This is a genomic window from Gardnerella sp. DNF01199S (assembly GCF_049244155.1).
GTDB classification, from domain to species: Bacteria; Actinomycetota; Actinomycetes; order Actinomycetales; family Bifidobacteriaceae; genus Bifidobacterium; species Bifidobacterium piotii.
The window spans coordinates 173,014-288,356 of the sequence record NZ_CP058380.1 but is presented as its reverse complement, the minus strand read 5'-3'; the positions used below and the strand labels follow the sequence as shown (position 1 = coordinate 288,356).

Sequence of the window (115,343 nt, the reverse complement as noted above, 5' to 3'; positions counted from 1 at the left end):
AGCGTTACGGTTTGCGGATTCAATGCGATTTAAGAATTTGTTAAATACTGAATATTCGTCAAAATTTTGTGCTGAAAAAGTAATCTCGTATGTTGGTCTACGACCGTTTAGCTGTTCGTTAGTTGCAATAAGATAGTCCTTACCAACCGTGCCGATAAGCACTGACGCAATAACGGCAATGATGCCGATAAACATTGAAAAACCTGTGAGGAAGGATCTCATAGGAGACAGGCGCAAATCTTTAAGCAGCATGATCATAAAGAACACCGCCTTCCATAGTAAAAATGTGAGAGCAAGAACGAGCCACTTTCATATCATGAGTGACTAATAGTAATGTTGTTCCAGATTCTTGAACACGATCATGCAACACTTGAAGCACTTTTTCTCCCGTACTACTATCGAGCGCACCAGTTGGCTCATCGCAAATAAGTAATTCGGGATTAGTGACGAGAGCACGCGCTATCGCGACTCTCTGCTGTTCACCGCCTGATAGCCTTCCAGGGTATTCGTTTAGTTTATCTTGCAATCCAACAGCACATAATGCTTCTTCTATAGTTTTTCTTCTTGTCTGCTTGCTTTGTTGTAGCCCTGCATACAGAAGCGGCAACTCAACATTTTCTCTAATGCTTAAATGCTTAATAAGCGAATAGTTTTGAAAAACAAAACCAATATTTCGAGCGCGCATATGCGATACTGTATTATCACTACACTTTTGGATTGATTTGCCAGAATAATAGTATTTTCCAGTAAAATTTTTATTCAAAAATCCAATAATAGAAATAAGACTTGTTTTGCCAGATCCAGACCTGCCAACTACAGCATATGTTTCACCTTGGTTAAGTAGCATAGAAACAGAGTTGACAGTGGTAAGCCATTCGCCATTGCCTAGTTTTACACGCGCTGACACGTCTTGTAATTCAACCAGTGAAACAGGATTGTTCTCCATAATCATTGCACTCCTGGAATGAGATCAGGAGAAACACCTGCTACAACATCACCATCATGCAAGCCAGACGTAATTTCAATATTAGCGCCGTCACTGATTCCAAGACCAACTTCTTTACGCTCCCAATTATCGCCTTTCTTGTATGAGACTAAGCCTTTTTGAACCCTTCCAGCAACCGCACTAACAGGCAGAGTTAGAACCGATTGTTTATGCGTGCCATTAAAAACAAGCGTCGCATTTTGACCTGATTCTACTTCTGCGCTTTTATCTATTAAACACGTTAAAACTTTTGACGATACACTAGGTGTACTTTGCGCACTCGACTCATCTGTTTGAGTTGAATCAGCATTATCATTCTTGCTACTACCCGAGGCTGCAATATCGGTAGAAGTTCCACCGCTTTGTACTATTTGCAAACAATTGGTTGGTCCAACACCATCTTCAACTTGGAAGCGACCTTTAACATCTGCAATATCTGCAGAACGAAGTAAAGCTTTTGCGTTAAGGCTTATTGAAAAACCTTCATATTTAAGAGTGAATAGCGGGAAAGATTTAGGCACGTCCGCAGATGATTCAGCTACTGACGCAACTTTAGCGTCTACGGGAGCAATAATTTTGTTACCAGCATTGTAGCCTAGAACACTTCCAGCTTTTACAGTACTGCCTGCTTTTACCGATGGAGAAAAATTCCCTCTACTTACAGCAGTGATAACAAAGGTAGACGATTGTTCTATTGCTGCTTTACCCGACACAACTTGTGTTAAAGGCTGTTTTTTGACTGAAATAAGTGGAACTGAATCGTGTTGTGCCTGCTGCTGACTATTATCAACTGCTCTACCAGAGCATGCAGTAAGCAAACACGCTGGCAGCGCAGCAAGCAAGAGTACTTTCGTAAACTTACGCATAACACAAATCTCCTTACTCTCCAAACTCGTAAACGCATAGGATGCGTCGAAACAAGCCTCTCAAACTGATCCAAAATAAATAAAGTGCTTGATAATGCTACGATTAACGCCTTTATGATTACCACTTTATTGAGGATTTCAGCTTTTGCTTAATAGCCTATAACCTCCGTAAAGAGTTTGCATCACACTAAATGATGATTTTATTTATGATTTTTGGAGCTTGCGTAATACCAGAGAATGATTTGTTTTGCATAGAGTTTATACACTACTGAGCAACTTGCTTGTGCATAGCCGCAACCGCATTGCATTAAATCACTAAGATTTGAGCGAACTTATTCGCTGCGGAGTAACCCCCGTAAGCTCTCAGCGCCTACCTTTATAAGATTACCTTTGTAAAGGTTTTCCTAGACAAGATATTCATCATACAAATTCAAGTACTATTATTACTTAAATAATGCTTTTCTAAAGGAGCAATATGATAGCAAAGCATATTACTGTTGGCATTGTTGATGATGATTGTTTTTGTCTACACGGCCTAAAAACATATATTGAACAGGTTGTTCCGTCCTGCAGTATTTGCTGGTTATCCGCGTACGCCGATCAAGCAATTCAGTTTTGTCAAAATCAATGCCCAGACGTGCTGCTAATTGACATGTATATGTCTGGGGTTTCGGGAATTAAAATATTATACGAATTGCGAAGAAGATACTCACTCCCAATAATAATTGCTATAACTTCATTCCCTATAAACGATTATGCTTTAAAAGCATCAACAGCAGGCGCACAAGGCATTGTTGGAAAGAACCACCCAGAAACTATTTGCGCCATGCTTAGCAGTATTGCCCATGGCACATTCAAGCCACAAATAATAGGCGATCTTCATTTTGACGACACGACGACAGCATTTCAACGTTTGCAAAATAAGCCAAAAAATGGACGCCTTGCTTTAACGGATCATGAGACTGAAATTGTAAAGTTGTGCAGTAAAGGAATGACTAATGCGCAAATCGCTAAACATTTATTTGTTGAAACTTGTACTGTGGAAACTATACTTCGTCGCGTGTTCAAAAAATTGAATGTGACAAATCGTTCACAACTTATTACTACATGGCTGCATGATGAATATTTAGGAAATGATACACAATGATTATTTTCTTAATGCGTCGTTTGCGAGAAAAGCTTATTGACAATAAAACATTTTTACTATTGGGATGTTTATCGAGCGCAATGGATGCATATATTTACTCAAATAGCGACAATAGCACAATACAACTTGTTATAGTTTACATGATTCTTGCTGCTATAAATCTGTTCCTTTGCTTGCTCCCGCATTTTATGAGCATGTGCTATATTTTTGTACATCTCAGCATTCTTGTTATTCCTAGTCTGAATCTTCCACCAGTAACCTTCGGGCTCATCATATCATTTGTTTTTATTTCGTATTTATACCCGATTCAATTTACGCTACCTTTATTCTTAGTAATAGATGCATTACACTACGTTGTATACCGATACCTATCAACTTTATCTTTCAAGTATCTTATTGCTTACCTTTTAATAAATATATTTTGCGTTTGCACTGGCATTATTTTGCGCATTTCTCACCAAAAAATGGTTCTTTATGAAAAAGATAAGCAAACAATTAATAATCTTCATCTGGCTGTGCGAATGCACGATAGATTAACTAATAAGATTGCAGATATTGCACTACAAAGTAAAATAGCATTACTTGACAAGTCTATTTCTAAAAAACAGCGAAGTGCTATTGAGGCAATAAATGATTTGGCAGATCAGGCTTTCGAAGAAGGACATAATATTATCGACATTCTACGTGGAAATACTGCTAAGCAAGATGCTCGAAGCGAGTTCATTCAGCACATTGAAGATACACTACAAATGAACGACTCAATCAATGAATCATGTGGATTAAAAGGAAGATCAATATGCAATATATCTAGTAACGATATTCCTGAAGACATTAGCAATGAAATCATCTGTGAAGTTATTGAATTAATCGAAGAACTATATTTGAACATGCGAAAATATGCTTCTTTAGTTTATTACATCAGGATTTCGATACGTAAAAAACAAATTGTTATAAAACAGTTCAATGTTCGATTTTTGGGCGGGAAAAGTAAAGATGCAATTCGCTCAGTATCTCAAAAAGGACTTCTGCTTCATCGCGATACCCTAAAGCATTTAGGCGGTTCACTTTATTTTCGAGCCTTTGGCAAGTATTGGGAATGTAATGCAGTTATCCCTTTAAAAAATGAACATAACTGTATAAATAGTATACTTTACTGATTCAGTTTAAAAGATTAATGAATCTTAAGCAGTTTTAGATAGTAATTATTTGTAAAGGTTTTCATATACAAGATATTGTTTACCTTTTAGCGCGCCATTAATTTATAAATTGTAAAGGTTTTATATACGCAATTATTTTCTTGTATTAGAAGGAGAAGAATATGAGTAATTTAGAAGATACAAAAGCACAAATTCCGTCCGTATTTTGGACAATAGCCAATGGCGTATTTCTTGCTAGCGGAATTGCGCTGATTGTAATGCGTAATGATTATCTATGGGGAGTGCCTCAAATTATCGCTGGATTATTTGGTCTTGCAACAATGTTTCTCATTAAAAAACCGTGGTGCGCGCAACTATATTTTATAGTATCTTCACTAGCCGTAATAGCAAATGGACTTATGGAAATATTCGGCATAATCCACGGATCTGGATACGGTTATGTTCCGCTGATTATTGGCATAATCGTGCTTTTATTTATAGGCCTTGACAAGGATGAAAGTTCAAAAGCTCTTGGCATAGCCAAAAATAAGTAAAAGCATTAGACTGCGATTTTAACTTAAAAACATATCGCAATTTTCAAAGGTCAAGTTGTAGCCATGTATCCTACGACTTGGCCTTTGATTATTTATCTGTTAATGATTTGTTTTGCATAGAGTTTATACACTACTGAGCAACTTGCTTGTGCATAGCCCCAGCCGCATTGCATTAAATCACCGCTTAAGGCTATCTTCGTTAAGCAAAAAATCAAATAGGTCCATGGTGATTACTCCACGATTATCTCTTGTAACATGCAACCCATTTTTCGTAACTACTATCTTTTTGAAAGAATTATCAATATAGTAAAGCGAGCGCTTTTCTTGCAATGATTTTTCTTCCGTCGTCATAGCGAGCGCAGATTGTATATAATATTTTTCACTTCCCAAAGTAGCAATAAAATCTATTTCCAAAGATTTTTGCGAATAAATATCATGGTTATTTTTATCTTTTCGACCAGTATTTTCAGCAATATTCATTTCGCCAATATCCACGTTATATCCGCGATATCTTAACTCGTTGTATATAACATTTTCCATAATATGCGACTCTTCGATTTGCCTAAAATTAAGTAAAGCGTTGCGTACACCAATGTCTTCAAAGTAGATTTTGAACAAGGAATCAATGTATTTTTTGCCCTTAATATTGTACTTTTGAGCTTTGCTTACAAGAAAAGCATCACTGTAGTAGTCTATGAAACGACTAACAGTTTCTGAAGTAATTTCTCCATATCCGTGGCTAATAAACGTGTTAGAAAGTTTTCTTGGGTTAACAGGAGCGCCTATTGACGAAGCTATTACTTGCAAGGTTTCAGAAAGAGCCTGCTCTTTTCGCACGCCGTTTCGTTGAACTACATCTTTCAAATAAGTTTCTTTAACAAGATTTTCAAGATATTTTATTTGTTCCTCAACATTTTGCATTCTAGCTACAAGCGGTATTCCGCCAGTAACAATGTAATCTGCCCAAGATTCCGAAACCGTTTTGCTAGAACTTTCCATGTATTCGGCAAAAGTAAGAGGTTGCACGTGAACTTCTGTGCTTCTCCCCTTAAATTCAGTAACAATGTCTGATGAAAGAAAACGGGAGTTAGATCCAGTAACATATATGTCTAAATTTGCATGCCTTAAGTAACTGTTAAGTGTGCCAACAAAATTGTCAAGCAATTGCACTTCATCGAGGAAAATGTAAAACTTATCACTATCATTTATTTGCGACGCAATGTAGCGACGGAACACTTTAGCATTGATAATGTAACCAAGTTTTTTATCTGCGATTTTTACTGGCTCGCCATTTGCGAATGACTCAAGACGATCAATATCTTCGTCTGCATCAAATGCAAACCGAATAATATTATTCTGCAAAACACCTTGAGAAATAAGAGAATTATAGAACAGCTCGTTAAGAATGAACGATTTTCCCGCGCGACGCACACCAGTAATGATTTTAACCAGGCCATTCCAACTAAGCTGGTTAAGTTTCTTTATGTACCTTTGACGATTGAAAATCATTCGCATTCCCTTTCCATCCACTTCTATCTTCAATTTAGCAAAGTACTTTGGGTTTTGCAAGATAGAATTAGTGAAAATATGGCATATTTGGCAATTCTATTTGATATTTTCCAAAGTACTTTGAGTTTTGCAAGATAGGCAGATAGGGAGATAGAAATAAGAAAATATGCAGATAGGAAAATATGACTAGCGAATTTAGGCAACTTTTTACTACTCACGATTTAAGTTTTAAGCAAATTTAGGTCTTAAGCAAGTCGACTGTGCATTTGCGCTACTCAGAAAATCAACAATAACAGACATAGATCAGTAATAGACATGCGTATTACAAAAATGCGCTGATGCTTTGACGCGTCTTCAAATCTTCTAGATTTTGTTAATAAAGACAAAGTCAACGCATCAGCGCTATCAAGTTATCAAGCTATCAAGCTATCAAACCATCTACCTCAATGCTCTATGAGCTTGATTAAAGAATTCATACTCGTAAATGCATGAAGTCATATATGCTTGAGCAGCAAGAATTCTAGCCTTTGGTCCAGCTTCTTCAAAAGCTCTCTCAACAAATTTGACTGCCATTCTTACACCTGACTCAAAATCATGAGAAGAATACATTGAAATCCAATCATGATATGGGTTTCCAGGAGTATTATTTTTGACTAAAATCTGCCCCACTTCTTCATAAAGCCAATAGCATGGCAATATGGACGCAGCTCCAATCACGTAGTCTTCTGCCATTGTAGAAGCAAGTAAGTGATTTACGTAAGCTAATGTTACTGGCGAGCAAGACGCATCAATGCTTATATTTCTGCTTCCAAGCCAATCTCTGTGCAACTGCGATTCCGCTTCTATGCACATAGCTGCGCCCGTAGCCCAATGCACTCTAGCCTCATTATCTGGCGTTTTAGCTCCAACAGCAGCTAGCGCGCGCGAATAACGCTTCAAGTATTCGGAATCTTGACTTATGTAGAAAGCAAACAAGTCAGAGTCAAGCGTTCCATTGCCTAAAGCCTTAATAAATGGCATTTTCATAATGTTGTTATCAACATCTGCGCTAGCATCCCATAACGCTTGAGTCCAAGGACCACACGGCTCCACATTTGGCTTTCTAGCCTTGCTATGAGCTTTTACGACTACGCTTTGCGGAGTTAATCCATCTAAGCCATTCGCTTGCATATGCTCCCAAGGAGTTGACGAAGAATCTAATTCCAAACGATAATTACGAGCCGCATGGTTCACAGGCCCATGACCTTTTCCAACATGCAAATCTTTACCGCAAGCAATAGCTTCGTTAAGCCATCTTGACGACCACGCTAAAGCATTCGCTACAGTACTGTAATCGCTTAGCTTCTTTCCTTCTCGCAACGCTAATCCTATGCGCGTAGCTAGAGAAGAAGATAGCGAGCAGCCAGTGCCATGCGTTGTTGTTGTATCAACTCTAGGGCAAGGAACGTTCACTCTGTGACCATCTGGGAACACAACAGTATTTCCAGCATCTTCGCTTGTTAAGTGGCCGCCTTTAACAATAACAATAGTATTGTTTTTTGCACTCCACTCGCTTGCTTGAGCATAAGCTTCTTCAAAATTGGATGCAGGCTGTTTATCGCATAATACTGCGAGTTCAGGTATGTTTGGCGTAATAACATCCGCAAGAGGCGCAAACTCGCGCATTGCATCTTCTGCAGACTTTTCAAGCAGCCTATCTCCCGAAGTTGCTACCATAACTGGATCTAACACAACAACAGGAACAGGATGATTTTTAAGCCAATTTTGAACTAGGCTAATATATGATTTGTCTCCAAGCATGCCGATTTTTACAGCATCAATAGTTACGTCATCAAATACTGCTTCTAGTTGCGCTTGCAAAAAGTCGGTTGGAGGAGTATAAACTTCGCGCACACCGCAAGTGTTTTGAGCAACCAAATTAGTTGTTACACACATTCCAAATCCATGTGATGCCGTGATTGACTTTAGATCAGCTTGGATTCCAGCTCCGCCTGTTGGATCAGTTCCAGCAATACTTAGTACGCGTGGAATAATCGGGTCTTCTAAAGATGGCAAAGAAGATGGCCTTAGGCTTGAATCATATAATTTAGAAATTGATTGCAAAGGTGCTTGAGCTTGCGAAAATTGATTATTCATTATTTTTATTCCTTCGTAATAGCATCGCGTAATTTGCGCGCTTCTTCGCAAGGATTTTGCGCAAGCATTAGAGCAGATACTACGCATAAACCATCTATTGAAGTGCTTTTAATAGGAAATACAGTATTTTCGTTAACGCCGCCGATTCCTAGCGTGCTAATACCGAGTTCTTTAGCTCGTTTAGCAATCTTTTCTACTCCTTCAACACCTAAAGCAGGAGCAGCGTCTGGCTTGGTGGCAGTAGGCCAAATTGGGCCTATTCCAATAACATCAGGCAATGCCACATTTTCTTTAGCGCATTCGTTATAAACGTAATCTAACTGTTCTAACTTTTCTATAGAAAGCCCAACCATCCATTCTGCAGGAATAGACTTACGCGCTTCAATATAAGGCGTATCTGTTTGCCCAACATGCAAGTTGAGTCCTAAGCTTTTAGCGCAATCTATACGATCGTCAACAAAAATCGGCACGTTTCCGCAACCATTAGCAAGCATTTTGTCTCGCAAGCTTTGAGCTTTATTATTAAAAGTTTCGCTATTTGCGTACTTATCGCGCAATTGAACTACGCTTGCTCCGCCTTTAACGCAATCAACTGCAATATCTTCTTCTGCTCGATTGCTCATCTTTGGGTCTGTTATAAAGTATAAAGACCAATCAACAGGGTCGAGTTCAAATTCAATATTCGCTAGTTTCAGCATCTCGTCTGCGCTCAAATCCATAAGCGCATCCATCCATAATGTTCTAAATGTACCTGGCGATGTTGAGCGTTGTGCTGCCCAAGTTCCTGCTGCAGCAGCGTGCACGTGAGCGGCAACTGTTGCTGCAAAAGGTCGATTTCGATTTGCTCCAACGTATGCTGCCACCAATGCGCCAAGAGAGCAGCCCGTTCCGACTACTTTCGTCATTATCTCGTGACCGCCCGAGACTCGTGCCGAGCATCCGTGACCATAAATAGCGTCTTTTTCGCCAGAAATAGCCACTACCGAGCCATAGAGTTTAACTAGCTTCTTAGCAGCTGCAACTGCTGAATCAACGGAGTCTCCAGCGTCTACTCCCTTACCGCCGCTTTCTTCTCCAGCTAAACCTAAGATTTCGGAAGCGTTTGCACGAATTACAGCAGGATGACTTTTAACGATTTCGCGCGCGTATTGCGTGCGTGGAGCTAAACCGCCAACTGCAACTGGGTCAAGAACCCATGGAGTGTGCGCTTTTACAGCTCCGCGAATCGCAGCATCCATAGATTCTTTGTCTACTGGCCTATACGTTCCAATGTTTACTAATACACCAGATGCGATTTGAGCAAATACTTCAGCTTCTTCTGCGTCTACGACCATTGCTGGCGATGCACCAGCAGCTAGCAGAACGTTTGCCGTTATTTCTTGAACAACATTATTCGTTACGCAATGTGTTAGCGGATTTTTTGCGCGCAAAGCTTCGATGCATTCACGTACATCTTGAACGAATTGCTTGCAACGAGCATTAGTTGAGAATTCACTATTTTTAGAGCACGACACAGTAGTCATGATTTTCCCTTCGCTAGTACTAACTAGATCAGGTTCAACGGGTATAATCTCAGCGCTTTCGCGCACCCCGAACCCATATTTGACTATATATGTTCGTTATGACGTTATTCGCGCTAACAGCGTTCTTATGGCAAGCTTTCCGACTTTGCGCGCCAACCTGCCGTAGCGCTTAAAGCGTAGCGCGCGAAGGCAATTTGGCGCGCTGAGCAGCTCAAGGCAGAAGCAGTGCTTCTGCGCTGCGAAGACGTGAGCGCAGCTAACCTGCGCGAGCGACACGACTTGGGGTTATAGGCCAAAAAGTGTGTAAAAAATCATGTCTCACGCATTGCAATACAAGCGTTTTGCGGTAATCGAATCTGTTTTACGCACATTCGCCACTCGGACAAAAAGTGTGTAAAAAATCAGCTCATAAGCCTTATGGCAGTAGGGCTCGTGGTATATCGAATGTGGGTTATTCTTCATTTGTATGAATAACCCACTATGCAATAATTGTCATAACTAATTGTCATAACAAAATGAGCAAGAATGGTCACACCAATGCTGGCACTACTAGATACCGTTGTCCTAACTGCGGGGCTTCTAAAAGTAGAGCGTATGATAAACAATCAAACGATTTAACAGTTGGCTTAAATTGGCTTTTATCTAATAAGACTCAGAATAAGTATTCATACGATTTCTCAGCCCGTACCTTAAGACGTAAGAATAAGCTTTTATGGGACTTATGGCCACAGGTACCATTCGTGGATGAAGTTTATGATTACATTCATGTTGATGGTATTCATTTAGGACGTAAATCTGTAGTATTAATCGCTTACTCTGGTAAACATGTTTTAGGCTGGTACGTGGCTCGTAGTGAGAATAGTCGCGCGTGGGGTTACCTCATGCAGCGTATTGCGGAACCGCTAGTAGTAGTTTGTGATGGTTCTGGTGGTATTCGTAAAGCAGTAAAAACATATTGGCCTAACACGAAAATACAACGTTGCTTATTCCATATAGGTCTTAACATTAAAGCCTTAACTGGAGTTAATCCTCGTCTTACTCCTGGTAAGCAATTACTATCATTAGCTAACATTGTTTCTGACGTAAAAACAGAAGATCAAGCCCGTCATTGGCTTATTTCTTACAATAATTGGGTGAATACTTGGAGTGATTTTCTTAAAGAGAAAAGCAAGTATTGTGATGGTAGTATTGCTGATACTCATCAAAGACTAGTTCGTGCTAAATCAATGATTGATAGGCGTATTCGCGAGGGCTATATGTTTACTTTTCTTAATCCTCCAGAAGATTGCAATCATCCTATTCCACCAACTAATAATGCTATTGAATCAATGAATAGTAGAATTCGCGCTATGCTACGTAATCATCGTGGATTAAGCTTGTTAAAACGTATACATGCTATATGCTGGTGGTGTTATTTAAACACGAGTAAGCCAAGAGATAAGTCTTGGATAGTCATTCATTCTTTTACTAGTAAACGTATAGAACAACTCTATAGGCAAGCCTGGGAGCGTTCTAATCAAGGATTATATGAAGTATTTGGAATACCAGCAAGATATGGTACTGGTGTTGATTGGAATGGGTTTCATAAGAGTAGTGAATACTACCAGTAGTTATTAAAAAGCTAAGCTGACTGCTTCTATTTTGAATATTCATCAGCTTAGCTTTACACACTTTTTGGCCTATAACCCGCTTTACACACTTTTTGGCCTATAACCCACGACTTGGTTTTAAGTAATAAAAAAGCGGGGAGTATAAACTCCCCGCTAGAAAGAATAATGCGGCAGCGTGTTAGTCTCCCACACCCTATCGAGTGCAGTACCCTCACCGTGTCAGGCCTTAGCTTCCGGGTTCGGAATGGGACCGGGCGTCTCACCTGAGCCATGACCACCGCAAAACTAGATTATACACTCGCAATACGCGAGCGGCAAGCTGGCGGTTTGGGAACCGGACATGAACGCGAGCAAACAGAAGAAACAATCATCAAAATCAACAACTTAACCATAATCATGATCGCTTAACACTCCCTAATGTTAAGAGAATTAAACGATAAGCAATACAAGTAGTATCACAATCGCCCATTAGTACTGGTCAGCTCCACCCCTTACAGGGCTTCCACATCCAGCCTATCAACCACGTGTTCTACATGGGGGCTCACACACAAAGTGCAAGGAATGCTAATCTTGGAGCAGGCTTCCCGCTTAGATGCTTTCAGCGGTTATCCCTTCCAAACGTAGCTAACCGGCAGCGCCACTGGCGTGACGACCGGCATACCAGAGGTTCGTCCACCCAGGTCCTCTCGTACTATGGGCAGGTCTCCTCAACATTCCAACGAGCGCAGAGGATAGAGACCAAACTGTCTCACGACGTTCTGAACCCAGCTCGCGTGCCGCTTTAATCGGCGAACAGCCGAACCCTTGGGACCTGCTCCAGCCCCAGGATGCGACGAGCCGACATCGAGGTGCCAAACCATCCCGTCGATATGGACTCTTGGGAATGATCAGCCTGTTATCCCCGGGGTACCTTTTATCCGTTGAGCGATGCCACGTCCGTACGCCGGCACCGGATCACTATCTCCGACTTTCGTCCCTGCTCGACCCGTCAGTCTCACAGTCAAGCCCGCTTGTGCGATTACACTCAAAACCCGATTGCCAACCGGGCTGAGCGGACCATTGAGCGCCTCCGTTACTCTTTAGGAGGCAACCGCCCCAGTTAAACTACCCGCCAGGCACTGTCCCTAACACGGATAACGTGTCGAGGTTAGACGCCAGATATGGAAAGAGCGGTATTTCACTTGTTGACTCCACGCAAGCTAGCGCCCACGCTTCAAAGCCTCCCGCCTATGCTACACGATCCACACCTAACGACAATACCAAGGTATAGTAAAGGTCCCGGGGTCTTTTCGTCCTTCTGCGCTTAACGAGCATCTTTACTCGTACTGCAATTTCGCCGGGCTCCTGGCCGAGACAGTGGGGAAGTCGTTACGCCATTCGTGCAGGTCGGAACTTACCCGACAAGGAATTTCGCTACCTTAGGATGGTTATAGTTACCACCGCCGTTTACCGGGGCTTAAATTCACCGCTTCGCCAAAGCTAACGGATCCTCTTAACCTTCCGGCACCGGGCAGGCGTCAGAGCGTATACAGCGGCTTACGCCTTCGCACGCTCCTGTGTTTTTGGTAAACAGTCGCTACCCCCTAGCTTGTGCCACCCCCAACAGCTCCGCATGTAAAAAACATCACCATCAAGGGTCTCCCTTATGCCGAAGGCACGGGAGTAATTTGCCGAGTTCCTTGGCCAGGATTCGCCCGATCGCTTCGGTATACTCTACCAGACCACCAGTGTCGGTTTAGGGTACGAGCGGAATCACACCTCACGTTGAAGCTTTTCTCGGCAAGCAGGATCACCGGAATCAGCCATACGGCCTACCCATCACGCCTCAGCTTAAACATCCCCCGGATTTACCTAGGAGACAGCCCACACGCTTAGCCACGGAAAACCACCTCCGCAGCCGGCTACCTACCCGCGTCACTCCCACGCTAACCTACTACCGATACGCTCCCAACACTAAACCAGAAGAAAACCCCGAAAGGCAATCAACCAGAATAACGAAGGTTAGTACTCTCAGATTCAGTTCGAACGGTGTAACACCGGTACGGGAATATCAACCCGTTCATCCATTCGACTACGCCTGTCGGCCTCGCCTTAGGACTCGACTCACCCGGGGACGACGAACGTGGCCCCGGAACCCTTAGTCATTCAGCGGACAGGATTCACACCTGTCTCTCGCTACTCATGTCTGCATTCTCACTCCCGTATAGTCCACGACAAGTTCACACTGCCGCTTCACCCCATACAGGACGCTCTCCTACCCCGCGTGAAATAAATCACGCAGTCGCGTCTTCGGTGGCGTGCTTAAGCCCCGCTACATTGTCGGCGCGGAACCACTAGACCAGTGAGCTGTTACGCACTCTTTCAAGGATGGCTGCTTCTGAGCCAACCTCCTGGCTGTCTATGCGACTCCACATCCTTTCCCACTTAGCACGCGCTTCGGGACCTTAGACGACGATCAGGGCTGTTTCCCTTTTGACGACGGAGCTTATCCCCCGCCGACTCACTGCCATGATAAACCTAACAGGTATTCGGAGTTTGGCTGCTATTAGTACCCGGTATGGGCCCGCAAGCATCCAGTAGCTCTACCCCCTGTAAGCAATAACATGACGCTGCACCTAAATGCATTTCGGAGAGAACCAGCTATCACGGAATTTGATTGGCCTTTCACCCCTAACCCCAAGTCATCCCCCCAGTTTTCAACCTAGGTGGGTTCGGTCCTCCACACGGTCTTACCCGCGCTTCAACCTGCTCAGGGCTAGATCATCCCGCTTCGGGTCCAGGACATGCGACTAAAACGCCTTTTAAAACTCGCTTTCGCTACGGCTCCCCCACCCGGGTTAGCCTCGCCACATACCACTGACTCGCAGACTCATTTTTCGATAGGCACGCCGTCACCCCACAAGAAGGCTCCGACGGATTGTAAGCGCACGGTTTCAGGAACTATTTCACTCCCCTCCCGGGGTGCTTTTCACCTTTCCCTCACGGTACTAGTACACTATCGGTCAGACAGGAATACTTAGGCTTACCCAACGGTCTGGGCAGATTCACGCGGGATTCCACGAGGCCCGCGCTACTTGGGAATAAACATAAAGAGACATCGCACGACCTGCTACGGGGCCATCACCCTCTACGGCTGGGAATTCAATCCCATTCACATAACACGATGTTTTATCACTCTCCTCAACCCCGTCAGAGGCTGAACAGTCAATCCCACGACCCCGAATACGCAACACCTGACGGTTATCACACGTACTCGGTTTAGCCTGATCCGCTTTCGCTCGCCACTACTCACGGAGTATCCTTTCCTGCAGGTACTGAGATGTTTCACTTCCCTGCGTACCCCCCACAAAACTGTGGTGACCACCCATAACAGTGGCCGGGTCTCCCCATTCGGAAATCCTCGGATCAAAGCCCACTCGGCAGCTCCCCGAGGCATATCGCAGCCCGTCACGTCCTTCATCGGTCCTGTCTACCAAGGCATCCACCATACGCCCTTACCAGTGATACACCAGTAAAAAGCCTATCGCTTAACTCTCTAGACAATAAATCATCACACTAAACGATCACAAAACGATCAAGCGACTCCACCAAAATGGAGCCGGTTGAAATTGATAAAAGTAAAAACAAGCAAAACCAAAAATAGTCTCACTATTCTTACTCGCGTCCACTATCCAGTTCTCAAACCACCAAACACCAAGAACACAAGCCAAAAACAATAAAGCCTCAACCTGTAATCCAAGGGCTAGGACCGCAACCCCAACAAAAAGGGGGGTGGCAATCCGGGAACCCAAAAGCATGCCCAACATACTCACACAAAAAACGTTAACTATTGTTTTCCACACCAGTAACCACACTCAACTGAGCGTGCACAAAAACTCCGTAGAAAGGAGGTGATCCAGCCGCACCTTCCGGTACGGCTACCTTGTTACGACTTAGTCCCAATCACGAGCCTCACCTTAGACGGCTCCATCCCAAAAGGGTTAGGCCACCGGCTTCGGGTGCTGCCCACTTTCATGACTTGACGGGCGGTGTGTACAAGGCCCGGGAACGCATTCACCGCGACGTTGCTGATTCGCGATTACTAGCGACTCCGCCTTCACGTAGTCGAGTTGCAGACTACGATCCGAACTGAGACCGGTTTTAAGGGATCCGCTCCATGTCACCATGTCGCATCCCGTTGTACCGGCCATTGTAGCATGCGTGAAGCCCTGGACGTAAGGGGCATGATGATCTGACGTCATCCCCACCTTCCTCCGAGTTAACCCCGGCGGTCCCCCGTGAGTTCCCGGCATAACCCGCTGGCAACACAGGGCGAGGGTTGCGCTCGTTGCGGGACTTAACCCAACATCTCACGACACGAGCTGACGACGACCATGCACCACCTGTGAACCTGCCCCGAAGGGAAACCACATCTCTGCAGTCGACAGGCACATGTCAAGCCCAGGTAAGGTTCTTCGCGTTGCATCGAATTAATCCGCATGCTCCGCCGCTTGTGCGGGCCCCCGTCAATTTCTTTGAGTTTTAGCCTTGCGGCCGTACTCCCCAGGCGGGACGCTTAACGCGTTAGCTCCGACACAGAACCCGTGGAATGGGCCCCACATCCAGCGTCCACCGTTTACGGCGTGGACTACCAGGGTATCTAATCCTGTTCGCTCCCCACGCTTTCGCTTCTCAGCGTCAGTAACAGCCCAGAGACCTGCCTTCGCCATTGGTGTTCTTCCCGATATCTACACATTCCACCGTTACACCGAGAATTCCAGTCTCCCCTACTGCACTCTAGCCCGCCCGTACCCGGCGCAAACCCACCGTTAAGCGATGGGCTTTCACACCAGACGCGACGAACCGCCTACAAGCTCTTTACGCCCAATAATTCCGGATAACGCTTGCGCCCTACGTATTACCGCGGCTGCTGGCACGTAGTTAGCCGGCGCTTATTCGAAAGGTACACTCACCCAAAAGGCTTGCTCCCAATCAAAAGCGGTTTACAACCCGAAGGCCTTCATCCCGCACGCGGCGTCGCTGCGTCAGGGTTTCCCCCATTGCGCAATATTCCCCACTGCTGCCTCCCGTAGGAGTCTGGGCCGTATCTCAGTCCCAATGTGGCCGTCCGCCCTCTCAGGCCGGCTACCCGTCGAAGCCTAGGTGGGCCATTACCCCGCCTACAAGCTGATAGGACGCGACCCCATCCCATGCCACTAAACACTTTCCCAACAAGACATGCGTCAAGTTGGAGCATCCAGCATTACCACCCGTTTCCAAGAGCTATTCTGGAGCATGGGGCAGGTTGGTCACGCATTACTCACCCGTTCGCCACTCTCACCAACCAGCAAGCTGGTCGGATCCCGTTCGACTTGCATGTGTTAAGCACGCCGCCAGCGTTCATCCTGAGCCAGAATCGAACCCTCCACGAAAAACTTCAATGAAGAGCCAACATAAGGCTCCAATATAAAAGAAAAAGACGAGACATTCTTTAAGGAAAGAACATCCCAACAAAAAACCTCACCATCATTTAACCATCTCTCAGGCACCCCACAATCTGTGAGGCTGACAATGAACTGGCAATAATTAACTAAATAAGTAGTACAGACACGCTCTTGAGTTCTCAAACCACCACCACACCAGCCGGCTCATCAACCTCAACCGAGGAGAACCAGCCGCGCTGAGCAGCAAGAGATAAACTTACACCAAAGCAAGCCCAAAAGCAAATCACACCCAAACCAACAAGCCAAAACCATTGAAACAAAGCCAAAACATCGGCGTGTTGAAAACACGGCTAAAACACGCAAAAAAACGCCACGCAACCACACACCAACAAAAACACAACAAAAATAATCCAAAAAAACAAGAAAAACACCCCCAAAAACCAAAACACGGGAGTGTCGCGCAATCAACATAAGCAAAATACAAAATACACAACGCAAGCAAAACAAACAATATATATGCACACAACATGTGTACGTGCTATACCTAGGCGTGCTATATATAGGTATATGAGAAATAGCGAGAAAAACAGCAAGAGCAGCGCACACAACAGCGTACACCATCACATTGTTGCACTAACAGGCGCAGGAATATCTACAAGCGCGGGCATTCCAGACTTTCGAGGCCCAGATGGAGTTTGGACTAAACACCCAGAACAAATGAGCGTTTACGACATTGACGCGTTTTTAAGCAGCGAAGAAGAACGCATTTACTCTTGGCGATGGCAAAAAGAGTCGCCAGTTTGGAACGCTCAGCCTGGAACAGCGCATAAGTCGCTAGTAAAACTTGAGAAAGCTGGAATGCTGGACTTAATCGCCACTCAAAACTTTGATGCGCTTCACGAAAAAGCTGGAAACAGCCCAGGTATTGTAGTGAACTTGCACGGAAGCATTGGAACATCACACTGCATGAGCTGCCACGCGAGCTATAAAACTGCGGATATTATGCGCGACTTAGACGCACACCCAGACCCACATTGCAGGCGCGCGCTGCCATACCGCGGAAACATGCCTTGCAACGGCCTTATAAAAACAGACGTTGTATATTTTGGGGAAGCTCTGCCCGAAGGAGCAATGGAACGCAGCGCGCAGGCGATTATGCACGCAAGCGAGCTGTGGGTTATTGGATCTACGCTAGAAGTGTTTCCAGCTGCAAGCCTTGTACCGCTAGCCGCTCGCGCAGGAGTGCCGATTACAATAATGAACCTGGGCGCTACGCAATACGATTATTTGGCAGAGCGCATAATACGCGAAGATATTGCTAAAGCTCTGCCAAAGTTAGTAGACGAAACTATTGCAAAGTAACTATTGCAAAGTAACTCCAAAATAATTATTGCAAGCTAACGGCAATTCCCTCCCACGGCGCAAGCGTGCCATTTTTAAGCGATTTAAGGGCATGATCCGCGCTGTACGTAGAAATCATCACATCATCATACGATGCGCCGTTAGAGGCGATATTACGCAACAATTCGGCACTTTGAGCAGGTATTGCTACAGATGAATCCGTCATATTTACCATTACGAGCAACTTCTTTACAGAAGCACAAGGCAAATCGCAAGCAACCGCGCTTGAAGAACTCACACCATGCTCAAGACCTGCCTCATCTGCCACATCTGCCTTAGCATTATCACAAGTCTGCTCAACCTGCCTAATAAACGCGTAAACGCACTCGTCATCCGCATCAACCAAATTCCAAGAACCAGCTGAAACAACAGGCTGCGAATGGCGCAACTCAATCAAACGCTTGTAGAACGAGTAAACGGAATCCGAATCTTCCATTTGCTCCGCCGCATTAATATCTACATAATTAGGATTCACGCTAATCCACGGCTGCGCATTATTTTGCGACGGAACATTAAAAGGCATGAATCCCGCATATTTAGACGCATTCCACTGCATTGGAGTTCGAGAATTATCGCGACCGCGCTTTGCGAGCGCATCCATCATAGACTCCGCAGACTGAATATGCGCTTCTTCTACGCGCTGCTTAAACATATTCAACGCTTCCAAATCGCGATACTGCTCAAGACGCGTAAAGTGCGCGTTTGTCATGCCAATTTCTTCACCCTGATACACGTACGGAGTACCGCGATGCATATGAAGAAGCATTGCAATCGCCTTAGCAGAAAGCACGCGCATCTCATCACTAGCCTCACTACCCCAGCGAGAAAGCGCACGCGGCTGATCGTGATTATTAAAGAACAGGCTCGCCCAACCAGCCTCGCTAACTGCTTGCTGCTGATCCGTCATTGCGCGCTTTAATGCCGTCAACTTAAGAGGAATAGGATTCCACTTAGTTCCATTTGCGCAATCAACATTAACTTGATCAAACAAGAAAAGCATGTCTAGCTCGCCATTAGCAGGATTTGTAATATAAGTGTTTCGATGCGCGGAAATTCCAGGAGCTTCGCCAACAGTTAAGAAACCTTCGCGACCCTTGAAAACCGCTTCGCGCATCTCGCGCAAAAACTCGTCTAAGCGAGGGCCATCGGAGCAGAAGAAATACGGTGAAGAGTAGCCGTCATCGCCTGCTGGCGCATCTTCAATCTGCGAACCGTATTCCCCTGGCAAACGCCCTTCGCTATCTATGCGCTTAGAAATTTGCGTAATTACATCCATGCGGAAGCCGTCAATTCCGCGATCCATCCACCAATTCATCATCTTGTACACTGCAGCGCGAACGGCAGGATTTTCCCAATTCAAATCTGGCTGCTTTGGCGAATACTGATGGAAGTAATATTCGCCGCGCTTTGGATCATACGTCCACGCCGAGCCGCCAAAATACGAACCCCACTTATTTGGCTCCGCACCTGGTTCTCCAGGCACACATCCTTTGCGTGCTGGCCTCCACCAATACCAATCCGCGTAGTCGCTAGAAGCATCTCTTGAAGCCTGGAACCACGCATGCTCGTCGGAAGTGTGATTTACTACTAAATCCATAACAACTTTAAGGCCGCGCTTGTGCGCTTCTGCCAAAAGCTCGTCCATATCTTCCAAAGTTCCAAAAAGCGGATCAATATCTTGATAATCGGAAATATCGTAGCCGTTATCGTCTTGTGGAGACTTGTAAACAGGGCTAAGCCAAAGCACGTCGACACCTAAATCAGCCAAATAGTCAAGACGCGAAGTAATGCCCTTCAAATCGCCTATTCCGTCGCCGTTAGTGTCTTGGAAGCTTCGCGGATAAATCTGATACACAACTGCATTTGCCCACCAAGGGTTTGGCGTAGCGCCGTTTGTGCGCACGGATTGCGGCAAGTTTGCTCTGTTAAAAGTAGTCATATAAACCCCATTAATATTTTTATTATTTATTTTTATTATTCACAACGTTTACAATTCTATACTTTAACTATCTTACAAGCACATTTTTTAAACACTAACAATATAAAAAGCGGCCCGCAGTAAAAACTACGAGCCGTGCCTCCTTCTCATTCATTGTACGAATTGCAGAATACTCTCCAAATCACTGCTGATTATGCAATTTGAATGCAAGCTCCGCCAAATGAACTCCGTGAGTCAAGAACTCGTGAGTGCGGCAAACGTAGTCATTTTCGCGACCAAGCTTTGCAATATATCCGTTTATATAATCAACTTCTGTCTTTCGACCACGACTCATATCTTGATACATTGAAGGATAGTGCAAAGGATTTGCCACGCGACTCACGTAGTCAATAGCCTCCAACTCCTGCTGACGCGTATTAACCATACGAATTCCTGCACGATCGCATACATCGTACGCTTCGTTAATAAGTTGACGAGCCATATCCATAGCCCCTGGGTACGAAATAAACTGACCCATTTGAATCTGATACATTGTGCACAAAGTGTTAACTACGGAATTAAAAACTACCTTTGCCATGCACGTACCCTTGAAATCTTCCGTAATAGTAGGGTTCAAGCCAGCAGCTTTAAAATCATCTCGCATAGCAAGCTCAACATCGCTCACTTGCTCGTTCAACGCACACATATTCATTGTGCCAACGCCAACTTTACCAATAAAATCAACGTCTCCAGGACCATTCAGCACGGTTGCAATCATTGCAGTACCGCCGTAAATGCGATCGTCCGAGAAATATTGCTGAAGCTTTTCAAAATGGCCCCAACCGTTCATTGCAGCGAACACAACCTGATGATCCTTAAACAAATGCTTGCAACGCTCCAACATCTCCGCAAGCTGCATTTGCTTCATAAACACAATCCACACATCTGGATCGCCGTCATAATCTTCTGGAGTATACATATTGATTGGCACAAGATGGCGATTCTCGTGATCTCGGCTAACCATTACGCCGCCTTGCTGGCGAACCTTATTCACATTTTCATCCCAGGCATCAATGAAATCAACATGAATACCAGCCGTCTCCTGCAACAAAACGCCATAGCGATATCCCATAGCGCCCGAACCGATCATTGCATATTTCATGTCACTCATAATGACACCTCCCTGTAGGTAAAGTGGCGCTCGCACATAAATTCATAGATTTCATTTATATGGATTACGCGTAAGCGACCACGAATATAACAAAAAGCAGAAGACTGAATGAGTGAAAAACAATCAGTCAACTGCTCTTCGGTTTTTATAGCATATTACACAGTTTTTTGAAAATGTCAAAATTTTTCTAATTACATCTTTACAGCGTTTCTAATTAAAAAATTATTCAGTTTTATCTATGATTTTCGAAAAAATTACGCAATAATTGCACACACTGCGATTCGCAAACGGAGCCAAAAACTTGCGGATGCGAGCCAATATGAGGATCTCGCAAAATATCCCAAACAGATCCGCATGCGCCAAGTTTTGAATCCCATGCGCCAAAAACAACGCGACTAATATGCGTTTGTAAAATCGCGCCAGCGCACATTGGACAAGGTTCCAAAGTAACAACAAGCGTGCAATCGCTAAGATTCCAAGACTTGCGCACATCTGCCGCCTGCCTAATCGCAAGAATTTCTGCGTGAGAAAGAGGGTCCGCGTCTTGCTCGCGAAGATTAGAGCCGCGGCCAATAATCGCACCAGAACCATCTACAACAACAGCGCCAACTGGAACTTCTCCACAATCGGCAGCAACTTGTGCAAGTCGCAATGCCTCTTGCATGAGTGAAACATATTCGCGCGCGCTGAAAGTCACATTAACCCCGAAGAAATATTGTGCAACGCAAACCAAGAGCGAATATCGCCAAGTTCTTCCATGTGAACTGCGTGGTCAAGCCCGCGGTAACGCTTCTCTTCGAGCCACGTATGCTCCTCAAGCCAGGCTGCAGCCGCAGAAAACTCGTAAGGAGCAATAACAGCATCATCCAAACCGTAGCCAAAGAAAACAGGCGTGTTAAGATCCGCAAGAACGTCGTCGTTAAGAGAAATATCTTTAGCAATATTAGGAGCTACAAAGCCAGAAAGCGCAACGGATGCGCGGTAGCGATCTGGATTAAGCCTAAGAACATGAATCGCAAGAGCCGCACCTTGCGAAAAACCGAATGGAACAACAGCGCGGTCTTCGGGAACGTTCGCCGCAACCCACTCATCAATCGCAGCAGCCGCAGCATACATATCTCGGTCTAAGTCATCTCCGTTAGGCACAGCATCATGGAACCAACTGTAAGCGCCTTGAGCCAAGCGAAGTGGAGCACGCAAAGAAATCGCATCGTTATAAGGAGCCACAACGCGCATTAAGTCAAGCAAATCGTCCTCGTTTGAACCCCATCCGTGCAACAGCAAAAGAAGAGGCCTTGTGGCGTATGCAGATGCTTCGCTTCGAGAATACTTAGCAACGCTTACATGCAAATCTTCGCCGAATCTGCCTGGAACAACACTAGATTCGCGGCCAGCATGAAGGCCATTTGAAGCTCCAGAAGCATTGTCTTCGCTGCCAAAATCGCCATTATTGGCGTTGCTGTTGCCGTTATTTCCGCCGCCAAAATCATTATTGTTAAATTCGCCGTTGTCGAACTCACTAGAGATCACACCGTTATGATTAGTCATAACTACAGCATACGGCACAGCTTTGGCATTTATAAACGCGCGAAGACTATATAAAAATTTAACCCCAGCCGCTTGGACTGGGGTCTAAATTTAAGGAAAAAATATGAATAAGCTTTCGTGATTACCTTTTAAGTTTTTCACTAATATTATGAAAACACACAATCCTTAGCGCTGCTAGTGAACTAGCTGATAACTTGCTGAAAGTTTTCTACTTTTCCCCTGATTTTTCTTAAAAATCAATACTAATCGAGGCTAATCAAGACTAATCAAATCTTAATTAAGACTAATCTTCCAAATTTGCGCGATAGAAGTTCTCGTAAGACCTAGACGGAGTTGGACCGCGCTGACCTTGATAGTGAGATCCGTTAACAGAAGAACCGTAAGGATTCTCGCATGGAGAGCTTAGCTGGAAGAAGCACATTTGGCCAATCTTCATGCCTGGCCACAATTTAACTGGCAGAGTGCTAACGTTTGAAAGCTCCAAAGTAATGTGGCCTTCAAAACCTGGGTCAATAAAGCCAGCCGTGGAATGAGTTAAAATTCCAAGACGGCCAAGCGAGCTTTTGCCCTCTAAGCGCGCAGCAATCGTTGAATCCAACTTCACATACTCCCAAGTGGAGCCAAGCGCAAACTCGCCAGGATGCAAAATCCAAGGCTCATCAGGCGCAACCGCAAACTGCTCAGTCAACTCCCCCTGATTTTCCGCAGGATCCACGTACGTGTAAGCGTGATTATTGAACAAGCGGAAGAATCGATCGAGCCGCACATCAATCGACGCAGGCTGCACCATTTGTGGGGTCCATGGAGTCAAATCAATATGACCCTCGTCATGAGCTTTGAGAATGTCGCGATCAGACAACAGCATAACGTCAAATCTCCTTGCGATAAAACTTCGTAAAACAAACACTTAAACACACTTATATGCCAAGTGTAGCGCGTGCCGCGGTCTATGCATCACATAATCATTTTCTAAAAACGAATAAATATTCGTGAGCAATCAACAAAAAATTATATTTAATACTATTTGTTTTCCAATAACCTGTTGCTCTGCAATTATGCTGCTCTTTTATGATTATTTCCTTCAACGTAAATCCAGCATTTTGGAATATCTTCATTACGTCAAAAGACATTGGAATCATACATCCCTTTTGACGAGTATCTCCCATAAGAACAGCACAAAACTTGTTTGTTTTTAGAACTCTATAACTTTCTTCGGCAACTTTTTTCATTTGGCTCAAAAACGCATCAACTTTAAGCAACGATAAATCTTCTGGTATATTATCACTATATTTGATGATATTTGCGTACGGCGGATGCGTGCATATAAAATCTATACTTTCATCATCAAGAAAATCTAAATTACGAGCGTCACCTTTACGTATATAAACTCTTCCATCTGCCCCTTCGTGGTTAAACGACACTTTTTCTCTACAACGATTAAGCGCAATATCGTTAACATCAACACCAATTACATCACGATTTAGCAACTTGGCTTCCACTAGAGTAGTACCGCCACCAACAAACTGATCTAATACTAAATCTTTTTCTGCAGAATAACGTAAAAGAAGATTCCTAACAACATATGGAGACCAATTGCCCCGCCACTTTGAATCATGAGTGGCCCAATTACCGCGATCAGGAAATGACCAATGTGTAGTCATCTCTAATTCAAAATTTTCAGGTTCCCACCGTTTTATTGATGTAACAGTCATCTGAAAATCTCCCCCATAATCCCATTTTCCATATCCGCAATGTTATAAATATTTTTCATAACATCAAAAGTTTCTTCAAGATTATGAGAAGCGTTTTTCCAACCCTCTCCATCTGTAAACCATACAAATGTAAAACCTTTAATACTGTTACTCTCAAGAGCAAGAGTCTTATAGCTACGAGAAGTTTCATTCAGCTTGCTGCCGCTAGAAGAGTAAAAATTTGTCTCAATTGCATATACAGTTTCTTCTGTCTTTACAACAAAGTCAAATCGTTTCTCCATTTTTCCTTGATTAGATATTGGGGAAAGATCAATACTCCACTTATCGGAAATCTCGTGAATATACATTTCTTTAAAATAATTTTCACCTTTTATAAACCCTGCAGATTGAATGAAGCTTTCTACAAGATCTTCCATAAGATGACCGCCTCGATTCTTTCTACCATTAGAATCAAGACCAGTTTCAATACCAGTTACATAGTCAACTAGATTTGTAACAATATGATGTTGCAAAAGTTCGAATAATCCAGTTTTATGCATAAAGTATTTATATTTTTCGCGCTCAAGTTTTGATAATGAACTGAATTTATTAGGATCGAAATAAAAAGTATTGTTCCCAGAATTATCTTGGCAATATATCTCATAGGATCTAACAGCCAGAAGGATTGGTATGCATTTAACAACTTCTGGATACTTGTTTATAAGATTATCAAAATCTTGATCAATATTATGCGAACCAACTAATGAATTTAATATGTTTAATTCAACTTTTATACTATCTACATTCGCATAAATCTTTTGGAAATCACAATAGTACCCATAAGTTGCAATACTTTTTCTAAAAGTCAAAATCCATTTATTAAAATCACGTTCCATCTCTTACTCCCATAAATGTAAAAATTATTAAATTAAATATCTACTTAAAATTAGATATCAGTAATTCTTTGATTTTTCCTCTTCCTTCAGCTTTACTATTAATCATTCTTGTAGCGTCAACTCGTTTAATAGAACATGAAGAGTAAATTTCGTCAAAGAAGTTATCTGCACAATTAGTATTCTTTGGATCTGAATTACTAACAACTATTTTCGCTCCCTTTTTATCTAAAAGGGATACGAAGTTAGCAAGTTCCACTTGATTTTTATCATCGAAAGATTGACTTGTATAAGCTGTAAAACTTGCTGTTTTTGTGATTGGCCTATATGGAGGATCAAAGTAGACAAAAGTATGATTATCAATAAAATCGGCTGATTTTCTGTAATCTCCACACACAATTGTGACATTTTGCAATTTTTTAGAAATCGCTCGTAAATTATTCTCGTCACAAATTAGCGGATTTTTATACACTCCCATCGGCACATTAAAATAGCCCTTTTTATTAACTCTGAACAATCCATTAAAGCAAGTCTTATTAAGAAAAATCATTAAAGCTGCTTTTATAACATTTTTTGACGAATCCACATTTGACGAATCCACACAGTCAATAGAATTAAATAATTCTCTCTTGCTTAAGTAATATTCCTTACGCGCAGGCATATCTAATGGCAAAAATTCATTTGATAACTTTTTAAGAGAAACAATCAGATCGTCAATATTATCTCGAATTACTTTATAAGTATTAATAAGATCAGCGTTAATATCGCTTATGTATACTTCTTGTAAATCGTACAAACTTAAAATATCGAATAATACTGCTCCGCCACCAATAAACGGCTCAGCATACTTGGTAATACTAGAATCAGAAAATCTGTAATACTTCTTAATCTCATTAAGAAGTTGACTTTTCCCACCTGCCCACTTCAAAAACGGTTTTAGCTGCGCCACTTTAATCAAATTCTCCAAGCCTAATATATTCAATTGCCCTTGAGTAACTATTGTACTATCAGCTTTACAAATCAGATTTTGTTTATCTTCTACTCTCATAATTCCCCTAACGTATATTTTTACTATTTTCAAAATATATATTTCGCAATCAAATAATTGCAAAATATGTTTTATACGAAAATTACTTACCATTTAAGTAATTTCATTATTGAATACAACTTTATAAATAAATGTTGCAATATCAAGAAAATATAAAAATTGTGGATAACTTTAATTTTTATATTTTGTTTTGCAAAAAATATTGATTTATAAAGTAAATAGCAAAAACAAAATGGCCACTTAAAGCGCAATAAAAATCACGCAAAAAGTGGCCACTAATCAAATAACACTAATCAAATAAAAGCAGCTTTAGATGGCAGAAATTGCAACAGAAGAAGCAGCTTTGCGTTTAGCAATAAATCGCAAAACGCACTTTCTTAACTCCGAAGCAATAAGCACAACCATTGAAAGCCCAAGGCACTCCACCCACTCCATAAAGTCGAGCGGAACTGTGCCAAACGGGCCATTAAGGAATGGTATATAAATTACAGCAAGCTGCAACACTACGGAAACTGCGATTGCACCCCAAAGCCAACGATTTGCAAACAAGCCAACAAATACGCTTTGCAAATGCGAGCGAGAGGCCAAAGCATTAAGCATTTGAGCAAACACAAGAATAGTGAAGCCCATTGTGCGCGCGTGAGTCATTTGAGCAGCATGAGTTAAAACAGTTGTGGAGCGGTCTGTAAACAATCCGCCAGCCAAATGCATATCCATGCCAATCAGCGTTATAGCTGCCATAATCACGCCAATAAACACAATGTCTCCCCACATTGGCTTATCAATAACGCTATCCGTAAGTCTTCGCGGACGCCTATTCATAACGTCATCCGTTTGCGGATCAACACCCATTGCGAGCGCAGGAGCCGCGTCCGTAAGCAAATTAATCCACAAAAGCTGCGTTGCGAGCAAAGGCAAAGTCACGCCTACAGAGTTTGGCTGCGTAATTCCCAAAGCGCCAGCAAACACTACACCACCAAACACGGTGAACACTTCGCCAACGTTGGAGCTAAGCAAATATCTCAAGAATTTACGAATATTGTCGAAAATTCCGCGACCTTCGCGCACAGCTGCGACGATTGTAGAGAAGTTGTCATCTGCCAAAATCATCTTGGCGGATTCTTTAGTGACTTCCGTACCCGTAATGCCCATTGCAACGCCAATATCTGCCGACTTTACAGCAGGAGCATCGTTTACGCCATCACCAGTCATAGCAACAATATTGCCTTGCCTTTGTAGCGAGGAAACAATCGCAAGCTTGTGTTCTGGAGCAACTCGCGCATACACGCTCACTTTGCTAATAGCATCGTCGAAAGCAATATTGTCGTCATCTCTAGAAAGCAACTCGTCAAGCTCATCGCCAGTAAGAGCATGCTCATCTTTTCCAATAATGCCAAGGTCGCTAGCGATTCGAGCAGCCGTAAGCGGATGGTCGCCAGTAATCATAACAGTTCGGATTCCAGCACGATGCGCTTGAGCAACGCTATCTCGAACTTCGATTCTAGGAGGATCAATAATCGCAACCATGCCGTTCCAAATCAAATCAGATTCCAAAACGTCGCTTTGCTCAGCAACATCTGCGATTTGGCCAGCAGCATTAGAAACCATGCCGCTAACTTTAGCTAAACTATCTACGCCAAGCGGCCTATACGCCATTGCAAGCGTGCGATAAGCTTCGCCAGAGAGCTTTTCCACATTTGCAAGAATTTCTTCGCGGTCTCCTTCTGTAAGCGGACGAACAGCGCCAGCTACTGCGATTCGCGTGCAATAAGAAAGCAAAACATCTGGAGCGCCTTTTGCGCAAACAATAAGATTCCCAGAATCCGAATCGTCTTTAACAACAACAGACATGCGTTTGCGCTCAGAAGTAAATGGCACTTCCGCAACGCGACTAAGATGCGCGTAACGCTTGTCTGCCTTGGTTTTGCGAGCCGCAACAATAAGCGAAACCTCGGTAGGGTCGCCAACTGGCTGCCATGCGTCAGACGATTCATTGTAGTGCAAATCGCCATCGTTTGCTAAATACCCAGATCCGAGCGCACCAATCACCTCTGTAGCTAGAGCTGGAGGAACCGCCAAATCCGCATCTAAAGAACCCAGCAAAACCATTCGTCCTTCTGGCTTATATCCGCTACCCGTAAGCTGTACTTGGCCGCTAGGCGTTATAACACGCTCAACAGTCATCTCGTTTCTAGTTAGAGTACCCGTTTTGTCGGAGCAAATAACAGATGCAGAGCCAAGAGTTTCTACAGACGAAAGCTTTTTAACAACAGCATGATGCTTTACCATGCGCTGAACGCCCAAAGCAAGAACAACCGTTAAAATAGCAGCCAAGCCTTCTGGAACAGCAGCAACAGCAAGAGAAACAGAAAGAAGCAAAGAATCTATAACGTCTTCAATAGTGTGGAAGCCTTCAAGAGCCCACATAGACGCAAGCACAACGGCTGCAATAATACACACTGCGATTCCAAGAACCTTAGATACGCGAACCATCTCCTTCTCGAGAGGCGTGGCTTCTTCTTGCGCGCTAGAAAGCATATCCGCGATTTTTCCAACCTGAGTTTTCATGCCAGTAGACGTGACGATTGCGCGGCCAGTGCCTTGCGTTACGGCAGTGCCATTAAACACCATGTTTGTGCGGTCTGCCAAAGACTTTGGCGAAGCTAGAGTTTCTGGACGCTTGCTAACGGCAACCGATTCTCCCGTAAGGCTTGCTTCCGCAACGCGCAAAGAAGCTGCTGCAATAAGCCTTGCATCTGCAGAAACAGCATCGCCTTCGCCAAGAACCAAAATATCTCCAGGCACAACATCCGCTGTATCTATGCGCATAACTCGCCCATCTCTAAGAACAGACGTTTGTGGAGCGCTCATTTTTGCCAGCGCCTCAACCGCTTCTTGCGCGCGCGACTCTTGAATATAGCCCAAAACTGCATTTGCTATAAGAATCACGATTATAACTATTGAGTCAAACGGCAAAACTTCGCCGCCACTTTCGCCACCATGCTGTGCGCGCTCAACAAACCATGCGATTGCGGAAATAATAGTTGCCGCTATAAGCAAGTAAACAAGCGGATCTTTAAACTGTTCGAGGAACCTTTTCCACGCTGGCGTTTTAGGAGCACCAGCTAGAGCGTTCGGGCCAAATTGCGCGAGCCTTCTAGAAGCCTCATCGCTACTTAGACCAGTAGAAACATTTACATTAAGCGCATCTGCAACACTTTGTGCGTCTTGCAATGACGGATCTTTGGATTGATCGCTTTGATCAACCATATTTTCCCCCTTGGGAGCGCCGCGGAGTAGTCAATAATCAAGATTTATGCAAAGTTAACTCAAAATCTTGATTATTGCGCGGTTGTGGATTATTGCAATAACAATAATTAAGTACCGTTCTATTATGCCACATAAAGCGCCAAATACTAATGCCTCGGGGGCGTGTGAGAATAAGAATATGGCTATGAAAAAAGGACCGACCAAGGGGTCGGGTGGAAAACATCGTAACGCATTGCGCGGCAAGGGGCCTACTCCTAAGGCAGAAGATCGCGTTTATCATAAAGCTTATTTCGCTAAAAAAGCTGCGATTAAGCGCACTTTTGCAGATCCGCGTTTGGCTGCAAGACGCAGAGTAGATAAGTTGGGCACAGATAGCGATGAGTTGGTTATTGGGCGAAACGCAGCTCTTGAAGCTTTGCGCGTAGGCGTTCCTAGCACGCAGCTTTATGTTGCAAATCGCATTGAGCACGACGATCGCACGCGCGAAATCGTTAAGCTTGCTGGCATGCAAGGCTTGCGACTTTTGGAGGCAGATCGCCTGGAGATGGATCGCATTGCTCACAGCACTAATCATCAGGGCATTATTTTAAAGGTGCAGCCTTATCAATACTCTTCGTTGCAAGAGCTTGTTGATCGCGCAGAAAAGAAGGCTCGCGCTATGGAAGCAGCGGATTCTGCATCTGCACGCATTAACGCACGCCCATTGTTTATAGCGCTAGACGGAGTTACCGATCCGCAAAATCTTGGTGCTGTTATTCGATCCGCAGCCGCTTTTGGCGCAAATGGCGTAATTTTGCCAGAGCGCAGAAGCGCATCTGTTACGGCTGCAGCTTGGAAGGTTTCTGCAGGAGCCGCAGCGCACTTGCCTGTTGCTCGCGTTGTGAATTTAAACAAGGCGATTCAAGGTTTGCGCGAGCGCGGATGGTACGTGATTGGCCTGGACGGCGGCGGAGACAAGCTTGTTGGCGAAACTGGCTTTGAAACCGATCCGCTTGTTGTAGTTCTTGGAAGCGAAGGCAAAGGCATGAGTCGCCTAACGCGCGAAGCTTGCGATGCTATTGCTGGAATCCCAATTTCTAGCGCTGTTGAATCGCTTAACGCATCCGTTGCTGCTGGAATCAGCTTGTATGCTGTTGCTAATGCGCGTAGGCTTGCCGCTTTAAGTCAAAATTAGCAATTGTTTGCAATTAAGAGTATTGCGGATTTAAGAGTTAACGGTAATGCGGATTTTAAAGCTACGCAATTTACAAAGCTCACATAACGCGCGCACATTGGCACAGCTATTGGCTTTTGTTCTATACATTGCGATTATTGCAATCGTAATGTGTTTCCACGAACCTTGGTTCGACGAAGCTCAAAGCTGGCTGATTGCGCGCGATTCGCCAATCGCAAGCATTTTTAGCATTAGAACACATTACGAAGGTCACCCTCCTTTTTGGAATCTTTTACTTGCGATTGCAGCCAAAAATGGCGTTCCATACGAGTTTGGAATTAAGGGCATTCAGCTGGTTTGCGCAAGCTTACTTGGCGCGTGGCTTATTTTTAAGTCGCCTTTTAAGCACGCAAGTAGCCTTGTAACTTTTCTTATTCCGTTTACTTATTTTGCTTGCTTCCAATACGGAGTTACTTCAAGACCGTACGCTTTGCTTTGCTTAAGCTTGCTAGTAGCGGCACATTACTGGAATAGTGCGGATTCTAAGACTTCTAGCGCTTGCAAACTTGCGATTAGTCTTATGTTTATGTGCCTGCTTAGCGTGTATGGAATCGCGTTTGCTGCAGGATTTACGATTGCTTGGATTTGGCGAGTTTTTAGCAAGAATATTAACAAAAACCTTAACGAAGGTCTTAGCAAAACTCGCAATAAAACTCTTGATTTTAATGCAATTTTTCACGCGATTAAGGCAACAATTATACCGTCAATCGCATCAAATTTGGCACGACTTATATCTTGGGGATTAATCGCCATTTTTGGCGTTGCAAACCTTGCTCTTGCATGGCCAGCAAAAAACGCGTTCGCCACTCGCGCAACGATTGATGGCAATTCAACAATCGCAAAATGCTTTGCTTTTATATTCGTAATGCCTTCCGAAAGCATGTTTACAAGCTTTTATGGCGATATTTCAATGCGAAGAATGCCTTTTGACTTTTTGCCAATTGCAATATGCACGCTGTTTAGCCTTGCGATTTGGGCATTTGCAATTAAAATCACCATGCGAAGAAAACTTCTTGCAGTTCTTGTAATCCCTTATCTCGTTCTTACAATCGTAGCTGTTCGCTATTTTACGCTTCACCACGCAGGTCTAATCTTTGTGTTTTTGCTTAGTGTGCTTTGGATAAGTCACATAAAAGAGCCACTTAGCAGCAACGATATTCCTGCGATTTTTGTTAAAATCGCCACTACTAAATCCAGATTTATAAAAAACAAAGCTTTGAAAATCAACTTACTAATCTCAATAATCCTTGCACCAAGCCTAATTTGGAACGCGTTCGCTTGCGTAAACGACATTCTGTTTGACTATTCGCCTTCTAGAGCCGTAGCGCAATACATATCTAGCAATCACTTGCAAAATAAGCGTTTTGTAGCATCTTGGCTCCATAATTACGAGCAAGTTGACGAAAGTAGAAACGTTATTTCGCACGAAGAAATCGACACTCACCAATATTCGTGGCTTTTAGTGGGCGCAAACCCTTATTTTTCTAAGAATCTTATAGATTGTGCCTACAAAAACAAGACTTTTATAACAAACGAAAGCTCGTCTGCAAGTCAGCAAGAAAAAGAGTTGGCAGCGTGCGCCGCAAAGGGCGAGCCAGAGTTCTTTGTTAGCGAATCCATCCAACCGTGGTACTACTTCTTGGCATTAAACTACAACATTTCGCACTACAAAGCGCACACTGTTTCCAACGTTAAAACATCTTGGAAAGCTCTTGTTTGGGAAAGCACTGCAACTATTTACGAGCGAAAATCGAACATAAAATAGGCAAAAGCGGTTGTTTAGCAATCACTAAGCAATAAACTTAGCAACCGCTAAACAACCACTAAATAATCCCTAAACAACAGCTACAGCAGCTCAATCTTTGGATGCTCGGCTCTAAACTCGTTTGTATGCGAATCGCTAGCATACCCAAGCGCAAATCCAGTTAAAAGCTCCATGTTTTCTGGAATTTCAAACTCCGCGTCTAATGGGCTCCGCCAAGTTGACAAAACACCAAGAGGGCAAGAGTCAACACCTAAATCTTTAGCAGCAAGAAACAGAGTTTGCAACATAAGGCCAGCGTCCATTGCAGCAAACGGCATAAAATCGCGCCTAGCTAAAACAAAGCCAATAACGGGCGCTCCAAAAGCCTCGAAATTCCTGCGCGTATGGGCGTTCCTGGCTGCAAAATCGTGCCTTTCGATTCCTAAATGCGAATATAACGCTAGACCGAGTTTAGCGCTTCGCTGCTTTAAGTCGCTAGGATACGGCTTTGCAACAGGAACGTCGCCATTAGGCGCTGACTCTTGAGCAAACTGAGCGCGCTCAGATTCGCTCAAGCTCTTATCTTTGGCTTTAAGCATTGCATTGCACTTATCTAAATAAGCTTTTACAATGTTGTCTTTTTTGCTGCCTTGCGCAATAGCAAGCGCATAAGCTCTTGTGTTGCTACAGCTTGGTGCAAGAGAAGCAGTGTGCAATATTGACTCTAAAACGTTTTGCTCAATCGGCTTGTTCAAAAAGTCGCGTGCAGAAAACCGCTCCGATGCAAGTTGGCTAAAATCTTTGTAGGTCATGGTATCAGTTTACCAAAAACCGAATGGGTCAAAAATGCCACCGTCGTCGGAATCGTCGTCTCCGCCTCTAGGAAGCTGATCCAAAGTGTCGTCGTCATCATCCGAAGAATCGCCGCCATTGCCATTCTGGCTCTTCTTATCGGAAGAATCAGGCTTCTTGTTGCCGCGCTTTCTTAGCGAGCGAGGATCTTGACGAGTTGCTCCATTAACCGCAGCTTCTTCTTGGTTAAACTTGACTGTTAGATTTACAGTTCCATTACCGCGAACAACCGTTATTGTTGCTTTATCTCCCAAAGCGGTAGCGCGCACAAATCCAAGCAGCGAGTAGTTGCTTGTAACAGACTTGCCATTAAACGCTACGATTGTATCTCCAGCACGCATTCCACCTTTTGCAGCAGGAGCACCAGGCGTTACAGACGCCACTTGAGCGCCGCCACGCGTAATGTTATTTTGCGTTACATTTACGCTTTTAACCATAATTCCAAGAGCAACGTGCTTTACAGAACCATGCTTAATGATCTCGTTTACTACGCGCTTAACAAGGTTAGATGGAATAGCAAAGCCGATTCCAATAGAACCTGCTGTGCCACCTCTTGCAGAAGTTGCAGCAATAGACGAGTTAATACCAATCACTTTTCCAGAAGCGTCAAAAGTTGGGCCGCCCGAATTACCTGGGTTGATTGCGGCATCAATTTGCACAGCATTTGTAACGATTTCCGAACGACTTTGATCATCCATAACAGAAACTGGGCGATTAAGCGCAGAAACAATGCCTGTTGTAGCAGTATCGTCGTATCCAAGTGGATTTCCGATTGCCATTATTGGCTGGCCAACCGCGAGCGCGTCCGAATCCGCAAAATCAACTGGCTTTACGCTGCTAGGCAAACCGTCTACTTTAAGAACAGCCAAATCAGTAGTTTTATCTGTTCCAACAAGCTTAGCCTTGTAAATCTGACCGTTAGAAAGCGTTACTTGGAGCTGTTGCATGCCAGCAATAACGTGGTTGTTTGTAACAACATGACCTTGCTTGTCGATTATTGCGCCAGAGCCTTTGCTCATGTTTTTGCTATTGCGCGCCTGAATAGACACAACTCCGCCAGAAACGTTTTTAGCAACCGAGCGCCAATCGGGAGACTGACCTCCTTTTACTACGGCTGTTCCTTTTGAAGGACTTTGCGCACCCACATCTGCAAGTGTTCCCGCGCCTGGAATAGGAATCAAGCCTTGAGTGAGAACAAACGCCATTACAACAACGCACACAATTGCAGAAATAATGGATGACACAATTGCCACCATTATTGTTGAGTTTTCTTTAGATTCCGCCTTAAATCCGCGCTTTTTATAAACCACATTTGGATTTTGGCCTAGCATTTGGCTTGGCGATTGGCTTTGCATTTGGCCTGACGCTTGATTTGAAGCTTCAGCAGGCTGACTTTCCACACTATTATCCGCGCTATTATCATCGCTCAAATCGTAAGGATTGCCGAATCTAGTTTGCTTTTGCTCTCCATTGCTATCATATGGATCGCCATATGGCAAAAATGGGTTATCTAAATCGTTGCCATATTCTGATTTCTCATAATCACGGCTATTTGCGCTATTCGCTACACTTGCACCACTCACGCCACTTTGCTCTTGATTTTGCAACGATTCGCCAAAATTATTAGAATCACCGCTATTCTTATTTGCATCACTATTAGCATCGCCAGCATCTACAGGACCATACGCTCCGTATTCGGGAGCTGGTCTATAAATCTGCTCTGGATTCACATGATTTTCCTGCGCACTCGTTGGCTCCGATTGGCTTTGTGAAGCATTGCCATTTTGCTCTTCACTAGAATCGTAGGCCTTAGAATCGTAAATATCGTCAGCCATTAATCCTCCTTAAATCTTTTACAAAGCATACTCTAATCTGATTACACAAATTCATACAAGCTAATATGCAATTAATGTGCAATTTTTACACAATTTTGCGTTTACAATACGAGTTAAACGTGCCGCTCTTAAAATTACCTGAATATTTAGTAGTATAAATGCCGTATAAATACCACATATAACCCATAAATTAGCTAACTATTTTTATAAAAATTATAAAAACACGTAAAATTTAACGAACGGCTGCTTGCGACTTTTCCGCGCGCAATGCCGCAACTTATGCGCGTATCGTCATGCCTTCTAATAGAGTAAAAGGTATGACTAATCTTATTGAACACCCACGCGGAGCAGAGCCTGGTAAGCCAGGAGATCGCAGCGAATTCTCGTTTACAACAAAAACACGTTTAGAAAATGCTGCAGATGGTAAAGGAAAAGACGGAGCCAGATACGGACGAACTGGCGTGATTCGCACGCCTCATGGCGATATTCACACGCCTGCGTTTGTGCCAGTTGCAACTCAAGGCGCAATGAAGGCCGTGCTACCAGAGTCAATAAAAGACCTGGGCGGCCAATGCATGCTTTCTAACGCATTCCATTTATATGAGCGCCCTGGCGAAGACATTTTAGACGAAGCTGGCGGTCTTGCAAAGTTTATGAACTGGGATGGCCCAACTTTTACGGATTCTGGCGGATTCCAAGTGCTTTCGCTTGGAGCAGGATTCAAAAAGACGCTTGCAATGGACGTTACTGGCATGAAGTCCGACGACGTAATCGCAGCTGGCAAAGAGCGCATGGCATTCGTTGACGAAGATGGCGTCACTTTTAAGTCTCCTCTAAACGGCTCGATTCATAGATTCAGCGCAGAAATCTCAATGGGAATTCAGCACAAGCTTGGCGCAGATATTATGTTTGCTTTCGACGAGCTTACAACACTTATGAACACTCGCCGCTACCAAGAAGAGTCTGTTGAGCGCACCTTCCGATGGGCCAAGCGATGCGTTGCAGAACACAAGCGATTAACCGAGACGCGATTGGGAAAGCCATATCAGGCGTTGTATGGAGTTGTTCAAGGCGCAAATTACGAGGATTTGCGTAGGCGCGCGGCAGAACAAATTGCTTCGCTCGACTTTGACGGCGTTGGAATCGGCGGCGCAATCGAAAAGCGCATTATTGGAGATACTTGCGCTTGGATTTGCGATGCCATGCCAGAAAATCGCCCTCGCCACGTGCTTGGAATCGCGGCAGTTGACGACATTTTTGCTTGCGTAGAAAACGGCGGAGACACGTTTGATTGCGTTGCCCCTGCGCGATGCGGCAGAAACGGCGCGATTTTTACTCGCCATGGGCGATACAACGTAAAGCGCGCGGAATTTAAGCACGATCAGGGTCCGCTTGAAGCTGGCTGCGATTGCTACACTTGCACGCATTATTCGCGCATGTATGTTAGCCATTTGCTGCGCGCTAAAGAGATGAACGGATACACGCTTGCCACTATTCACAACGAGCGATTCTTTGTTAAACTTCTAGACGACATTCGCGCGTCGATTGACGGCGGATATTTTGAAGACTTCCGCGACGAATCGCTTGCGCACTACTACGAAAATGGATCGCGAGGATAATTTATCTGGTGTTGCGCGCTCCTTGCTTGGTATTGCGCGAGGTTTGAGTATTTCTCTCCTCGCAAGTGACGCGCTCCTTTACGGGGGTCTTATGAACGTTAATATTCCAAGGCCTCAGTATGGCGCTATTTATTGCTCGTAGAGAAATACATCAAACCTTCTGGATATCTAGAACTTTTGCGTAGCTTTCATCACCGAGATTCTCGATTTTTCTTGCTCTCTCGGCGAGTCACCACCTTCGGCGCTGAGGCTCACCTCGCTCGCGGCGAAAAATCTCGAATCTCTACCACACTTGGTGACGCTATTTGAGCAAATTTGTAACAACACACTAGAAGCGTATTTGCTAAACGGCTGCAAATATGGTAGCTTTGTGGTCTGTATGCGAACGTGGCGGAATGGTAGACGCGCTGTCTTCAGGTGGCAGTGAGTGTATGCTCATGCGGGTTCAAGTCCCGCCGTTCGCACTCTTTAAGAACGTTGATTTTTCAACGTTCTTTCTTGTTTTGTAGCATCATTTTGCAACGCAATGTGCAACAATTGTGCATTTGCTTAAAAATGTGTGATAGACTGAATAGTGAACGTCATAAGACGTCAGACGTGTTAAAACATTGGTGTTTTAATTTTTACGGTCATGGAGGACTAAAATGGAACGTCGTTCAACGAAGACGACGAACCTGGGTGAAGAAATTGCCAATATCGGGGGTTCGGCACACACGCGATTCAATCATGCCGTAATAAAAATTACACCATCTAGCGAAATCAAAGAATATAGCGAAAACGCATCGAGCATCAATCGTAAAGATAAAAACGATGGAATAAATCAGAACGAAGGAATAATAAGGTTCAAATTTGTAGCAAATGCGGATTGCGATTTATTAAATATTAAGCCCGCGGAAAAGTCGCAAGCTTCCGCGCATCAAGAGCACGCAACTCCAATAATAAAAATAATTATTAAAGAAGATGCTCCACTACTTGTTGCGCAAAATCTTTTAGAAGATAGCGCGGATGCAAATGGTGCGAAAGAAATTGCGCTACACATGGAAGATGCGCTAGGCGCATGCGATTGGCGCGAACACGATTTTGCAGTAACGTACGGAAGTTTTGGAAGCCGATTCTATTTAGACGGATACCAATGCTTTGCGAGCGCAACGAATCTTGGACCGCAAAGAGTGAGCGAAAAAGCGGCCGAAGTGTGTGCAGCGCAGGCAGAATCTTCGCAAATCTACGACTTTTACTACTCAAACCACTTGCCAAATCCAGAAGAAATCGCAAATTCAGCCACACAGGCACAGCCAGACATATGGTTTGCAGGACCTACGATTTGCGCAAGAGACATAAAACGCGTATCTTGCAAGTCGAGCGGAACTTTGCACATTCAATTTAGATTGCGAGGCCCGGGCCAACATGGAGTGCTTTTTGCTGCTGGAACTATTGGAACAAAAACTAATCTAGAATCCAGCGAAAAAATAAGCGTGTATGCAGGACCAGAAGGCATAAAAATCACGCTAATCGACGACGAAACGTGCGTAAAAAGCGTAATCGAAGCAGCCGCAAGCGTTGACGACGGCGAATGGCACGACTTGATTGTTCGCGCAAATCGCGGAACAACCGACATTTACGTAGACGGATACAGCCAGTCGCACAACATAGGACAATTCTGGTTTGCAAACATACCAGACTTAAACGCCGTAAGCATTGGCGAAGACTTGCGCGGAGTGCGATTAATGGGCGAAGCTAGAACAGGCGGAATCTACTTTAGCGCACTAACCGAAGGCCAAATCCAAAGAATATCAAGAGTAAAGCCACTTGTAACAACCGCACTATTTGACACGGGATATGCGGGCTCGCGAAGCTACAGAATACCGTCGCTTGTAAAAACGCACATGGGAACGCTAATCGCAGGAGCAGACCAGCGAACAAGTGTTTCAAACGACGCTCCAAACCACATAAACTTTGTGATTCGCAAATCCGCGGACGGCGGCAAAACGTGGGGGCCTTTGAAAACAGTAATCAACATGCCTGGCAAAAACCTTGGAAAACTGGGCGCTAGCGCAATCGACTCCTGCCCTGTTTTAGACCCAGAAGGCAAAAGCGAAAGAATCAACGTATTAATCGACATTAATCCTGGCGGAATTGGGCTAACAAATTGCAAAACCGTTGTAGGCGTGGACACGCGCGGAAGAATCAAGCTTATAGACCGCTTAGGTGGCCACTACGCGGCGGCAATGGATGAAAGCGCGGCCGTAAAATTGCCATGCGATTCTAGCGAAAAAGAATGCGCAACAAATTGGCTAATTTACCCAGATGGAAGCATAAAAAATGGCGATTTGAGTGGCGACTCAAGCAATAACTCGCACAATAGTCAAACTTGCGACCGTTCCACGTGGAACATATGGCAATCGCCCGAAACAGCGAGCAAAGATCAGCCATTATTCGCCGAAAAAACGTGTTATATAGCGCAAATCTATTCGGACGACGACGGCAAAACGTGGAGCGAGCCACGCTTAATCGACCACATGGTTAAGGAGCCATGGATGAGCTTTGCGGGAGTATGCCCAGGGAACGGAATTGTTATTAGACAAAACGAAAAACATTACGGCAGAATACTCGTGCCATTCTATTGCAGCGGCCAAAGCAAATCGCACTATTCTTCGGGAGCGCTTATTTCGGATGACGACGGCAAAACGTGGAGCCGAGGCAAAATGATTAACGAAGGGCGATTAATAAACGGAAAAATCGTAGATCCTGTAACAATGCAAGACGACGATGCAACAAGCTCCGAAACTGTGTTTGTTGAACGCAAAAATGGCGATATTCTAGCATTCTTCCGCAATCAAAATCGCTCGGGATGTGTAGGCAAAGCCATTAGTCATGATTGCGGAGAAACTTGGAGCGAGCTGATTTTTGACACAAGTTTGCCAGAGATATTCAGCCAGCCGAGCGCAACTTGCTTTAGCAATGAAAATGCAGACTGCATAGCGTTTGCAAACGCAAGTCAAATGATGCCATACCGCGGCCGCGGAGTTGTGCGATTTAGCTACGACGGCGGGCAAACGTGGGCAAAAAGCGTGTGCATAAACCCATTCCACCACGTTTATCAATGCATTAGCTCTAGCAATAAACGAACTTTGCAACTACTGTGGGAAAGAGAAACTACTGGAATTTATATAACAGCAATAGATTCCTCGCTTTGGCAGCAAGATAGTTTGCACGCAGGTTTCAAAAACAAAGTACACACAAACGAAAAAATGGAAGACACAAAAGAGAGAAGACTCACGCGAACTGAAAGGAGCCAAAATGGAAGAGACATTTAGCAACCGCGAAGACGATGAGATGACAACACTAGACCGCTTATCGTTATTGCAAGCAAGCTCTAACTCCGCTCCAATCGCAGCAAGAAAGCGCTGCGATGAAACAATGGACGCAATCAGATCGCTTATTTTAAGAGAACGCTTGCAACCAAAAGACATGCTGCCAACTGAGCCAATGCTATGCAATTTGATTGGCGCATCAAGGTCATCGGTGCGCGAGGCGATTCGCAAGCTGGAAGCGCTTAACATTGTGGAAGTTAAGCAAGGAAAAGGCATGTTTGTTGGCTCCTTGTCTTTGGATCCAATGGTGGAAACACTTGCTTTTCGCTCCTTAATCTCCATTAATAAGAATTTTGAAGACTTAAGCAACGTTGTAGAAATGCGAAAATTCCTAGACCTTGGATGCGCGGATAAGGTGGTTGAGTCACTTAAGGGAACGCAGCATCCAGAGCTGGAAGCGCTTTCGGAAATAATGACAAAAGAGGCGCATGCTGGAAAAACGTTCTTGGAACAAGACATTGCTTTCCACACGGGCATTTTGCGCGCGGTAAACAATACGATTGCAGAGCAATTCGTGCGATGCTTGTGGCTTGTGCATATGGCTGTTTTGCCACAATTGGGACTGGAAGTTTCGGACGAGCTTGAAAAAACCGCTAGAGCGCACGAACTTATGCTAAAAACGGCTATTGCGGGAGACGCAGATGGGTATAGGCAAGCTGTAAACGACCATTACGAGCCTATTCAGTCGATTTTGCTTAATAGACTGCAAAAGCACTAAATAAATGGAAGAACCGCTCCCTAACTAAACGAGAGCGGTTCTTTCATCTTCAATGGTGACGCCTGAGTACTACAGCATCACGATTAATCGCAACGATACGATTTACGTTACGAAATTTTATGGCCGTCGCACCAAACGTGCTCAACTGCCAAAGTTCCTGGATTAAGCAAAAGCAAATCGGCAGCATATCCCTTTTCAACCAAGCCCAAAGGAGCACTAGTTATAGCATTCGGCTTATCTACTCCAAGCGCGCGAGCAGGAACAATAGTCGCAGCAGCAATCGCCTCTGGCAATCCGATTCCAAGCTCTTTAACAGCGCGTTTAATAGCGACTTCTAGAATCAAAGTAGATCCCGCAATAGCGCCATTAGAAACAAGCCTTGCGTGGCCGCCCGTGACCGTAACATCTAAAGCTCCAAGCTTGTAGGCGCCATCTGCGCATCCTGTTGCAGCCATAGCATCCGTTACAAACGCAATCCTTCCAGCCGCTGCCTTAAACGCCATTCGCAAAACTGGGTTTTCAACGTGGAAACCATCGTTGATTAGCTCAATCGTTACGCGCGAATCCTCCAAGGCTGCAGGAATTGGGCCTGGCTTGCGGTGATGAATGCCGTTCATAGCGTTAAACATGTGAGTCATAAGCGTAGAGCCAGCATTAAAAGCCGCGCGCGCGGTTTGATAATCTGCATCGCAATGCCCCACTGCTGGAATCACGCCAGCTTGTACAAAGCGCTTAATCGCCTCCATGCCATGTTCTCGCTCTGGAGCCAAAGTAATCTGACGCAAAGTGCCATCCGCCGCCTCAAGCAACGCCTCAACGCGCTCGGGAGTAGGGTCCACTAGGCAATTAGGGTCATGCGCGCCTTTTCTAGAAAGCGCCAAGAACGGCCCCTCTAAGTGAGATCCAAGCACATCTGGTCGCGTTTGCATAACACGCTTAACAGTGCGCAAATTCTCTTGCATTACGTCAAGAGGATTTGTAATCAAGCTAAGAACTTGCCTAGTTGTTCCGTGAAGCATGTGATACGCGCGCGCAATGGCAATCCCTTCGGCGCCGTCGTCAAACGAATGTTCCCAGGCACCGTGAGCGTGCAAATCAATGTAGCCTGGCGCAGCAAAACAGCCACGCCCGTCTACAACACTTAAGTCAGATGCGCGCAATCCGCAAGCATTAATCGCAAGCGCAAGGTCTTCGTCTAAAATGCCAGTTTCTAGAATCACGCCATCTTTAACCAAAATCCAAGCGTTAGGAACAATTCCGCGCGCGTCTACAACGCTCACGTTGCGCACTACAAAATTGCGCCCCTCACTTGATTTTAGTGAATCATCAATCTTATTTACGGCGTCTAAATATGCATTTTTTGACATTTCACTCACCTGCGATTGTGCTTTTGAAGTTTGTGCTTTTGAATACGTTACTTAATTTTAGACTTGAGTATCAGATTCCCTGCCAAGATGGCTTATTTGCGTACACCCAGCGATAGTAGTCAGCAAGCTTAAGTTTGCTTGCTGCGTCTTCGTCTACAATCACAGTTGCGTGCGGATGCATTTGAAGCGCGGAAGCTGGGCATAGCGAGCTTACTCCGCCTTCTAGCGTTGCTGCCACTGCGTCTGCCTTATTAGAGCCAAACGCAAGAAGAACAAGATGCTTAGCGCGCAAAATCGTTCCAATTCCTTGCGTTATGCAATGAGTTGGAACCTGGTTAATATCTCCGTCGAAGAATCTGCGATTATCTACGCGAGTCTGCTCGGTTAGTGTTTTAACGCGCGTACCAGACGCAAGCGAAGATCCTGGCTCGTTGAATCCAACGTGACCATCGGAGCCAATTCCCAAGATTTGCACGTCGATTCCACCAGCGGCCGCAATAGCAGCATCGTAGTCTGCTCCAGCGTGCGCAATCTTGCTGCCTTCGCTTAATGGCGCTCCATTAAGAACATCTCCTGGAACGTGCACTAAATCTGGATTTAGGCCGATTAAATCGGTTACGGTTCTGCGGATTGTGCTGTGGTAAGACTGCTCGTGCTCTAATGGCAATCCAATGTATTCGTCAAGCGCAAATCCGCGCACGCGACTTACGTCAACATTATTTTCTTTAACAAGCTTTGCAAGATGTTCGTAGGCCTTTAATGGGCTCGATCCAGTAGCCAAGCCAAGCACTGCGTCTGGCTTGCGACTAATCAAATCTACAACAGCTTTTGCGTAAAGCTCGCCAGCTTCATCTTGATCTTTTACAATAATAACTTCTGCCATCTTTGCTTCTCCTTTAAAGCTTTAATTAGCATAATTAGCAATTTTTAAGCAACATTAATCAGTAATTGTAAGCATTTATTAGCATTTATTAGCATTGCGGCATACGAATTAACGCACACCGCAACGCTATTTACTTACTATGCACCATCGGTAAAAGGCTATTAGATTATTTGATTATTTACTTAAGACACACGCTTAAGACGTTACTTTGTGGAATCGCTCACTTCTTGCGGAGTCTTTGCCAAAGTCAATCCAACTTCCTTAAGAACGCGAGCCACGGCTTCAACATTTTCTCCCTTAAGTGGGCAAACTGGATCTGGCATCTGATTTGTGTCAAACACGCCAAGCAACGCCATTGCAGTCTTAAATGCTCCAACGCCAGCGCCAAAGCCAGCCACTCCGCTAGGAACAGTAACGATTCGCATCAAAGCAGCAAGCCAATCCTGCTCCTTCTTAACCGTTGCCCAATCGCCAGCCTGAGCAGCCTTCCACATGCGCACGTAGCCAGTGGCCTCAACGTTTGCAAGACCAGGAACAGAACCGTCTGCGCCAGCCATGTATGCGCCGTCAACAACAACCTCTTGGCCCGTGAGCAAAGTCAATGGGTGACCAGCCTTATTGTTGTCGTCTACAAGGAACCTGAACGAAACGTCATCGTTGGAAGAATCCTTAACGCCTGCAAGCACGCCATCTTTACCAAGCTTTACAAGCAAAGCACCTGGTAGCTTTGTGTGCACGCAAACTGGAATATCGTAAGCAAACAGAGGCAAATCTGGAACAGCTTCGTGAATAAGACGGAAGTGGCGCTCAACTTCTGCCATGCCGCCAAGTGCGTAGAATGGCGCTGTTGCAACGATTGCAGCTGCTCCAAGCTCCTTAGCTTCCTTTGCGTGCTCAATAACGCGGTTTGTTTCCGTATCGATGCACCCAACCAACACTGGCACGCGGCCGTCAACAATGCGCATTACGGTTTCAATGATTTCGCGGCGGCGCTTATCTGTGCTAAATGCAACTTCGCCAGAAGATCCAAGCGTGAACAAGCCATCTACGCCCGCCTCAATCATTCGGTTAAGCGAACGCTCAAAGCTAACAACGTCTACTTCGCCGTCTGCCGTTAATGGCGTAACTACTGGTGGAATAACACCGTGGAATTTTTCTGTCATGATTAAACTTCTTTCGTATTTTTATGATTTATGACTTATTGATTTATGACTTTAGATTTTGCAATTAATGGGCGGCCTGCATGGATTTACTGCAAGGTCTTAACAGACCGCCCGCGCATTCAAGCTAGCGACTAGCTACTAACGCTTGCCGCTTACTTGCACTCTTCTTCCGTTGGGTGCAAAAGCGAAGGAGCCGCGCCCATCAAAATCTTTGTGTACTCATCTTGCGGATTGTTAATCACTTGGTGAGTTTCGCCGCGCTCAACAATCGTTCCGTGATTCATAACAACAACTTCGTCAGAAATGTATCGGATTGTTTGAATATCGTGGCTAATAAACACCATGGAAAGATTCAGCTTCTTCTTTAAGTCGGAAAGAAGATTCAAAATCTGAGCACGCACAGAAACATCCAAAGCGGAAGTTGGCTCATCTGCGATTATTGCATCTGGATTAAGCGAAAGCGCACGAGCGATTGCCACGCGCTGACGCTGTCCGCCAGAAAGCTGACCTGGCAAAGCGCCAAGAACAGAATGAGGCAAACCAACCATTCGGATTAGCTCCTTGGCTCTAGCATCGCGCTCGGCTTTGCTTCCAATCTTGTGCACAACAAGCGGATCAATCAACTGGTCAATCACACTCATGCGCGCATTCAAAGCCATTGCTGGATCCTGGAACACAACGGAAACCACGCGTCCAATATCCATGCGCTCTTTTGCAGTTCTATGCGTAACGTCTTGACCTTTGAACAAAACCTTGCCGCTTGTTACTTGCTGGAGTCCGCACATAATGTTTGCAGTAGTAGACTTTCCGCAACCAGATTCGCCAACAATACCAATCGTCTTGCCTGGCATAAGCTTAAGATTCACCTTGTTTACGGCCGTAATCTTGTTCTTATGGAATAAGCCAGATCCTGCTCGAGTAGTGAACACCACTTCGGCGTCGCGCAGCTCGATGATTGGAACATCGCCATTTTCGCTTTGAGTTTTGTTTGTTTCGTTAACATTCATGTTCATCGCACATCTCCTTTATCGGAGTTGGTCAAAATTGCGGAAGGCACATCCGATTCTGGCTCTGGAGGCGCAGCGTAGAAGTGCCACGTTCCTGGAATGCGCTTCATTACTGGGCGCACGTCAAGTCCTTGATCTGGATGAGAAGAACGCGGTGCGAATCGATCTCCCTTAGGGAAGTCGGATGGGCTTGGAACCGTTCCTGGAACCTGGTGCAATCTTGGAGCACCAGCCTCAATGGAAGTTACGGAGCCAAGCAAGCCGCGCGTGTACTCGTGATGCGGATCGGTAAGGATTTCCTTGGTGGAGCCTTGCTCAACAACCTGGCCTGCGTACATTACGGTAATCGAGTGCGCAACCTTTGCAACAAGAGCCAAATCGTGGCTTACAAACACCATTGCAAATCCAAGCTTTTCGCGCAATTCATTAAGAAGGTCAATCACTTGCTTTTGAACAGTAACGTCCAAAGCGGTTGTTGGCTCATCTGCGATTATCAACTTTGGATCTCGCGTAAGTGCCATTGCAATCAACACGCGCTGACGCTGGCCGCCAGAAAGCTCGTGTGGGTAGGATTCAAGCGTGCGCTTTGGATCCAAGCCTACAAGCTCCAGCAACTCTTCGGCGCTACGAGTGCCACCTCTAGAAGTTAGCTGCTTCATCTGCGCTTTAATAAGCATTGATGGGTTTAAGGAAGACAACGCGTCTTGGTAAACCATTGCAATCTCGTGGCCACGCAAAGCATTGTGCTCCTTTGGGCTAAGCTTTACAAGATCCTTGCCATTAAAGAGGATTTGTCCACTAATCTTAGCTTTTGGATCAAGCAAGCCCATAATCGCAAGAGAAGTGATTGACTTACCGCAGCCAGATTCACCAACCAAGCCCATTGTTTCGCCTGGACGAACAGAGAAGCTCAAGTGATCTACAACGTTTACACTGCCGTAGCGTGGGAACTGAATGCACAAGTCTTTAACTTCAATAACTGGAGGCTCCGTAGACGTTGGTTGCAAGCGATCCGTGCGCTTTAACTCGGCCTCACGAAGCTTTGCCAAAGACTCAACCAAAGCGTCGTGCTGCTCCTTGTAAGCTGCCACTGGGTCGGTAAGAATCCTATCTTCCTTGCGAGCAGCATCCGCATCTGCAGCAGTCTTAGCTACTGGAGCGGTTGGTGCAGCCACCATTGCATCCGTAATGCCCTCAGAAAGAATGTTGAGGCACAAAACGGTAATCATGATTGCTAAGCCTGGGAACAGTGCCTGCCACCAGTATCCAAAGATAACGCCCGCTTTAGCAGAAGACAAAATGTTGCCCCATGTTGGAGTTGGCTCTGGAATACCAGCGTTGATAAAGCTAAGAGAAGCCTCGAACACGATTGCGTCTGCAACAGAAAGCGTTGTGAACACCATAACTGGAGCTGCAATATTACGCGTTACATGCTTGAGCAAAATCCAAGGTGCGCGAGCGCCAGAAACGATTACTGCACGCACGTAGTCTTTTCCATATTCGCTTATTATATTTGCTCGCACAATTCTTGCGATTTGTGGAACGTAAAGCACACCAATGGAAATGATGATACCAATCATGGATTGTCCAAGAATTGCAAGGCACACAGCCGCTAATGCGATTCCTGGGATAGACATTACTATATCAATCAATCGCATTATAAGCTCAGATATCCAAGTGCGGCTCACAGCTGCGATTGCGCCGATTATTGCGCCCATTACCAAAGCAAAGAGCACAGACGACAAGCCGATTACCAGCGAGTAGCGAGCGCCGTACATAACGCGCGAGAACACGTCTCTACCAAGGTTATCGGTGCCAAACCAGTGCGCTCCTGTTGGCGGCTGATAGTTTTGCGTAATCTTTACTGGGTCGCATGGCGCTAGGAATCGCGCGAATACTGCGCAGAACGCCAATATTGCAATCACAATAAGCGAGATCTTAGAGCCTAAGCTCATGCTCTTAAATCTGTTAAATTTGATGCCTGGCTTAGATGCGGCATCTACTACCTGACTTTTTCCAAATAGCATGTCACACCGTCCTAATTCTTGGGTTGATTAGCACGTAAAGCAAATCAACAATAATGTTTATAAAGATGAATGCGATTGCAACAACCAAAACAACGCCTTGCACAAGCATTGGCTGGTTGCCATTAATGCCGTCGAACATTGCGGTACCCATTCCTGGTAGTGCAAAAATCACCTCAATAACGATTGCGCCACCCATAAGGTAACCAATCTTCATACCAAGAGTTGTGATTGGTGTAATCAAAGCGTTGCGGAACACGTTTCTAGCAACCACTACGCTCTTTGGAATACCTGCGCCGATTGCGGTTCGCACATAATCCTTATCCAATTCTTCTACCATCGAGGTTCGTATGATTCGCGTAAGCTGACCTGCTACTGGAAGGCCTAATGCGAAGCAAGGCATTGCCATTCTTGCAATGTACGCTTCTGGATCTTCAAAGAACGGCACAAAATCGCCAGATCCTGGGAGCCATGCGAGCTTGATTTGCAAGACGTAAATCAAAAGAACGCCAAGCCAGAAGGATGGAGTTGCGATTGCAATAATCGAAAGCACGCGAACCGTTTGATCAACCCAAGTATCGCGGTAAAGCGCTGCAAAAACGCCAAAGATTACTGCAAAGACTATTGCGATTAACAAGCCAATGAAGGTTAGTTGCAAGGTGATTGGGAAGGCGTCCGCCACTCGCTGAGCTACGGAATCCTTGTTTACGCCATAAACACCCATGTTTCCTTGGAAGAGTCCAACTATGTAGGACCCAAACTGCTCCCACCATGGCCTGTCGTAGCCCATTTCGTGGCGGAAGGCTGCCAGAGCTGCTGGAGACGAGTTTTCGCCTAATGCTGCAACTGCTGGATCGTATTTAGAAAATGACATAAGGAAGAATACGAGGAACGTAACACCGAATGCCATGAACGGCAGGGCGATCAGTCGCCTACCTAAAAGTCTAAGAAAATTACTCATAAGACATCCACACATCCATTGAAGAAAATTATTATTTTTGCATAACAAAACCGGCCCATCTGCACAAAGGCGAGAAAGGTAAACAGTTGGGCCGGTTTTGCGGTTAGAGGTTAGGGAAAATGAAGTTTGTTACTTTGACTTGCACCTACTTTGTTAGCTTTGCTTTTACAAGGTTGATGCCAGTGGAGCCGATTGCATTCCACTCAGCCAATGCGCCCTTCTTTACAGCTGTCGTAGTCTTACGATGGAAGAGTGGATACAGAGGCACTTCGTCGCTAATCAAATCGAAGCACTGGTTCCAATACTTCTGGCGCTCAGCTGGCTTGCTGGCAGCCAAAGCCTTGTCCATAAGCTCGTGGAGCTTTGCGTATCCTTCGGAGTTCTTCCAGAAGGAGCGCTGACGGGTCCAAGCGTTGTCGCCGTACCACCAGCTCATAAGCAAGTCTGGATCGTTGCCGAACACGGATGGATCGCCTGGAGCAAGAACCATGGAGTAGTTTGCATCGTCGCGGTCGGTGATCTGTGGGTAGAGTGCGGAAGACTTCATGGACTTGATCTCTACATCCATACCAATCTCTGCAAGATCGTTCTTGATTTGTGGAGCAAGCTGAGTAATCCAAGTGTGGTCTGTTGTGTAAAGAGTGAACTTTAGTGGGCCACTTACGCCAGCTTCCTTAAGCAAGCTCTTTGCCTTAGCAACATTCTTGGTGTAAACGTTCTTTGCCTTGTGGTAATTTGCGTAGTTCTTTGGCAAGAAGCTTGTTGCTGCCTCGCCCTGGCCGCTCATCTGGTTGGTAATAAGCTTGTTTACGTCAATTGCGTAGAGAGCAGCTTGGCGAACTCGCTTGTCGTCGAATGGCTTCTGCTTTGTGTTGAACATAAGGAATGGAAGAGTAAAGCCCTGTGCGGTCTTAAGCTCGGATCCAGATGCCTTCAAAGTGTTGAATGCCTGTGCTGGAACCATTTCCATTACGTCTGTCTTTCCGCCTTGCATTGCGGTTACGCGAGCAGTATCGTCAACGGTTACATTCCAAACCATCTTCTTGGTCTGTGCCTTGTACTTGCCGTTGTAAAGATCGTTGCGCTCAAACTTTACTTGGTTATCTGTAATCGAAACGTACTTCCATGGGCCAGATCCGATTGGCATATTCTTAAGATCTGCATCAGACTTTGCAGATGGAACAATCTGAATCAAAGCAAGGCGCTGCTTGAACAGTGGGAACGCCTTCTTTAGCTTAAAGATTACGTGACGATTGTCTTTTGCTTCTACAGAGTCAATAAAGTCGAGCATAGAGATGTAAAGGCTGCCCTTTGCGGTTGTGCGCTTAAAGGAAGACACTACGTCTGCCGCTGTTACTTCCGTTCCGTCCGAGAACTTAGCAGCATCGCGAATTGTTACTTCGTATTCGGTATCGGAAATCTTCTTTGGCTCACCTTTTGCAAGAGCGTTGAAAACCTTAAAGTTGCTGTAATCAAGAGCGTAAAGTGGCTCTGTAACGTGCCAGTTTGCTGCCATTGGCAATGCGCCAGAGGTTGTAGACGGCGCAAAATCGCGGCTTGCGTATGCAACCTGTGCGGTAATCGTGTCTTTAACAGCAGTCTTTGCTTTTGCTGCCTTGTGGGATTTAGCTCCACCGCAGCCAGAAAGCATCATTAATGCGGCCACACCAGCGGCGATTGCCACGGTTAGCTTCGAGTTAATTCGTGCCATATTTTCTCCTCACCATTGAGTTTGGGTTTTTTGCATTTCGTCTTCGAATGCGAAAACATATTAAATTATAGCGCGTGCGTTATTTTCACGTTACTTCAAACATAAGAGGTCTGATGTCTGATGTCAAGTTATGCGTGTGTCGAATTTGTGAAAATTATGATTATTTTTTAATGTACAAAAAATCAGAACAAAATCGCACATAATCGACACACATATAACCACTATTTTTATTTATTTGTTACTTACGCATGCTCGGCGAATCTGCGGCTGCTTGCGACTTTTCCTTAACACACTCAACCGCATCCGCCTGCCAACTCGCCGCCTACAACTTTGCTGCAAACCAGCGCGTAATCGACGTTGGGTGCGTAATCGCAGTTCCAACAACAGCAGCCCAAGCGCCCATTTGCATAACCTTGTGCAACTGATCTGGAGTATGAATACGCCCTTCGCAAATAATTGGATAATCTGGGAAAGCTTGCAAAATCTGGCCTAAAAGCTCAAAATCTGGGCCGTCCGTTTTTGGCCTTCCAGGAGAAGTGCCAGCCAAAGTGGTAGATATAATATCCGTTCCACAATCAGCCGCGCGCTTAGCATCATCGAAGTTGCCGCAATCTGCCATAACAACTATGCCTTCGTCGTGCAACGCGCGAACAGTTTGCTCGTAAGTCAAGCCATCTGGGCGCGGCCTATCGGTTGCATCAATCGCAATAATATCCGCTCCAGCAGCAGCGCAGCAACGCGCATGACGCAAAGTCGGAGTTATGTAGACACCTTCATGTCCGTCTTTCCAAATTCCGATTACAGGAACATCAACTTGCCCTTTAATCGCAGAAATATCCGACAGCCCCTGGCATCTAATGCCAACAGCTCCGCCTTCTACAGCCGCCATTGCCATTTGTGCCATTGTTTCTGGGTGCCTAAGCGGCTCCCCAGGGTACGCCTGGCAGCTAACCACTAGGCCTCCCTTGATTTTTTCAATCACAGGATTCATATAGATTCCTCCTTTTTTCAAATATGACTAAACTAAACAAAATTAAACATATCTAAACGCGACCGAACGCGATTAAACGCGATTTGAGTGAACAGCCCAAGCTGCGCCAATCAAAGGAGCAGACCCACCAAGCTTGCCCTTAACAATCGGCGTACTTTTAATCAACGTTAAAGCAGAGTCTTCAAACCCGCTTCGCATAGCGTTCCACCAAATATCGCCAGCTTCTACAACAGACCCAGAAAGCACAATCACATCTGGATCTATAAGATTCGCCATTCCTGCAACGCACTGCCCCAAGGCCTTGCCGCTTCTAGCAAGCGTTTCTTTAGCGTGCGCATCCTGCCCAGAATTTGCGCGCACACAAACCTCGTAGCCGTTTTGCGCAAGCTCAGTGCCTTGCGGAAGATTGCTGTTGTAAAGAGTGGCAAGCCCCGTTCCCGAAGCCACTGGCTCAATGTGGCCAGCATGCGCTCCGCAAGAGCAGTCAAAGCCAACTCCCAAATCGCTAACAACGTGGCCAGCGTGTCCTGCAACTCCGTGCGCGCCTGTAAACAGTTTGCCGTTTACAATAATCGCGCCGCCAATTCCAGTGCCTATGCCAACAGAAAACACAATCGATTTTCCGCGGCCTGCTCCGTAAATCGCCTCTCCAAGGCCGTGACCACCAACATCGCCAATCATATAAACTGGCAAGTCGGTTACACGCTTAAATGCGTCGTAAATTCGCTGACCTCTCCAACCTGGCAAAATGTCGGTAGCTGCTACGATTTCGCCAGTTTTACTATTTGGCACTCCTGCAGCCGCTATTCCAATTCCGCTGATTTTTTTGCCACTTTTCGCCGCATCTTCCAATATTTGCTTTGCGCGCGCTACTAGGCGATTCTTTATATCTTCTCCGCCTTTTGCAGCTTCGGTTGGCATAGAGCCATAGTCTTCTACTGTTGGAGACGCACAATCTGCGCTTTCTTTGCCAAAGTTAGACTCTGCGGACCCTGTAGGGCCTGGTAAAGTCACCAATCCGTACGCGATTTTTGTTCCGCCTATGTCAAAAGCAAGATACGTAGAGCGAGAATCTTTTACTTCGTCCATAACAATTTCCGTTTTCTTTCTTGCGTTTGCGACCTTATTTTTACTATCTACTAAGACTATTTACTAAGCCTATTCACTCACCCTGCGCAGCGACCACAGCATCATGAATGCGCGCCAAATACCCCAAGCGCTCTTCAACGCTCGCGTCTTGCGGAACGCACACTTTTGCGCCCAAATAGTCGATTGCGTAATCGTCTTTTAGCGCCTCACGAGTGGTTTCTTGAATTTCTTTAGACGTCATTAACGAAGTCGGCTCATCTGGGTTCATTGGCAAGTGGCCATCAATCCACTCGTATCCGTATTGTGTTGCATCTGGACCAGCTCCCGAGAACATTAATCCTTGCAGAACGCCAGCCTGCCTTGCAGCTCGCACGTGCTCCACTGCCGCTTGAGCATTTCGCTCTTCTACAACGCTTCTTCCCCAGTTGACTGTGATTCCAACTCCAGCATCTTTTGCAATTTGAATCTCTTCTTCTAGAGGCAGGAATCCTTTTTCTGGATTTTGGCTTTCAATATATCTATCGCAATGCTCAATCACTAGCTTTGCTCCACACCAATCGAGCTGCGCGAGTTCTTCTAACGACTTTTTCATTGCATCCGCCTGAGCTAAACGAGTTGGCGCTGTGTGGATTTCTACATGAGATATATCGCAGCTATCTCTAATGTCTACAACGTTTGCGATTGCTTCGCGAATATCCTTAAAGAAAGCCAGCGCGCGATGCCTGCCTTCTTCACTTGGGCTTGCAAGTCCAAATTCTGGGTCTGGGTCAAAGTTTATGTGACGCATTGTTCCTGGAATTGCCGTAATCGTATTTGCATGCCAATGCGATGGTATTGCGCTTGCTAGCCACGCGCGATTTTTTGGATCTGCCAAATCTCCTGGGTATGGAATCTCCGTTCCGTCAATCCAGCTTTGCTTACCCAACAAATCGTAGTATTTTTCTTGATCCTCGCGAGTTTTTGGCAACGATGCGTATGCGCCTACAACAAATTTAGCTTTCAGCATGATATCCTCCTTGAAATCGTAGCTGATTTGTATTCTGATTTGTCTTTCGACTTATCTTTCGATTTGTCTTTTGATTCGTAGATTACACCAATATCACTACAATTCGTCAGACGTCTGATAAATCTTTGTGCTTGCGACTAAATCGTTTTCAAACTAAAACCAGCCTAATGTCATAAAGTCATAATGTCATTAACGCAATAATTTTCACGTATTTTACGCTAATTAATGATGTATTTAATTGATTAATGATGTAGCATTGTTGTATAAGCTATATCAACGCAAGCGCGGATTTGAGCATATAAGAATACTTAGCAGCATCTAGGATTTTTTAATCGAACTCATATCGCCAAAGCTGATAGCAGATAGTTGTTGAAGAAATTAAGTATTACTGTAATTGTAATTAAGCAAAGGTGCAGATTACACAACTTGCTATTTGTAGCCTTTAAGCGTAAAACGCGCGAGCAAGATAATAAAAAGCAAAGGATTAATTCCAAAAACGAATTAATTCCCAAAATAGATGACAAAAGTAGGAGGAATCATGAAGAAAAGCTTCAAACTAGTAGGCTTATCTGCAAGCCTGTGTCTTATGCTAAGCATGTTAAGTATTACTACACCAGCGATGGCGTATACTCAAAACGAACAGCTTACAGAATCGCACACTCCTCTTACAGCGAAAACAGCTAAACAGATTTCAGATGGAGATATAAAGCTGGAGCTTCCTGGAGCTTTAGACATGGCTTTGTATCACAAAACGCCTCTCGACCCAAATGCTGATTTAGATGGCGACGGCTTAACTAATAGGCAAGAAATTTACACTTATACTAAAGACGGTAAAACTTATTATGGGTACAATTCTCACCCTATGATGAATGACACTGATGGCGATGGCATTCCAGATAATCAAGACAGCAATCCTCGCAGATGGGATATAAGCCCAAGAGATATGACACTATTTTCTGAACTTTCTTATCGCGATGATAGTTATATAAACAAGGTTCTCGATTACACTAAGCCACTTCATGACATTTATAAGAACCGCAATGAGTATCGTCTTATGCACAATGAGATAGCTCCATTCTGGAAAGTCAAAGAAACCTACCACAAGAGGGGCGGCTTTGACGCTGTCTTGTTTGAAAACGTAAGTCCCTATCCATTCTTAGAGCAAGGAACTGTTCAAGTTCTTGCAATTCGTGGAACTTCTCAATTCAATGATTATGACGATGATTTTGCAATAGCTGTAGGCCACAATCCAGATCAGGCTTACGATGTTGAACAGCTTATTGAACGCTATGGCAGAGAGAACACTGTAAATAATCTATATATTACTGGTCATTCTCTTGGAGGATATTTGGCACAACGAGCTTTGATTCGCGCAGACGGTAAAGGATATTCTTGGCTTAAGAAAATCTACACTTTCAACGCTCCTCAAATTTGGGGAAATATCTTCAACCGTTGGCTTCGCACTGCAGCAAACGCAGGGAATCGTCTGACTCGCGAAGGTTATGCCGTTCATTACAAAGTAGACAACGACAGAGTTATTCGTTCTGTCGGCAATTTTGCAGGAGCTATAAGTGTTGGCAATTCTGCAGAAGGTCATGGCTCTAGAAGCTACCTTGAACCGCGAATGAACAATTTCCCAGGGTTCACCGTAGGAACTAGAGGAGATATATCTGGTACTGGACGTTGGATGGAAGAGCTTAATAATTTCTACAATGTTCGCACGTTCTAATTTATTGCTAATTGTTAATTAGTGATTTGTAATTAGCAATAGGCAATTAGCAATAGTTAACTGGTTCGTGTAATTTACTAACAATAAACTAAGCGCTGACTTACAAAGTATGTATTAATGCATAAATAAGTCAGCGCTTTTTATATTGATTAATCCAACTATCATATATGAGTGGTGCACTAACAAAAATTTTATCTGGCGCGAGACCATCCTAGTGGAGAAAGAAAATCATCCCACACCGAGAAAACTCGGGCGAGCTGAACTATTGTCTAACAGTTTAACATCCAAATAAGAACAAGATAAAGCATTCTCCAATATGAGACTTTGCAATATTCACTCAAATGCATTGCATTCCCACAGCGCGCTTAACGGTATTGCCCATAAATTATCCGCCCACTGCATAATTTTTTGACCCATATAAACAACATATCCACGCTTAAATTCAGGTTTTTTAGAAAGAGCTACAAGCCCCTTAAAATCGTTACGATTCACCATGCTAGAGCTTTTTACTTCCACTCCAACCAGATTCCCACGGAAGCTTAGCACAAGGTCAACTTCTTTAGGACTGCTACCAGTTTCACGCCAGTAGAAGCAATCTGGATGCGTTTTAGACCATTGCACAGCAGGCATAATCTGATTTACAACAAAGCTTTCTAGTAAGTTCCCATACATAACGGGATCTTCCAAAGGATCATGACCCTTACTAATCATTGTTTGAACGCTTAAAGACGTATCGACTGGGTGTATTTTTGCTCTAGTAAAAGTTTGACGATTTGGCGCAGTTTTTATATTCGGTAGATAATTTATTAAGAATCTACGCAAGAATACGCTAACGTAACGCTCAATGGTTCGCCTATCTAAAGCAAGATCTTGACCTATTGAACTCGTATTAAGAATCCCACCAGGAGCACATAGCAACTTATTAAGTATGCTAACAGCCATGCTTCTGTCTAATCGTTCTCCTGGAAGAATAGTATCTCCCAACACTGCAAGAATATCGTTTGAAACAAGCTTTTCTCGCTCCCAAGCCTCGTAAGAATCATATGATTGCTGATATTCTGGGAATCCTCCTGCAGCCATAATTTTATATACTTCTTCTCTGCTTATTTCTTTTTCATATTTAAGATTTGGATTACTTTCTATAAGACTATCTACAATATTTCTACTATTTTGAGTAATTTCACACTGCGTAAAAGGACTCATTGTAAAGTGCTGAGCGCGTCTAGCAAGAGGATCTTGACCATCTAGTCCATTGCGATTTATAAGTGCACTACCTGTTAAAACATATTGAAGACTGTTTTCTGTTGAATTATCAACTATTTCTTTTATTGCAAGAGGCAAATTTGGCAGTCTTTGCGCTTCGTCAATAACAACTGGAGTACTAAGATTTTTTAGCCAACCATATAAATCTGTTGATGCGAGCACAAATGTATTTTCATCCGCAAGGCTCACGTATGAGAATCCTTTAGATACAAGCTGATGCTTTGACATCATAGTTTTTCCCACAGCTCTTGCGCCTTCAAGAATCACGACTTTTCGTTTTGATTGAAGAATAGAATCAGCAATTGGTCTAGGAAAATATGCGCTCATAAAAATAAGTGTACACAAAAACGTATTTTTTGTACATCCGATGTACAATTTTTTATACATCCAATGTACAAAAACTACGATTTACACATCTTTTGTCTAAATATCACACACAAAATTCATACCAAAATCAAGGCTTATAGCGTATCAAATGTACTTATTCTTTACTTGCAAAATCATTCTAAACAAAGATATCCCAATATTTAACGCAGCTTCACGTTACTGGTTTTATCAATCACTATTGTTCCGATAAATTAAATATGTTATTCCGCTACTGTTTATGTTATTCCGATAAAACGTTAAAATATAATAAAATGCAACAATGATTAAAGGTATTTTATGTACATAACAGTAAAGCAAGCTGCTGAAAAATGGGGCATATCAGATAGACGAGTAAGAATTCTATGCTCCGAAGGGAAAATTCCAGGAGCATATCAGGAAGGAAGATCCTGGAAAATACCATATGACGCATCAAAGCCAACCGACGGAAGATATAAAATTAGCGAATCGCTAATTCCAATCATAAAAACTAAATTAGAGACCCTTAAAACAAGAAGACCTCTAACTGAAGGAGAATTAGAAAGACTTAATGAAGAATTTCTAATAGAATATACATACAACTCAAACGCAATTGAGGGAAACACTTTAACACTGCGCGAAACAGACATGGTTCTTAGAGGACTTACTGTTGATCAAAAATCATTAAAAGAACATCTAGAAGTTATTGGCCACAAAGAAGCCTTTGATTATGTAAAGCAGCTTGTTAGCGAAAATAAGCAGATAAATGAAAAAGTTATAAAAGACATACATTATTTAGTTTTAGCCAACAAGAGAGAAGATAGAGGTGTTTATAGAAGAGTTCCCGTTCGAATTATGGGAGCTACACATGAGCCACCACAACCATATTTAATCGCTTCAAAAATGGAAGAATTATTGAAAAAATACAAAAACAGCAATGAAGATATTGTTACTAAACTTGCTCGTTTTCATATAGAATTCGAAAGCATTCACCCTTTTATTGATGGAAATGGAAGAACAGGAAGATTGCTGGTCAATTTGGAGTTGATGAAAGCAGGGTACCCACCAATAGATATAAAATTTACTGATCGCTTGAAATATTATGAAGCTTTTGATGAGTATCACGCAAAACATAACGTGTCTGCCATGGCAAACATGTTTGCAAGATATTTAAATCAAAGACTTGATTTGTATTTGTCTATTTTAGAGTAGTGGCTATTTTTAATTAAAGCTACGCGCAATTGGCTTTACTGTTATTTTCTCAGATAGTTGACTGAACTATTAACAGCACTGTGGTCGAATCTCAGACTTGGCCACAGATTCTGATTGGCCTATAATCCAATATTTATACAAATGCATTGCGCTGCAAGCGCGCGATTATAAAACTTGTATACACAGCACATTCAATGTACAAAAACTACGATTTATACATCTTTTGTCTAAATATCACACACAGAATTCAGACTGAAATCAACAAATCACAATCAAACCAAACACAACATATAACAAACATAGCCTTCTGAATCTTAATTAAACTCAGAAGGCTATTATTATTTGATAAACTGTTTAATCTAGTTATTTTACATAGCTATTTTTTTACTCTTAAAAATAGTTATAGCAGCAATACTTACAACAAGAACAGCAAGAACAATCAATGGCGCCGCAAAATAATTTGTGTAGAATTCACGCACATCAACATCTACGGAATTGATAGTCGCAGCATAAGTTATATACGACAATACGCCTAATACAACATCAATAATTGCATATGAGCACGCGTTTTTATACAATTCTTTAACTGATTTGCTGCTTTTAACCCAAAGCATTACAGACAAAACCAAGCCTATTAACATTGATAAAACCGCAACAAGTGCAAACAACATATCTAACATAAAAACCTCCTGCCCAATTAAATCCTCTTCCATAGCGGATTTAATACGATTTTAATTTAACTAAGATTTTCGTGTCAATATTAAAAAAAAAATTATAGAATTTTGCACATTATTTTCACATTTAACGTACTTCTAAGACATAAGAACAAGCCACAAACGTTGATATATCAACGTTTTCTACATGGAGCGGACAACGGGAATCGAACCCGCCTCTGAAGCTTGGGAAGCTTCCATTCTACCGATGAACTATGTCCGCATGCTCGGTTACTCCGCGATTAATCCTCCAAAATAATCTGCCTACAAACAAGCAAATAAGCGCTCAAGAATCAATCTAAAAAGCAAACCATCTAAGAATATCACGCTCCGCTAACTGCTACAACTCCGCCAGAAACACCTTTGCTGTATTCAACATTGTATTTAGCGCCATTCTTAAAACGAAACACGCTATCGCTATCATGCTCAATATGATCGATTTCTCCACGTGCATCTTCTTGCACAAGACTTTCCATCTTACTAGACATAAGCATTAAAGAGTCAACTCGCTTGTTAACATCTGGCTGCCTAGAAAACAGCTTTAAAAGCTTGGAATCGTAGTTTGCAAACGGATTTACAATCATAAGTGAAGCAATAGCTTGCACTCCCGAATGCAAATCCATCTTATGCATCTTAACTCCGTAGGAAATTTTGTTTAGTGCAGAAGCTAAAGCCGCAGGGTCGCCAGTAAGCATACTTGCACTTCGATCTGCATCCAGCTCGCGCACTCTAGAAATCGCAAGCTTAACAAATAGAGAACCGAGCGGCACAAAAATGGCACTTAAAACCTTGCCAATAACTTTTAGTACAGGGCAACGCCTTTTAGCAGATTTTGCACACTCACTTCCCGAATACATAAGCACATACCCAAAATACGTAATAACTGTTGCGATTGCAGATGCAACCGTTGAATTCAAAATATCGTGATTGTAAACGTGAATAAGCTCGTGGCTTACAACACCACGCAACTCGCGCTCGTTTAGAATATTCAAAAGACCACGAGTGCAGCAAATTGTTGCGTGACGTTCGCTTCTACCAATTGCAAAAATATTCGGACTGTCCGTTGGAGCAACATAAAGGCGCGGCATAGGCTTTTCGATTTGCGCAGAAATCTCGCGAACAATGCCGTATAAAACAGGTTCTTCATTCTCGCTAATTTCGCTAGCACGCATAATGCGAGTGGCAACTTTTCCAGAAAGCCAATAAGCACATAAGCTTAAAATTATTGCAATAATTGCAAACCAAACCAGCATCGACAAACGCAATCCAGCAACAATCCACAGCAAAGCAGCAAATAGCCATATTAGCGAAAACAACACTACTGTTTTCAAATTGTTGCAATAGCGCATACCCATGTTGCCAAACATGATTTTGATTTTAATAATCGCAACTGTAATTTTGCTGAATGAAAACTGTATATTTAATGTTTATGATTTAACACACTTAAAACAGATGAATAAATGTTGAAAAGTGGCCACTTTCTGCGCAATTTGGCTACAGTTTAATGGCCACTAATCAATGTTTACTAATCAATGCGTACACTCAATATAAACTATTGTTTAATTTCCGCTATATCCATAAGCATTTGTTTAGATACAACTTTTTTGCGAGCGCGATTTTCCGCTAATCCAGATTCCACCTCGAAAGCATCAATCCTCTTCCACCCTTCAAAATCAACCACTTTGACTCCTCTAGATTTAAGAAGATTTTCAATAGACTTAGGATCTCTATCTGTTGCCAATCTTCCAGGAAGTGCAGGAATCTCAGAAAGCGCAGGAAGCGCGGTTTCACATTCTTCGGTCGAGCTTTTTGCCAAGTCTTCCAGCATATTTTCAACAATTTGCAGAGCGTCCGACTTTGTAGAGCCAATCAAACCGACTGGTCCTCGCTTAGCCCAACCAGTTGCATACAAGCGCGGGCAAACAACCCCATTTTGCGCAGAAGTTAAAATCCTGCCATCGCTGTTTGCAAGAAGCGCACGAGAAGAGTCGTAAGCAACTCCACTAACCTGCGCAGGCTTATATCCAATCGCATGGTAAACCGCCTGAACTGGGTATTCTTCAAACTCGCCAGTGCAAGTCATTTTGCCATCCGCGCTTGTAGATGTGCGCTCTACTCGAATCGCACACACTCGCCCATCTTTGCCTAAAATCTCAACTGGATTTGCGTTAAAGTGAATAATGTAGCGCCTATTTGCAGTATTGCCCTCAAAGTCAACGTTTCCACCATCTTCCATATCTTCACTCAAATCGCGTATAGCAAAAAGCTCTTCTACCATTTGGCGAGTCAATTTGTCTTTTCCAGCAACATCAATTGTTTCGTCGTCCAGGTCAAAATCGCTTTCGTTTACAACTATTTGCACACCAGAAAGCTTTTCCATCTCACGCAATTCTTGCACGGAGAATTTAGCTTGAGCAACGCCTCGTCGAATAAACAAGTGAAGTGTTTTAGCCTGGTTTTTAAGTAAACCATTGTAAACGTCGTCGGAAATATCCGTGTGCTCTCTAAGATAATCAGCATCTCGCAAAAGCTCGCGCGCAACATCCATAGCAACGTTTCCGCCGCCAATAACAGCCACTTCGCTTGCATCAAGCGGCCACGTACGCTCGCTGGTAGGATATCCGTCGTACCATTCCACAAACTTTGCAGCGCCATACACGCCGTTCAACGATGCTCCTGGAATATTAAGCGGCTTATCTTCTACAGCGCCCGTAGCAAAAAGAATTGCGTCGTAGCGCGGCAATAAATCTTCTAGTGTAATATCTTTGCCAAATTCAACATTCGCATACAAGTGAATATTTGGATTATCAAGCGTTTTAGCTAATGCATCTGCAATAAATTTTATACTCGGATGGTCTGGAGCAACGCCATATCGAACCAGGCCAAATGGCACTGGCAACTTTTCAAATAAATCGATTCTAGCGGCCGTACCCAAGCCCATGCCGTCGCCTAGTTTTTTAAGCTGACGAAGAAAAATATCTGACGAGTAAATTCCAGCAGGCCCCGCGCCAATAACTGCGATTCGCAATTCGTGCGAATCCGCATTATAATTCGTTTCCATAAATTTTCCCATGTTATTATTCAAATTTTGTATTCAAATGTTGTTATTTAACTTTTGTTATGTTAAAACATTACATTTTGCGTGTTTCGAGCATTCTTAAGCCTAATCTTTTTGAAGATTTAAATAAAATCGCTGGCTTTTATGCTCCACTATTTAGACTAGCGCCTTGGTTCATTCAAGAAAAGAGCAAAGTGAATATTGTCACTTATGCACATTTATTGCTTATACGCGATTGCGCTTATCCACATATTCGCATTTACACATATAAACTCTTGCTACTTATGCACATATTCACATTCGCACTTACGCACGCAAAATCACGCACGCTTGCCTTTCAACGCTGTTAGCGCCCACAAAATTGACACAACATCAATCATCTCTTGCATCATTGCCCCAAGAACCGCAGGAATCGTCCCAAAAGCCGCTGCAATCATGCTTATAACAGCCAAACCAATTCCCAGCATAACCGCCTGAACCATAACTCGCTTAGTGTGTTTTGCAACACTTACAGCGTTTGCTACAGCATAAATGTTGTTGTTCATAATCACAACTTGCGCGCACTCCGAAGCTGCTGTATCCGTGCCATCTGTTAAAGCCACGCCAATGTTTGCTGCAGCCAAAACTGGAGCATCATTTACACCGTCTCCAACCATCATTGTTACGCGCTTATCTTTTTTCTTATACATAAATCTGCTAAAACCGCCAAAACTGCCGCAATCTTCTTCGCTTTTATAACCACTATAGTGCTGTTTTATGCACTCAAGTTTGTCTTGCGGTAGCAAATTAGCCTTTACTCGCTCAATACCAACGCTTTTTGCTATTGTTTGAGCAGCTTGCAAGCCGTCTCCCGTAAGCATGCTTATTGAACGAACTCCAAGCTCCTTTAGCTTTTGGATCGTTGATTTTGCATTTTCTCTAGGCACGTCTTTTAGAACGATTCGACCAACAAGTTTGCCATCAAAAGAAACGTATGTTGCCATTTCGTCGGCAGCAAGTTTTTCAAAATTGCTTTCTATTTTTGATATATTTTCTATATTTGCACGTTTGGCTTTATCTTCGGTTGCTTGCGACTTTTCCGCGAGCTTGCCAGCGCACGCATTCAAAACGTAGCTTTTTCGCCCAACTCTAACGTTTACGCCATCCACAACTCCGCGTATTCCTTGGCCAGCAGTTTCTTTAACACCGCTTATAACTGGGTATTCTCGCACGCTTGGAAGTTGCGGAACAGCGGATGGATGCGCGTTTTGCCAAAGATCTGCTCCAGCTTTTGCAATTCCTCCTGCAAGAATGTGTTGCGAGTAGGTTTCCAAAACGCCTGCAAACATTAGTATTCTATTTTGCAACTCGCTATTTTCTTGATTTTCCTGATTTACACCATCTTCACTATCTTCGCCATCTTCGCCATCTTTATGATTCGCTAAATCCACTCTAACAACTTGAGGCTGCTTAACAGTAAGCGTTCCAGTTTTGTCGAAGAAAACATCACTTACGCAACTTAATTGCTCTAAAACATCCTGGCTTTTTACAACAATTCCAAGCTTTGCAAGCCTTCCCGTTCCTGCCATAAACGCCACTGGCACAGCGATTAATAGTGGGCAAGGCGTAGCTAGCACCAACACTTGCGCAAATCTTAAAGCCTGCCCAGATACAGCCCAAGCGCTAAATGCAATCACAAAAGAAAGCACCGTAAATGGAACGGAAAGCATATCCGCAAATCGAACCACAGCTGCCTTGGAGCTTCTTGCAGATTCCACCAACTTCATGATTTTTTGATATTGCGAATTTTGCGATAACTTAGTTACGCGCATAATCAACACAACGCCGCCATTTACGCACCCAGACAACACTTGCGCGCCAGCAAACACTTCGCGCGGAAGCGACTCGCCATTTATTGCGCTTGTGTCTAAAACCGCAGAACCGCTTAAAAGCTCACCGTCTACAGGAACTGTTTCTCCAGGAAGAACAACTATTACATTGCCAATTTTTAGATCTTCAACTGGAACTGTTTTGTATCTTTGTAATTGGCTAGAAGACTTTACATCTTGCAATATTGGGCATTCTTTAGAGTTATTGTGACATTTTTTGCATGAGTCACAATTAGTAAAATCTTTAGGCTCTTGCGATTCCTCTAGCGAAGATTCATCGCTTACTTTTCTAAAATGATTATGATCAAGCAGAGCACATTGCTCACAAGATTCACCGCACACTATTCCAGGAAGTGTCATTAAATGCGCGGTTTGAGGAGACGCATTTACTAAAAGCGACAAATTTTTTTGCGCTGCATCTTGCGCAAAGTCTTCGATTGCCCCTCCTGTAAACACCATTACAACAATCAAATAACTTGCCCAAAATTCGCCTATACAAAGCGTTGCAAGCAATGCAACAAACGCAAGCAAGTCAATTCCAAGTGTGCCATGCACCAAATCATCAATCATACTTAAAAGCGACTTAACACATGTATATAAAACTAAACATGTTATTATACTTTGCCCGATTGTAAGGCTTATTTGCGCATTAAAATCAACGTTTATTAACGAAAGTAGGTGATTTAACTCTTTGCTTATAACTTTGCAAAAATCGAGTATAAAAGTCAAATTGCTAGAATAAAACGCCGCAATAAACGGGAACAAAACTAAAACAATTACTAATTGAGGAGCACGACGGCAATACGCTAAAAGTTTACGCATACACTTTCCTTACGCTGATCAGGTTAACCGCGCAAAACGCTGCTAACACACGATTTCACGCCTTGTTAACCCATTGAGCAGCTATTTATAAGTATTTATAACAGCAAACTCAATACACGGCGTAAGAGGTTATATTGACTTAACAAATTCAGTTTATCAAACGGCCTTGATGAGAAGCATTCTCACATAACAATACGTGTGCAAAGCCAAGTAACACGCGCGAAAGAAGACGGTAGTGCGAGGAGTAGCGGTAGTAGGCAACGGCTAGGTTATTGTCGTTCTGCTTAAACTTCTTTCTATTTGGCACCTATAATTTACCTCCCTCTTTCAATCAATAAGCTAGCAACTAACCCAAAAGCGTCTTTATCGCCGTCCGCACGAACGGAAGTACGATAGTTGCAATTTCTGCCGAACTCTTAGCAAGAGACGCTACCTTCTCAAGCTTTTCAGCAAACTTCGTTTTATTTTTATCTTTTGAAGCCTTTTCAAGTTGCTGTAACGCCTCTTGAACATCTACTTTCAAATTCTGCTCAATATCTAAGTCAAGAATGGCGCCCACAGTTGCACCAATGGTCACATCTCTTATTTTTGCTTCCGCATTTGCGGTCGCGGAAATGTTATTATTTATAACCGGTGCAAAATTTATATTCTGGTTGTTCTTATCCATTTGTTCTTGAAACCATCCATTAGCATAGGTGCGCCCTCTATCAGTAACTGTCGCCATGCACAGATAATCATCCGCCCCCCACTGCACGTCCAACAAGCCATGCTGAAATAGTTCTTCATAATACGTGTCCTTGTCGAAATCAGTGGAGACAAATATCGGTCCATCCTCTGACTTTCGTTTATTTGCATCTTGTGCGGCAAGACGCATCATTAAGCAATCGGCTTCATCGCTTACATGTTCAAACCGTCGCCTAGCTTTTCTCGCTTCATCGTAGTGTTCACTACCCGCTGGAAGCATCGATCGAAACATGACAAGGGTATAACCAAAGTCAGTTTGCATTTCAATCATTCCCTGATTCTTTAATGCAACAAACGCTTCTGAGATTCCTAGGTCTGTGAAATCCCTCTCATCTGCATCCTGGTGCATCCACGCATAAACTAGAGCTGCTTCTTGCTCTACATTAAGTCCATTCATATTGGTTCACCTACTTATTACTCTTTTTCAAGTTGCAATCGCGGCACAGCATTTGGCAGTTGTCAGGGGTTGTGTGACCACCTTTGCTCCAAGGCTTGATATGGTCTGCCTGCATCTCCTCGAACTCGAACTCTTCTCCGCAGATAGCACACTTGTGATGCTGTTTTTCGTAAGCTGCCAAGGCATCACGTCTGTCAAATGCACGAATAGACAATGCACGCTCTGAACCCGTGAGCAAGTACTCGTAGATACCTGATTTCTTGGTCACGTCCTCATCACCCATGAGACGCTGAATCTCGACTTCCAGAGCCTTCGGATCGAGGTCTGTTCTCTTACCGTGCTTGTTGTAGAACAATCCCCAAGCCAAGCCCTTCATTTCCTTGCGCTTCTTAGGGAAGATAGCATCAACCCATTCAATAACAGAGCGGAAATAGCTCCACAATGCTTGAGCGGTAGGCTCGTTTTGATGCTTTGCCATATAGCCTTCGATGGTTTTACCATCAGCGGCAGCAGCCCAGCTAATAGCAGTCTCCAAGTACTCCTGACGGATGGATGCACCCTTGAGGTAATCGCCCGCCAACGTATCAGCAGCACATCCTGTCTTCGAGAAATAACGTTTCGCATCAGAAACCCAAGAGCCAGCATAGACCGCGTTTCTCAGCTCTTGGTCGGTCAGTCGTTCGCCAGCAATATTGATTATCTTGAACCAGTCTAGCTTCTCAGAGTCTGTGCCATCGCATACATAGACAAACAGCTCATAATCAAGAATCTTGTCTTGCTGGTCGGACGGCAGGTTGTAGAAATATTTGTCATCCACGGAAAACGAGCCGTCAACGTACTCACATAGCGAAATTGTCCTTTGCTGTCCGTCCAGTACCTCATAGGTATCTTGTCCAGTGCGGCACCAATACATAACGTTGAGAGGTAATCCCCTCATAACGGTACGTATAACCTCATCTCTTTGGTTGTCCTTATAGACAAACTCACGCTGATACTTCGGACGAATATCTAAACGATCGTCATAACCAGTAACACCCTCTTCGGCATCATTGAAATACCCCTCTGTGACCTCGCGCACGGTCACTTTTCTTTGTTCTATTTGCATGGTTTACACCTCCCTTGGAGCTTCTGGATGTTTATTCCGCACAAGCACGCGTGCATATGTTTTTACAAATAGTTCTCCATCAACATCGTAATAAGTCTTTCCCTTAGGCGGTACTTCAACCTTTATTGCCGCACCATCATTGAGCTTTGTTACCTGAGAGCGTTTACCATTTTTATCAATTTGAACCTGCTTTGGATATATTTTGCTTGCCACTCCGCACCATGATTGTGTTACACCCAATATCTCAAATTGGTCTGGGCTGTACTTGTCGAGGAACGTAATAGGGACTCCCATTACACCCGAATAATCGCAAGGAATTTCAACTGTTTTATTAACATTGATTGCGTCGTAGTTGTCATAATGCAGATAAATATCGGGGCTATATCTTTTAACGAGTATCAATTCCTCGTGACGTTTTTTGATGTCTAAATTTGTAAACCAAACTACGCCTGACACTCTAATAAGTCCCTCTTTATGCTGTGATGATGCAGCAATGTCATCATAAGGACTAGAAAAGAAACCAACGTTGCCGGAGAATCCATTTCCAAGCCAAATCTCATTGTTCATCAGCAGCGGAAAAATTTCTTTATATGTGATTGCATTTTGATTTCCAATTATGATGAACTTCTTCTTATGTTCCATAAGCATTGCCACATAGTTCCTGAACAATGAGAACGGCGGATTTGTCACAACGATGTCTGCTTCATCCAACAGCTCGAGACATTCCTTAGAACGAAAGTCTCCATCTCCTGCAAGCTCAGTCAGCTCGTTCTCGCCAGACTTGAAAAGCTCTGCCACATCGAACATATCAACGCCGCCGTCACCTGTCTTGTCATAGACCTTAGTAACAACCGCCTTATATGGCTTGTCCCTGTTCTCCTCTTCACCTCCGATGACATCAAACAGCGTCAGCTGCTGATTTGCTATGGGAGAGGTTGCATAGCATGTGGCTATGAGCTTCTTCAGTCCAAGCTTGTTGAAGTTAAGAACGAAGTACTTGAAGAAGTTGGATTCGAAGGGGTCATCGCAGTTGCAGAACACCGTCTTTCCCTTGAAATGCGCCCTGTAGTAGCGCATCTCTTTTTCAATGTCTGTCAGCCGTGTGTAAAACTCGTCTTTTTTCGCTTTTGTAGCATTACTAAGACCAGAATTTCCTGCCATTTATGCCTACACCTCCTCTGAGTGTTCCTTCACCCACTCATGAATAATTGCCGCAATGGAGGTTTCCTGCTGTGCTGCCATCACCTTGAGCTTCTTCTTATCACCAACCGTCAAGGACAAAGTCAGCGTCGTTTTCTTCTCATCGCCATGCTCTGGGCACTTCTGTACATCATTAGCCATAGGTTCCCCCACTTTCTTAATCATATACGCATATAATTATATATGCTTCTCCCTCATAAATTAATTTATTTAGACCTCCAGCAAGACCGTCTGAAGACGGTCGAGATTGCACGAGACAAAGGAGGATTCACATGGATTTCAACGATTACATCAAGACTTACGAAAACCTATAGAAGCAGGTGGGCGGCATGGTGCTCACAAACGAGATTGCAAGCCGTCCGCTAAAGCTGATAACCGGCGATTTTGAGGACGAGATATTCCAGTACTTCATCATCTCCGCCCTCCGATTTCCTGCTAGAGCACACCAATGATGTAGTCTTCCAGAACAAGGAACTAGACCTGTACATCTGGGTTCATAACACAGCTGGCACAGCATTTTTCTAAATCCCTATAAGAAAAATCGCATAGCACAGGTAAGAGGGGTAATCGGTAGTGCGCATGTATGAAAAAGGGCTTCTAGCAAATGCTAGAAACCCTATTTGTGGAGCTAAGGAGACTCGAACTCCTGACCCTCTGCTTGCAAAGCAGATGCGCTACCAGCTGCGCCATAGCCCCATTGGAGAAAAAGAACAAGATGTTCAATTTCGTGGGCCCGGGAGGACTTGAACCTCCGACCTCATCCTTATCAGGGATGCGCTCTAACCACCTGAGCTACGGGCCCAACTTGTATGTTGAAAACATACAAGTAGTTAGATTAGCACATGAAACAAAAATGTCAAATAGCAAATCTAAGCGTGTCGCAAAATTATTCTACAAAATTACTCTAAATGACTGCGCATAAACCACTGGAACTTTTCAAGCTGCTGAACATGGTCTTGAATAATATTTGAGCTAACAATATCAAGATTATCAAGCTGTGCAATGGCATTTCTATCGTCCGCAATCATATCGTTGTAATACTCAATTAATGCTTGCAAATATTCTTTAGTGGATTTTCTGCCACTAAGAGAAAAACGCTTCCATGTGCGCGAAGCTACAACATCGTCCGCGCGACCAAGTGGAGATCCACCAAGCGTTGCAATTCGCTCAGCTGTTTCATCTGCTTGAGCCAAAACTTCTGCAACTTGAGGGTCAAGCATTTCATGAACCGCAATAAAGTCTGGACCCGTAACATTCCAATGTGCATGCTTTAAGACTAAAGCAGCTTCCTGCTCGTGGCTTAAGCGATTTTGCAAAACCGCAATAGCTTTCTCACTTGCTACTTCGTCTAAACCTGGCACAATATGCATTAAAGCCATAGTATCCTCCATTTTTGCTATTTTTTATTAATTTTTATTATTGATTTTGTTCAAATCTTTATTTTGCTCTGTTTTTCTAACTTCAATCGTAGCAATTCTACGACCATCCACTTCTGCAACAGTCATATCGTAGCCGTCTGCATCGTGCAAAACAGCACCAACCTTACCCATGGAGCCTGTACGAGCCAAAAAATACCCTGCAACCGTTTCGTAAGGACCATCTTCCAATTCGATTCCAGTAACGTCTGCAAAGTCTTCAATCGTCATTCCGCCGTCAACAGTAGCCACTCCGTTTACAAACGCTGTAGACTTGCTATCTCGGGTTAAATCAGACTCATCTGGCAAGTCGTACTCGTCTCGAATATCTCCAACCAGCTCCTCGGTCATGTCTTCAAGAGTTACAATGCCATCCGTTCCACCATATTCGTCAATAACAACCGCAAGATGAACCCCTCGCTTTCTAAGAAGCTCAAGACTTGGAAGCAACTTAGACGTTCCAGGAAGACTTATTCCCTCTCGCGTAACATCGGCTACAGTTTTTGCGTTTGGATCTTTAACATCCAGCAAATCTCGAACGTGAACAAATCCAATAACATCATCAAAATCCTTGCCTGTTACTGGGTACCTAGAATACGGAAGCTCGCGAATCTTTGCAGCAGCATCTTCTAGACTTAGTGAGCCATCCAAAAACTCAACGTCTGCACGAGGACGCATGACTTCTGCAACAATCGTCTCGGAAGCGTCAAAAACATCGTCTAAAATCGTGCGCTCATCTTGGCTAAGTTTTTTATTGGAATTAACCAAAACGCGCAACTCTTCGTCGGAAACTTCACTTTCTTTTTCGTTTGGATCAAACCCAAGAAGGCGCACAAAACCGTTGGTATTCTTAGCAATCAACCATATTAGCGGCTTGCATATTTTAGAAAACACATCTACTGCAGGAACAACAGCCCTTGCGATTTGCTCCGATCGCTGCATTGCGATTCTTTTTGGAACAAGCTCAGAAATTACGATTGAAAAATAAGATATTATAAGCGTTAAAACAATAGTCGTAAGCGGGCCTGATACATGTTTTGAAACACCCCAAGACTCCACTAATGGCACAACATGAGGCGCTATTGCAGATTCGCCAAAAGATGCCGAAAGAAAACCCGAAAGCGTAACTCCGATTTGAAGAGTGGAAAGAAAAGTGTTTGGATCGCGGGCGATTTTTGCTACGCGCGCTCCTCTCGCATCCTGCGATTCCATGCGATCCAGCTGCGACGATCGCAAGTTAACAAGCGCAAGTTCGGTTGCTGCAAATATGGAACCAAACAAAAGGAACACAACAATTAGTGCAATGTTAAAACCCAACGACATACTTGCTATCTTAGTTGAATTTAGCGCATATAAAAAGTGCATATAAAAGCAATGTTAATAATGTTGATAATATGCGGATAATATGCGGACAATAAACAAATACGCGCAATCAAGTTCTATAGAAATACCCCGAAGGCGCTTTATTCAAATCGCTAGCGGATTCAACTTTAAGAACAATTCCATCTTGCGAATAACCTTTTAGCCCAACTTTCCCAAGGGCTATTTTGGCTTTAACAACAACCCATTGATGATGCTCAAATCGCATATTTTTGGGCATTTGTGCAACAAAACCAAACGGGCTCATATCTAAAATGCAACAAGACATAAACTGTCTAGATATGCGAACTTGATCTTTAGAAAGCGTAGATTCTTTGCTTATAAACCCTTTTACAACAATCGTATAATCTTTGTATTTATCAAAATTATGGTCAATTTCGTTGTACCAATTGCCAAAATCATCGTCTGCAACAACAATTTTTTTATTAACTACATCTAATCCGCTTAAATTTTTTTTATTATTTTTACGATTAGACGCGATTGCTATTGCGCGACCAGAAGCATACTCGTCAAAACCTGCAGACTTTGCAAAACCGCTCGCAAGCGACGATTGAGACATTTGAAGTGGAATCAAAATAATAAGCATTGGCACTACAATTGAAACCATTATTTTTTTGCAATCTTTAGCATGTGCAGGGAAAAGTCCAAAAAGTGAGCAAATTCCCAAAACCAAAAGCAAAATCGCAGCAAAAATAAGATAAGCAAACGCGCGCGGAGTAGTCAAAATTGCATAAGATCCACTTAGAGCACTGTGCATTAAAGTTGCAGAAAAACAAAATAAACACAATGCTTGAATAATGCTTGCAAATGTTATTTTTTTAGACAATTTTGCAGAATTTGCGGAATTTGCGGAATTTATATCACTCACAGCATTACTCCCCACGCAAAATGAACAATAAGCGCAGCAAACAAACAGAACACAACAATCGTTGCAATTAAGCGCAAAACAAAGCTAGTTTTGCAATCTTCAACAAGCATAAGCGTATTTTTTATGTCTAGCATTGGCCCAAAAAGCAGAAAAACAATTACTGAACTCATTGGAAGCGAGGAGGCCAAAGAGCGCGCGATTACAGCGTCGGAACTGGAGCAAAGTGAGCTTGCATACGCTATTAACATCATTGCTGGAATTGCCACAAAAACAATTGTTGTATTAACTTTTGATGCAGGATCTGCACCAAGCCAAACGCGAATAATCGAAGCAACTATCGTTCCAAACAAAATTATTGGCATTAGTCGCATAAAATCTGAATAAATGTGATGTGCGTAAGTTTTCAAACTATTTTTAATACCAGACTTAAAGCTGGAAGAATTTTTATACGAAGAATGGCCACTTTGCGACTTATTGCAGCCGCCGCAATACGCACAATCCGCACAATCCGAACAATCAGCGCGAACTTTTTCCAATACATTTTGCCTTAAAACTTGCGACTTTACAGGAAAAATCACAAAGCTAACACCCACTAAAAGAGCCACACCAACACCCAAAGCCACTCGAGTTACAGCAACTGCTGGAACGTCCGCAAACGCGTACCAAGTAGCCCAAATAGAAACAGGATTTACCACTGGAACAGCGCACAAAAACGTTACAGCACAAGGCAATGGCAGCTTTCGCGCAACAAGACGAGAAAAAGTTGGAACAACAACACAATCGCAAACAGGAACGCACACACCTGCAAAAATCGCAGCCAAAAAGCCGTTTGCAATAGACTTTGGAGCGTGTTTTTCAATAAAATCTTCCGTAACCCATGTTTCTACAGCAGCGGAAACAAGAACACCAATTAGCGTAAAAGGAACAGCTTGCAAAAGCAAGCCAGAAACACCCCTAATAACAGTGTTTACAGGCAACCACGGGTTGCGCGCTTGCAAAGCTGGAAGCATTGCAATAATAAGAGCTACAAAAGGCACTCCTGCAATCAAAAAAAGATAGTTTGCAGAATTTGCTTGTTTTGCTTTACTTGCTTTTTCTACTTGGCTCGTTGTTTTTGCTTCGGTTTCTGTTTTTAGCATGACAACACTTCCACCAAGCCGTCACTCATTCGATACCTTGCTCCAACAAGCATCAAAGCGTCTTTGAAAACAGCTTCGCGAATTATTTGTGATTTTTCGCAAATTTCAGCCAAAATATTAGACACGTGAATACGTTCAATATCATCTGTATCCAAATTTTCCTCAACACCTGCGAGCGCAGCATGCCCTAAAGAACGCAGCAATATTGACTCGCTCGACTCAATTATTTCGCTTGTTTTATCTTCGCCGCATTCAGAAACCAGCTTTTGCACATTCGGCAAAACAGTCTGCACAGCGCCGCAATGCTCATGCCCAAGCACAGCCAACACTTTTACTCCCAAATCACTTACAGCATATTCTAGCGAAGCTATTACGGCATCATCCAACACTTCTCCAGCTGTGCGAACAGAAAAAATATCGCCCAAACCAGCGTCAAATATAAATTCTGGAGCAACTCGCGAATCTGCGCACGAAAGCACAACAGCTCCAGGATGCTGACCGTCAATAAGTTTCATGCGCGATTCTGAATTTACGCCTGCATGCGCTGAATTGCCGTCTGCAAATTTGCGATTCCCCGCAAGCATTGCGCTTAATACCGATGTAGCTAAAACTGAATCTTCATTAGCAAAATCTTCGCTGACTTCTTTTTGCATTATTACCTCCTACACTGGCATTGGCAATATTTTCAGTTGCTTAAGTTTAAAATTTTTGACTTAGAATATATTGTATCTTTCGTAGTAAATAAGAATTTTGTTTAAGAATATAAGCCTATTATCAAAAAAGCTCCCGTATTTCAATTCGCAAATACGAGAGCCTTCTTGATTCAGTAATTTATTAAAATCATCCAGTGTTTTGCAAGCCTGCAGCAACACCAGAAACTGTGCAAAGAATCAAGTAAATAAACTCTGCTTGCTGACTTTCGCTAAGCTCTTCTTTATCTACCTTGTTGCGCAACTTATGCAATGCAAGTGACTGAATCACAGAAAGCGCGTCCACGTAAGGCGAGCGCACGCGGATTGCCTGGCCAAGCACATGGCGATGTTGCAACGGCCACTTATCTCCAACAATTTGCAAAACCCACTTGCGCGTAAGTTGCATTTCCGAAAGCACCTTGTTGCTCAAATCTTCGCGATCTCCAAGGCTTAGATACATGCGAGCAATGCGCTCATCCGTTTTAGCCAAAGACATCTCAATGTTGTCAATAAAAGTGCTGAAAAGTGGCCACTCTTCGTACGCTTTGCGCAAAGTTTGCAAGTCGCCAAACTTTTCGCAAGCTGTACCCAAGCCGTACCACGCTGCCAAGTTGATTCGAGCTTGTGCCCAAGAGAACACCCACGGGATTGTACGCAAATCATCCAAAGACTTTGCGCCAAGGCCTCGCTTTGCAGGGCGAGAGCCAATTGGAAGCAAACCAATCTCACTAAGCGGAGTAACGGTTGAGAACCACGGCGTAAAGTCATCTGTTTGAAGCAAATCAATAAAACGATTATGCGCCGCAACATCAAGCTTTTGAGCCATATCCGCATACTTGTGCGTCATCTCTGTGTTTGTTTTCTCCACGCTTGGAGCCGACTGAAGCAAAGTTGCTGCAGCAACAGATTCCAAGTGGCGAATCGCCAAAATTGGGTTTCCGTATCGAGCAAAAATCACCTCGCCTTGCTCAGTAAGCTTAAATCTGCAATTTACTGACCCAACTGGTTGAGCCAAAACAGCACGGTTTGCAGGGCCTCCACCTCGTCCAACAGCGCCACCGCGACCGTGGAACAGCGTTAGGTCAATATCGTGCTTTTTAGCCCACTGAGCAATGCGCTCTTGAGCAGAATGCAAAGCAAGCGTTGCAGAAGTAGGGCCTGCGTCTTTGGAAGAGTCGGAGTAACCGAGCATAACTTCCATCTTGCGGCCAGTGGCCTTTAAGCGAGCTTGAACTTCTGGAATCTTAATGATTTCTTCCAGAACATTAACCGAATTTTGCAAGTCTTCAAGCTGCTCAAAAAGCGGGATTACATCGATTGTTGGCGCATCTTGTGGGTGAGCAAACGCAAGGCGATTAAGCTCAAACACATCGCGAACATGCTGAGCAGACTTTGCAAACGATATAATGTAACGGCGAGCAGCGCGCATACCATTTCGCTTTTGAATAGCACCAAGCGCGCGGAAAGTGTCTAGAACTTCGCGAGTCATTGGCTGAAGAGGTCCACGCTCACCATGCAAACCGTGTTCGCGAATATCTTCCAAAGCGCGAGAATGCACGAGCGAATGCTGACGGAACTCCATTTCCACCATGTGGAATCCAAAGGTTTGCGCTTGCCAAATAAGATCTTGCAACGGACCATAAGCCGCGCGCGAATCGCCAGCAGCCGCAAGAGACCTTTGCACAATGTGCAAGTCTTCAATAAAATCTTCGCAAGAATGATACATTAAGTCTGTATCTCGGCTAATCGTTCTGTGCAAGCGATCTGCCATAACAAGCATAACGGCTCTATGTGGCTCGCTGTTGGAAACGTCGGATGCGCTTTCCGTTAGCTGCTCGCTCATTTCTCGCTGGCGATTCCAAAGCTCCAAAAGTTCAACACTTGGAGGAGTTGTGCGCGTTTCCATTGTTAAGCATTTTCCAACTTCACGCGTGCGCTCTTCTAGAGCAGCAAGAACGTGGTCGCTAAACTTCCTAGCAACTTGCCTGCTAACTTTTGCTGTAACGTTTGGATTTCCGTCTCTATCGGAGCCAATCCAGCTTCCTGGGTGGAAGAACGCTGGGCAACGCGGCGGCACTAAGCCAGCCTTCTTACCTAGCAACCAATCGTCAAATCTGCGATAAACCAGCGGAATCGTGTTGAACAAAGTGGCGTCAAAAATGTCTAGAATCGTGTCCGCTTCTTCAACAGGAGTTGGCTTTTTAAGTGCGATTGGAGATGTACGCAACAATGCGTCAATCTCGTTGTATAGCTTACGATAATTCTCGCGCTTATCCGATCCGCCTAAAGTATTGTGCTTACTTAAAAGCTGCGATATTCTGCGGATTTTACCAGCTACAGCCTTGCGCCTAGCTTCTGTTGGGTGCGCAGTAAAAACTGGGTGGAACTCAAGCTTTGCAAGCAATTCCTTAGCTTGCGCAGGGCTCATTTCTGTAAGCAACTTGTGATATGCGCAAGTTAGCTCGTTCACTGGATCTACTGGATTAGAATCCTCAACGTCGCATTCGCGCTGATGCAGCACAGAAACCCTGTAGTTTTCTTCGCAAAGATTTGCAAGATGGAAGTATGTAGCAAACGCGCGCGCAAGCAATTGCATATCTGGCAAATCCATGCCATTGATTTTTTCTACAGCCTTGCTTAGTCCGTCGTTTTCTGTTTCTTGAGCATCAAGCATTTGATTAAAGTGTGCTGCACTTGCGTCTACAGCATTTAAGCGCACTTCGTCAAATACGGTTAATAATTTTTCATCAAATTCGCCTAAAACATCGCGCAGAATATGCAAGCACAAATCCATGTCTTGCTTAAGCGATGCTGGCAGTTCGCGCTCCTCGGGACCTTTTCGCCCTAAACCAGACGTTACAATCGTTGCGTCTGCTGGAGTTACCTGTTGATTTTGAGTTGTCATCAGACCTCCTTGTGCTAGTCATAAGGTTGCTTGGTCATTCGACTTCCACGGCTCCTCCGCGGTTATTTAGGTCAAAAGTTGCAAGCCCACAGCCTTTGTTTCCAGCGAGATTCCAAAATAATTGTGAACCGACCTTAGGACTGATTTTTTATATAAATTTTTTATATAAATTTTTATAGGCAATGCAATGCGTATACTAAAAAATTGTGAGCATAGAAGAGAATAACGCGGATAGCAGCGATAGCAATAGCAGCAATAATAACGGCAGTAACAGCGATAGTAATAAGCCAAAAATACTTTCGACTGGCCATATTGTTGGAAAGCCTTCTGGCCGTTTTCAAACGCATGCGATTCCGCTAGATATGGAAGATGTTGAGCGCGATTGGGATAAACCAGTTACGCAAGCTGGAATTGCAGCAAAATCCAGCATTATTATTCGTGTTGGCGCTTTAGGTTTAGGCGCTGGAACTGGAAGCTACCGCGTTCGCGAGCTTATGCACCGCGTTGGCGAACCTATGGGCGTGAACGTTCGTGCAGACGTTAATTTAACAGATATTGAAGCTACTTGCACAGATAAGCATGAGCGAATTACAGAAGTTGTTGACTTGCCTACTACTGGCGTAAACACGGAGAGAATCTGGCTTCTTGAGCACTTTGCAGATTGGTTTAACGTTAAGCTTGGAAACGATTCCTTATACCATTCAAAAGCCACTGTTTCCAAGGAATTAGTGGATACTCTTCAAGCTAGCAGTAACGAGAACGCGATTGTTCAAACAGCTAAGCAGTCGGAGGAGCACGCTGCAAAAGTCGAAGAAAAAATGGCAATTCAAGAGGCGATTCGCAAAGAAAAACCTCGCGGAATTTTTGCGCTACAGCCAGAAAAAACGTATGTTGAGCATTTTTCTCACGTTCAAAATGTCAAGAATGTTAAAAATGCTCAAAATAGCCAAAATAATTTGAATTCAGATCTTAAAAACAATTCCACTACTTCCTCTAACGCAAATCCTGCTGGCGATTTCTCCGCGCCGCTTACAGTTCGTCAAGTTCACGACCGCTTAGACTTAATCAAAAACCGCAAGCCTCTTTATAAACCTTGGTTTGCTGGCCTTGCCTCTGCAGTAGCATGCGCATCCTTCGCATTTTTGCTTGGCGGCGGCGCTTACGATATGCTTGGCGCTTTTATTGGCGCTGGAATTGGCCACTACGTTAGAAGACGCATGTTTATGCATCATCTAAACCAATTCGTTGTAACGTTTATTGCTGTTGCTGTTGGCGCTTTAAGTTGCATTGCTTCTTTGCGCATTATTGGTTGCTTTGACCCTTCTGCTTTGCATCACAATACGGCTTATATTGGCTCTGTTTTGTTTGTAATTCCAGGCTTCCCGCTTATTACAGGCGGCTTAGATATTGCTAAGATTGATTTTCCTTCTGGCATTCAGCGGCTTTGCTACACAATGGCGATTATTCTAATGGGCACTCTTGCAGGCTGGATGGTTGCAAGCCTTGTTCAGCTAGACCCTCAAGGCTTTACTCCGCTTGGCTTAAATCCTTGGCTTAATGCTGTTCTTAGAATGATTACAGCGTTTGCAGGCGTGTGGGGATTCTCCGTTCTGTTTAATTCTCCTCAACGAATGTGTTTTGTTGCTGGAATAATCGGAGCAATTACCGATACTTTGCGCTTAACAATGGCTGATTTTGGTATTGCTGCAGAAATCGCAGCGTTTACTGGCGCTTTGCTTGCTGGTCTTTTGGCTTCCGCTTGGCGTGCAATTGTGCATAGAGGCTGGGCGCCGCAATACTTGGGATATCCGCGCATTGGTCTTACGGTTCCATCTATTGTGATTATGGTTCCTGGACTTTATATGTATCGCGCAATGTTCTATCTCGGTCAGTTTAATACTCTTCCTGCTTTAGACTGGACTTTCCGCGCGTTTATGGTGATTATTTGCTTGCCATTAGGGCTTGCAGTTGCGCGCGTTATAACAGATAAAAGCTGGCGATACGACATTTAGTCATAAGCTAATAAACATAAAACGCCCAGCTACTACTGGGCGTTTTATTTATGCGCGTTCTATTTGCATGCAATCAAAATATGCAATCAAGAAAGCTTTATCAAGCAAGAATTAATCAATACTTCATATTCATTGCTTCGCGTACTTGATCAAGTGTTTCTTGTGCAATCGCAGCAGCTCGCGCATTTCCATCATGCAAAATATCTCGAATTGAATCCATATCTTTGGCCAATTCCGCTCTACGCTGGCGGTGTGGAGCAAGGAAGTTGTTTACAGATTCAATAACGTACGCTTTTAGTGCTCCTGCGCCCGCGTTGCTGATTTCTTGCGCAATATCTTTTGGATCTCTGCCTGTAACCAAACCAGCAGTAGTCAAAAGCGCAGAAACTTGCGGACGAGCCACTGGGTCAAAAGTAATTGTGCGCTCAGAATCAGTTGGACTCTTCTTAATCAGCTTTGCTGTTTCTTCTGCACTTGCGCCAAGCATAATCGAGTTTCCGTAAGACTTGCTCATCTTGCGGCCGTCTAATCCTGGGATTTCTGGCGTATCCGAAAGAATTGCAGCTGGCTCTGGAAAAACAGGATTCTTCTTTGCGTATCTCTCATTAAATCTGCGAGCAATCGTGCGCGTAATCTCAATATGCGGCAAATTATCTTTGCCAATTGGCACAACATTTGCTTTGCAAAACAGAATATCGCAAGCTTGATGCACTGGGTATGTAAGCAAAAGTCCTGTTAAGGCATGACCAGAAGCTTCCATTTCGGCTTTAACAGTAGGATTTCTATGCAATTCGGCTTCTGTAACTAAAGACAAGAATGGCAGCATAAGCTGGTTTTCTGCAGGCACAGCGGAGTGCGTAAAAATCATGGTTTTCTTAGGGTCAATTCCAGCAGCCATGTAGTCAAGAACAAGGTTTAGCACGTTATCTTCTACGTGCTCAACAGTGTCTCTATCCGTAATCACCTGATAGTCTGCAATAATCACGTTTGTGTTTACGCCAAGATTTTGCATTGCGACACGCTCGCGAATCGAACCAAAGTAATGACCTAAGTGAAGTCTTCCTGTTGGCCTATCTCCCGTAAGCATTGTAAAGGAGCTAGGATTTGCTTTTAGCTTCTCAAGCGTTGCGTCTGAACGTTTTTGAGCTGCCACAAAGCTTGCGCTTATCTCGTTTCCAGCAGCTGTAACCTGTGCTTCTTCTGCCATTTCTAACTCCTTACACACGCAATTTTTCTTGCGATTTTTACGCCTAAAATATGGCTTTTATGGTAAAAGTTCACTCAGACAATATACTCTGTTGCGGCAAAGTGGTACGCTCTTGTGTGATGAATTGATTGTTTCGGTAAATTAGAGGGGGTCAGATGGGCCGCGGACGACAGAAGGCAAAGCAACAGAAAATTGCCCGTAAGCTCAAATACCTGACGACCGATACGGATTACGACGAGCTTGCTAAAGAGCTTAATACTCACGAGCCTGGTCAAGGATCCTTCGATCCGTTTGAATCTGATAGCTACAAGAATGAGGATTATCTAGATAATCAAGATGATTCCGAAAGCTTATCTGTAGAAGATGATTCTAAAGACACCAACACTAATGCTGGTAATGATAGTGTTGGTAGCTTGCATGATTCCGTTTCGAGTGGAGATGACGATTTAGACGACTACGCCGAGTGGGCTGCTCAGTCTGCCGCTCAGGCCGCTACTAAAGACAAGTCGTCTAGCAATTCTGGCGTTGTTCATCATCACATTCCTATGCCTATGCCTAGTTTTATGCATAAGAACAAGTAATTTTTGCACAAGAATTTGCACAAGAACGCTTAATTCTATATGTAGATAAGCATGTAGGCAAATACCCTTAGTTAGCATTAATTATTAAAAAGAGCTTTTGTAAGTTCGGGCAGCAAATTGCTTAAATCGTCTCGCTCTCCAACTGCGCTTATATTCCCAATTTGCTGCTCGTAATCCCATTTTGTTATTGCGCAAGAAAGTCGCAACCAAACATCTGGGTCAAGTTCTATAACATCTGGCGGTGTTAAATTATGCGGATCTGAATGTGGTCCTTCTAAGATTTTTACAGCTCCCCAAGGCGCCACTCTTACCTCTACAGCGCATCCTGGAGCTATATGCTCTAGCACATAAAGCGAGTATCTAACAGCCATTGCTTCATCGTTTACGCTAACGCCTATTTCGCTTGTGTTTATGCAGCACAAATCTTTTTTATTGTTCGTAGAATCTATTTTCATAGAATTTATATAAGATTTTGCACTATTTACCCACGTTTCAAACGATTTTTTAGCGCCACTTATATCCGCTTCTCGTATAACAGCCATATTTGAATTATCTCACGAATTGTCTAAGTATTATTTGCGATTTTAATGTTGTTTTATAAAAGTCATATTGTGAATAATTATTAATAAGGGTTTGGGGTTGTGGTATCATCAACAATGAAAACGTGTGCATTGCCGCGTACCGTCTTGTTAAGTGCAATTTGGCGCGGCTACAACCAGCATAATCAAGGGTTGCTATTCGCACATTTTAGGTAAATATATTATTCACGGCACAAGGAGTCAAATATGACTAAACACGTCGCGCCTAAAGCCAAGACTACTGCGGCGGCATTTGCCAAAGAACTTCAAGAAAATCTGAAGTACACCCAGGGTGTCACCCCAGAACAGGCCACTATGGCTGATGTGTATGTTGCCGCTGCTACCGCTGTCCGTCGTCATTTGATGGACTCTTGGATGCAGACACAGCATGACATGATTAACGGAAACACAAAGGCTGTTGGCTATTTAAGCGCAGAGTTCTTAATGGGCAAGCAGCTTGAAAACGCTTTGCTTAACGCTGGCCTTACCGATCAGTTCAACAAGGCTGTTACAAAGCTTGGTTTTGAGCCAAAAGATGTTATCGATGCTGAGTATGAGCCAGGTTTAGGTAACGGCGGTTTGGGTCGTCTCGCAGCCTGCTTTATTGACTCGCTCGCCTCTATCGGCGTTCCAGCATTCGGCTACGGCATCCAATATCGTTACGGCATTTTTAAGCAGCGCTTCGACGAGCAGGGCAAGCAGGTAGAAACCCCTGATTACTGGCTTAGCAACGAAGAGCCATGGGGTCACGTTGACTACGGCAGAGATCAGCGCGTTAACTTTGGCGGCAAGGTTGTTGAAGAAAATGGCAAGCGCGTGTGGAAGCCAGATTGGGCTGTTCGCGCAGTACCAGTTGACTACATGGTTCCAGGCTACAATTCTGGTCGCGTAAACACTCTTCGCTTGTGGACTTCTAAGTCTTACGACGAATTTGATTTGCTCACCTTCAACAAGTCTGAGTACTTGGATGCTGTTAAGCCACAGGTTGAAGCAGAAAACATTTCTAAGATTCTTTATCCAGAAGATTCCACTCCACAGGGCAAGGCTTTGCGTCTTGAGCAGCAATACTTCTTCGTAGCTGCTTCTATTCACGACGCTATTCGCGTGTTCTATCCTGGTCAAGATAAGCCAGATCTTACAACCTTCCCAAGCAAGATCAACTTCCAGTTGAACGATACTCACCCAGTTATTGGTATTCCAGAGCTTATGCGCGTTCTTATGGACGAGTACGGCTACGATTGGAACACCGCTTGGGGCATTACTACTAAGACATTCAACTACACTTGCCACACGCTTCTTCCAGAAGCTTTGGAAGTTTGGCCAGCCAAGCTTATTGGCGAACTTTTGCCACGCCACCTTGAGATTATTCAGGGCATTAGCGAGCAATTCCGCAACGAGCTTCGCAGCAAGGGTGTTTCCGAAGATCAGGTTGAGCGTATGCGCATTGCTACCGACGCCGACGAAAATGGCGAAGGTGCTGTAGTTCGCATGGCTTACTTGGCTACCTACGGCGGCTCTTACGTTAATGGCGTTGCTGAGCTTCACTCTGAGTTGTTGAAGGATGTTACATTAAAGGACTTCTCCAGCGTTTACCCAGATAAGTTCAAGAATGTTACTAACGGCGTAACTCCTCGTCGCTTTGTGCGTTTGAGCAACCCACGCATGTCTGCTCTTATTACTGAGGGCTTGGGCACCGACGCATGGCAGGGTGATTTGGAGCTTCTTGAAGGTTTGAAGCCATTGGCTGACGATCCATCCTTCGTGAAGAAGTTCGCTAAAGTCAAGCAGGAGAACAAGCTTGCCTTCGTTGATTTTGCAAAGCACAAGTATGGCTTTGAAATCAACCCAGACACTATGTTTAACACCATTGTTAAGCGTTTGCACGAGTACAAGCGCCAGTCCATGAAGATCCTCCAGGTTATCTCCACATACGCTGGAATCAAGAATGGCACAATCGACGTAGACAAGATGCTTCCACGCACCGTGTTCTTCGGCGCTAAGTCCGCTCCAGGCTATGCTATGGCAAAGCTTACTATTCAGCTCATCAACAATGTTGCTCGCGTTGTAAACAACGATCCAGCATGCAAGGGCAAGCTTGCAGTGTTCTTCCCAGAGAACTACAACATTGAACTTGCTATGAACTTGATTCCTGCAACCGATTTGGATGAGCAGATTTCTCAAGCTGGTAAGGAAGCTTCTGGCACTGGTAACATGAAGTTCGCTTTGAACGGTGCTTTGACTGTTGGTACTCTCGACGGTGCAAACGTTGAGATTCGTGAACGCGTTGGCGCTGAGAACTTCTTCCTCTTCGGCATGACTGTTGACGAGGTTGAGAAGCTCTACGCTGAAGGCTACGATCACGGCGGCTCCCGTAAGTACTACGAGTCTGATCCTCGCTTGAAGACAGCTGTAGACATGGTTGCTGACGGTACATTCTCCAACGGCGACAAGAGCGTGTATGAGCCACTCGTCAACGATTGGCTTACTCACGATTACTTCATGGCAATGGCTGACTTTAGCTCTTACATGGATATTCAAGCTCAAATTGAGGAAACTTACCGCGATCCTATGAAGTGGGCACGCATGGCTGTGTTGAACGTAGCCAACTCTGGTTACTTCTCTTCTGATCGCTCTATCGAAGATTACCTCGATCGCATTTGGCACACTGGCGCTCTTCCAACTGCCGAATAATTATGTAAAAGCATTTTAATATTGCTTTAATAAAAGCTGTGACTAGCGTTTGTTGGTCACAGCTTTTTTATTTATAAAAATGACTAAAAAACGACTATCAAAATAAAAATAAGGTGTGAAGCTATGCACTACGAGTGCAATACTTCACACCTTATATAGCTAAAGATTTGAGTATAAGAATTTTAATTCTAACTAAGCCTCAACTGCCTTAGCTGCTTCAGATTCTTCCTTATCTTCTTTTTCTGCGCCTATGTTAATTGGCGAAGAGCTGTTCTCCCATGGCTGCTCCCATGGATCGTAATCAGGATTATGCTGCTTGTAAACATACAATGCTGCAATACCTGCGAGCAGTGCTCCAAAGAGCAGTGCAAAGAACTTCCAACCGCCAGAGGACCTGTTCTCCATGATGGCTCCTTTCGTTAAGCTGACCTGCTCGTCCAAGTCAACGTTTGTATCGAGTTTACTCGTGTATTCACTATAATAGTGATTTTTTTTAACACTTGCATCTTTTTATTATATTTTTATGCACAAAACACCATAAATCTTACAAAACATTTTTAATGACCATTATGGTTGCTACTTATGTATGCAAATTTGTGTATGCAATTAGATAATGTTATTTTATGAACAATTTTGACATAAACACTATTGTTAAGCGCTTTAAAACTAATTGCAAAACCGCAACGTATTCAATTATCTACATTTGCGTGTTTGTGTGGATTATTGAGATGATTCTTCACACTTTTTTGCCAAGCGCATATCAACTATTTGTTGAAAATACTGCTTTTGCGCCATTTTTGATTACAAAAGCAAGATGGACTTGGTTTACGTCTATGTTTGTTCACGCGCCAGAACTTACGCACATTCTTTTTAACATGATTTGCTTGTATTCGCTTGGCGTAGAGCTTGAGAGATTCTTTGGTAAATGGAAGTTCTTTTTCTTATACGCTATTAGTGGGCTTGGTGGATGCGTTGCAACTCTACTTTACTCAAAGCTTACACAAGACTGGGTGATTGCAGCTTATGGGGCTTCGGGAGCGATTATGGGTCTTATTGGCGCTCTTTTGGTTGCGCAATGGCGACTTGGCGAAAGTGTTAATGGCACTTTAATTTGGATTGGCCTAACGCTTGCAATGCCTCTTTTGGTTCAAAATATTGCTTGGCAAGCTCATATTGGTGGAATTGTTACTGGAATAGTTCTGTCTGCTTTACTTGGCACTAATAATCCTCTTCTTAAAAAAGCATCTTTTAATGAGCGATTTGCTGTTTACTCTTTACTAACACTTATTGTTCTTCTGGCAATAAGCGCATTCTGTTTGCAATAAATAGCGTTAAATTACACGCGTGTAGTTCTCCACAATTGTGGACATAAATGTGCATAACCTGGGTATAACATGGGTATATCTAAATAAGTTATCCACATTGTTATACACAATCGTTGATAACTCTGCATTTTTAGCCATGTTAACAAGTGTATAAAAGTTATCCACATTTTTGGAAAATTGTGACTTTCTCTAAACCTTAATCAAAAATAGAATTATGCAATCTAACAACATTCACACAAAACAACTACAAGATCAAAATCAGCAAACTATTGATTTTATTCTTCAAAATCAAAACACAAACCCAAAAGAAGCTGCACTAAAAGCGTCTAATAACCCAAACGTGAATGTTGCTTTTGCTGTTAATCAAATAAGCGGAAAGCAGATTGCAAAAACAAAACTGCCAATGTGGTATAAAAACAATCAAGTTATTTACCCATCACATATTTCTATGGAACAGTGCTCGTCGCAAGCAACCGCGCAATATAAAGCACGCATCGCAAATCGTCTTATAAAAAACAACAATATTGATAAGTGCAAAACAACTCTAATCGACTTAACTGGCGGATTTGGAGTAGATTGCGCAATTATGAGCCAAGAGTTTTGCAAAGCCATTTGCGTAGAAACTCAAGAAGAACTATCGGCCATAAGCCAGCACAATATGACTGTTATGCGCTTAAACAATGTTCAATGCGTAAACTCAACAAGCGTAGAAGTGCTAGAAAAAGTAGACTACGTAACGATTATTTACATTGATCCTGCAAGACGAGATAAAAGCGGATCTAGAACGTACGCGATTAAAGATTGCACACCTAATGTTTTAGAGCTAAAACAACGCATGCTGCAAGTAGCAAAATTTGTGATTATTAAACTATCTCCAATGCTTGATTGGAGAAAAGCTGTTTGCGATTTTTGTGGAAATGTTAGTCAAGTACACATTGTTTCACACAACAACGAGTGCAAAGAGCTGCTTTTAGTATTAGACTCAAACATGCATTCGCATATTGAAGTTTATTGCGCAAACAACGATTCAGTAACCGTTTTTAACGCAAAATACAATCCAGACTTAAATAAAGTAGAAGAAGCGCAAGAGACGCAAGAATCGCAAGAATCACACATAAAAAGCGAGCAAAACTCAAATGATTCAATAAGAGATTGGAAAAACTGCGCTAAATATGCCTATGAGCCAAATTCTTCAATTATGAAGTCGGGATGTTTTAAGATTTTAAGCTCTAAATACAACGTGTTTCAAATCGCAAGCAACAGCCACGTTTTTATATCTTGCGAATATAAATCAGATTTTCCTGGAAACATTTGGAAAATAAATAATATTTGCAGCTTAAACAAAAAAGAAATCAGTAAAGCTCTTTCTAAAATAACTTACGCAAATATTGCAACATACAATTTTCCACTAAGCGTAAACGACTTAAAGAAAAGGCTTAAGTTAAAAGACGGTGGAAACACTAGGATTATTGCAACTACCGATTCTAAAAATAATCATGTTCTTATTTGTGCAAGCAAAGCGGAGTAATAAACACACAAAGCACGCATATAAAAATGGCTGCACGCTTATTACATGCAGCCAAAATCAAATATTATCTACAAGCTATATAAAGCTATCAAGCTATATACAAACTATCTCCAGCACATTGTCATTAAGAACCCAGCCATAACCAAGCATGCTGCAATCAAAAGATTAAACGCTCCAATTCCTGGAATTGGCAAAGCAGGATTCAAGTAATAAATAACAGCCCAGAACAAGCCAACAATCATAAGCGTGCAAAATAGTGGAACAAACCATCCAGCATTAGCTTTAGTGCCCTTAATGGACTCTTCAACTCTGCGAGTATTTTCTTCTTGACGCTTCATCATGCGCTGTATTTGCGGAGACAACGACTCTTTATCGGCAGTTGCGTTCAAAACAGCTTCAACCTGTTCCATAGGAACACCATACAAGTCTTCTTTAGAAGAGTTTTGAGATTCATCCACATCGGCAGATGAAGTGGTATTCAATTTATTCAATTCTTCGTCAGCCATAACAGTAACACTCCAATCAATCGGCTACACGCTATAATAATAGTTACACTCGAACGCAAGAAGAAGAATGGGTAATATGGCAAAACAAACAGGTAAACACGGCGCTAGAAAATCGCTGTTAGGAAGCGTTGCCGTTGCCCTAGCAATTTGTTTTACTGGTTACTTATTCGTTACTAATTTGCGCATAAATCGTACTGCATTTGTAACTTCCGATACGGGGCAAATGGTGGAAAGAAATTCTCAAAGAGCAAAATCTTTGAGAGAAGAGGTTAAAGAGTTAGATTCTAAAGTTAATCTTCTAAACAAAACGTTAACAAGCAGCGCAAGCGGGTCTGATTCTTCCGACGATACTGGCGCAAGCACAATACTTCCAGCAATACAAGGACCAGGAATTACTGTAACGCTAAACGATTCGCCACTTTGGAAAACGGCCGTAAACGGGTCTGGAAGCTCCGCAAACATAAATGACTATGTAATTCACCAACAAGATATAGAAGCCGTTGTAAATGCCCTATGGAAAGGCGGAGCGGAGGCTATAACAATTCAGGGTCAAAGAATCTTGTTTAATTCAGCTGTTGTTTGTATTGGAAATGTGCTTATGTTGCAAGGCCATCAGTACTCGCCACCGTATAGAATATCTGCTATTGGTTCAATAGAAGACATGATAGAATCGTTGGATAATTCTCCAGCAATTCAAACATATAAAGACTATGTCAGTACTTTTGGACTGGGATGGAAAGTGGAAAAAAGGGGAAACTTAAAGTTCTTAGAGTCGTCTGCCCTGTTGCAGCCTCTAAGGTTTGCTTCGGTTCCAAAAGATGCCGATATTATTGGAAATATTCCCCAACACCATTCCACCAAACAATAAAGGAGTAAAATGAAGCGTTCTAACTACAAGCACGAACGTAGCGAAGCCAAAACAACAAAGGCTAGCGCACTTTGGACAATAGCTGGCGTTGTTGGAGAACTTCTTATAGCTTTTGCAGTTGTTTGCGCATTGTACATTGTCTGGCAAATGTGGTGGACGGGCGCTCAATCCGAGCATGTACAGTTTGAAACCAGAGAGGCTGTTTCGTGGAAGAATCCTGCTGCTGGTAAAAAAACCAAGATTGCTCTTCCTCAAGTAGACGATCCTCCTAAATTGCAAAAAGTAAAGTATGGAGAACTTGTTGCTCGAGCATACATTCCTAGGTTTGGCAATCAATGGGAGCGCAATATTGTTGAAGGCGTTAGCCTAGAAATATTAAATAGGCGAGGACTTGCACACTTCCCTAAAACAGAAATGCCAGGAGAAATTGGAAACTTGGCTATTAGTGGTCACCGAAATGGTTACGGTCAGCCTTTAGCAGACGTTGACCGATTCCAAAAGGGCGATCCTATTATTATTCGTACAAAAGATTATTGGTTCGTTTATAAGTACGTTACTCACAAGATTGTTAGACCAGATCAAAGTGAAGTTCTTGATCAAGACCCAATAAATCACAGCAAGAATCCTAAAAAGCGCATGATTACGCTTGTTACTTGTGAGCCAAAATATTCAACTCCTGAGTTCCGCTTTATTAGCTTTGGCGAGTTTGATTATTGGGCTAAGGTTTCCGACGGTATTCCTAAAGAGCTTTCTACGGTAGATGCAAACGGTCAAGTTAAGTTTGTAAACAACGAGCAGCAGTCTTTGGCTTCTAGACTAGATTCACTTGTGCCAGTTATACTTATTGCTATAGTTGCGTACATTATTATCTTCGCTGCAGCAGCTATCGCTTGGCAATGGCCTCTAAGACGTCAAATCCGAGCTGGATTAAAACCAAAGCCAGAATTCAGCATTTTTGGCGGACTTATGCGATTGCAGCCTGGTATTTTGCCAATAAGATTAGTTCTTTGCGCACTAATCTACGTAACAGCAATTGCAATTCTTATGCAATGGATATATCCGTTTGCTTCGGCAACAATTCCATTCTTAAGAGAAATGTCTGCATACACAACAACGATTTATTAAATCGCTACTAATAAGCTAGGAATCTATTAGTTTACAGTTTACTTGTCTAATTAGTTTTCTAGCTTATTAGATTACAAGCAGCTTATAAATCATTGGTTTGATAGCTTATTAAAATAGCTTATTAAAACACAAACTATTAATTAATCTTAGTAGCTTACAAGTTAAATAGCTTACAAGTTAAATACAAATGCCGCCTAGCACCGTTAAAACAACGGCAAGATAGGCGGCTTCTTGTTATTTATCACTATTGCTTGTTGTTGCAGAAGATGAGCCAGATGTTGAAGTTCTTCCAGGCTTTGTAGTGGTGTCTACAGAAGGCTGGGGAGTTTTTACAGTAAGCGTTATTGTAGAGCCTTTATCTATCTTAGACCCTTCCTTTTCCGACATACTATCAACAATATCGTCATCTGTAGCGGAGCCATCAGCAACAACCTTAAAGCCCTTTGCTTCTAGTATTTGCTTAGCTTGCTTTAACGTTGATGTTCCAAGAGCAACATGAGGAACTTCTACCTTAGGCTTTCCTTTAGAAACATACACAGTTATAGCGCTATGAGGTTTTACAGCAACTCCAGAAGACGGATTCATTTTAGTAACCATTCCTTCTGCAACAGTGTCGGATTCTTCTTCTACGGTATTAACAGTAAATCCAAGATTTTGCAATTCTCCAGCAACAATATCTTTGGACTGCCCAACCATTCCATCTGGAACCTTAGTTAAGCCAGAAGAAATGTACAAAGTTACCATTGAACCTTTATCGGCAAACGAATCTGCAACTGGGTCAGTTCTAGTAACGTGATTCTTTTTAACGTCTGTACTATCTTCCACTCTAACGTTAGAAATCTTAAATCCTGCGCGCTCAAGAGCTTTTCTAGCTGCTTCTTGCGATTTTCCAGTAACATCTGGAACCTTAGTTGATTGAGGACCAATAGAGAACCAAACGCTAACTCTAGACCCAGACGCAACCTTCTCTCCACCTTTAGGAGATTGCTTGGTAAAAGTACCTTCTGGCTTAGTAGACTTATCGTCTTCCAAAATATCTGGAATAAGACCAAGCGCGCGAAGTTTTTCTTTAGCAGCATCTTGAGTTGTAGTTTCGCTAAACGTTGGAACAACAATATCTCCAGCTAGCTTACTGCGATTTAGCATAAATAGAATTCCGCCAACAACAATCGCGCAAACAATCGCAGACACAACAGAAGCAATAACAATTCGCTTACTTCTTTTTGCCTGATTTGCAGCGCGCTGAGCGGCTCTTGTGTTGTAGCCCGTATTTGGATACGCATCAAACTGGCCTGTAATCGCGCCAAAACTTTGAGTAGAGGCAGTGTCTGCCGCTCCAATAGCTTGAGTTGCAGCATTCTGCTCTGCCTGCTTTCTTGCGCGCATATTAGCTAAATCGGTTAGCGGATTAAAAGATGCTGCAACAGGAACACCGCCGTTCATAAACGCTAATATGTCGTTCTTAAATTCAGCAGCCGTTGCATACCTATTCTGCCTATCTTTTGCCATTGCTTTTGCGCAAATCTTATCCCACATTGAAGGAAGACCTGGAACAAGCGTACTTAGAGGAGTTGCAACTTCTGAAACATGCTGATATGCTATTGCAACTGCAGAATCGCCAGTAAAAGGCGGCCTTCCAGTTAGCATCTCGTATAAGACGCATCCTGCAGAATACAAGTCGGATCTCATATCCACCTGTTCTCCACGCGCCTGCTCTGGAGACAAATATTGCGCGGTTCCAACAACACCTTGCGATTGTGTCATTGTTGTTGCAGAATCGTCTAACGCTCTTGCGATTCCAAAATCCATAACCTTAACAATGCCCTGCTCGGAAATCATAATGTTTCCAGGCTTAATATCTCGGTGAATCACGCCCATTCTATGCGAATACTCCAAGGCATTCAAAACTCCAAGCATAACTTGTTCGGAATCTCTTTGACTTAAAGCACCATTCATCTTAAGAATATCGCGAAGCGTTTTTCCTTTAACGTATTCCATAACAAGATACGGCAAATGCTCTTCTACGCCATTGTCGTCTACAACAGACTCTTCTCCAGAATCATAGATATTCACTATGTTTGGATTATTCATTTGCGCAATAGAATGTGCTTCTCGGCGGAAACGAGACAAAAAGATTTCGTCATTTGCCAAATCAGAACGCATGATTTTAACAGCAACGGTACGACCCAAGCGCTTATCTTCTGCGACTCGCACTTCGGCCATTCCACCGCGGCCAATCAATTCACCTAATTGGTACCGTCCATTCGCTAATGAGGTAGGCATTGTGTTACTCATTGCTGCTCCTTGCGGTCGTTATTATTCAAAATGTTAATAATATTAACTTGTGTTTTTGGAACACTTCTAACGCTGCGTTTAATGCGCTGAGCATTGGAAGAATCTATTGTGTTTTTATTGTTAAACGCTGTTTGCTGATCCAAAAGTCTTCGTTCAATTTTTGCAAGCACTTTTGAAACAACAAGAGCATCTTTAGGTCTATCTTTTGGATTCTTAGAAAGCATTGACATTACAAACTGTCTTAATTGAAGGTCAACACTATCTGGAAGAGGTGGAACAGGGTCATTAACGTGTGCGGCTGCAATATCTACAGGCGTAGTTCCAGTAAATGGCCTATGTCCACAAAGTCCTTCGTATGCAACAACTCCAAGAGAATAAATATCGGACTGGGCAGTTGCTTGCTCTCCTTGAGCTTGCTCTGGGGAAATATATTGAGCTGTTCCAACAACCATTCCATCTTGAGTAATCTGCTCTTGGTCGCTAGAGTACGAAACGCCAAAATCTGTTATCTTTACGCTTCCCGTTTCGGAAACCATAATATTTGCTGGCTTAACGTCTCTATGAATAACACCGTGGGAATGTGCAACAAAAAGACCTCTTGCAGTTTGAATAAGTATAGGCAGCAATCGCGTTGGCTCAACAGTTTTTTCTTTATGATATAAGTCTGCTAAAGACTTACTAGGAACATACTCCATAATCAAAAAGCCAATGCCATCATGCTCGTAGTAGTCAAATAAAGCTGCAATATTTGGGTGAGCAAGATTGGCTGAATTATGCGCTTCTGCTCTAAGTCTACGCAATTTAGCTTCAACATTGCTTGTATCGGTTCTAAGCGCTTTAACGGCAACAATCCTGCCAAGCTGTATATCAAAGCCCTTCCAGACTTCCCCCATGCCTCCTTGTGCAAGTCTTCTATCTAGTCTGTATCGATGATGAACTAACTGTCCTTCAACAAGTTTCATTGCTTAAGCGCCTCCTTCATCACCTGTCTCATAATTGGCCCTGCTGTAAGCGTTCCATACGTACTAGCATTGTGAATAACAACTGCTACAGCTATTTTAGGATCTTGTGCAGGAGCAAATCCAATACCCCACCCATTAATAGCTTGATTTCTAAACCCAATTTGTGCTGTTCCCGATTTTGCTGCAACAGCAACATTTGGCAAAGAAAGATTTTGATTACTTTTTACAACTACACTTTGCATCATAGCATTGAGTTTTGCAGCACTTTGTGCGCTTAAAGCTTGACTCATAACGGTAGGCGTTGTTTGAGAAATAACAGACAAGTCACTAGACCTTACGCAATCAACAAGCGTTGGCTTCATAAGTGTTCCATTATTTGCAATAGCAGCTGCAATCATAGCATTTTGAAGAGGAGTAACCCTAGCATCTCCCTGACCAATTGACTGAAGAGCAAGTTTATCTTGCGTAGGCTTTTGATTAAGCAAAGACGCAACAACCCTCATTGGGAATCCTGTTGAATCAGATCCGTCTAAAGTAAATGAGCTAAATAATCCAAACTTTTTAGCCTGCTTAACAATCGCATCTGCTCCTAAAGAAACTCCTAGTTGTGCAAATGCAGTATTTGAAGAATAAGCTAGAGCATCTTCAAAAGATATTTGACCATTCAATCCGCTAGCGCTTGGAACAACATTTGTAAGATGAGTTTGCGTTCCTGGAAGAGTGTACGAAGATCCAGCTGGAATCGAAGTATTTAAATCATATTTTCCAGTTTCTAGCGCAGTTGCCGCAACAACCGTTTTGAAAGTAGAACCAGGAGCATAAAGTTCAGATATTGAATGATTTAGCATTGGATTATATATGTTAGATATAAGATCCTTATATGCTCTGTTTACTAAAGAAACATTGTGAGATGCAAGAGAAGAAGGATCGTAGCTAGGCGTACTAACCATTGCTAGTATTCTTCCAGTTTTTGGCTCTATTGCAACTAAAGCGCCATTCTTGTCTTTTAGCAGATTGTATGCAAGAGTTTGAAGCTTAGTGTTAATAGATGTTTCTATAGAAGCACCTCTGTTTGCTGCTCCTGTAAATAGAGACTTAAACTTTTGAAGGAATAGCGCGTCGGATTCTCCACTTAAAAGCTGATTTCTAGAAGCCTCTATTCCTCTATCTGCTCTTTGACTTATTGAATAATAACCCGTTATTGGAGCATAAGCAGGGCCGTTAAAATATGACCTTTGATACACGAATGCATCTTTAGATGGATCTGATTTCGCTAAAACAGTTCCATCGGATGCAAGAATTGCTCCTCTTGGAGCGCCAAATTCGTGATATAGCGCGCGCCTATTTCTAGGATCAGAATTTAATTCGTTTGCTTTTATAGATGTTATATACGTGCTAGAAATACATAAAACAACAAACAACACAATTACTGCACTAAAAAGCTGCTTCAAACATTTATTCATAAGATTCACCCCCATCTTCTTTAAGATTAGAGGAGTTAAGATTAGAGGACTTATTTTCTCTTTGCTTAAGCTCTCTTTCCCTAAGAGCAGCTAAAGCTTCGTATTGGAAAGTATCAGACGATATAGCAGCCTCTGGCTTATTAGCAGCATTAGATATAACAATCAAAATAGATGCAAGCACATAGTTTGCAACTAGAGAAGAACCACCAGCTGCCATATAAGGCATTGTTAAGCCAGTAAGTGGAATAACAAGCGTGATTCCGCCAACAACAGTAAATACTTGGAACGCCATTGTAAAAACAAGACCAGATGCAAGAAGCTTTCCAAAACCGTCTTTAATCTTCATAGCAGTAATCATGCCCGACGCAATAATAATCATGTAAAGAATTAAGACTATAAACAAACCAGTTAATCCTAATTCTTCCCCAACCGAAGCGTAAATAAAATCGGAATTAGCAAGTGGCGTTAAAGAAGGATGACCTTGGCCTAATCCTGTTCCAGTTATACCTCCTGCAGCAAGGCCAAATAATCCAGTAACAATTTGAGCAGACCCACCTGGGAATCTGTTGTAAATAACTGGGTCGTATGGGTTAAGCCAAGCGTCAACTCTGTATTGAACGTGTGCAAAAAGCTTAACAGCAACTAAACATCCAATTATAAATGCTATAAAGCCTATTGCAAGCCAGCCTTTTCTTCCAGTTGCAACGTAAAGCATAGAAACAAACATTGCAAAGAACATTAATGATGTTCCTAAATCGTGTTGCACAACAAGCACACACATTGAAGCAGCCCAAACAAGCGCTATAGGACCCATATCTTTGAATCGTGGAAGATGAATTCCAAAAATCTTTGTTCCACCAACTGCAAGTCTGTCTCTATGATCAAACAAGTATGCTGCAAAGAAGAAAGCTAAGAATAGTTTTGCAAATTCTCCTGGCTGAATAGTGTGGTTTCCAAAGCCAATCCAAATTCTCGCTCCGCCAATTTCCTTACCGATTATTGGAAGCATTGGAGATAAAAGGAGAACAAGACCAATCACCATGCTAACGTACGAGAATCTTCTAAGAATCCTATAATCTTCTAGAACCATCACAAAAATTATGGATAATACAAGAGCAACACAAACCCAAATAAGCTGTTTCATAGCAACATTAGTGTTGTGCTGTTTATCTATTCTTGCAATCATAACAGTTCCAATAGCTGTAAGAAGAAGAATACAAGGGAGTATTACCTGACTAGAATAAGGCTTTTTTACAATCAAAACGCCCCACAAAACAAGGTATAACGCCGTTGTTAAAACAAGCATACCAACATAGTTTGCTGGAACGAATCCATCAATCCTTAGAAACATTTGTAAAAATGCTATTGAAGATATAATTACAGAAAACAGCAACAAAGATATTTGCTTAATGCGCATACTAAACATGTTCACGAGGTTTTACCTCCTGAATCATTGCTTGAATCTACAACTCCACTATTATTTCCGTCTTTATTATCTGAATTAGAAATAATACTTTTTGGCTTATTACCACGCTTCTCGCTTTCTCGAGCGCGCATTTCTCTTCCAATTAGCCTTGCATGACCTCTTGCTTCTTTAAGACTGCTAAAACTAATACCTTCATCAAGCTGATCTTGCCAAGACTTATCCAAATTCTTGACTTTAATATTTGTTTCTTCAATCTGGTGTGAAAGCTCTAATCCAAATATGTTAGTAGGAACACCTTGGTAAATAACTACTTTGCCGTTTCCCTTGCCAATGTAGTATTGCTTTTGAGTCCAAGAATAAACAAGATAAGCTCCACAAGCAACAATCGCACACACAACAAGCGTTGCAAAAGCAACACCTATTCTCATCCATCTTCTTCTAATTCTATTTGCTTTGTGTGCTTCTGCCTGTTCTCTTTTTACAGCACGCTGAACATCTGGATCCCTAGGATCTGTTGATATTCTACCGTTCTTCTTTTTTACAATAGGAATCTCGTTTGTGTCTGTAGATCTTAGCTCTTCTTCGTTTCTTAAATGCGAAGGCTGCACAAGTCGAGTAGTTTCTACAATTTTCTCATCTTTTTCCGCCGATTTTGCGTCTGTTTGTATAAGAGCAGCAGCTCTTTGAGCAGGAGAATCCTTACCTTCACGCAATGGCGGCGTAGAAGAAACAGCCTTATTAACAATATCTGCTATAGACTCTAAATCTTTGCTTGCAGCACCGCCAATTAATGGAGTTTGGTGAGGCAAGTCAAAAGCATCTGCGTCTAGTGCCAAAGTTGCATCCGCTATAACAGCAGTCGCATTATCTGTGCTTCCTGCTTTAAGTGCCATAGAAACAAGTTTTTGAGCACACTCTTCTTGATTAGATACAGTGCTCATAACTTCTTGAATTGTGGAATCTTCTAACACTCCACACACACCATCCGAGCACAAAAGCCAACGATCAGAAGGGTGTGCCTGCCTAATAGCAATATCTGGCCTTGGGTCAATATCAAAATCACCTAAAACGCGCATAACAACATTTCGCTGCGGATGATTTCTTGCTTCTTCTGGCGTAATGTGACCCGTGTCTATTAAATGTTGAACGTAACTATGGTCGCAAGTCATTCTTATAAGATGATTATCTCGCAACAAGTACGCTCTAGAATCACCCAAATGTGCAAGAACCCAGTAACCATTTACAAGAGATACGGCTGTTACTGTTGTTCCCATTCCAGCAAGTCTGCGCTCTCTTTTGGCTTTGCCAACAATTGCGTCGTGAGCAGCCATAATCGAGGTTTCCATCATTGAAGAAACAGCTTTTACATCATTTGGCCTTGAATCTTGCTCAATGTGAGCTAAAGACCTAATTGCGATTGTAGAAGCCGTATCTCCTCCAGCATGACCGCCCATACCGTCGCAAATAGAGGCCAATCTTTCTCCAGCAAACGCAGAATCTTGATTATTGCTTCTAACAGTACCAACGTCGCTAACAGCTGTTGAATACATAAACAACGCTTTGTCTATAAAATAGGCCTTATTTAAGCTGCTTTTTTCACTTTTTACAGCATTATTTACTGGATTATTATTTGCATCGCTGCTATTTGCAGACTCACTACTTACAACGTTTGCAACACTTGCAACGCCATTACTTACAGAATCAACTTGATCTTGCTGCTTTTGACTACTTGTTTTATCTTCAATGTTTGAATCGAATTGCGCCATTTACTTACCTCAATTCAAACATTGTTGCTCCGATTCGCACAGACTTGCGCGGAGGCAAAACAACAGGTTCATTAACTCTACTATGACCTATCATAGTTCCGTTAGTGCTACCTAAATCTTCAAGAACCCAAGAATTTACAGATTGATTAAAATACACGCGCGCGTGATGAGAAGAAACAAACTCGTCATTTAGAACAACCGTATTGTTTGCAGATCTTCCAAGAGTTACGCCAGAAGGCTCCAACGGGAATGACGAACCAGCTAAAGGACCATCAATAATAACAAGCAAAGTTGGCATTTCAGCTTGATTATTCTTCTCTAAATTAGCAGAAGCAATATTGTTATTTCTTAAAGATTCATCATTAGAAGGATTTGGTCTGCGATGAGACTTATTCTTCCAAGCTTTAGACTTTTTAGGACTAAAAATTTCAATATCTTTTCGTAAAGATCGAACAGCAAACCATACGAATACCCACAAAAGTACTAAAAAACTGTACTTAAGTATAGCAAAAGTCAACTCGGTTAATATCATGCGTGTACTCGTATCTCTTTACGTATTCGTCTACTACTCCTGATCTTGATCCGAAGCCCAATAAAGAATACGGGTGCGCCCAATAGTAATAGTGTTTCCATCTAATAGCGTTGCTGCTGGAGTTTGATGACCTTCAACATAAGTACCATTAGTGGATCCAAGATCCCTAGCAATAACACCATCTGGTGTAACGTCTATTCCAAGATGTCTACGAGAAATTCCAGGATCATCAATAACAATATCGCAACCAGAACCTCTGCCTAATATTGTGCGATCTTTTGTTAACAAATACCTATTCCCATTAATCTCCAGCATTGGATGATTTTCTGACTGCTCTTGAGTTGTTACAGGAACAGCGTTTCCTGGAACAGAATCAGAAGTTAAATTGAAATCACCTTTGGTAAAATCAGTATCTTCTTCAAAAATAACTGCAACTGGGCCAACAAAAGCATAATGCTGACTTTTTGCATATTGTGTAAGATTATCCGCAAGCTCATTTGCTAAAGCTTCACTACCAAGCTGATCAAAGTCTGGAGTACTAAGCTTAAAGTGATACTCATTTGGTGCAACCGTACGATCGCGATCAATTGGCATAGACTGGTTATCAATTTCTCGCTCTAATGCACTAGAAAGATCAACAGGTTGCAAGTCTTTAGACCCGAATTTTGCGAAGACTCCATTCATTGCACCTTCAACGCTCTTCTCAAGTCTGTCAAGCACGCTCATTGTAAACCCTTTCTACCTTTTCCTCATATTACTCGTCACCTCGTACGGTGTACAAATCACATCTAAATACCAAACATGCGTTTGCTAAATTTATTTACATACTTGTTTATATACTACATTTTTACAAAATTATGCAAAATAAACAAATAAAACTTATAAACCAATTTAATATTACAAGTTTATTATATATTTCTAAGTGTAATCTTTAATTATGAATCAAAAAAATAAGCTTTACGAATTTTTAGAAAAAATAAAGTTCTATATAACTAATAATAAGAAGTGTTCTACTGTTATACTTCTTGCGATTTTAGTTCCTTTAATTGGAAAACTTTTGCTTGTTAATAGTGCAGAAAGATCTTTTGAAGCAGGAATCGTAGCATTTTTCCACAACTATTCTCCGTCTTTTATAATGGCTCTTTCTAAATTGCTTGCAATAGTTTTTTCTACAAAATCATGCATTGTTATACTTTTTATTTTGGCTGTTATTTCTTATTTTATAAAACGAGATTGGCGCATAACTCTAATACAGCTTGCGACTTGCCTTTTGCCAATGATTTATATTTTTGCTGTTAAATTCATAGTTCATAGACCTAGGCCATTTATTGGTGTAAAAATTAAAGTTCCACCAGATCCAAGTTTTCCAAGCGGTCACACTGCAGCAGCAGTAGCTATTTGTTCAATGGCTCTTATGATTATTTATATTGCAAATAAGTCTTTCTTAAGGCTTGGATTAATCGTTAGCATTATTATTGTTGCTGTTGTTGCAATTTCTAGACTTGTTGTTGCAGCACACTTCCCTAGTGATGTTTTAACTTCTGCAATAATGTACCCAATACTTGTTTTGTCTATTCTTAATCTATCTAAAAGTAATAGTTTTATTTACAACAAAATATTAAGAAAATTAAAATAATATAGATATCAAATAGACATCAAATATTAAATAGCAGAAGGGATTTTATATGTTTAATGGTTTTAAAAAATTTATTGCTCGTGGCAGCGTAATCGACATGGCGGTTGGTGTTGTTATGGGCAGCGCCGTAACTTCCGTTGTTACTTCGATTGTTAAAAACATTATTAATCCGCTTATAGCAATAATTTTCGGAAAGCCAGATCTTGATGGTGTTTTAACAATAACAATAAATGGTGCAACAATCTCTTTTGGTGCAGTTATTGGATCAATCTTAAACTTCCTTATTGTTGCTGCAGCTGTTTATTTTTGCATTGTTCTTCCTATTAATAAGTTAAGGGAGATTGGTCTTCCTTTCTTACAATTTGAAAAAGAAAAGAGTGATGAAGAAAAACGCAAAGATCGCGAAGAAAAAATGATTAAAATTTTGGAAGATATTCGAGATCTATCTTATAAAAAATAGTTTGTTTAATGATTTTTATAAATGATTTTTATAAAAACTAATCCCCACTAATCTACTTAAAGTTTAGTGGGGATTAATTTTATGAGATTAAATTATTAATTATAAGTGCTTTTGCTTTAGTCATCACCAAGAGTTAAGTGAATTCCACCAACTAATGATCCAACAACGTTATAAAGCAAAGATCCAATTGCAGATAATAATGTTGCAATAACTATTTCTACAACAGAAAAAATTATTACAGCACTTAAAACAGTTGGCAAAGAAAAAACGTCTGCAAGGTTAAAACCGTTGCTATTTAAGCCTGTTGATGAAACAATCTGTGTTACTTGATCAAAAACACCAATCATGTTTAGAAATAGCCAAACTAATCCCGCTGCAATAACTTGTATTATTCCGCCAGCAACACTTAGCAAAAATGTTACTTTTGCAACACTCCAAGCATCTACTCTAACTAGGGAAAGACTCATCCTTCTAGCTCTTGGTTGAGTAGATTTTCTAACGCTATACGCATTAGAAGAAGACGTAGCTGTTGCACCTACTGTTCTTGGAGAACTAGTATTAGATTCTCCACTAACTTTGCTATTGGATGCTTCAAAATCTTCACTCATCTAAGTTCCTTCCAATAGTTTTTTCTGATGATTCTTCATTTTGAGTTTCATCATCATCTCTTTCCTCGTTTCGAGCAATCGAGATGATTTCATCACCCTTATCTGGCTTTGCTAAAGTCACTCCTTGAGTGGTTCTACCTGTGCGCTTAACTTCGTTAACGTCGGAACGAATCACTTTACCAGACTTCATAATTGCCATTACTTGATCTGTTTCTTCAACAATCAAAGCACCAACCAAAGAACCGCGGCCTTCTGTAAGCTGTACCGCTTTAACACCGTAGCCGTTTCTTCCTTGCAAACGATACTCTTCAATAGCTGTACGCTTAGCAAATCCTTCGTTTGTAACAACAAGAAGATCTTTGCTTGTATCTACCGACACAACATCCATATCCAGCAGTTCGTCGCCTTCTCTAAATCTCATGCCTTGAACGCCTGCAGTTTGACGGCCCATTGGTCGAAGTTGCTCATCATCTGCTCTAAACTTAAGGCTCATACCAAGTTTAGAAACAAGAATAATGTCATCTTCTGGGTTGCACAAAGCTGCACCAATCAGCTCGTCTGTTGGCTCCCCAGTTTCTTCGTTTGTCATTAATCGAACAGCAATCAAGCCACCTTGTCGTGGAGAATCATATTCTTGCAAAGCAGTTTTCTTAACTTTTCCAGAACGAGTTGCCAAAACCAAATACTTTGCTACATCATAATTTTGAATTGACAATACCGCTTGAATTGTTTCTCCAGGAGTAAATTGAAGAAGATTTGCAACATGCTGACCTTTAGAATCTCTTGATCCTTCTGGAAGCTCATATGCTTTAATGCGGTAAACGCGTCCGCGATTAGTGAAGAACAAAAGCCAATTGTGAGTAGATGTTAAGAAGAAGTGATCTACAACATCATCTTCACGAAGCTTTGCGCCCTTAATACCCTTACCTCCACGGTGTTGTGCGCGATACTCGTCTGCTTTTGTACGCTTAATATAGCCTGCGCGAGTAACTGTTACAACAACGTTTTCTTCGGCAATAAGATCTTCAACGTTCATTTCTCCCGAGAATGGAAGAATCTTAGTTCTGCGCTCATCTCCATATTTTGCTACGATTTCGTCAAGCTCATCGCCAACAATCTTGCGCTGACGCTCTGGGCTTGCAAGAATATCGTTGTAATCTTCAATCTTGCGCATTAATTCTTCATGCTCGTCGAGAATCTTTTGACGTTCCAAAGCTGCGAGCCTACGAAGTTGCATTGCAAGAATAGCATCTGCTTGAACTTCATCAACATCAAGCAAATTCATCAAACCAGTGCGAGCTGTTTCAACATCTTTAGAAGATCTGATTAATGCAACAACTTCGTCAATCATATCCAAAGCTTTTAAGTAGCCTTGCAAAATATGATCTCGCTCTTCTGCCTCGCGCTTTAAGTAGCGTGTACGCCTATCAATAACTTCAAGCTGATGACTTACCCAATGACGAATAAACGCATCCAAGCTCAAAGTTCTAGGAACACCATCAACAAGCGCAAGCATGTTAGCGCCGAAAGTTTGCTGCAATTGCGAATGCTTATACAAGTTGTTCAAAACAACTTTTGGAACAGCATCTCGCTTAAGAACAAGAACCAAACGCTGACCAGTACGGCCAGACGTTTCATCGCGCATATCTGCAATGCCTTGAATCTTACCGTCTCGCACAGCTTCTCTAATAGAAGCAGCTAAACGATCAGGATTAACTTGGTATGGAAGCTCAGTAACAACCAAGCACATACGTCCCTTAATTTCCTCGGTATTAACAACAGCGCGCATTGTAATTAATCCGCGACCAGTGCGGTACGCTTGCTCAATTCCCTTGTGGCCTAAGATTGTTGCTCCAGTAGGAAAATCAGGCCCTTTAATTCGCTGAATTAATGCTTCTAGAAGCTCGGAATTACTGGCATCTGGGTGATCTAAAGCCCAATGTACGCCATCGGCAACCTCGCGCATATTGTGAGGTGGAATATTAGTTGCCATACCAACAGCAATACCTGCAGAACCATTAACTAAAAGATTTGGGAAACGAGATGGCAAAACTGTTGGCTCTTGAGTTTTTCCATCGTAGTTTGGCAAGAAATCAACAGTATCTTTGTCAATATCTCGAACCATTTCCATAGCAAGAGGCGCCATACGGCATTCTGTATAACGCATTGCTGCTGCAGGATCATCACCTGGGGATCCAAAGTTTCCTTGACCATCAACAAGCAAGTATCGCATTGACCAAGATTGAGCCATACGAACCAAAGTGTCGTAAATAGCAGAATCACCATGAGGGTGATACTTACCCATAACATCGCCAACAACACGAGAGCACTTGTTGTATCCGCGATCTGGCCTATATCCGCCATCGTACATTGCGTAAATAACGCGACGATGCACTGGCTTTAAGCCATCTCGAACATCTGGCAAAGCACGCTCAACAATAACAGAAAGTGCATAAGCAAGATAGGATTCGCGCATCTCTTGTTGCAAATCCATATGCTTTACGCGAGCACCCTTCATTAAGCCATAATCCGTATTATCTGCTTCTTGCGGGCTTTGTGGCTCCATTGAACCGTCAGGTAACTGATCTGGCTCTTCGCTATTATTAGCGGCATTTATTTCGTCTACCACTGTAATTCCTTTTTATTAGCTTTAAGTTTATTTGCTTTAATGCTTTTACTGACAATTTTTAACAATTTTTAAGCGTCAATAAATCTTGCATCGTGAGCATTACGTTGAATAAAGAGCCTACGAGGTTCCACTTCGTCTCCCATAAGCATTGAGAAAGTTTCATCAGCTCGAGCAGCATCTTCAATATGAATTTGCTTTAGGATTCTGTGCTCAGGGTCCATTGTTGTTTCCCACAATTCCTGATAGCTCATCTCACCCAAGCCCTTGTATCGCTGAATGCCTTCGCCTTTAGGAAGTTGTCTGCCTGCAGCTTTACCTTCTGCAAGAACTCTGTCTCGCTCTGCATCCGTATAAACAAAATCATGCGCACCCTTGCTCCACTTCAAGCGATAAAGAGGAGGCATTGCAACGTAAACGTAGCCTGCTGTAATCATTGGTCGCATATAGCGGAAGAACAGTGTTAAATTCAATGTAGCAATATGAGCACCATCAACATCAGCATCAGCCATAATAATGACTTTGTGATATCTAACTTTACTTAAGTCAAAATCTTCACCATAACCGCCACCAACAGCAGTGATTAAGGATTCAATAGTTTCCGACTTCATCATTCTGTCGATTGATGCGCGCTCAGTATTCAAAATCTTACCGCGCAATGGCAAAATTGCTTGCGTAATAGGATCTCGTCCTTGAATTGCGGAGCCACCTGCGGAATCACCCTCCACTATAAACAGCTCGCATTCTTCTGGATTATTAGACTGGCAATCCTTCAATTTATCTGGCATTCCAGCAGTTTCAAAGATTGACTTTCTACGAGTATTTTCGCGAGCTTTCTTAGCTGCAAGACGCGCACGCGATGCTTCAATTGCTTTTTGAATAATGTTCTTTGCTTCACTTGGATGAGCGTCGAACCAATCTCCAAGCTTTTCGGTCATAACTCGCTGAACAAAAGTCTTAGCTTCGGAATTACCAAGCTTTGTTTTAGTCTGACCTTCAAACTGTGGAGTTGTAAGCTTTACGGAAACAACTGCTGTTAAGCCTTCTCGAACATCGTCTCCAGAAAGATTAGTATCTTTTTCTTTTAATATGTTCTTTTCTCGAGCATAACGATTTACAAGAGATGTAAGCGCAGCACGGAATCCTTCTTCGTGAGTTCCACCTTCTGTAGTAGAAATCGTATTTGCAAAAGTATGCACCGCTTCCGAATATGCAACAGTCCATTGCATAGCGATTTCTGCAGAAATACCAATCTCAAGGTCTTCTGCCTCAAAATCAATAACATCTGGCTCTACTGGAACAGCTTTACGAGATTTAACTAAGTAATCAACGTAATCTTTAATTCCGTGATCATACTTGTAGCTAACGCTTTGATGCTTTTCTTCGCTAATTGATTCATTTTCTCCAGTGACTTCATCCCCTGCTTCATCGGGTTTACGCAAATCGGTTAGAGAAATCTTCAATCCCTTGTTAAGAAAAGCCATTTGCTGGAATCTAGATCGCAAAGTTTCAAAATCGTACGTAGTTGTTTCAAAAATTGCGCCATCTGGCCAGAACGTTACAGAAGTTCCCGTAGATTCACCATCTTCCATTGGCTGACCTTTTTTAAGAGGAGCCGTTGGATGCTGATCTACATACGTTTGAGTCCAATGGAATCCTTGACGACGAACTTCGATTTCTACACGCGTAGAAAGAGCATTAACAACAGATATGCCAACGCCGTGCAAGCCGCCAGAAACAGCGTATCCGCCGCCGCCAAACTTTCCGCCAGCGTGAAGCTTAGTCATAACTGTTTCAACACCAGAAACACCTTCGCCTGGTACTTCGTCAACTGGAATACCACGTCCATCGTCCACAACTTTTATTGCATTGTCTGGCAAAATTGTCACTTCAATGTGAGAAGCATAACCAGCCAAAGCTTCATCAACTGAATTATCTACAATCTCGTATACAAGATGATGCAATCCTCTAGGGCCAGTTGAACCAATATACATACCTGGCCTAATTCGAACTGCTTCCAATCCTTCTAGAACTCGAAGATCACTAGCATCATAATGTTCAGGAGAAAGTGAATCATCTAGCTGAGCATCATCTAGTTTATGTTCTTCAACAGAATTTTCCATTGAATTATCTTCAGTGTTTAACACTTTAGATCCCTTCCCGTATTACCTCATGCCAAGAGGCATTTACGAGGTCTATACACGCTAGAAAGCACAAAAAAGGGTCTTCTAGCGATTTAACTATATTACATAACATTCTACACATGCATAATGACCGCTCTTTATTAAGAGCCATTATTAGTGATTCTTAATATTAAACCTACTGTTTATTGATTTTTTGCCTGTTTTTTGCAAAGATGGGCCAACTATTTTGACTTCTTTAATATTAATATTCTTAGAATATTCAAATATTTTTTTCTCAAGCATAGGCTTGCAATAGCTAAGTTGCGTATACCAAACATTTGATTTTGTTCTAACAATTAAAACGCCATCTTTTATTTTGTCTATATAACAATTCAATGATGCGCTTTTTCCAACTATTTTCCACCAATCTTCGCGCATTTTTGCTATAGAAAGTTGCTCATTCCAATTGTTTTGATTAGCAAAATTTGCAAGTAAAGAATAAAGATTTTGTGGATCTCTACCAGGTTTTCCAAAACTTTCTAAAGCTTTATAAGCATTCTGCTCGTTAACTACCTTTTTTATTGCTTTCTTTTTAATAGGCGTAAAAATTAGTTCTGGGAGCTTTCTTGTATCTAATTTTAGTATTTTATTTACGGGAATTTTCATCTAATATCCCCTAAGTCAGTAGATTTATTTTGGTTATTTTCAATATAATCAACACTATTTTTACGACTATTAACAATATTTTCCAATAAAATTTTATGACTAATATCAATATTGTTTTCTAAAGAGTTAGAGTCATCTTCATTTTGATTTTTTGCTATTTTAGATACATCAATAATCGAGTTTTCCAACACACTTTTATCTTTTGGTATATCACTTAAAGACGCAACAGTAATAAAAACTTGATCTTGATTTTTTGCAAATTCTAAAATTTGTTTTCTTCTAGACTCGTCTAGTTGTGCAAAAACATCATCTAAAATAACAATAGGTTTTTTTTCATTCTTTTTTTCTAATGACTTAAATAAAGCCATTTTTAATGCTAATGCAAGAGTCCAGGATTCACCGTTTGAAGCAAATTCTTTTGCATTATAATCATTAAGCAATATAGTAAAATCGTCTCGATGAGGCCCTATTAGATTGTATCCTCTTGCAACTTCTCCATTATAAATTCTTTGAAAATGCTCACTAATCGCAAGTCTAATAGAATTATCATTACTTTCTTCAAAATCGTCTTCAAAATTATTTTCGCTAAAATCAATCTCACTAAAAGAAGGATTATATTCGATTGAAGCAAAATTAGATGAGTTAGAAAGATGTTTAACAATATTTGAAAAAACATTATTAAGTAACTCTATTATTTGTTTGCGTAATTTTGTAAGAATTATTCCAGTTTCAATAAACTTAGCAGTCCATACTTCTAAATCAGAAACCGTATTGTAATTATTCATTGAATTTGGTGAATAATTATTAGATAAACTTTTTAATAGTGCAGAACGCTGCTTTGCAATATGATTATATTCTTGCAAAATAGGCAAATAGTTTGGTATTAATAATGCTCCAGCTTGATCAATGAATGTTCTTCTAACAGTAGGATCTGAAACAATCAAATTTTGGTCTCTTGGAGTAAAAGAAACACAAGGAACTAAGCCAACTATATCTTTCATATATAGAGATTTTTTACCATTAATCCTTGCTCTATTAGCACCCTTTAGATTAATGCTTAGCTCAAATGTTGTTTCGTCTAAATTATCTAAATTATCTGAACCATCTAAAGTATTGATATTGCAAGTATTGCTAAAATCCTTAACATTTGCTCGTATTGTAGCGCAATTATGATTTATCTCTATTAATGGCGTTAAAGAAGATACTCTATGACTTGTTCCTGTTGAAATAACTTCTAACGATTCAACAACATTAGTTTTACCTAAACCGTTTGAACCTACTAGAACATTCATTTTGGGGGAAAAGTCGAGTACACAACTACTCCACGAGCGAAAATGGTCTAATGCAAGCTTTGAAACATACATTTATTTGGCTACGTTATTCGTTATAAGTATTTGTTTTAAGGATGCATTGGAACAACAAGATATCTGTAATTCATTGATTCATCTCCATCTGCTTCTTGTTGACCGTTAAATTCAACAGGCTTAACAGCAGACGTGATTTTAGCGTGAATAAATGGCTCACTAATAGCGCTTAATCCTTCAATCAAGTAGTTAGGATTAAAAGCAACAATAATATCTTGACCATCCATATCTATGTCAATAATTTCTTTTGCTTTAGATTCACTGTCGTTTCCAGCACTTAGAGTGAGTTCATCTTCCGCAAAAGACATGTAGATTGGAGCATCTTTTTCTGCAACAATAGCAACGCGTTTAATTGCGTTAATAAGCATTTGTCGATTAATAATTGCGTGAATAGGATACTCGTCAACAAAAAGACGATCTACAGAAGGAAATTCTCCATCAATAAGTTGAGAAGTGCTAACTCTTCCAGAATTTTCAAATCCTAGAATAGAAGGTTCTTGCTCGTTTAAGTTAATAACAACATTTTGATGTTCGTCAACAGAGCGCGAAATATCTTTAAGAATGCTTCCCTTAATAAGAGTTGAAGTATTTATATCGCTATGTTCTGGAGTCCACTTAAAAGTGGAACGAGCAAGACGATATCTGTCAGTAGCTGTAAAAGTAACAGTATCGTCTTCAAAATGAGCATGAATTCCTGTTAGAACTGGCCTATCTTCTTCTCTAGAAACTGCTACAGAAGCCTGATTTACAGCCTGAACAAAAGTAGGAGCATCTACTTGACCAAGTTTTGAAGGAATTTCTGGTAAATCTGGATATTCTCCTTCTGGCATAAGTTGCAAAGTAAATGTTGACTTTCCAGAAGTAATTGTAAGAGTTGTTTCGTTAGAAGATAAATATGTTTTTTCTGCTGGCAAAGATTTTGTTATATCTGCAAGTAGTCTGCCTAAAACGAGCACACTCCCTGCTTCATCTACACCCGCTTCAACGTGATGACGACTAGAAAGTTGATAGTTAAATGCGCAAAGCTGCAAAGTTCCGTCTTTTGCTTCTAGCTTTAAGCCAGCAAGAATAGGATTTGCTGGACGATTATCTATAACGCGAGTAGTCCAAGATAGTGCGTCTGCAAAAGAAGCGGAATTAACTTCAACTTTCATATTTCCTCATTTCAGTAAAACTGTGTTTATTCTATCTCATTGGCTAATGAAAATCTAATTTAGAAATAAGTGCTAATCGTTAATAAAAAATATTATTATTATTCAAAAATAAAGTAATAATAGTAATAAGCAATGTGGAAATGTTAACATGTGACTAGAAAAGCTTTGTTAAAGCCATTATCCACATAAGAAAAATGTGGATAACCTATGAGTAATTGTGTGCAAAAAGAGTCGAGTTATCCACATTCAAAGCTATTTTTTCATTAATCCACATTTTGAGCGGCTTTATAAACAGTTTATTCACTTTTTTAACGGCGTTTTCCACTACTTATTCGCAGGGTTTAACCACATTTGTGACTAACTATGTGGATAACTTTTTTTATTTTAATTAACAGAGTTGTATAGATTTGTGTAAAACTACTTTTTATTCGTAGGATTTTGCTTTAATCGAACAGTTAATTCCATAACATAGTTATAGATTTCCTGCTTTTCTTGCATCTCTCCGCTAATGCGCGTATAAGCATGCATAACAGTCGTGTGATCGCGGCCGCCAAAGACTTCGCCAATATCAACAAGACTCATACTTGTCATTTCTCTAGCTAAATACATTGCAATTTGACGTGCCAAAGCAACATTCTTAGTTCTAGATCTGCCAACAATCTCGTCAAAAGTCATATGGAAGTACTTAGCAACTTGACCAATAATATCTGTTGGACGAATTTCAATATCGGAAGCAAAGAAGTCTTGTAAAGCTTGTTCTGCCAAGGCTTTGCTCACAGGTTGATTACTTAAAGATGCAACGGCTGTAACTCTAGTTAAAGCACCTTCAAGCTCACGGATATTCTCTGTAAAACGCTCCGCAATAAGGTCTAGAACATCGCTAGGGACGTTAGAATTATTCATTAATGCCATCATTCTTAGAATGGCTATTCGGGTTTCTAAATCAGGCGGCTTAATATCAACAGTTAAGCCAGACTCAAATCTAGAAATAAGTCTTGATTCAAATCCTCTAAGATTTTTAGGAGCAACATCAGAAGCAATAACAATTCTTTTACTTGCTTGATAAAGAGCATTAAAAGTATGGAAGAATTGTTCCAGAGTTGCTTCTTTTCCTCCCAAAAACTGAATGTCATCGATTAAAAGAACATCAACTTCGCGGAAGCGCCTATTAAAATTAGCGATTTGACCCTGATTTTGACTTGTGTTTTGTAAAGCCTCAATAAATTCGTTAGTAAATTCCTCGCTTGTAATATAACGAACCTTAAGTGAAGAATCCTTAACAAGAGCATAATTGCCAATAGCATTAAGCAAATGTGTTTTACCTAAACCAGATCCGCCGTAAATACATAAAGGATTAAAGTCTTTTCCAGAGCCTTCTGCAACAGCTAAAGCAACTGTGCGCGCAAAACGATTAGAATCTCCAGGAACAAAAGTATCAAAAGTTGCGCAAGTATTTAAGTGAGTAACGGGATCCCTTTTTATTGAAGAAGGAATTTTTGCTTGCGGATTATTAATACCAGAATTAATACCAGAAACATCTAAACCAGTGTTTTGCATGGTATTTAAGCCGGTTGCGTAGTCAAAATCTTTTTGAATAGGAGTATTGCTAGATGAACCAACATTTTCAACGCTATTAGTGTTTACAAGATTGTTAGTATTTTCAACAGATTGTGCGCCAAAATTTGATTTTACGTTCTCTAAAGAGTTGCTTTTAGAAGAAGATAAGTCTGAATTAACGTTTGTATTTTCTTCTAAAGATGTTGAAAATACTCGGGAAGTCTCGTTTACATTTTGATTAAGATTGCTTAAATCGGAAGTGCTGTTAGTGGCATTGATGTTAGCGGCTGCACTGTTAGTTGAAGTATTGTTATTTTCTGATTGAGAAACAATCTTAAATGCTGGAAACATATCTTTTCCAGTACAAATTTTTAATGATGTAAGAAGAGCTGAACTAAGCTCATTTTGCAAAGCTTGCTGTGTTTCTATATTAGAGACGCAAAGAACAATAGTAGTTCCAAAAATAGATTCAGGTTTTACGCTTTCAAACCAGCTTTTATCGCGGTTGCTTAAAAGGGCATTATGACGCAATACTGCAAGGGTATTTGACCACACAATAGTGGCTTGCGCATTTGGATCGCTAAAAGAATCCGTCATGCTACACCCCCATAAACTTGCAGAAACATTTATTTGATTCTTTACGCTTAGACAAAACAGATATGCAAAACAGAGATACATATCCATTCGCGCGCGTAAAGAGTGCTAGTAGAATATGTTTACTCCGACCCTAAGAAGTTATCCACAGCCTCGCGTGTTGAAAATACTTAATTGTGAATAACATGTGTGTAATTTGTGGATAAGATAAAAGCTTTTAATCCACATTTTTCAAGGCTTTTACAAGTTGTTTGATTTAGTGAAAATGGTACAGAAAATTTTACGGTGTTGAAAAATTTGACTTATTAAAGCGTACTTATAAACACGTTTAATCAAAAGTTTTTTGACTATTGGTGAGGGGTAATAGTAATTTAGTATAGCTTGACTCATACGGAGCCGTGCTTTTGCATGGCTAAATACAGGAGCGTTAGTTATGAAGAGGACATTCCAGCCTAACAACCGTCGTCGTCACATGAAGCACGGCTTCCGCGTTCGCATGCGTACGCGTGCTGGCCGCGCAGTGATTAATCGTCGTCGCGCCAAGGGCCGTAAGACACTATCTGCCTGAGATGGGGCGCGTCGTAAAGCATGGATAGGCTGAAAAGCCATCGCGATTTTGTTGCGGTGCTCAAAAAACGACGCAAGGTGTGTTCACGGGATATCGTCGCGCATTACAACATGCGTGGCGGTATAGCCGTGTTAAACGCGCTTAACGAAGGCGAAAAAACAAGTCTGAATCAGATTGCCACGGGTCGTGATGGTAATACACCCGCGGCATTTTGTGGTACCTTAAATCAGCCTCAACAAAATGAAGCTGACTTAAGGCTAGGGCTTGCTGTATCTAAAAGCGTAGGAAAAGCTGTTATTAGAAATAAAGTAAAAAGACGCTTTAGAGTAATAGCAAAACAGCATCAATCGTTACTTCCAAATGGTTGTGACGTAGTTCTAAGAGCTAAATCTACTGCTGCTAGTGCATCGTTTGAATCATTAAATGAGCAGGTTAAAAAGATTTTTGAGAAAATAACCAAAATTGTTCAAAATCAAAGCCAGCAAATAGCGCAAGAAGAACACCAAGAATGCCAACTAAATCAACCATCAGAATCGTTGAAAATCGGCGAAAACAACAATAAGTTGGTTTAAGGAATAGTGATACAGCTATGAATAGCAGAAAAAGTGTTGTAGCGAATTTGATTATAAAAGCGATTCGCTGGTATCAACGCGCGATTTCTGCTAATAGACCAGCTTGCTGCCGATACTACCCAACTTGCTCAAGGTATGCTATTGAAGCAATTAGCCGCTATGGAGCGTTTAAGGGCGGTATCCTAGCTGCTTTGCGACTATTGCGCTGTAGACCATGGACCAGCTGCAGTATTGACGATGTACCACGCAAATATTCAATTTTTTATCGTTGCGCTTGGTCCAAAGCGCATGAAGAGCCACGGTTAACTCCCTTGGCTGATCAAGACAAGGAAAACTAATGTTTAATCAAGACCACTTTTTACTTGATAATGGAATTTGGGGATGGTTCTATAAAATCCTTACGCCAGTTGAGTGGCTTATGACTCAAGTAATGGCGCTTTTCCACAAGCTATTTGTTCTTATTGGAATGAATGAAATTGGATTCTCCTGGGTTCTTTCAATCGTCTTTCTTGTGCTTGTTGTGCACGCGTGCATATTCCCTGCCTTTATAAAAAGCATTAAAGGTATGCGCAATATGCAAGCGATCGCTCCTAAAATGAAGAAAATACAGCAAAAGTATAAGGGTAAAAACGATTCTTCTAGCAAAGAAGCCATGCAGCGAGAAATGATGAAGCTGTATCAGGAGAATAACGCAAATCCTGCTGGAAGCTGCTTGCCAATGATGATTCAAGGCCCAGCATTTATGAGTATTTGGTATACGCTTTCTGTTATTCCATTTATTGCTAGAGGAAAGCATGCTGCTCTTGGTGCTTTTGATGTTGCTACAGCACAGCAATTCGTTAAAACGCATGTGTTTGGTGTTGGTGTTTCCGACACGTTTATGACGGTTCAAGCAGGCGGAAAAGTCGTTATTGTAATCTTTGTTATTTTGATGTGTGCTGCAATGTGGTACATGCAATTTAACAATATTCGTAAGAATCTCCCGCCAGAATCGAAGCAGGGTCCCCAGTATACGATGCAAAAACTTATGATGTGGGGATTCCCATTAATCTACGTTTTCTCTGCATTTGCTCTTCCATTTGCAATGCTTGTTTATTGGCTTGTAAACAACATTATGAATATGCTTCGCTCTATTTGGCAGGTGTACGCTTTCCCAACTCCTGGCTCTCCTGCAGCCGAGGAAAAAGAAAAGCGCGATTACAAAAAAGAATCCGAGCGCAGAAAGCGCGAAGGTTTGCCTTCTATTGAAGAAGAAAAGCTTCAACAGGCTCGAGAAGAAGCTAAGCGCAGAGAATCAGAAGGATTCCAACGTAAGCAGCCTAATCGCAAGCGAAAAACAAGTAAATAATGTAAAAACAAGGTAAATGTGAATTTATTTATTAGATTTATTAAAATTATTAAAATAATTTATAAATTTGGATTTATCTTCAGTTAAACTGTACACAGAATTGTGATTCTTGACATTTATTGAAATTAAGGAGTATGTAAATGGCACAAGACGAGACCAGGAGCATTGACCAGCTCAATGAGGAAGCTGATATAGCTGCCGATTACTTAGAAGGACTTTTAGATATTGCCGACTACGAAGGCGATATTGAAATGGGCGTTCGCAACAATAGGCCAATGATTCAAATTGTTGCGGATGATGATTCCGACATTAAGCATTTGATTGGTAGAGATGGAGAGGTTGTTGATGCTTTGCAACAATTGAGCCGTCTAGCTGTTCAGCAAAAAACTGGTGAAAGATCGCACTTAATTGTAGACGTTGATGGGTTCCTTAAGCGTAAGCGTCAACATTTGCGAGATATTGCGTTGGATGCTGTTGATGAAGTTCGCGAGACTGGTGATTCTGTTGATTTGAAGCCAATGAATTCGTTTGAGCGTAAAGTTATTCACGATACAGTTAGAGAAGAAGGTTTAAGGTCTAGGTCTCATGGAGAAGAACCACACCGCTACGTTACTGTTTATATGCCTGCAAGTGCCATTGAAGACGATGATTTAGATGAAGATGTGGATGTAGACATGGATGATGTAGACGTAGAGTTGGACGAAGAATATACAGAGTAGCAATTAGCTTAAACAAAAAGTAACACAATAGAACAAAAATGTTTTGTTGTGTTATTTTTTGTTTGAAGGGCTGATTTGCGGAAAAGATTTTAGATATGGAACAGGCTGACAATTTACAAAACAATGTAGATGAAAACAATGTAGATGAATTAGATAACTCCCCTTTGTTGAGCGAAGTCTTAGGCAATGCTCTTGATAAATGTAAGATGTTTCACGTGAAACTTAAGGAAGAGGGATTGGTTCGCGGCCTTGTTGGCCCAAGGGATATGAATATTCTTTGGGAAAGGCATATTCTAAATTCGGCCGCAGTTGTTCCATTTGTTAAAAAAGCAGTTGAAAAGTCAAATAAAAAATCCATCGCAGATGTTGGGAGCGGCGGAGGTTTTCCAGGAATTGTTGTTGCTGCTTGTTTGTCAGATTGCAAAGTAACATTAATTGAACCAATGGAAAGACGAGTTCTTTGGTTAAAAGAATGCGTAGATGTTATGGACTTAAAAAATGTTACAGTTTTTCATGGAAGATCAGACGAAGTTATTGCTAAAGTTAAGTCTCACGAAATTCCAGCCTTTGACGTAGTTACATGTAGAGCTGTTGCGCCTATGACAAAATTGGCCGGCTGGACCATTCCGCTATTAGGGAAGAATGGTCAGCTAATCGCGTTAAAAGGAAAATCTGCACAAGCGGAGATTGATAAGGCTGAAAAGATGATTAAAAAAGTAAAAGGGTTAAATCCTAGAGTAGTTGATACCCCTGTTGCTAAAGGCCTTCAATCAACAAGTGTTGTAATAATTGATAAAGGCTGATGATAAAGGCTGATGATAAAGGCTGATTTAAGTTTTGTGATTTAGTTCTGTGCTTTTATGCGCAATTATTTTGTTGTGTTAACTTTCATTGAATGTTTCACGTGAAACTGAATAAAGATGTTATATGTTTCACGTGAAACGGTGTGTTTTTATAATATTTTTGTAGTATTTTCTGCAATTTTTATGGTGTTTTATGTCCATAGAAGAAAGGAAACTTGAAAATACTACGGTTAAATTGGTTAAGTTTGGTAATTTCCCATAGGTGGGCGGGGTGGTGTGAATGGTGGAATCAGCAGAAGATACAATTAAACGTATTTTTGGGGATTCTGGATCTTCCTTGGGCAGTGAGTTGGCAGATATAACCAGTCGCTTCCACGCTATTGATGGCGTTGTATTCCCTAAACCGAAGACTACACGTTTTATTGCGGTTGCGAATCAAAAGGGCGGAGTTGGAAAAACCAGTTCCGCTGTGAATTTGTCGGCAGCGATGGCTGTTGGCGGCTCGAAAGTTTTATTGATTGATATGGATCCGCAAGGTAATGCTTCTACGGCAATGAATATACCACATTCTTCCGCAGATCCTTCTATTTATGATGTTATTGAAGGAAGAAAGACTATTGCCGATGTTAAACAAGAATGCCCAGATATTGCAGGGCTAGATGTTGTTCCAGCTTCGATTGAGTTAAGTGGTGCTGAATTAGAAGTTGCTCAAATGGAAGATAGGAATAATCTTCTTAAGAACGCGATTGATGAGTTTTTAAGCTCTAGCAGCGAACATTACGATTATGTTTTTATTGATTGCCCACCTTCTCTCGGTCTTTTAGTAATTAATGCAATGTGTGCTGTGCACGAGATGCTAATTCCGATTCAAGCGGAATACTATGCTCTTGAAGGCTTAGGTCAGTTGATTAGAACAATTGGTTTGGTTCAAAAGCACTATAATCCTGCGCTTGTTGTTTCTACAATGCTTGTAACAATGTTTGATAAGCGAACTCTTCTTGGTAGGGAAGTTTTTCAAGAAGTTAAAAATCATTATCCAAATATTGTTCTTAATACCACTATTCCGCGAACTGTTAAGATTCCAGAAGCGCCAAGTTTTAATCAAAGTGTTATAACCTACGATCCGCATGGAACAGGTGCTGTGTCTTATAGAGAAGCTGCATTTGAGATAGCTAATAAGTCTGACGTAATTTTGTCTGTTATTGATTCAAAAAGAGAGGGTAATTAGTGATGAGTGCAAGTAAATCGCGTTTGGGTAAAGGATTGGGTGCATTATTCCCTGCACTTCCTGGAGAAGATAGTTTAGACGAATTTGCTAACAAAAAGATTGAAGATGTTTCACATGAAACATTAGAGAGTAATGACACTTCGAGCACTGTTTCACGTGAAACAGACAGTAAAATAGTAGATAAAAATACGCAAAAAAATGTTTCACGTGAAACCAA

90 protein-coding genes, 4 tRNA genes, 3 rRNA genes, 1 pseudogene and 1 riboswitch (2 of these 99 only partly in view) are annotated in these 115,343 nt (G+C 42.4%); of the genes and pseudogenes, 31 read left to right on the top strand and 67 right to left on the bottom strand.

The window, feature by feature from the left end:
- The 3 genes in view from HXT45_RS01235 to HXT45_RS01225 are tightly spaced (each overlapping or abutting the next) and all read right to left on the bottom strand, a layout consistent with a single transcriptional unit that may run on beyond the window.
- On the bottom strand, window positions 1-258 hold the 5' portion of the coding sequence (locus HXT45_RS01235; RefSeq protein ID WP_415704758.1) for an ABC transporter permease. The gene continues 954 nt to the left of window position 1, outside the view; the window shows 258 of its 1,212 coding nt (coding positions 1-258); its start codon is at window positions 256-258; the stop codon falls past the left edge of the window.
- The gene (locus HXT45_RS01230; RefSeq protein WP_415704757.1) at window positions 242-952 is read right to left on the bottom strand and encodes an ABC transporter ATP-binding protein; all 711 of its coding nucleotides are present in this window, start codon (window positions 950-952) and stop codon (window positions 242-244) included. The genes HXT45_RS01235 and HXT45_RS01230 overlap by 17 nt, the downstream gene beginning before the upstream one ends.
- The gene (locus HXT45_RS01225) at window positions 949-1,851 is read right to left on the bottom strand and encodes an efflux RND transporter periplasmic adaptor subunit (RefSeq protein WP_415704756.1); all 903 of its coding nucleotides are present in this window, start codon (window positions 1,849-1,851) and stop codon (window positions 949-951) included. Before HXT45_RS01225 ends, HXT45_RS01230 begins: the two co-directional genes overlap by 4 nt.
- Before the next feature lie 475 nt (window positions 1,852-2,326).
- On the opposite strand from HXT45_RS01225, the gene HXT45_RS01220 reads away from it, so the two are divergent.
- From HXT45_RS01220 to HXT45_RS01210, 3 genes are all read left to right on the top strand, one after another.
- On the top strand, window positions 2,327-2,998 hold the full coding sequence (locus HXT45_RS01220; protein WP_410310274.1) for a response regulator: 672 nt from the start codon (window positions 2,327-2,329) through the stop codon (window positions 2,996-2,998).
- Window positions 2,995-4,155 (top strand): histidine kinase, encoded by a 1,161-nt coding sequence (locus HXT45_RS01215; protein WP_421781945.1) that lies wholly within the window; start codon window positions 2,995-2,997, stop codon window positions 4,153-4,155. The genes HXT45_RS01220 and HXT45_RS01215 overlap by 4 nt, the downstream gene beginning before the upstream one ends.
- Before the next feature lie 161 nt (window positions 4,156-4,316).
- Window positions 4,317-4,688 (top strand): hypothetical protein, encoded by a 372-nt coding sequence (locus HXT45_RS01210; protein ID WP_004112863.1) that lies wholly within the window; start codon window positions 4,317-4,319, stop codon window positions 4,686-4,688.
- A 177-nt stretch (window positions 4,689-4,865) separates the two neighbouring features.
- Here HXT45_RS01210 and HXT45_RS01205 read toward each other — a convergent pair whose 3' ends face one another.
- The 3 genes from HXT45_RS01205 to thiM form a co-directional block, all read right to left on the bottom strand.
- Window positions 4,866-6,218 carry an ATP-binding protein gene (locus HXT45_RS01205; protein WP_421781943.1) on the bottom strand — a complete coding sequence of 451 codons (1,353 nt, stop codon included), beginning with the start codon at window positions 6,216-6,218 and terminating at the stop codon, window positions 4,866-4,868.
- Between the two features lie 417 nt (window positions 6,219-6,635).
- Complete coding sequence (locus HXT45_RS01200; RefSeq protein ID WP_421781941.1) at window positions 6,636-8,333, bottom strand: bifunctional hydroxymethylpyrimidine kinase/phosphomethylpyrimidine kinase; 1,698 nt, start codon at window positions 8,331-8,333, stop codon at window positions 6,636-6,638.
- Between the two features lie 5 nt (window positions 8,334-8,338).
- Window positions 8,339-9,856, bottom strand: coding sequence for a hydroxyethylthiazole kinase (thiM, locus tag HXT45_RS01195; protein WP_421781939.1), 1,518 nt, complete (start codon window positions 9,854-9,856; stop codon window positions 8,339-8,341).
- A riboswitch (TPP riboswitch) is annotated at window positions 9,845-9,936 on the bottom strand. (Overlaps the previous gene by 12 nt.)
- Window positions 9,937-10,322: 386 nt before the next feature.
- Between thiM and HXT45_RS01190 the strand changes: the two are divergent.
- Window positions 10,323-11,466: pseudogene (locus HXT45_RS01190) on the top strand (IS1249 family transposase).
- A gap of 165 nt (window positions 11,467-11,631) precedes the next feature.
- Here HXT45_RS01190 and rrf read toward each other — a convergent pair.
- Window positions 11,632-11,748: ribosomal RNA gene (gene rrf, locus HXT45_RS01185) — 5S ribosomal RNA — on the bottom strand.
- Between rrf and HXT45_RS01180 the strand changes: the two genes are divergently transcribed.
- Window positions 11,737-11,874: a hypothetical protein gene (locus HXT45_RS01180; RefSeq protein WP_421781937.1), complete on the top strand. Its 138-nt coding sequence runs from the start codon at window positions 11,737-11,739 to the stop codon at window positions 11,872-11,874. The two genes, rrf and HXT45_RS01180, sit on opposite strands and share 12 nt — an antisense overlap.
- A gap of 41 nt (window positions 11,875-11,915) precedes the next feature.
- Here the strand turns inward: HXT45_RS01180 and HXT45_RS01175 are convergent.
- The 3 genes from HXT45_RS01175 to HXT45_RS01165 form a co-directional block, all read right to left on the bottom strand.
- Window positions 11,916-14,974, bottom strand: a 23S ribosomal RNA gene (locus tag HXT45_RS01175).
- A gap of 55 nt (window positions 14,975-15,029) precedes the next feature.
- Entirely contained in the window at window positions 15,030-15,272 is a 243-nt protein-coding gene (locus HXT45_RS01170) for a hypothetical protein (RefSeq protein ID WP_421781935.1), read from the bottom strand.
- Between the two features lie 77 nt (window positions 15,273-15,349).
- Window positions 15,350-16,877 (bottom strand): 16S ribosomal RNA (locus HXT45_RS01165).
- Together the 16S, 23S and 5S rRNA genes form the textbook arrangement of a ribosomal RNA operon.
- Window positions 16,878-17,456: 579 nt before the next feature.
- Between HXT45_RS01165 and HXT45_RS01160 the strand changes: the two genes are divergently transcribed.
- Window positions 17,457-18,251: an SIR2 family NAD-dependent protein deacylase gene (locus tag HXT45_RS01160; protein ID WP_004132443.1), complete on the top strand. Its 795-nt coding sequence runs from the start codon at window positions 17,457-17,459 to the stop codon at window positions 18,249-18,251.
- 25 nt (window positions 18,252-18,276) lie between these two features.
- Here HXT45_RS01160 and HXT45_RS01155 read toward each other — a convergent pair whose 3' ends face one another.
- The 9 genes from HXT45_RS01155 to HXT45_RS01115 all read right to left on the bottom strand — a co-directional run bounded on the left by HXT45_RS01155 (window position 18,277) and on the right by HXT45_RS01115 (window position 29,829).
- Entirely contained in the window at window positions 18,277-20,229 is a 1,953-nt protein-coding gene (locus tag HXT45_RS01155) for an alpha-glucosidase (RefSeq protein WP_004132442.1), read from the bottom strand.
- A gap of 181 nt (window positions 20,230-20,410) precedes the next feature.
- The gene (locus HXT45_RS01150) at window positions 20,411-21,379 is read right to left on the bottom strand and encodes a ketopantoate reductase family protein (RefSeq protein WP_032817083.1); all 969 of its coding nucleotides are present in this window, start codon (window positions 21,377-21,379) and stop codon (window positions 20,411-20,413) included.
- A 232-nt stretch (window positions 21,380-21,611) separates the two neighbouring features.
- Window positions 21,612-22,043, bottom strand: a complete 432-nt coding sequence (locus tag HXT45_RS01145) for a nucleoside deaminase (protein WP_421781932.1) — start codon at window positions 22,041-22,043, stop codon at window positions 21,612-21,614.
- Window positions 22,044-22,072: 29 nt separating this feature from the next.
- Entirely contained in the window at window positions 22,073-22,927 is an 855-nt protein-coding gene (locus tag HXT45_RS01140) for an alpha/beta hydrolase (protein WP_421781930.1), read from the bottom strand.
- A 283-nt stretch (window positions 22,928-23,210) separates the two neighbouring features.
- A complete protein-coding gene (gene dcd, locus HXT45_RS01135; RefSeq protein ID WP_004131288.1) occupies window positions 23,211-23,792 on the bottom strand; it encodes a dCTP deaminase in 582 nt (193 codons plus the stop codon).
- Between the two features lie 97 nt (window positions 23,793-23,889).
- Window positions 23,890-24,639 (bottom strand): TRM11 family SAM-dependent methyltransferase, encoded by a 750-nt coding sequence (locus HXT45_RS01130; protein ID WP_421781928.1) that lies wholly within the window; start codon window positions 24,637-24,639, stop codon window positions 23,890-23,892.
- On the bottom strand, window positions 24,636-25,514 hold the full coding sequence (locus HXT45_RS01125; protein WP_421781926.1) for a type II restriction endonuclease: 879 nt from the start codon (window positions 25,512-25,514) through the stop codon (window positions 24,636-24,638). Before HXT45_RS01125 ends, HXT45_RS01130 begins: the two co-directional genes overlap by 4 nt.
- 40 nt (window positions 25,515-25,554) lie before the next feature.
- Window positions 25,555-26,559, bottom strand: a complete 1,005-nt coding sequence (locus HXT45_RS01120; protein WP_421781924.1) for a DNA adenine methylase — start codon at window positions 26,557-26,559, stop codon at window positions 25,555-25,557.
- 309 nt (window positions 26,560-26,868) lie between these two features.
- On the bottom strand, window positions 26,869-29,829 hold the full coding sequence (locus HXT45_RS01115; RefSeq protein ID WP_421781922.1) for a cation-translocating P-type ATPase: 2,961 nt from the start codon (window positions 29,827-29,829) through the stop codon (window positions 26,869-26,871).
- A 178-nt stretch (window positions 29,830-30,007) separates the two neighbouring features.
- Here HXT45_RS01115 and rlmB point away from each other — a divergent pair, with 178 nt between their 5' ends.
- Window positions 30,008-31,003, top strand: a complete 996-nt coding sequence (gene rlmB / locus HXT45_RS01110; protein WP_128831932.1) for a 23S rRNA (guanosine(2251)-2'-O)-methyltransferase RlmB — start codon at window positions 30,008-30,010, stop codon at window positions 31,001-31,003.
- A gap of 46 nt (window positions 31,004-31,049) precedes the next feature.
- On the top strand, window positions 31,050-32,807 hold the full coding sequence (locus HXT45_RS01105) for an ABC transporter ATP-binding protein (RefSeq protein ID WP_421781919.1): 1,758 nt from the start codon (window positions 31,050-31,052) through the stop codon (window positions 32,805-32,807).
- An 80-nt stretch (window positions 32,808-32,887) separates the two neighbouring features.
- Here the strand turns inward: HXT45_RS01105 and HXT45_RS01100 are convergent, their stop codons facing one another.
- Both HXT45_RS01100 and HXT45_RS01095 read right to left on the bottom strand, forming a co-directional pair.
- Window positions 32,888-33,598: a nitroreductase family protein gene (locus tag HXT45_RS01100; RefSeq protein WP_421781917.1), complete on the bottom strand. Its 711-nt coding sequence runs from the start codon at window positions 33,596-33,598 to the stop codon at window positions 32,888-32,890.
- Between the two features lie 9 nt (window positions 33,599-33,607).
- Entirely contained in the window at window positions 33,608-35,473 is a 1,866-nt protein-coding gene (locus HXT45_RS01095; protein WP_421781915.1) for a S1C family serine protease, read from the bottom strand.
- 293 nt (window positions 35,474-35,766) lie between these two features.
- Here HXT45_RS01095 and tgt point away from each other — a divergent pair, with 293 nt between their 5' ends.
- The 4 genes from tgt to HXT45_RS01075 all read left to right on the top strand — a co-directional run bounded on the left by tgt (window position 35,767) and on the right by HXT45_RS01075 (window position 41,181).
- On the top strand, window positions 35,767-37,092 hold the full coding sequence (gene tgt / locus HXT45_RS01090) for a tRNA guanosine(34) transglycosylase Tgt (protein ID WP_196485397.1): 1,326 nt from the start codon (window positions 35,767-35,769) through the stop codon (window positions 37,090-37,092).
- A gap of 381 nt (window positions 37,093-37,473) precedes the next feature.
- Window positions 37,474-37,556: transfer RNA gene (locus tag HXT45_RS01085), tRNA-Leu, on the top strand.
- A gap of 180 nt (window positions 37,557-37,736) precedes the next feature.
- Complete coding sequence (locus HXT45_RS01080) at window positions 37,737-40,406, top strand: exo-alpha-sialidase (protein WP_421781912.1); 2,670 nt, start codon at window positions 37,737-37,739, stop codon at window positions 40,404-40,406.
- The gene (locus HXT45_RS01075; protein WP_101896441.1) at window positions 40,390-41,181 is read left to right on the top strand and encodes a FadR/GntR family transcriptional regulator; all 792 of its coding nucleotides are present in this window, start codon (window positions 40,390-40,392) and stop codon (window positions 41,179-41,181) included. The genes HXT45_RS01080 and HXT45_RS01075 overlap by 17 nt, the downstream gene beginning before the upstream one ends.
- Before the next feature lie 107 nt (window positions 41,182-41,288).
- Here HXT45_RS01075 and nagA read toward each other — a convergent pair whose 3' ends face one another.
- From nagA to HXT45_RS01025, 10 genes are all read right to left on the bottom strand, one after another.
- Entirely contained in the window at window positions 41,289-42,548 is a 1,260-nt protein-coding gene (gene nagA / locus HXT45_RS01070) for an N-acetylglucosamine-6-phosphate deacetylase (RefSeq protein WP_421781910.1), read from the bottom strand.
- 70 nt (window positions 42,549-42,618) lie between these two features.
- Window positions 42,619-43,431, bottom strand: a complete 813-nt coding sequence (nagB, locus tag HXT45_RS01065) for a glucosamine-6-phosphate deaminase (protein WP_004132426.1) — start codon at window positions 43,429-43,431, stop codon at window positions 42,619-42,621.
- A gap of 203 nt (window positions 43,432-43,634) precedes the next feature.
- Window positions 43,635-44,594, bottom strand: a complete 960-nt coding sequence (locus tag HXT45_RS01060) for a dihydrodipicolinate synthase family protein (RefSeq protein ID WP_421781908.1) — start codon at window positions 44,592-44,594, stop codon at window positions 43,635-43,637.
- Window positions 44,595-44,746: 152 nt separating this feature from the next.
- Window positions 44,747-45,607: an ABC transporter ATP-binding protein gene (locus tag HXT45_RS01055; RefSeq protein WP_004116524.1), complete on the bottom strand. Its 861-nt coding sequence runs from the start codon at window positions 45,605-45,607 to the stop codon at window positions 44,747-44,749.
- Entirely contained in the window at window positions 45,604-47,628 is a 2,025-nt protein-coding gene (locus HXT45_RS01050; RefSeq protein WP_004132421.1) for a dipeptide/oligopeptide/nickel ABC transporter permease/ATP-binding protein, read from the bottom strand. Before HXT45_RS01050 ends, HXT45_RS01055 begins: the two co-directional genes overlap by 4 nt.
- A gap of 1 nt (window position 47,629) precedes the next feature.
- Window positions 47,630-48,535, bottom strand: a complete 906-nt coding sequence (locus HXT45_RS01045) for an ABC transporter permease (protein WP_004131261.1) — start codon at window positions 48,533-48,535, stop codon at window positions 47,630-47,632.
- A 196-nt stretch (window positions 48,536-48,731) separates the two neighbouring features.
- Window positions 48,732-50,297 carry an ABC transporter substrate-binding protein gene (locus tag HXT45_RS01040; protein WP_421781905.1) on the bottom strand — a complete coding sequence of 522 codons (1,566 nt, stop codon included), beginning with the start codon at window positions 50,295-50,297 and terminating at the stop codon, window positions 48,732-48,734.
- A gap of 322 nt (window positions 50,298-50,619) precedes the next feature.
- On the bottom strand, window positions 50,620-51,288 hold the full coding sequence (locus HXT45_RS01035) for an N-acetylmannosamine-6-phosphate 2-epimerase (protein WP_004131256.1): 669 nt from the start codon (window positions 51,286-51,288) through the stop codon (window positions 50,620-50,622).
- Between the two features lie 72 nt (window positions 51,289-51,360).
- Window positions 51,361-52,377, bottom strand: coding sequence for an ROK family protein (locus HXT45_RS01030; protein ID WP_421781903.1), 1,017 nt, complete (start codon window positions 52,375-52,377; stop codon window positions 51,361-51,363).
- Window positions 52,378-52,450: 73 nt separating this feature from the next.
- Window positions 52,451-53,383, bottom strand: coding sequence for a DUF4862 family protein (locus HXT45_RS01025; RefSeq protein WP_004131251.1), 933 nt, complete (start codon window positions 53,381-53,383; stop codon window positions 52,451-52,453).
- A 538-nt stretch (window positions 53,384-53,921) separates the two neighbouring features.
- Here HXT45_RS01025 and HXT45_RS01020 point away from each other — a divergent pair.
- Window positions 53,922-55,112, top strand: a complete 1,191-nt coding sequence (locus tag HXT45_RS01020) for a lipase family protein (protein ID WP_421781901.1) — start codon at window positions 53,922-53,924, stop codon at window positions 55,110-55,112.
- A 333-nt stretch (window positions 55,113-55,445) separates the two neighbouring features.
- On the opposite strand, the gene HXT45_RS01015 is transcribed toward HXT45_RS01020, so the two are convergent.
- The gene (locus tag HXT45_RS01015; RefSeq protein WP_421781899.1) at window positions 55,446-56,702 is read right to left on the bottom strand and encodes an ATP-binding protein; all 1,257 of its coding nucleotides are present in this window, start codon (window positions 56,700-56,702) and stop codon (window positions 55,446-55,448) included.
- Window positions 56,703-57,038: 336 nt separating this feature from the next.
- Between HXT45_RS01015 and HXT45_RS01010 the strand changes: the two genes are divergently transcribed.
- Entirely contained in the window at window positions 57,039-57,929 is an 891-nt protein-coding gene (locus HXT45_RS01010; RefSeq protein ID WP_018616983.1) for a Fic family protein, read from the top strand.
- Between the two features lie 368 nt (window positions 57,930-58,297).
- Here the strand turns inward: HXT45_RS01010 and HXT45_RS01005 are convergent, their stop codons facing one another.
- From HXT45_RS01005 to HXT45_RS00925, 17 genes are all read right to left on the bottom strand, one after another.
- Window positions 58,298-58,609: a hypothetical protein gene (locus HXT45_RS01005; protein WP_004131240.1), complete on the bottom strand. Its 312-nt coding sequence runs from the start codon at window positions 58,607-58,609 to the stop codon at window positions 58,298-58,300.
- A gap of 182 nt (window positions 58,610-58,791) precedes the next feature.
- Window positions 58,792-58,865 (bottom strand) — tRNA-Gly (locus tag HXT45_RS01000).
- A 100-nt stretch (window positions 58,866-58,965) separates the two neighbouring features.
- Complete coding sequence (locus tag HXT45_RS00995; protein ID WP_421781896.1) at window positions 58,966-60,009, bottom strand: M48 family metalloprotease; 1,044 nt, start codon at window positions 60,007-60,009, stop codon at window positions 58,966-58,968.
- Window positions 60,010-60,194: 185 nt separating this feature from the next.
- Complete coding sequence (locus HXT45_RS00990) at window positions 60,195-61,703, bottom strand: FAD-dependent oxidoreductase (protein ID WP_101889591.1); 1,509 nt, start codon at window positions 61,701-61,703, stop codon at window positions 60,195-60,197.
- A gap of 317 nt (window positions 61,704-62,020) precedes the next feature.
- Window positions 62,021-64,390 carry a heavy metal translocating P-type ATPase gene (locus HXT45_RS00985; RefSeq protein ID WP_421781894.1) on the bottom strand — a complete coding sequence of 790 codons (2,370 nt, stop codon included), beginning with the start codon at window positions 64,388-64,390 and terminating at the stop codon, window positions 62,021-62,023.
- Between the two features lie 346 nt (window positions 64,391-64,736).
- Window positions 64,737-65,531, bottom strand: a complete 795-nt coding sequence (locus HXT45_RS00980; RefSeq protein WP_248901476.1) for a hypothetical protein — start codon at window positions 65,529-65,531, stop codon at window positions 64,737-64,739.
- Between the two features lie 10 nt (window positions 65,532-65,541).
- Window positions 65,542-66,636 (bottom strand): HNH endonuclease family protein, encoded by a 1,095-nt coding sequence (locus tag HXT45_RS00975; protein ID WP_248901475.1) that lies wholly within the window; start codon window positions 66,634-66,636, stop codon window positions 65,542-65,544.
- A gap of 3 nt (window positions 66,637-66,639) precedes the next feature.
- Window positions 66,640-67,797 (bottom strand): adenine-specific methyltransferase EcoRI family protein, encoded by a 1,158-nt coding sequence (locus tag HXT45_RS00970; protein WP_248901474.1) that lies wholly within the window; start codon window positions 67,795-67,797, stop codon window positions 66,640-66,642.
- A gap of 6 nt (window positions 67,798-67,803) precedes the next feature.
- Complete coding sequence (locus HXT45_RS00965) at window positions 67,804-67,977, bottom strand: hypothetical protein (RefSeq protein WP_155237610.1); 174 nt, start codon at window positions 67,975-67,977, stop codon at window positions 67,804-67,806.
- Window positions 67,978-68,459: 482 nt separating this feature from the next.
- A tRNA-Ala gene (locus tag HXT45_RS00960) sits at window positions 68,460-68,532 on the bottom strand.
- Between the two features lie 32 nt (window positions 68,533-68,564).
- Window positions 68,565-68,638, bottom strand: a tRNA-Ile gene (locus HXT45_RS00955).
- Between the two features lie 97 nt (window positions 68,639-68,735).
- The gene (locus HXT45_RS00950; RefSeq protein ID WP_421781891.1) at window positions 68,736-69,215 is read right to left on the bottom strand and encodes a Dps family protein; all 480 of its coding nucleotides are present in this window, start codon (window positions 69,213-69,215) and stop codon (window positions 68,736-68,738) included.
- A 27-nt stretch (window positions 69,216-69,242) separates the two neighbouring features.
- Window positions 69,243-70,574: a hemolysin family protein gene (locus HXT45_RS00945; RefSeq protein ID WP_128831942.1), complete on the bottom strand. Its 1,332-nt coding sequence runs from the start codon at window positions 70,572-70,574 to the stop codon at window positions 69,243-69,245.
- A gap of 109 nt (window positions 70,575-70,683) precedes the next feature.
- Window positions 70,684-71,499 (bottom strand): TIGR03943 family putative permease subunit, encoded by an 816-nt coding sequence (locus HXT45_RS00940; protein ID WP_004132407.1) that lies wholly within the window; start codon window positions 71,497-71,499, stop codon window positions 70,684-70,686.
- Window positions 71,496-72,638 (bottom strand): permease, encoded by a 1,143-nt coding sequence (locus HXT45_RS00935; RefSeq protein WP_421781888.1) that lies wholly within the window; start codon window positions 72,636-72,638, stop codon window positions 71,496-71,498. The genes HXT45_RS00940 and HXT45_RS00935 overlap by 4 nt, the downstream gene beginning before the upstream one ends.
- Window positions 72,632-73,291, bottom strand: coding sequence for a carbonic anhydrase (locus tag HXT45_RS00930; protein WP_004131224.1), 660 nt, complete (start codon window positions 73,289-73,291; stop codon window positions 72,632-72,634). Before HXT45_RS00930 ends, HXT45_RS00935 begins: the two co-directional genes overlap by 7 nt.
- 187 nt (window positions 73,292-73,478) lie before the next feature.
- A complete protein-coding gene (locus HXT45_RS00925) occupies window positions 73,479-76,235 on the bottom strand; it encodes a phosphoenolpyruvate carboxylase (protein ID WP_421781886.1) in 2,757 nt (918 codons plus the stop codon).
- 206 nt (window positions 76,236-76,441) lie between these two features.
- Here HXT45_RS00925 and HXT45_RS00920 point away from each other — a divergent pair, with 206 nt between their 5' ends.
- The gene (locus HXT45_RS00920) at window positions 76,442-78,247 is read left to right on the top strand and encodes a threonine/serine ThrE exporter family protein (RefSeq protein ID WP_421781884.1); all 1,806 of its coding nucleotides are present in this window, start codon (window positions 76,442-76,444) and stop codon (window positions 78,245-78,247) included.
- 115 nt (window positions 78,248-78,362) lie between these two features.
- Here the strand turns inward: HXT45_RS00920 and trpS are convergent, their stop codons facing one another.
- Window positions 78,363-79,454, bottom strand: coding sequence for a tryptophan--tRNA ligase (trpS, locus tag HXT45_RS00915; RefSeq protein ID WP_004131219.1), 1,092 nt, complete (start codon window positions 79,452-79,454; stop codon window positions 78,363-78,365).
- A gap of 155 nt (window positions 79,455-79,609) precedes the next feature.
- Here trpS and HXT45_RS00910 point away from each other — a divergent pair, with 155 nt between their 5' ends.
- Entirely contained in the window at window positions 79,610-80,035 is a 426-nt protein-coding gene (locus tag HXT45_RS00910) for a DUF3073 domain-containing protein (RefSeq protein ID WP_004131217.1), read from the top strand.
- A 77-nt stretch (window positions 80,036-80,112) separates the two neighbouring features.
- Here the strand turns inward: HXT45_RS00910 and HXT45_RS00905 are convergent, their stop codons facing one another.
- Window positions 80,113-80,577 (bottom strand): sterol carrier family protein, encoded by a 465-nt coding sequence (locus tag HXT45_RS00905; RefSeq protein ID WP_004131216.1) that lies wholly within the window; start codon window positions 80,575-80,577, stop codon window positions 80,113-80,115.
- A gap of 243 nt (window positions 80,578-80,820) precedes the next feature.
- Here HXT45_RS00905 and HXT45_RS00900 point away from each other — a divergent pair, with 243 nt between their 5' ends.
- Window positions 80,821-83,304: a glycogen/starch/alpha-glucan phosphorylase gene (locus tag HXT45_RS00900; RefSeq protein WP_421781882.1), complete on the top strand. Its 2,484-nt coding sequence runs from the start codon at window positions 80,821-80,823 to the stop codon at window positions 83,302-83,304.
- A gap of 192 nt (window positions 83,305-83,496) precedes the next feature.
- Here HXT45_RS00900 and HXT45_RS00895 read toward each other — a convergent pair whose 3' ends face one another.
- The gene (locus HXT45_RS00895) at window positions 83,497-83,709 is read right to left on the bottom strand and encodes a hypothetical protein (RefSeq protein ID WP_004131212.1); all 213 of its coding nucleotides are present in this window, start codon (window positions 83,707-83,709) and stop codon (window positions 83,497-83,499) included.
- Between the two features lie 218 nt (window positions 83,710-83,927).
- Here HXT45_RS00895 and HXT45_RS00890 point away from each other — a divergent pair, with 218 nt between their 5' ends.
- Window positions 83,928-84,629 (top strand): rhomboid family intramembrane serine protease, encoded by a 702-nt coding sequence (locus tag HXT45_RS00890; protein ID WP_421781880.1) that lies wholly within the window; start codon window positions 83,928-83,930, stop codon window positions 84,627-84,629.
- Between the two features lie 214 nt (window positions 84,630-84,843).
- Window positions 84,844-86,157, top strand: coding sequence for a THUMP-like domain-containing protein (locus HXT45_RS00885; protein WP_004131208.1), 1,314 nt, complete (start codon window positions 84,844-84,846; stop codon window positions 86,155-86,157).
- A 104-nt stretch (window positions 86,158-86,261) separates the two neighbouring features.
- Here HXT45_RS00885 and crgA read toward each other — a convergent pair whose 3' ends face one another.
- The gene (gene crgA / locus HXT45_RS00880) at window positions 86,262-86,663 is read right to left on the bottom strand and encodes a cell division protein CrgA (RefSeq protein WP_004131207.1); all 402 of its coding nucleotides are present in this window, start codon (window positions 86,661-86,663) and stop codon (window positions 86,262-86,264) included.
- 76 nt (window positions 86,664-86,739) lie between these two features.
- Here crgA and HXT45_RS00875 point away from each other — a divergent pair, with 76 nt between their 5' ends.
- Both HXT45_RS00875 and HXT45_RS00870 read left to right on the top strand, forming a co-directional pair.
- Window positions 86,740-87,531: a DUF881 domain-containing protein gene (locus tag HXT45_RS00875; protein WP_004131206.1), complete on the top strand. Its 792-nt coding sequence runs from the start codon at window positions 86,740-86,742 to the stop codon at window positions 87,529-87,531.
- A 9-nt stretch (window positions 87,532-87,540) separates the two neighbouring features.
- Window positions 87,541-88,656 (top strand): class E sortase, encoded by a 1,116-nt coding sequence (locus HXT45_RS00870; protein ID WP_115794105.1) that lies wholly within the window; start codon window positions 87,541-87,543, stop codon window positions 88,654-88,656.
- A 234-nt stretch (window positions 88,657-88,890) separates the two neighbouring features.
- Here HXT45_RS00870 and pknB read toward each other — a convergent pair whose 3' ends face one another.
- The 7 genes from pknB to HXT45_RS00835 are packed head-to-tail and all read right to left on the bottom strand — an operon-like array spanning window position 88,891 to window position 97,826.
- Entirely contained in the window at window positions 88,891-90,951 is a 2,061-nt protein-coding gene (gene pknB / locus HXT45_RS00865) for a Stk1 family PASTA domain-containing Ser/Thr kinase (protein ID WP_128831944.1), read from the bottom strand.
- Window positions 90,948-91,913 carry a serine/threonine-protein kinase gene (locus HXT45_RS00860; RefSeq protein WP_004131203.1) on the bottom strand — a complete coding sequence of 322 codons (966 nt, stop codon included), beginning with the start codon at window positions 91,911-91,913 and terminating at the stop codon, window positions 90,948-90,950. The genes pknB and HXT45_RS00860 overlap by 4 nt, the downstream gene beginning before the upstream one ends.
- Window positions 91,910-93,376, bottom strand: coding sequence for a peptidoglycan D,D-transpeptidase FtsI family protein (locus HXT45_RS00855; protein WP_421781877.1), 1,467 nt, complete (start codon window positions 93,374-93,376; stop codon window positions 91,910-91,912). Before HXT45_RS00855 ends, HXT45_RS00860 begins: the two co-directional genes overlap by 4 nt.
- Window positions 93,369-94,808 (bottom strand): FtsW/RodA/SpoVE family cell cycle protein, encoded by a 1,440-nt coding sequence (locus HXT45_RS00850; protein WP_004132379.1) that lies wholly within the window; start codon window positions 94,806-94,808, stop codon window positions 93,369-93,371. The genes HXT45_RS00855 and HXT45_RS00850 overlap by 8 nt, the downstream gene beginning before the upstream one ends.
- Entirely contained in the window at window positions 94,805-96,568 is a 1,764-nt protein-coding gene (locus tag HXT45_RS00845) for a PP2C family protein-serine/threonine phosphatase (RefSeq protein ID WP_018639881.1), read from the bottom strand. The genes HXT45_RS00850 and HXT45_RS00845 overlap by 4 nt, the downstream gene beginning before the upstream one ends.
- 4 nt (window positions 96,569-96,572) lie before the next feature.
- On the bottom strand, window positions 96,573-97,100 hold the full coding sequence (locus HXT45_RS00840) for an FHA domain-containing protein FhaB/FipA (RefSeq protein WP_004131195.1): 528 nt from the start codon (window positions 97,098-97,100) through the stop codon (window positions 96,573-96,575).
- A 33-nt stretch (window positions 97,101-97,133) separates the two neighbouring features.
- Window positions 97,134-97,826: an FhaA domain-containing protein gene (locus HXT45_RS00835; RefSeq protein ID WP_421781874.1), complete on the bottom strand. Its 693-nt coding sequence runs from the start codon at window positions 97,824-97,826 to the stop codon at window positions 97,134-97,136.
- 211 nt (window positions 97,827-98,037) lie between these two features.
- Here HXT45_RS00835 and HXT45_RS00830 point away from each other — a divergent pair, with 211 nt between their 5' ends.
- Complete coding sequence (locus HXT45_RS00830; RefSeq protein ID WP_018639876.1) at window positions 98,038-98,736, top strand: phosphatase PAP2 family protein; 699 nt, start codon at window positions 98,038-98,040, stop codon at window positions 98,734-98,736.
- Window positions 98,737-98,785: 49 nt separating this feature from the next.
- On the top strand, window positions 98,786-99,196 hold the full coding sequence (mscL, locus tag HXT45_RS00825) for a large conductance mechanosensitive channel protein MscL (protein ID WP_018639874.1): 411 nt from the start codon (window positions 98,786-98,788) through the stop codon (window positions 99,194-99,196).
- A 116-nt stretch (window positions 99,197-99,312) separates the two neighbouring features.
- Here the strand turns inward: mscL and HXT45_RS00820 are convergent, their stop codons facing one another.
- From HXT45_RS00820 to dnaA, 7 genes are all read right to left on the bottom strand, one after another.
- Complete coding sequence (locus HXT45_RS00820; RefSeq protein ID WP_004131188.1) at window positions 99,313-99,804, bottom strand: DUF3566 domain-containing protein; 492 nt, start codon at window positions 99,802-99,804, stop codon at window positions 99,313-99,315.
- The gene (gene gyrA / locus HXT45_RS00815; RefSeq protein ID WP_115794103.1) at window positions 99,797-102,433 is read right to left on the bottom strand and encodes a DNA gyrase subunit A; all 2,637 of its coding nucleotides are present in this window, start codon (window positions 102,431-102,433) and stop codon (window positions 99,797-99,799) included. Before gyrA ends, HXT45_RS00820 begins: the two co-directional genes overlap by 8 nt.
- 68 nt (window positions 102,434-102,501) lie before the next feature.
- Window positions 102,502-104,577 carry a DNA topoisomerase (ATP-hydrolyzing) subunit B gene (gene gyrB / locus HXT45_RS00810; RefSeq protein ID WP_004131183.1) on the bottom strand — a complete coding sequence of 692 codons (2,076 nt, stop codon included), beginning with the start codon at window positions 104,575-104,577 and terminating at the stop codon, window positions 102,502-102,504.
- 150 nt (window positions 104,578-104,727) lie between these two features.
- The gene (locus tag HXT45_RS00805; protein WP_004131181.1) at window positions 104,728-105,219 is read right to left on the bottom strand and encodes a DciA family protein; all 492 of its coding nucleotides are present in this window, start codon (window positions 105,217-105,219) and stop codon (window positions 104,728-104,730) included.
- Window positions 105,216-106,583 carry a DNA replication/repair protein RecF gene (gene recF, locus HXT45_RS00800; RefSeq protein ID WP_115761432.1) on the bottom strand — a complete coding sequence of 456 codons (1,368 nt, stop codon included), beginning with the start codon at window positions 106,581-106,583 and terminating at the stop codon, window positions 105,216-105,218. The genes HXT45_RS00805 and recF overlap by 4 nt, the downstream gene beginning before the upstream one ends.
- A 35-nt stretch (window positions 106,584-106,618) precedes the next feature.
- The gene (gene dnaN, locus HXT45_RS00795; RefSeq protein ID WP_004131176.1) at window positions 106,619-107,737 is read right to left on the bottom strand and encodes a DNA polymerase III subunit beta; all 1,119 of its coding nucleotides are present in this window, start codon (window positions 107,735-107,737) and stop codon (window positions 106,619-106,621) included.
- Between the two features lie 417 nt (window positions 107,738-108,154).
- Window positions 108,155-109,891 carry a chromosomal replication initiator protein DnaA gene (gene dnaA, locus HXT45_RS00790; protein WP_004131174.1) on the bottom strand — a complete coding sequence of 579 codons (1,737 nt, stop codon included), beginning with the start codon at window positions 109,889-109,891 and terminating at the stop codon, window positions 108,155-108,157.
- Window positions 109,892-110,321: 430 nt separating this feature from the next.
- Here dnaA and rpmH point away from each other — a divergent pair, with 430 nt between their 5' ends.
- From rpmH to HXT45_RS00750, 8 genes are all read left to right on the top strand, one after another.
- The gene (gene rpmH, locus HXT45_RS00785; protein ID WP_004114029.1) at window positions 110,322-110,456 is read left to right on the top strand and encodes a 50S ribosomal protein L34; all 135 of its coding nucleotides are present in this window, start codon (window positions 110,322-110,324) and stop codon (window positions 110,454-110,456) included.
- Between the two features lie 20 nt (window positions 110,457-110,476).
- Window positions 110,477-111,028, top strand: a complete 552-nt coding sequence (gene rnpA, locus HXT45_RS00780) for a ribonuclease P protein component (protein WP_004131172.1) — start codon at window positions 110,477-110,479, stop codon at window positions 111,026-111,028.
- 17 nt (window positions 111,029-111,045) lie between these two features.
- Window positions 111,046-111,366, top strand: coding sequence for a membrane protein insertion efficiency factor YidD (gene yidD, locus HXT45_RS00775; protein WP_004131171.1), 321 nt, complete (start codon window positions 111,046-111,048; stop codon window positions 111,364-111,366).
- A complete protein-coding gene (gene yidC / locus HXT45_RS00770) occupies window positions 111,366-112,376 on the top strand; it encodes a membrane protein insertase YidC (RefSeq protein ID WP_116689879.1) in 1,011 nt (336 codons plus the stop codon). Before yidD ends, yidC begins: the two co-directional genes overlap by 1 nt.
- A gap of 140 nt (window positions 112,377-112,516) precedes the next feature.
- Window positions 112,517-113,095 (top strand): protein jag, encoded by a 579-nt coding sequence (locus HXT45_RS00765; RefSeq protein WP_016635500.1) that lies wholly within the window; start codon window positions 112,517-112,519, stop codon window positions 113,093-113,095.
- A 95-nt stretch (window positions 113,096-113,190) separates the two neighbouring features.
- Entirely contained in the window at window positions 113,191-113,898 is a 708-nt protein-coding gene (gene rsmG, locus HXT45_RS00760) for a 16S rRNA (guanine(527)-N(7))-methyltransferase RsmG (protein WP_421781869.1), read from the top strand.
- Window positions 113,899-114,178: 280 nt separating this feature from the next.
- Window positions 114,179-115,126: a ParA family protein gene (locus tag HXT45_RS00755; RefSeq protein WP_004131167.1), complete on the top strand. Its 948-nt coding sequence runs from the start codon at window positions 114,179-114,181 to the stop codon at window positions 115,124-115,126.
- A gap of 2 nt (window positions 115,127-115,128) precedes the next feature.
- On the top strand, window positions 115,129-115,343 hold the 5' portion of the coding sequence (locus HXT45_RS00750; protein ID WP_116689881.1) for a ParB/RepB/Spo0J family partition protein. Its footprint extends 1,150 nt past the window's final position; the window shows 215 of its 1,365 coding nt (coding positions 1-215); it begins with the start codon at window positions 115,129-115,131; its stop codon lies off the right edge, out of view.

Excerpts from the sequence above, each read along its gene's own strand:
- HXT45_RS01200 (WP_421781941.1), bottom strand. The coding sequence starts at position 8,333 with ATGAATAATCAATTTTCGCAAGCTCAAGCACCTTTGCAATCAATTTCT.
- rsmG (WP_421781869.1), top strand. The coding sequence starts at position 113,191 with ATGGAACAGGCTGACAATTTACAAAACAATGTAGATGAAAACAATGTA.
- HXT45_RS01050 (WP_004132421.1), bottom strand. The coding sequence starts at position 47,628 with ATGCTATTTGGAAAAAGTCAGGTAGTAGATGCCGCATCTAAGCCAGGC.
- HXT45_RS01220 (WP_410310274.1), top strand. The coding sequence starts at position 2,327 with ATGATAGCAAAGCATATTACTGTTGGCATTGTTGATGATGATTGTTTT.
- HXT45_RS00895 (WP_004131212.1), bottom strand. The coding sequence starts at position 83,709 with ATGGAGAACAGGTCCTCTGGCGGTTGGAAGTTCTTTGCACTGCTCTTT.
- HXT45_RS00890 (WP_421781880.1), top strand. The coding sequence starts at position 83,928 with ATGAACAATTTTGACATAAACACTATTGTTAAGCGCTTTAAAACTAAT.
- HXT45_RS00935 (WP_421781888.1), bottom strand. The coding sequence starts at position 72,638 with ATGCTAAAAACAGAAACCGAAGCAAAAACAACGAGCCAAGTAGAAAAA.
- HXT45_RS00990 (WP_101889591.1), bottom strand. The coding sequence starts at position 61,703 with ATGGAAACGAATTATAATGCGGATTCGCACGAATTGCGAATCGCAGTT.
- HXT45_RS01115 (WP_421781922.1), bottom strand. The coding sequence starts at position 29,829 with ATGGTTGATCAAAGCGATCAATCCAAAGATCCGTCATTGCAAGACGCA.
- dnaN (WP_004131176.1), bottom strand. The coding sequence starts at position 107,737 with ATGAAAGTTGAAGTTAATTCCGCTTCTTTTGCAGACGCACTATCTTGG.
- HXT45_RS01100 (WP_421781917.1), bottom strand. The coding sequence starts at position 33,598 with ATGACCTACAAAGATTTTAGCCAACTTGCATCGGAGCGGTTTTCTGCA.
- HXT45_RS00980 (WP_248901476.1), bottom strand. The coding sequence starts at position 65,531 with ATGAATGGACTTAATGTAGAGCAAGAAGCAGCTCTAGTTTATGCGTGG.
- HXT45_RS01040 (WP_421781905.1), bottom strand. The coding sequence starts at position 50,297 with ATGGCACGAATTAACTCGAAGCTAACCGTGGCAATCGCCGCTGGTGTG.
- HXT45_RS00820 (WP_004131188.1), bottom strand. The coding sequence starts at position 99,804 with ATGAGTGAAGATTTTGAAGCATCCAATAGCAAAGTTAGTGGAGAATCT.
- dcd (WP_004131288.1), bottom strand. The coding sequence starts at position 23,792 with ATGCTGTTGTCTGATCGCGACATTCTCAAAGCTCATGACGAGGGTCAT.
- HXT45_RS01005 (WP_004131240.1), bottom strand. The coding sequence starts at position 58,609 with ATGTTAGATATGTTGTTTGCACTTGTTGCGGTTTTATCAATGTTAATA.
- HXT45_RS00985 (WP_421781894.1), bottom strand. The coding sequence starts at position 64,390 with ATGCGTAAACTTTTAGCGTATTGCCGTCGTGCTCCTCAATTAGTAATT.
- HXT45_RS00765 (WP_016635500.1), top strand. The coding sequence starts at position 112,517 with ATGGCACAAGACGAGACCAGGAGCATTGACCAGCTCAATGAGGAAGCT.
- HXT45_RS00965 (WP_155237610.1), bottom strand. The coding sequence starts at position 67,977 with ATGGCTAATGATGTACAGAAGTGCCCAGAGCATGGCGATGAGAAGAAA.
- HXT45_RS00835 (WP_421781874.1), bottom strand. The coding sequence starts at position 97,826 with ATGAGCGTGCTTGACAGACTTGAGAAGAGCGTTGAAGGTGCAATGAAT.
- rlmB (WP_128831932.1), top strand. The coding sequence starts at position 30,008 with ATGGCTATGAAAAAAGGACCGACCAAGGGGTCGGGTGGAAAACATCGT.
- HXT45_RS00930 (WP_004131224.1), bottom strand. The coding sequence starts at position 73,291 with ATGCAAAAAGAAGTCAGCGAAGATTTTGCTAATGAAGATTCAGTTTTA.
- recF (WP_115761432.1), bottom strand. The coding sequence starts at position 106,583 with ATGTATGTTTCAAAGCTTGCATTAGACCATTTTCGCTCGTGGAGTAGT.
- HXT45_RS01120 (WP_421781924.1), bottom strand. The coding sequence starts at position 26,559 with ATGAGAGTAGAAGATAAACAAAATCTGATTTGTAAAGCTGATAGTACA.
- HXT45_RS00885 (WP_004131208.1), top strand. The coding sequence starts at position 84,844 with ATGCAATCTAACAACATTCACACAAAACAACTACAAGATCAAAATCAG.
- HXT45_RS00905 (WP_004131216.1), bottom strand. The coding sequence starts at position 80,577 with ATGGCTGTTATACGAGAAGCGGATATAAGTGGCGCTAAAAAATCGTTT.
- HXT45_RS01015 (WP_421781899.1), bottom strand. The coding sequence starts at position 56,702 with ATGAGCGCATATTTTCCTAGACCAATTGCTGATTCTATTCTTCAATCA.
- HXT45_RS01080 (WP_421781912.1), top strand. The coding sequence starts at position 37,737 with ATGGAACGTCGTTCAACGAAGACGACGAACCTGGGTGAAGAAATTGCC.
- nagA (WP_421781910.1), bottom strand. The coding sequence starts at position 42,548 with ATGTCAAAAAATGCATATTTAGACGCCGTAAATAAGATTGATGATTCA.
- HXT45_RS00900 (WP_421781882.1), top strand. The coding sequence starts at position 80,821 with ATGACTAAACACGTCGCGCCTAAAGCCAAGACTACTGCGGCGGCATTT.
- HXT45_RS01030 (WP_421781903.1), bottom strand. The coding sequence starts at position 52,377 with ATGGACGAAGTAAAAGATTCTCGCTCTACGTATCTTGCTTTTGACATA.
- HXT45_RS01180 (WP_421781937.1), top strand. The coding sequence starts at position 11,737 with ATGACCACCGCAAAACTAGATTATACACTCGCAATACGCGAGCGGCAA.
- HXT45_RS01160 (WP_004132443.1), top strand. The coding sequence starts at position 17,457 with ATGAGAAATAGCGAGAAAAACAGCAAGAGCAGCGCACACAACAGCGTA.
- HXT45_RS00910 (WP_004131217.1), top strand. The coding sequence starts at position 79,610 with ATGGGCCGCGGACGACAGAAGGCAAAGCAACAGAAAATTGCCCGTAAG.
- HXT45_RS01105 (WP_421781919.1), top strand. The coding sequence starts at position 31,050 with ATGCGGATTTTAAAGCTACGCAATTTACAAAGCTCACATAACGCGCGC.
- HXT45_RS00925 (WP_421781886.1), bottom strand. The coding sequence starts at position 76,235 with ATGACAACTCAAAATCAACAGGTAACTCCAGCAGACGCAACGATTGTA.
- tgt (WP_196485397.1), top strand. The coding sequence starts at position 35,767 with ATGCCTTCTAATAGAGTAAAAGGTATGACTAATCTTATTGAACACCCA.
- HXT45_RS00875 (WP_004131206.1), top strand. The coding sequence starts at position 86,740 with ATGGCAAAACAAACAGGTAAACACGGCGCTAGAAAATCGCTGTTAGGA.
- HXT45_RS01095 (WP_421781915.1), bottom strand. The coding sequence starts at position 35,473 with ATGGCTGACGATATTTACGATTCTAAGGCCTACGATTCTAGTGAAGAG.
- HXT45_RS01225 (WP_415704756.1), bottom strand. The coding sequence starts at position 1,851 with ATGCGTAAGTTTACGAAAGTACTCTTGCTTGCTGCGCTGCCAGCGTGT.
- HXT45_RS01130 (WP_421781928.1), bottom strand. The coding sequence starts at position 24,639 with ATGACTGTTACATCAATAAAACGGTGGGAACCTGAAAATTTTGAATTA.
- HXT45_RS00860 (WP_004131203.1), bottom strand. The coding sequence starts at position 91,913 with ATGAAACTTGTTGAAGGACAGTTAGTTCATCATCGATACAGACTAGAT.
- HXT45_RS01170 (WP_421781935.1), bottom strand. The coding sequence starts at position 15,272 with ATGTTGGGCATGCTTTTGGGTTCCCGGATTGCCACCCCCCTTTTTGTT.
- HXT45_RS01025 (WP_004131251.1), bottom strand. The coding sequence starts at position 53,383 with ATGCTGAAAGCTAAATTTGTTGTAGGCGCATACGCATCGTTGCCAAAA.
- HXT45_RS00950 (WP_421781891.1), bottom strand. The coding sequence starts at position 69,215 with ATGGCTTTAATGCATATTGTGCCAGGTTTAGACGAAGTAGCAAGTGAG.
- HXT45_RS01140 (WP_421781930.1), bottom strand. The coding sequence starts at position 22,927 with ATGACTAATCATAACGGTGTGATCTCTAGTGAGTTCGACAACGGCGAA.
- HXT45_RS00840 (WP_004131195.1), bottom strand. The coding sequence starts at position 97,100 with ATGATATTAACCGAGTTGACTTTTGCTATACTTAAGTACAGTTTTTTA.
- HXT45_RS01145 (WP_421781932.1), bottom strand. The coding sequence starts at position 22,043 with ATGCAAGAGGCATTGCGACTTGCACAAGTTGCTGCCGATTGTGGAGAA.
- HXT45_RS01010 (WP_018616983.1), top strand. The coding sequence starts at position 57,039 with ATGTACATAACAGTAAAGCAAGCTGCTGAAAAATGGGGCATATCAGAT.
- HXT45_RS00855 (WP_421781877.1), bottom strand. The coding sequence starts at position 93,376 with ATGAATAAATGTTTGAAGCAGCTTTTTAGTGCAGTAATTGTGTTGTTT.
- HXT45_RS01150 (WP_032817083.1), bottom strand. The coding sequence starts at position 21,379 with ATGAGTGACATGAAATATGCAATGATCGGTTCGGGCGCTATGGGATAT.
- HXT45_RS00830 (WP_018639876.1), top strand. The coding sequence starts at position 98,038 with ATGAATCAAAAAAATAAGCTTTACGAATTTTTAGAAAAAATAAAGTTC.
- mscL (WP_018639874.1), top strand. The coding sequence starts at position 98,786 with ATGTTTAATGGTTTTAAAAAATTTATTGCTCGTGGCAGCGTAATCGAC.
- crgA (WP_004131207.1), bottom strand. The coding sequence starts at position 86,663 with ATGGCTGACGAAGAATTGAATAAATTGAATACCACTTCATCTGCCGAT.
- HXT45_RS01060 (WP_421781908.1), bottom strand. The coding sequence starts at position 44,594 with ATGACAGAAAAATTCCACGGTGTTATTCCACCAGTAGTTACGCCATTA.
- HXT45_RS01215 (WP_421781945.1), top strand. The coding sequence starts at position 2,995 with ATGATTATTTTCTTAATGCGTCGTTTGCGAGAAAAGCTTATTGACAAT.
- HXT45_RS01075 (WP_101896441.1), top strand. The coding sequence starts at position 40,390 with ATGGAAGAGACATTTAGCAACCGCGAAGACGATGAGATGACAACACTA.
- rpmH (WP_004114029.1), top strand. The coding sequence starts at position 110,322 with ATGAAGAGGACATTCCAGCCTAACAACCGTCGTCGTCACATGAAGCAC.
- yidD (WP_004131171.1), top strand. The coding sequence starts at position 111,046 with ATGAATAGCAGAAAAAGTGTTGTAGCGAATTTGATTATAAAAGCGATT.
- HXT45_RS01210 (WP_004112863.1), top strand. The coding sequence starts at position 4,317 with ATGAGTAATTTAGAAGATACAAAAGCACAAATTCCGTCCGTATTTTGG.
- HXT45_RS00845 (WP_018639881.1), bottom strand. The coding sequence starts at position 96,568 with ATGGCGCAATTCGATTCAAACATTGAAGATAAAACAAGTAGTCAAAAG.
- HXT45_RS01125 (WP_421781926.1), bottom strand. The coding sequence starts at position 25,514 with ATGGAACGTGATTTTAATAAATGGATTTTGACTTTTAGAAAAAGTATT.
- HXT45_RS01020 (WP_421781901.1), top strand. The coding sequence starts at position 53,922 with ATGAAGAAAAGCTTCAAACTAGTAGGCTTATCTGCAAGCCTGTGTCTT.
- pknB (WP_128831944.1), bottom strand. The coding sequence starts at position 90,951 with ATGAGTAACACAATGCCTACCTCATTAGCGAATGGACGGTACCAATTA.
- HXT45_RS01155 (WP_004132442.1), bottom strand. The coding sequence starts at position 20,229 with ATGACTACTTTTAACAGAGCAAACTTGCCGCAATCCGTGCGCACAAAC.
- trpS (WP_004131219.1), bottom strand. The coding sequence starts at position 79,454 with ATGGCAGAAGAAGCACAGGTTACAGCTGCTGGAAACGAGATAAGCGCA.
- HXT45_RS00805 (WP_004131181.1), bottom strand. The coding sequence starts at position 105,219 with ATGAAAATTCCCGTAAATAAAATACTAAAATTAGATACAAGAAAGCTC.
- HXT45_RS00945 (WP_128831942.1), bottom strand. The coding sequence starts at position 70,574 with ATGTCGTTGGGTTTTAACATTGCACTAATTGTTGTGTTCCTTTTGTTT.
- HXT45_RS01035 (WP_004131256.1), bottom strand. The coding sequence starts at position 51,288 with ATGAATCCTGTGATTGAAAAAATCAAGGGAGGCCTAGTGGTTAGCTGC.
- yidC (WP_116689879.1), top strand. The coding sequence starts at position 111,366 with ATGTTTAATCAAGACCACTTTTTACTTGATAATGGAATTTGGGGATGG.
- HXT45_RS01045 (WP_004131261.1), bottom strand. The coding sequence starts at position 48,535 with ATGGCATTCGGTGTTACGTTCCTCGTATTCTTCCTTATGTCATTTTCT.
- nagB (WP_004132426.1), bottom strand. The coding sequence starts at position 43,431 with ATGGCAGAAGTTATTATTGTAAAAGATCAAGATGAAGCTGGCGAGCTT.
- HXT45_RS00755 (WP_004131167.1), top strand. The coding sequence starts at position 114,179 with ATGGTGGAATCAGCAGAAGATACAATTAAACGTATTTTTGGGGATTCT.
- HXT45_RS00970 (WP_248901474.1), bottom strand. The coding sequence starts at position 67,797 with ATGGCAGGAAATTCTGGTCTTAGTAATGCTACAAAAGCGAAAAAAGAC.
- HXT45_RS00870 (WP_115794105.1), top strand. The coding sequence starts at position 87,541 with ATGAAGCGTTCTAACTACAAGCACGAACGTAGCGAAGCCAAAACAACA.
- HXT45_RS00995 (WP_421781896.1), bottom strand. The coding sequence starts at position 60,009 with ATGTTTGGCAACATGGGTATGCGCTATTGCAACAATTTGAAAACAGTA.
- thiM (WP_421781939.1), bottom strand. The coding sequence starts at position 9,856 with ATGACTACTGTGTCGTGCTCTAAAAATAGTGAATTCTCAACTAATGCT.
- dnaA (WP_004131174.1), bottom strand. The coding sequence starts at position 109,891 with ATGACGGATTCTTTTAGCGATCCAAATGCGCAAGCCACTATTGTGTGG.
- HXT45_RS01055 (WP_004116524.1), bottom strand. The coding sequence starts at position 45,607 with ATGAACATGAATGTTAACGAAACAAACAAAACTCAAAGCGAAAATGGC.
- HXT45_RS01230 (WP_415704757.1), bottom strand. The coding sequence starts at position 952 with ATGATTATGGAGAACAATCCTGTTTCACTGGTTGAATTACAAGACGTG.
- rnpA (WP_004131172.1), top strand. The coding sequence starts at position 110,477 with ATGGATAGGCTGAAAAGCCATCGCGATTTTGTTGCGGTGCTCAAAAAA.
- HXT45_RS00975 (WP_248901475.1), bottom strand. The coding sequence starts at position 66,636 with ATGCAAATAGAACAAAGAAAAGTGACCGTGCGCGAGGTCACAGAGGGG.